This is a genomic window from Arthrobacter sp. StoSoilB5 (genome assembly GCF_019977235.1).
GTDB lineage: Bacteria > Actinomycetota > Actinomycetes > Actinomycetales > Micrococcaceae > Arthrobacter.
In genome coordinates this window covers 3906133-4019525 of the sequence record NZ_AP024646.1, presented here as the reverse complement: position 1 = coordinate 4019525, position 113393 = coordinate 3906133, and the positions used below count along the sequence as shown (strand labels likewise).

Genomic DNA, 113393 nt, shown 5'->3' with positions numbered 1-113393 from the left:
GAACCCGGAAAGCGCGCCTACTCCAACGATGTCCGCCGCGAAGTCCTGCGGCTCCGTGCCTCCAAGGGGATGGTTCTGGACTCTGATGACCGCGACACGTATTCCACGGGCTCCTTCTTCACCAATCCGATCGTCGCCGCCGAACGCGCCGCCGAACTGCCGGACAGCGCGCCGAAGTATCCCGCCGGTGCTGACGGATTGGTCAAGCTCTCCGCTGCCTGGCTCATCGACCACGCAGGATTCGGCAAGGGGTTTGGCCTCGAAGAATCCAGCGTTTCGGGCGGCCGGGCATCCCTGTCCACCAAGCACACGCTGGCCATCACCAACCGCGGCTCAGCCTCGGCAGCGGATATGGTGGCGATCGCGCGCGAGGTGCGTGCCGGCGTCGTGAATCGCTTTGGCATCGAGCTGCACCCGGAACCGCTGCTTATTGGCGTTAAGCTCTAGCAACGCTCAGCGCGTGCGTCGCTCCGCGATGGGCAGCACTTTGTTGAGAAGCAGGAAGGTCAGCCCGCAACTGACCGATCCAAGCAGGAAGATCTGGCTGAACGCAATGCTTTGGGGCGAAGGGCCGCTCGGCATGAAAAGGCCCGCCGTGGCGAAGCCGACCAAGCCGAGGAGCATCACAATGGCGCCCAGCAGGAAGCTGCGGACCTGGGCTGCTGCCGCCGGATAGAACCAGGGCTCGGGGGCGTCGTCACCGCGATCAGCAACTGGTTGGCTGGCCGCAGCGGTACCGATGAGCAGCGCGGCTGCGGCCGTGGCAACCAGCCCTGCCGTCTGGATACCCTGCATGGCGGGGGAGAGGCTAACTCCGGTACCAACTGCCACGATCAACCCGGTTCCAAGCCCGACGACCGTGCAACACCAGCCAGCGGCAGCCAACCACCGGCTGAGCGGCCGCACAAGCGGAGCAAGATCACCAAAGAGCATGGATCCATCCTAGGAAACGCTGCTGGAAGGCTGCTGGGAGGCGTTGCAAGGTTTCCTGTACCGGCGGCCCCTCTTAGGATGAAGCATGCCTGAAACCCACCCGCGTTCAGTTGCTGTTACCCCACGAGTCATGGGCCGCATGCGACTTGCCAGCCAAGGCCTGCTCAATGGGGGTTTTACCTCTGTGCCGGACGCGGTTCGTTGGATGACCGCCATGCAGGCACAGGATCTGGGGTCTGCCTTATGGGCCGTAGGGCAGCGCGTCCCGGGATCGGCCGCGTCCGATGTCCGCGGAGCCATAGATGCAGGGACCGTGGTCCGCTCATGGCCAATGCGGGGAACACTGCACCTTCTGGCCCCCGAAGACCTCCGGTGGATATTGGGTATCACCAGCGAGCGGCTCATGAACATGGTGGCAGGCCGTCACCGCGAGCTCGGCATCACGGCTGACGACATCAGCCACTGCCGTGACATCGCACTCAAAACCATAGAGACCATCAGGACAGCGGAGGGCGGACGCGGCGCCACCCGTGAGCAACTCTTCGCCGCGTTCGAAGAAGCAGGCCAGGTGACCAAGGCCCAACGTGGCATCCACCTGATCGGGAGCCTGTGCCAGCGTGCGTGGCTCGTCCAAGGACCCATGGCCGGAACGAACGGAAAGGTGGGGGTCCAGCAGTTGTTCGTGGCGTTCGACGAGTGGATCAAGGATTCGCGCGATCTTGACCGTCAGGAAGGAATTGCCGAGCTCTTGTTCCGCTACGTTCGCAGCCACGGGCCCGCGACCGTGAAGGACTTTGCCTGGTGGAGCCAGGTGCCCCTCGCGGAAGCGCGCAGGGGCCTCGCCTCGGTTCAGGATCGACTGGTGGAGCTGCCGTTCGGCGGTACCAGCTATTGGCTTTCGCCGGAGACAGCTGCACTGCTCGACGACGGCGTCCCCGGCTCGCGCACGCTGCTCGCTCTTCCGGGCTTTGATGAATTCCTGCTCGGTTACCAGGACCGGAGCCTTGTCCTTGCGCCCGAGCATGCCGATTTAGTGGTACCCGGCAAGAACGGAGTGTTCAAACGCATCATCGTGGCCGGGGGAGAAGTTGTGGGAACTTGGGCGAGGACCGGAAACGGCAAGGCTCCCGGCGTTGTTCCTGAGCCTTTCTCCGGAGAGCTGGGCCCGGCCGCGGAGCGTTCGTTCCGGGCGCAGGGGCGGGCCTACCTGAAGTTCATGGCGGGCTGAGCCCTGCCCTTGTCCCAAACCCGTTGCTTGGCCGCTTTTAAGTGGTTGGCCAACAACGGATAAGCGGCTTGGCAACGAAGTTGTCCACATACGGTGCCCCAGCCCTGCCGGTACGCGTACGTGTTGGCCACGATGGTCCCATGCAACTGCGAAAGCTCGATGCCCTGATCACCGCACACTGGCCAGGAACCCCCGTGGCCTCGACTCCCGAGCTTGCTGGCTGCGGGCTTGGCGATCGCGTTCTCACGGCTGGTGTCCGCAATCGAAAGCTCCTCAGGCTGCGGCGGGGTGCGTATGTGCGCATGGATCAATGGCGCCGGAGCAAACCCTGGGAGCAGGACCTTCTGCGGATCCAGGCCCACCATTGCAGCACTACGGGCGGAGTATCTACAGCCACATTAGCGCCGCCCGCCTGCACGGTTGCCACGAGTGGGAAAGTGGGCCGTTGGTGCACGTGACCACGCCCTTCTCACCGGCCCAGGCCAGTTCAGGAAGCGACGTCGCAGCCCATGCCGGGGGCCTGGTCCCTGATGAGATTGTTGAGGTGCAGACGCCATGGCAGCGGCCCGTGCGGACCACGAGTCTCGAGCGCACGCTGGTGGACTGTGCCCGGACGCTGGACTTTGAGCGAGCGGTTGTCATTGCCGACCATGCCCTTCGACTCGGCGCCGATCCCCGGAAGATGCAGGACTATCTGGACAACGGCAGGATCACCCGTGGCACCCGCCGCCTGCGCCGGGTTCTGGAGTTTATGGACGCAAGGTCCGAATCCGTGGGGGAGACCCGCACACGCGTGCTTCTGGACAAATTGGGGATAGCAGGGCGCCGTGTTGCAGTTGGATGTCGCGACACCGCTGGGCAATTATCGCGGAGACTTCGGCTGGGAGAAGCAGGGGGTGATCCTGGAGTTTGATGGCCGCTCCAAGTACTTCGAATATGCACACACGGAGGAAGTGGTTTTCGAGGAACGCAGGCGGGAGAAGGCACTCCACGCCCAGGGGTGGAAAGTGGTTCGGATCGAATGGGACGATCTCAGCAGGCCTTGGGACGTCGACCGCAAGCTCAGGGAGGCGCTCGATGGATCACGGGTAGAACGTAGAAAACCCGCTGTTCCGTTGCCGGGCAGCAACGGAACAGCGGGTCAGCGACGAAATAGCGGCGACGGGGCCTAGAGCTTGCCCGTCGCGATGTTGAGCATCCGGCGCAGCGGCTCAGCTGCACCCCAAAGGAGTTGGTCGCCCACAGTGAAGGCGCTGATGTACTCGGGGCCCATTTCAAGCTTGCGGATACGGCCAACGGGAATGTCCAGGGTGCCGGATGCGGCAACCGGGGTCAGGTCCGCCATGGAGGCTTCCTTGGTGTTCGGAACAACCTTGGCCCACTCATTGTCCTTGGCCAGGAGGTTCTCGATCTCCGTGACGGAGAGGTCCTCGCGCAGCTTGAGCGTGAGGGCCTGGGAGTGGGAGCGCATGGCGCCGATGCGGATGCACAGGCCGTCCATGGCAATGTGGTCCTTGCCCGCGGTGCCTTTGCCCGTGCCGAGGATCTTGTTGGTCTCCACCCCGGCCTTCCACTCTTCCTTGGACTGGCCGTTGCCGAGGTCGGCATCGATCCAGGGAATCAGCGAACCGGCCAGCGGAACGCCAAACTGGGTAGCGTCAACGCCAGTGCGCTGGGCAGCGAGGACCTTGTGGTCGATCTCCAGGATGGCCGAGGCCGGATCCTGCAGTTCGCTGCTGACCTCGTTATTGAGGGTGCCGAACTGGTTCAGGAGCTCGCGCATGTGGCGGGCGCCGCCACCTGAAGCTGCCTGGTACGTCATGGAAGTGCCCCACTCGACCAGGTTGTTCTTGAACAGTCCGCCGAGACCCATGAGCATGCAGGAAACCGTACAGTTGCCGCCGATGTAGTCCTTCACGCCGCCGGACAGGCCGGCGTCGATGACGTCGCGGTTGATGGGGTCCAGCACGATGATCGAGTCATCATTCATGCGCAGCGTGGAGGCGGCGTCGATCCAGAGGCCATCCCAGCCGCGGCTACGGAGTTCGCCATGGACCTGCTTGGTGTAGTCGCCGCCCTGGGCGGTGACAATAATCGGCAGCTTGGCAAGCGTCTCAATATCGAACGCGTCCTCGAGCTTGCCGGCCCCGTCAGCAAAGGAAGGGGCGGCACCCCCTGCGTTCGAGGTGGAGAAAAATACCGGGTTGATGTTGGCGAAGTCGTTCTCTTCCTGCATGCGCTGCATCAGGACGGAGCCGACCATGCCACGCCAACCGACCAGTCCAACGGACGGATTAGCTGCTGTAGTCATTCACCCAGTCTAAACTTTCGGAGCACAGTGCCGCTGTTGGTTACGTCACGCACGCAAAGCACGACGCCGGTACTCGCCACAGCGGTACGCCAGCGGGCCAAGGGGCCTAGGTTCCGGCGTCGGGCTCCTGCAGCAGGACGGCCTTGCGCTTGCGCAAGGCAAAGAACGCACCGAACGTGAAGACCTGCGTGACCACTATCAAGACGATGATGCCGACAATGCGGTTTCCGCCAAGGATCATGGTCAGCCCCACGATGGCGGAGATCAGCGCGAAAAGCGGCAGCAACATATAACCCAGCACGAACAATGTTTCAGGTTTCTTCAGCATGCAGGCGTTCCTAGCTTTCCGTCCGGCGCCATGTGGTGAACCGGTATTGTGTGCCGTTTTTGGCGGTCAGCCAGCCCTCGGCCGGCGCAACAGTGTCAAAGGTCCAGTCGTCGCCCAGTTCAGGCGCGAACGTATCGCCGTCGAAGTCGGCATCGATGATGGTGACGACCGCGACGTTGGCAATTCCCATGGACTGTTCGAAGATCTCGCCGCCGCCGACGATCCAGACCTTCTGGCCGCCCGGCGCGAACTGGGATTCCAGCAGGGCTGCGTCCAGCGAGGAAACCACGACGGCGCCCTCGGCCTCCGGGGTTGAAGCCCACTTTGAGTTGCGGGTCACCACAATGTTGGTGCGCCCTGGCAGTGGCCGGTACTTGTCCGGGAACGACTCCCAGGTCTTGCGGCCCATGATCACTGGGTGGCCTGTGGTTAGTTGGCTGAAGTGCTTCAGGTCCTCGGGCAGGTGCCACGGCATGGAGCCGTCCTTGCCGATGACGCCGGACTGCGTTTGGGCCCAGATCAAGCCGATACCGGTCATTTTGGCTGCCGTTTCCTGGGTGAAGATCACTCCGGGGAGCGGGGCGGGCGTTTCCTGGCCGGGGTTGTCTTGGATGCTCATACCGCGATCGGCGCCTTGATAGTGGGGTGGTGGCGGTAGCCCACAACCTCGAAGTCGTCCAAGGTGTAGTCGAAAATCGAGTCCGGCTTGCGGAGGATTTTCAGTTGTGGATACTCGTACGGTTCGCGGCTGAGCTGCTCGCTGACTTGCTCCACGTGATTGTCGTAAATATGGACGTCGCCGCCTGTCCAGACGAACTCGCCAGGCTCCAGGCCCAACTGCTGGGCGACCATGCACGTCAGCAAGGCGTAGGAGGCGATGTTGAAGGGAACGCCCAGGAACGTGTCCGCGGAGCGCTGGTACAGCTGGCAGGACAACTTGCCGTCCGCCACATAGAACTGGAAGAACGCGTGACAGGGCGGAAGCGCCATGTCCTTGAGCTCGGCCACGTTCCACGCGGACACGATGTGTCGCCGGGAATCCGGGTTGGCAGACAGGTTGGCCATGAGCTCGGAGATTTGGTCGATGTGCCCACCGTCGGGCGTGGGCCAGCTGCGCCACTGCACACCGTACACGGGGCCGAGTTCGCCATCCGCATCCGCCCATTCGTCCCAGATGGAAACGCCTTGGTCCTGCATCCACTTCACGTTCGAATCGCCACGCAGGAACCACAGGAGCTCCACCGCCACGGACTTGAAGTGGACCCGCTTGGTGGTGATGAGCGGGAAGCTCTTGGCAAGATCGAACCTCAGCTGGCGACCAAAAACACTTCGGGTTCCGGTTCCGGTGCGGTCCGACTTGTGCGTGCCGTTGGCCATGACGTCGCGCAGGAGGTCTTCATACGGGGTGGGGATGCTCACGAGTCCAGCTTACTTCGTTCAGCCAAGCCACCCCGTAGCAGATCGATGAGTGTCTCATCACCCAACCCAGCCTCCCGCGTCGCTGTCATTGTTACCGTGGCAGGCCAGGCGCCTGTGGCTAGTCGTCGAAAGGCCTGACCTGTTCCACCGACACAATCTTCCGTTCTGATCCCCTGGCGACCTGGCAGACGATGACCTCGCCCGGCGAAAGGAAGGGATCGGACGTGGGCAGCAGGCCCCGCAAAGCCGCGGACATGTGCTGGCCTAATTGCTTCAGGACTGTGGGCAGCGCGGGCCGGTGAGTGCAAACAGCGATTGGCACCTGCTTATCGAACAAGGCCTCCACCGCGGCAGCAGTCTTCTTGGGCGAGCGGTTGTGGTTGTGCTCGGTAAGGGCTTCAACAAGCTTTACCTTGGCTCCGCTTGCCTTTGCGTACGGTGCAATGGTTGCCACGCAGCGGGTCCACGGGCTGGTAACAATCCGTTGTGGCTTCCACACTTCCAACAGGCGCTGGACGGCCGCGGCTTGGCGTTGCCCAGTAGCAGCCAGAGGACGGTCGCCTTCAGCCTTGGTCCACGAGGAGCGGGGCTTTGCCTTTGCATGGCGGATCAACACGAGCGGCCACGTATCGAGTTCGCCCCGGATGTGGGCCTTCTCCAGGTACTCAAGGGGCTCTACATCCGTGGGGTTGCTCAGGAAAGATGCAGCCCTGTCCGGGCTGCACCACATGACGCTGTCCACTTCCTTGCCATCGGGCCGAAGCTGTTCGCCGTTGACCCGGACCGCCCAATAGTGCACAACTTTCAAGCCGGCGCTGACGTGGTAATGAATGGGTGGCAACGGAACGCCGAGGGAACTGTGAAGTCCGATCTCTTCGCGCACCTCCCGTACGGCGCACTGCGGAACTGTCTCGCCGGCGTCGAGCTTTCCTTTGGGCCAGGACCAATCGTCGTAGCGTGGCCGGTGGATCAGGAGCACCTCAAGGGCACCCTTCTGAAGTCGCCAAGGAATGGCGCCGGCCGCAACGACGGCCACCCGTTCACCGGGGTGGTCCGTCTGATCCGCCACGGGGGTATCGCTTTTCAACTCGTTCCCTACCGCCGGGCCGCTGCACGCTGGCGGGACCGGGAAGCCAGTAGCCAGGACTGCATGTCCAGCAGGGGTGTGCCGTCCTCGTCAAGGTGGTGCCTGGTCCAATGGCCCTGGTTGTCCAAGTGCCAACTAGCGGTGCCGTCGTCCACATAACGGTTCATGAGGTCCACGACCGTAGCGGTGTCTTCCTTGCTGGCCAACTGTACGAGCGCTTCAACACGGCGGTCCAGGTTGCGGTGCATCATGTCTGCGGAGCCGATGTACACCACGGGATCTCCACCGTTGGCAAAAGCAAAGACGCGCGAGTGCTCCAGGAACCGGCCGAGGATGGAGCGGACCGTAATGTTTTCGCTCAGTCCCGGTACACCGGGGCGGAGGGAGCAGATGCCACGGACCACCACGTCCACCTTCACTCCTGCCTGTGACGCACGGTAAAGGGCGTCGATGATGGCTTCGTCCACCATGGAATTGACTTTGATCTGGACCCGGGCAGGAACGCCAGCGCGGGCGTTGCGGATCTCCGCTTCGATCCTTTCGATCAGGCCGGCACGGACGGAACGTGGCGCCACGAGCAGCCGCTTGAACGTGGACTTCGGCGCGTATCCGGAGAGCTGGTTGAACAGTTTGGACAGGTCTTCGCCCACTTGCTCGTTCGCGGTGAGCAAGCCGAGGTCCTCGTAGTAGCGGGCCGTGCGCGGGTGATAGTTGCCCGTGCCGATGTGGCAATAGCGGCGCAGGCCGTCCACTTCCTGCCGAACCACCAGTGACAGCTTGCAGTGGGTCTTCAGGCCCACAATGCCGTACACCACGTGCACGCCTGCTTGTTCCAGCTTCCGGGCCCACGAGATGTTGGCCTGCTCATCGAATCGTGCCTTGATCTCGACGAGTGCCAGGACCTGCTTGCCGGCCTCGGCAGCATCGATCAAAGCGTCAACGATAGGGGAGTCGCCCGACGTCCTGTACAAGGTTTGTTTGATGGCCTGGACCTTGGGGTCCGCGGCAGCCTGTTCCAGGAACGCCTGAACCGACGTGGAGAACGAGTCGTACGGGTGGTGGAGCAGGATGTCCCGGCGCCGCATGGCGGCGAACACGTTGGCTGCCTTGGACGTTTCGGACTCGTTGAGGTACCGGGACGTGTGCGGAACATGCTTGGGGTAGTGGAGGTCCGGGCGGTCAATGGCGCTGATCGCAGAGAGTCCACGGAGGTCCAGGGGCGCCGGTACGGAGTAAACCTCCGATTCTTCAACGCCAAGCTCCCGGATAAGCAGTGCTTTGATGTTCGGGTTGATGTCCGTAGTGACTTCCAGGCGCACGGGAGGACCGAAGCGCCGACGCAGGAGTTCCTTCTCCAAGGCCTGCAGGAGGTTTTCGGCGTCGTCTTCTTCTACCTCGAGGTCCTCGTTGCGGGTGACGCGGAAGGTGTGGTGCTCAAGGACTTCCATGCCGGGGAAGAGCTTGTCCAAGTGGACGGCGATGACTTCTTCCAAAGCGATGAAGCGGGCAACACGGCCAGGGATGGCACCTGCGCGCGGGCCGTCCACGGAGATCAGGCGGGGCAGCTGGTCCGGAACCTTCACACGGGCAAAGAGTTCCTTGTCGCTGATGGGGTTGCTGACGATCACCGCAAGGTTCAGCGAGAGGCCGGAAATGTACGGGAAGGGGTGCGCGGGATCCACGGCAAGCGGCGTCAGGATTGGGAAGACCTTCTCCTGGAACATGATGCTGATCCGGTGGCGGGCATCTTCGTCCAATTCATTCCAGTGCATGATGTGGATGTGCTCGTAGGCCAGGGCGGGACGGATCTGTTCGGCGAAGACCCGTGCGTGGCGTTCCTGGAGCCTGTGCGCCTCCTCGCCGATCTGCTCAAGCACCTCGATGGGGCTCAAACCGGCAGGGGAGGGAACAGCGAGTCCGGTGGCGATTCGCCGCTTAAGGCCAGCCACGCGGACCATGAAGAATTCGTCGAGGTTGGAGGCAAAGATCGACAGGAAATTCACGCGTTCCAGGAGGAAGAGGTCAGGATCCTCTGCGAGCTCCAAAACGCGGGAGTTGAATGCCAGCCAGCTGAGCTCACGGTCCAGGAAACGGTCGGGCGAGATGTCGCCTTCAGGCTCCAGGCTCGGCGCAAATTCCGGGATGTCAATGCGGTCCTGGGTGGCTCGTGAAGCCGGCACTTCCGATGATCCGAAGCGTGGGGGCAGCGTGGCGCCCTTCGAGGTGGATCCGGCGGTGCCGACGGGGTCCGGCTGCATTGGGGTTCTCCTAAGCTCAGGACTGGGGTTTCCTCCCACATTACAAGCAATTTCAGTGCCCGAATCCAAGAAGTCCCCGGCTTTCCTTGCGGCGGGATGCTGACGTTAATTCTTGGTTAAAGGTGCATACATCACATCGGTGTCCCAGCGGACGAAGCCAAGCTTCTGATATAGGGACACAGCGGCCTGATTGTCTGCGTCGACATAGAGCATGACGGCGTGCAGGTCCTTGTCCTGCAGATACTTGATTCCGGCCACAGTGAGCGCTTTACCCAAGCCAAGGCCCTGCGCTTTGGGCGTCACACCCACAACGTAAACCTCGCCGATCGCGGGATGGGTTCCTTGCCGGGGGTGGACTTTGGTCCAATGGAATCCCAGCAGTTCGCCTTCATCGTTGACGGCCAGAAGGAAACCGGCCGGATCAAACCAATCTTCGGCCTTGCGGGCCTCAAGATCGGCACGCGTCATTGAACCCTGCTCAGGGTGATGCGAGAAAGCCGCGCGGTTGGCCGCCAGCCAGGCCTCCTCGTCCTGTCCAGGCACGAAGGCGCGCAGTGAGACTCCGTCCGGAAGGCCGGCGTCGGGCAGCGCGGAGGTGGAGGACATCAACCGCATCTTCCAGAGTTCGCGCGCGGGACCGTAGCCAAAGCGCGTTGCCAGCTCCGCAGCGGCCTCGTGGTTGCCATGGGACCATGCACTCAAGCCGTCAAAACCGCGTTTGCCTTCCAATGCCTCCAGCAGGCGGACCGCCACGCCTTGGTTGCGATAGGTGGGGTGGACGGCGAGCTCCAGGACGTCCGTTGTTCCTGATGGGCCAGGCGCTTCAACGACGACGGCGATCCCCGCCAGATCTTCCGCAGTTGCTGGATCTGAATCCTCGTCCGGGGCGTAAAGGGCGAGCGACAGGACGGAATGGTCGCCAGCATCGGCGCCACGCAACATCACCATTGTCTGTTCGGACAGGGGAGGGTTTCCATCGGATTCCTCGGCAGCCGCAGCGAGGGTCCTGAAGTCCTTGAGGAGTTCGGGATCGAGGGCGCCGGTGACGAGCAGTACTGGCCAGGTCTCGGGGTGCGCGTGACTCATGATGTAAGGCTATACGTCCGGGGCAAGCCGTGTAATTTGAAGTCCCCCCGAAACGGCTGTAGGCTCGTTATCTCGTTCGGCTTTGCGGTTTGCCGCTTGGGTAACGTAGCGCGTTAGTCAACACTGCAAGAGTCAACGCAGGGGGGATCCACCAGTGGGGTGGCCTCGATACGTTCGACCCGTATGTCCTCCACCAGAAATCGGAAGAGGCCAGGATTCGTGTGAATCCTGGCCTCTTCTTTCGTCTGTATACCCGAGTGTTCAGTGGGTACGGAGTTTATGCCTCCGAGAGTTCGTCATCCGGGAGCCTGACCAGTGTCAGGCGGTAACCGACGTTGCGGACCGTGCTGATGAGATTCTCGTGGTCAACGCCGAGCTTGGCGCGAAGCCGCCGAATGTGCACGTCTACTGTGCGGGTGCCGCCGTAGTAGTCGTAGCCCCAGACTTCGGTGAGCAGTTGCTGGCGGGTAAACACGCGGCCGGGGTGCTGGGCAAGGTATTTCAGGAGCTCGAATTCCTTGAACGTCAGGTTCAAGGGTTGGCCGCTGACGCGGGCCGTATAGCTCGCTTCGTCGATGACGACGCCGGCAGCGCGGATCTCCGTTTGCGTTTCCTCTTCGCCTGGAACAGCGCGGGCCATGGCCAGACGGATTCTGGCTTCGACCTCGGCAGGGCCTGCTGAATCCAGCACGATGTCATCCACTGACCACGCAGAGGACACGGCAGCCATGCCGCCCTCGGTAAGAATCAGCATGAGCGGGGCGCTGAGTCCGGTGGCCTTCAGGAGCTGCGTCAGCGAGCGTGCCCCCACCAGGTCCTTGCGGGCATCCAGGAAGACGATGTCCGTGGGATCGGTTTCAAGCAGCGCGGTTGGTTCTGCCGGGAGGATGTGAACGCGGTGGTTGAGCAGCTCAAGGGCAGGCAGAATGTCCACCGAAGAGCCGGTGCTGTTCGTCAGGAGCAGGATGTGCGACATAGTTCCTCCAATGGGCTGTACGCGCATCATCGGGCGTCGAAACCGGAGTTTCACCGGCCGGTCACGGCAGCTGGCAAGCCTCTGCCCGTTGTAACGGGATCAAGGCAAATACTGTGCGCCGTTGAAGTCCGAGTATACCCACCCAGACCCCGCCAGTCAGGGATTCGTGACGGGCCACCACCGGAATTACGACATATTCGTCCGCCATAAGGCAGGATTGTCGGGAGGTCGTAAGGCGCATCGAATTGAGGTCGGGCACACAGTGAAGTCTTGGAGCATCGGGGTATTCGGACTCGTGGCGCTCGCAGCCATCGTGGCCAGCACCTTCGTTTCCCGGGAAGCCATGGTGGGCGTAGGCATTGCCGCGTCGGCGGCTGTGGGGCTTGGGTGGCCCCATTTCCTTGCAGTCCCCGCCAAGAAAACGCTGGCCTCCGTTATCGCCTTGGCCGGTGCCGGGTCCGCCGTTACGGCCGCCTATATACCGGCCCCTGGATTCCTGGATGGTACCCCCGCCTTTATTGCCTTGGGCGTGATGGCGGTGTTCATCATCCAACTGGTTAGGGGCACGGGGCAGGCCCAGCGCCTGGAATCGACACTCGGCTGTTGTGCGGGTGTCCTGTTGAATTGCCTCGGTGCGGGATGGGTGGCCGGAGCCCGGTTCAACGGGGTCAAGGAAATGGTCCTGGTTGCCGGGTTGAGCGCTGCAGTGGCTCTCCTGGTGGGCATCATCCGATGGCCTGACCGGATTGTGGGTCCCCTCGGCATCGTCATGGCCGGTCTCATGGGCCCCTTGGCCGGACTTGTTTTTTCCGACATCGCAGTGCTGCCCGCTGCGCTGGTGGGCGTCGTGGTTGGCTCAGTCCTTGTGTGTTTCCGGCGTATGACAACTCTCAGGCGCGGGCGGCTTAACATTGCCGCCGCTGTGGGAATGGGCGTCGCGCCGGTGTGGGCTGTAGGAGCCTTGGCCTACTTCATAGACAAACTACTCATCTACTAACGGTTAGGATTGCATCATGTCTGTACTCGCATTTGAAATCTTCTTCCTCGTTCTCCTTGGCCTGGCAAGCATTGCCATGGCGTGGTTTGCGGGTTTCGTTGTTTACCGCCTTTTCAAGGGCCAGAAGTAAAGCCTTCTGATCCTGCAGTCCAAAAGAGGTAGTCGTTGTGCCTATTGAGATCCCAACAGACCTGACGCCTGAACTCGTCCCGCTTTCCTGGCTCATTGGTGAGTGGGAAGGCCGCGGCCGGCTTGGCACCGGTGATGAGGATTCGGAGCATTTCGTCCAGCACGTTTCCTTCACCCATAACGGTCTGCCGTACCTGCAATACAGGGCCGAGACCTGGATCAGCGACGACGCCGGCGCAAAGTTGCGCCCGCTGACCGTTGAAACCGGGTTCTGGGCCTTGGAGCGGAAGCTGCAGGAAGGCGACGGTGGTCCCGGGCTTATCCCGGCGGACATCGTTCCTGTGCTCAAGACCGCCGATGAGGTTGAGGAACGCCGCAACAAAGAAGGCGGCTTCGATATCTCGGTGTCAATTGCCCATCCTGGCGGAATCACGGAGCTCTACTACGGCCAGATCAAGGGTCCGCAAATCCAGCTCAGCACGGATATGGTGATGCGGGGCAGCCACTCCAAGGAGTACACCGCCGCAACCCGGATCTTCGGCCTGGTGGACGGCAACCTCCTGTGGCGCTGGGATGTTGCGGCCAACGGCAAGGCTTTGGAAGCTCACGCTTCGGCGTTCCTTCACAAGGTTTCCTGACGCCCGGCACGGGGTCTCACTGAACGTTCCACACGCAAACCAGCAAAGGAGCAGCTAGTGAATAACCACCTCAAACCGGGAGGCTACGAGGGACTCAAGGCCGTGTTCTTCAACGGCACCTTGAAACCTTCCCCGCAGCTCAGCAACACCGATGGGTTGATCCGGATCAGTCGCGGCATCATGGAAAAGCAGGGCGTCACTACCCGCCTCATCCGGACCGTCGACCACGATATCGCCAGCGGCGTCTATCCGGATATGCGGGAGCACGGCTGGAAGACCGATGAATGGCCGGAGATCTATCCCCTGGTTGCTGAGGCCGACATCGTCGTGGTTGCCGGTCCCATCTGGCTGGGCGACAACTCTTCGCAGACCAAGAAGCTCATTGAGCGTCTGTACGCCCACTCCGGTGAACTGACTGACAAGGGACAGTGGGCGTTCTACCCGAAGGTGGGCGGATGCCTCATCACGGGCAATGAAGACGGCATCAAGCACTGTTCCATGAACGTGCTTTACAGCCTCCAACATATCGGCTTCACTATCCCTCCCCAGGCAGATGCCGGATGGATCGGTCCCGTGGGCCCGGGACCCAGCTACCTGGATGAAGGGTCCGGCGGTCCGGAGAGTGATTTTACTAACAGGAACACCACTTTCATGTCCTGGAACCTCATGCACATGGCCCGCCTTCTCAGGGAGGCCGGGGGCATTCCCGCCTACGGCAACCTGCCGGAGGAATGGAAAGCGGGCACCCGATTCGACTTCGAAAACCCGGAATACCGCTGATTTCGGAATACCCCCGAGCCTCAAGGACTTCTACTACATATGACTTACAAGAGCCCCCTGTTGTCGCGCCCTGGCGCTGTCGAGGATACTGGCCTGGATGCCGGCGTCGCGGCCCACTACGGCGAGCCCCTGCGGGAGCAACGCGCCCTGGCAACCGGTACCGCCGTCGTCGATCTTTCGCATCGCGGCGTGGTGACAGTGTCCGGGCCGGATCGGCTCAGCTGGCTCAACACGCTTTCATCACAGCAGGTAACCAACCTCCAGCCGCGCGTTGCCAGCGAACTGCTGCTGCTTAGTGTCCAGGGCCGCATCGAGTTCGATGCACGGGTCATTGACGACGGTGAAACCACGTGGTTGATCGTCGAGGCCGAAGAAGCGGCACCGTTGGCAGAGTGGTTGAACAAGATGAAGTTCATGCTGCGCGTGGAGATCACCGATGTCTCCGGGGAATGGGCAGTCCTTGGCTCCACGAAGCCCGTGGAGAAGCTGGCCGGTTACTTGGTATGGGAAGATCCGTGGCCGCACGTAGGACCTGGCGGTTATTCCTACAGCACCGTGCCGGAGGAATCGCATCCCGGGCTCGAACGCCCGTGGTTCGAATACCTCGTCCCGGCACAAGAGCTGGAAACAGCCGTCGAAGGCTTGCCGCTGGCTGGCGCCAGTTCCGCCGATGCCCTGCGGATCGCCGCGTGGCGGCCGCGCCTCGGTGCCGAGACGGATGATAAGACCATTCCCCATGAGCTGGACCTTATTCGCACCTCCGTTCACTTGAACAAGGGCTGCTACAAAGGCCAGGAGACCATCGCACGCGTGCACAATCTGGGCCACCCGCCGCGGCGCCTTGTTTTCCTGCAGCTGGACGGCTCGCAGCATACGCTTCCGGCTGTTGGCAGTGTTGTATTTGCGGGGGAGCGCAAGGTGGGTACTCTGACATCTGTGGCGCAGCACTTCGAGATGGGCCCAGTGGCTTTGGCTGTCATCAAGCGCTCCGTTCCGGCGGATGAAACCTTGACGGTCATGGACGGCGAGGAGCCTTACACCGCAGCCCAGGAAGTGATCGTCGCCCCCGACGCCGGCCAGGTCGTCGGGCGCCAAACCGGATTCCTGAAGGGACCCCACCGATGAGCCAACCGAGTCACAGCACTGGATCCGAAGCCGACTCTGCCAACGGCGAATTGGGCGCCGACGACGAAACAGTTGCCTTGGCCCATGCGCTCTTCGACGCCGCCCGCGAAGGCAACACCGACATGCTTCGAAGCTACCTGAACGCCGGTGCCCCTGCCACGCTCACCAACGCTTCCGGGGATTCCCTCCTGATGCTCGCTGCCTACCACGGGCACGAGGAAACGGTGCAGCTGATTCTGCATCACGGCGCCGACGTGAATACCCCCAACGACCGGGGACAGACGCCTCTTGCCGGCGCGGTATTCAAGGGATACACCGGCGTCGCCCGGGCGCTGCTGGACGCAGGAGCAGACCCCGACGCCGGAACCCCCACCGCTCGCGAGGCGGCCAAGATGTTTGCCCGGGCCGAAATACTGGCCCTCCTCGACTAAGAGCCATGTCGTGGGCCGTTTGGAGGAAAACGGGCTGGTTGAAGCACACACCAGAAGGAATCCCTTGGAAAACGTAGCCAAGCCCTGGCCGGCGCTGTGGTCACTGGTCATAGGCTTTTTCATGATCCTCATCGACACCACCATTGTGTCGGTCGCGAATCCGCGGATCATGGAGGGCCTTAACACGGATATCAACTCCGTCATCTGGGTTACCAGCGCCTACCTTCTGGCCTACGCAGTGCCTCTCCTCATCACTGGCAGGCTGGGTGACCGTTTCGGGCCGAAGAACCTGTACCTGATCGGCCTGGTGGTCTTCACTTTGGCTTCGCTGTGGTGCGGCCTCTCCGGCGAGGTCACTTTGCTGATCGCCGCGCGTGCGGTTCAAGGATTCGGCGCGGCCATGATGACGCCCCAGACCATGGCAGTCATCACGCGTATCTTCCCTCCGGACCGCCGTGGCGCCGCCATGGGACTCTGGGGAGCCACAGCCGGCATGGCGGTCCTGGTGGGTCCTATTCTCGGCGGTGTCCTGGTGGACGGCCTGGGGTGGGAATGGATCTTCTTCGTCAACATCCCTATTGGCATTGTCGCCTTCGTCATGGTTACGCGTTTCGTTCCGAAGCTGACTACACACAGCCATACGTTCGATGTGATGGGCGTGGTGCTATCCGCCGTCGGGATGTTTCTTTTGGTCTTTGGCATCCAGGAAGGCCAAACGTACAAGTGGGGAACGGTCACGGGTGCCGTTACCGTGTGGGGCTTGATCACCGCAGGTCTTTTCGTCCTGGTTCTCTTTGTCCTCTGGCAGTGGCTCCTTGGCCGTCGCGGCGGGGAACCGCTGCTGCCGCTCGGTTTGTTCAAGGACCGTAATTTCTCCCTGGGCAACACCACCATCATGGTTGTCGGCTTCACAGTGACAGCGTTCCCGCTGCCCACCATCTTCTACTACCAAGTGGTGCGCGGCCTGACCCCCACCCAATCAGCGCTGCTCATGATTCCCATGGCAGTGATCTCCGGCGGCTTGGCACCCCTGGTAGGCAAGCTGATCGACCGTGCCAACCCGCGCTGGTTCGCATCCTTCGGCCTGGTTTGCCTTTCAGGAGCTCTCTTCTGGACGGCTTCACTTCTTCGCCCGGATACTCCCATTTGGATGTTCCTGCTTCCCAGTGCCCTGCAGGGTGTTGCCAACGGCTTCATTTGGGGGCCGGTATCCAACGCAACCACGCGAAACCTCGAACCACGCCAGGCCGGGGCCGGTTCTGGCGTTTTCAACACCACCCGCCAGATCGGCGCAGTCCTTGGATCGGCGGCCATTGCCGCCCTGATTCAGGCCAGGCTTGCGGCCGGATTGCCCGCTGCGCCAGCCGGAACTCCGGCCAATGAAGCGTCCATGAACGGTGTCCTGCCAGAGGCCCTGCACGCAGGATTCTCGACGGCGATGAGCCAGTCGATCGTGCTGCCCGCCTGTGCGATCCTCCTCGGAGCTGTGGCGGCCTTGTTCTTCGCCAAGCCTAAGTCCGTTGAAGGCTGGGGCAGTGCTGCTTCAAAGGGGGCTCCTCAGGAAACTGTCCGGAAGTAGCGTGGCAAACGGCCGGGACCAGCCCACTTTTGGCTGGTCCTGACCCGGACATATGGGCAGGACTAGTGCTAGCCAAGACCAAAGCTGGGCCGGTTCGGTTCTTGTCAGCCGAGCAGCACGCTCGCATGGAGTCCGCCAGTGGCGAATCCCAAGCTACGCGCCATTGCCAGCGCGCCGCTGTTGCTGACATCGGCCTTCCACTGGAGCGTCAGTCCCGCCGCCAGGGCTTCGTGGGCAGCGATCGATGCAGCCAGCGTTCCCAGGCCCCTCCGACGCCATGGGGGTGCTACCAGGACGCCCATGTTGGCCAGGATTCCCTCCCACTCGGAGTAGGCGCCGCACGCCACGGGAGTGGGTTTCTCTTCTTCGGGATGCATGATGGTAAAGCGGTGCTCAAGGGCTTGCAGGCCCACTTCATTGACGTCATCCGGAGGGCACAGCCCTTCCAACGCGATCGCCTCCGGGTTTCCTCGCGAGACAGTGAGGTCTTCGGAGGGTTGATTGAGCGGGAGATCGTCGGCGAAAAACAGGGCTGAGGACCCAAGGCCATGTCCACCATGCGACCGCGTGAGGGTCAGCAGCGTGACGTGCTGGGCAAGTTCGGTGTCAGGAATTTCAGCGGCTGCATCGAGGACCCATTGGGGCCCAACCAGCGCTGAGGCACCAAAAAGGCGCAGGAAAACAACCGCCCGCGCCGACTCATCGGCGCGGGTGATGCGGTTTGAGGGGTCGCTGGGGTCCGCCGATGAAGTGGTGACCCGGGCGGCAGCGGTGGCGAAAGCATGGTCTTCGAACCCCAAATGGCGAGCCCACGCCAGCTGGACAATGGCAGCGGACGTGGGCTCAAGAGTCATGGATTCAGCCTAGCCGAACAGCACCGACGCTTCGTCGTAGCGGTGCTGTGGAACGGTCTTGAGCTTGCCAAGCGCTTCTTCAAAGCCAACGTGGGAGATATCTGTCCCCTTGAGGGCCACCATGGTGCCCCAACGGCCCTCCACCACTGAATCGATGGCCGCCATGCCCAGACGGGTGGCCAGGACGCGGTCATAGGCAGTCGGTACGCCACCCCGCTGGATGTGGCCAAGAATAGTGGCGCGGGTCTCGATGCCTGTGCGTGCTTCGATTTCCGGTGCGAGCTGGTCTGCGATTCCACCCAGGCGAGGCCGGCCAAACGTGTCCAGCCCGCGTTCGGAGTGGGGAGATTCCATGTGGTCCGGAACGAAGCCCTCAGCTACCACTACCAGCGGCGCGCGGCCACGGTCGTGGGCTTCCTGGACCCATTCAGTGATCTGCTCGATGCTGACGGTCTGTTCGGGGATAAGGATGGCGTGCGCGCCAGCGGCCATTCCCGCATGCAGGGCGATCCATCCGACGTGGCGGCCCATGACCTCGGCGATCATGCAGCGGTGGTGGGACTCACCCGTGGTGCGGAGGCGGTCGATTGCTTCGGTGGCGATTTCTACTGCCGTATCGAAGCCGAAGGTGTAGTCCGTTGCGTCGAGGTCGTTGTCCACGGTCTTGGGAACCCCGACAATTTTCAGACCGGCATCGGTGAGCCGTTTTGCCGCCGCCAGCGTGCCTTCGCCACCAATTGCGATGATGGCGTCAATGCCCAGGCGTTCCATGTGGGCCTTGATGACATCCGGGCCGCCACCGTTTTCAAACGGGTTGGTGCGGGAGGTGCCCAGGATGGTGCCGCCCTGCTTGGCGATACCGCGGACCAAGGTGCGGGGGATGTCGATGACATCACCTTCCACAACGCCGCGCCAGCCGTCCTTGAAACCCACGAACTCCTGGCCGTGGATTGCGATCCCCTTGAGGACGGCTCCCCGGATTACTGCGTTGAGTCCGGGGCAGTCGCCACCGCTGGTAAGAATGCCAATTTTCATGTTTGCTCACTCATGGCTTGGAGGAATACGTGTAGAGCGCCACGCTGAGCTCCCAACGATTGTAGACGTGGATGTGGGGTGGGACACAAATGGTTACCTTCGAACCCGGCGTGCGGTATTGGAAATATCTCCGAAAACAACGAAAGCGCCCCGCTGCTGCGGGGCGCTTTGTGTCGCTGGCGTCGAAGTCGCCAATCGGTATGGGACTACCGGGAACGCTGGCTGATGAACGATTCCAGCGCTATCTTGTTGCTCTGATCCGGCAGGATAAGCCAGGCGAGGATATAGAACACCAAGGCTGGCCCGGGCAACAGGCAGAAAAGCAGGAAAGCTACCCGGACATATGCCACGTCCACGTTGAGCTTCGCTGCGATACCACCGCAGACGCCACCCAACCAGCGCTGGGGTCCACGCTTCAGGCCGAAGCCCCTGACGATGCTGAAGAACTTGTCCATGGCTACAGACTTCCTTGTTGTGGTTGCTTTGTCACGTGCCGGCACCCTTGCGGGCGGCGAGCAGCCCTCCGATGACCAGGGCCGCGCCCGCACCGATCATGAGGCCGATCAGCACATACGTTCCGTCCAGGACCACCCAACCAAGGGTGGAGATGATCAACAAGGCGGACAGGGCAATCACAATCAAGCCCCAAACAACGGTGCCGATCCGCGCGTTCTGTGGTTCGTCGTCGCCGATGTTCCGTTCGCCTTGGTAGCTGGGTTCCAGCGGCGGCGTGAGGGGTATTGGCTGCAGCCTCGGTGTAGGAGCAGGCTCCTGCGGCCTAGCTTCCCGTGGCAGGGCTTCGGTTGGCTTGTTGTTGTTTTCCTTGGTGAACGGACCGGTGTCCAGTGGATTCTTGGCGTCACTGCCGGTTGCCGCTGCTTCGCGTGCGTTGCTTGGCTCGTTCGTGCTCATGTCAGTTTCCTTCCCGGACGGTCACGTTGCTGAAAGTGCCATCGATCTTCACCACGAGGTTGGCCCCGGGCTTGTCGGCGTTATAGACCGTCCGCTCGTCCTGGAGCCGACCGCCGCGGTCCGTGCCGTGTTCGTTGAGGTTGCCGAATGTCATATCCGCCCTGACCTCGACAGGGACGTCGTCAGGGATGATGACCGTGACGTTGCTGAAGGTGGCGTCCACGGGGACCACGATCTCGGTGATCAGCGGAGGCGTCAGGTCCAGGTCGCCCAGATTCACTGTGCCCTGGCCGCCGGTGACGTCGACGCCTTGCCGCGCCTGCTCGATGCTTACGGGTGCCCAGTTCACGTCATGGAACGCGAAGCGATCGCCATTCCTTGGGACAACGTTGAAGATTCCACCGATGATCAAAGCCACTACTGCCAGGAAGCCGAGGAAACCGGCGGTCCGTCCCCGCAATCCTGCGATGAGGATGCCCAAGCCCAGTACGGCTGCGCCCGTAGCCCACACCACGGCGTTGGCTGCGTTGCCGAGATCGATGATGTTGCCGGTGTCCAACGCTTTCAGTGTGCCCCCGGCCAGCAGTGCCACACCCGCAGTGACCGCTACTATCGCTGGCCCGGGACCCTTGCGTCTGGCGCGGGGAGGCTTGGGTTCACCGTTGTGAGGCTGGCCGCTAAATGGCTGGCCGCCCTGGGGCGGAGTGGGGCCGTAGGGCGGCCGCGTGCCTGATGGCCCATAGGAACCAGCCACAGGCTTGGTGCCTGGCTGGCCTGGGCCGTACACCGGCACGCCGCTATTGGTCCCGGGAACAGTGTTGGTCGCGGTAGCGGCGGGGGTTCCGCCAGCTGTGGGGGCTCCGTAAGCCGTAGCCGTTCCGTAGGAGGTGGAAGCAAAGTTCTGCTGGTTCATGGGTTGGGCGATCTTGGGGCCTTTGTTTCGTTGCACCAGGAAGTAGATGAGGTAGATGACGGCGCCCATCCAGAAGAGCGTCCACAACAGGCCGGGAAGGCCGTTCCAGCCCCAACCCCAGAATCCGCGGCCCAGGCCGGGCAAGCCGATAATCGTGGTGATCAACGCACCGGTCATGCCGCCCGACCAACGCCCTGCCGCTGCTTCCTGAACGTGGATGCGGCCGTCAGGTTCAGGCAGCAAGGCCCACGCCAGGCCGTAGAGGAGGACGCCAATGCCTGCGAAGAGTGCCAGGACGATGAAGATGCCCCGAACAATGAGGGGGTCGATGCCGAACCGGTGGGCCACTCCGCTGGAGACGCCACCAATCCAGCGGTCCGGCCCGCGGCGGATGCCCTGGCTGCGGATCCAGTCGAAGAAGTTCTGCTGGGGTGCAGTAGGGAGTACATCGGGACCGGCATCGGAAGAAGGATAAGAGCGAGGGGAAGGTTCCCCGGGGGCGCCGGCGGAGGCACCAGCGTTGGCGCTGGAATCAGGCGTGCCGGCGTTGCCAGGCGTTCCCGATCCCTCTGGGTTCATGCTGTTCGCGTTCATACTTCGATCCTGCCGTCCGGGATCCCTTGCCCTCTACTGGGGGATACCCTGAATGATCCCTGAGGGACCCCCCAAGAAGGCTGGTTTCAGGTCCGGGCAACCCTGATCCGTGTTTGGATTGGTACATGACAACCGCTGTACAACGCCCGCCGCTGGTCCGCAGCAGCGACCGCATGATCGCCGGCGTGTGCAGTGGACTGGCCGACCATTTGGGCTGGCCAGTGAAGTATGTGCGGCTGGGCATGGTCCTTGCCTGCTTCGCCGGGGGAGCAGGACTGGCCTTCTATGCCTGGCTGTGGACCATGGTTCCCACCGCTGATGAGAGCGCGCGGCGCAATGCACGCCGCCCGGCGTCGCCCATTGCTCCCGCGGTCAGCCTTGTGCCGCCCCCGAACGCTGTTCTTAAGGCGCCCGACGCCGGACCCATGGCTTTGGGGGGCGGCGCTCCTGCGGTGGGTGGAAACCCGCTGTCAGCCGATAGCACAGGGGCCGGCAGCATAGGGGCTGGCATGACAGCGGCCAGCACTCCAGGGGCCGGTATCCCACCGGCGGGTAACACGGGGGCCGGCAGCCCAGCTGCTGCTGCAGGCGAATGGCCCGCAGCAGGTAGCGCCGCGCTACCGACTTCCCGCTTCAGCTTCCGGCGTATCCAGTACGGCAAGGAGATCCTGCTCGGTGCCGGCCTGCTCCTGGTCGCTGTGATTTTGATCGCGCGCCAGTTCGGGGTCGATGTCCCCTTGGGAACGTTGATTCCGGCTGCGGCCATCCTGGGCGGGGCTGCGATCGCGTGGATGCAACTAGACGAGACCCGCAGGGCGGGGTTGGTGGACAAAACCAAGGCTGACCAGGCCGGTGGATGGGTGCGGCTGGCCGCTGGCCTTGCGTTGGTGGTGGCCGGTGTCCTGGTGATGGTGTCAGGATCGGGATCCTGGGAACAGACGTGGCTGGCGCTCCTGGCATCCGTTGCTGTCCTGGGCGGCGTTGCGTTGGTCCTTCTGCCCTGGGGGCTGAAATTCTGGAAGGACCTCGAAACCGAACGTGCAGGGCGTGTCAGGGAAACGGAGCGCGCAGAGATCGCAGCCCACCTGCACGATTCGGTGTTGCAGACCCTTGCACTGATCCAGCGCAGGGCAGGCTCGGAGCAGGACGTTGTTCGGCTGGCGAGGGCCCAGGAACGTGAATTGCGATCCTGGCTCTTCACTGACCCTGCCAAGGATGCCGGATTGCTGGCTGAGCGAATCAAGGCCGTAGCCGCCGAAGTCGAGGATGCCCTGGGCCATGCCGTAGAGGTGGTTACCGTAGGCGACGCCGACATGACGGACAGGCACGAGGCCCTGGTCCAGGCGGCCAGGGAAGCGATGCTCAACGCTGCCCGCCACGGCGGCGGAACCGTCTCCGTCTACATGGAGAGCGCCGGAGGCGGCACCGAGGTCTTCATCAAGGATCGCGGTCCCGGTTTCGACCCCGATACCGTCCCCCATGACAGGCTGGGCGTCAAGGAATCAATCATCGGCCGCATGAAACGGCATGGAGGCACGGCAACCATCAGCAGCAGCAGTGACGGGACCGAAGTCCGCCTGGCCCTGCCCGCGATAAGTGCTGATGGCGGAGACGTGCGCGCTAGTGACGTCCGCAGCGGCGACGTACGGAATGGAGAACCCGGGCCATGAACAACACCACCCAAAGCAGCGAGCCGCGCAGGGTACGAGTGGTGATCGTCGATGACCATACGATCTTCCGTTCCGGACTAAAAGCTGATCTCGACCACCGCATGGACGTCGTGGGCGAGGCAGGCACCGTGGAGCAGGCTATCTCCGTCATCGCCGAGACCCGCCCTGAGGTTGTCCTCCTGGATGTCCACCTTCCCGGTGGCCTTGGCGGTGGGGGCCGCGAGGTCATCGCTGGGTCTTCCACGCTGTTGGGCACCACCAGCTTCCTGGCCCTGAGCGTTTCAGACGCAGCTGAGGACGTGGTGGCAGTGATCCGGGCGGGTGCGCGTGGCTATGTCACCAAGACGATTTCCGGTGCCGAGATTTCCGATGCCGTGATCCGCGTGGCCGATGGTGACGCCGTCTTCTCGCCGCGCCTCGCCGGCTTCGTGCTGGACGCCTTCGGGACGGCACCGGCTGACATCGCGGACGACGAACTGGACCGCCTCTCGGCCCGTGAACTGGAAGTGATGCGGCTCATCGCGCGCGGGTACAGCTACAAGGAAGTGGCCAAGGAGTTGTTCATTTCCATCAAGACAGTGGAAACCCATGTGTCTGCCGTCCTCCGCAAACTGCAGCTGTCCAGCCGCCACGAACTCACCAAGTGGGCCGCCGAGCGCCGCCTCCTCTGATCCGCTATCACTTCCAAGGCCGTTTTCCTCAACGCTCTCTCACATATCGCGGCTTAGAGGGAAACGCTCCCTCACCTAACGAGGTGAGGGAGCGTTTTGCATTGCCGTTTATTTTGCCTTGCCCAGGAATTCCTGGATCCGGCGGACGCCTTCTGCCAGGTCTTCGTCACCGAGTGCGTAGGACAGGCGAACGTAGCCGGACGGGCCGAATGCCTCGCCGGGAACGACAGCTACCTCAACCTCGTCCAGGATCAACGTGGCGAGTTCTGCGGATGTCGTGGGGCGGACCGGACCGTTGGAGGTCTCGAATTCCTTACCCAGCAGTCCACGGACGTCCGCGTAGACGTAGAAGGCGCCTGTCGGCGTCGGGCATTCCACGCCTTCGATCGCGTTCAGGCCGGCAACGATCGCCTTCCGGCGGCGGTCGAAGGCAACCTTCATCTCGTCGACGGCGGTCAGCGGGCCTGTGAGGGCAGCCGCAGCGGCGACCTGCATGATGTTGGAGACGTTGGAGGTCGCGTGCGACTGCAGGTTGGTGGCGGCCTTGATGACGTCGGCCGGGCCGATCATCCAGCCGACGCGCCATCCGGTCATGGCATAGGTCTTGGCCACACCGTTGAGGATGACAACTTTGTCGCCCAGCTCCGGGGCGGCCGTGGCGATGGATGTGAACTCAACGCCGTCATAGGTCAGGTGCTCGTAGATTTCATCCGTGACCACCCACAGGCCCTTGGAAGCGGCCCACTTGCCGATCTCCGCAACCTGCTCCGGGCTGTATACGGCGCCGGTGGGGTTGGACGGGGAGACGAAAAGCAGGATCTTGGTCTTGTCCGTAACAGCGGCTTCAAGTTGCTCGATGGTCACCAGGTAGCCCTGTTCAGGTCCGGCGAAGACCTCCACGGGAACGCCACCGGCCAAGCGGATGGCTTCCGGATAAGTAGTCCAGAACGGAGTAGGGATGATGACTTCGTCGCCCGGATCCACCAGCGTAGCGAAGGTGTTGTAGACGGCCTGCTTGCCGCCATTGGTTACTAGGACCTGGGACGGGTCTACCTTGTAGCCGGAGTCCCGGAAGGTCTTCTCGGCGATGGCCTTCTTCAGCTCGGGAAGGCCGGCAGCAGGGGAGTAGCGGTGGTACTTCGGCTGCCCAGCGGCTTCGATGGCAGCTTTGACGATGTAATCGGGGGTCGGGAAATCAGGTTCTCCGGCACCGAAACCAATCACGGGGCGCCCCGCGGCCTTCAGTGCCTTGGCCTTGGCGTCAACGGCAAGGGTGGCGGACTCGGCAATAGCGGAGATTCGTTGTGAAATGCGGGCGGCAGGTGTTCCGGCAGACATCTATGTACCGTTCTTCGCAGGCAGCTCGTGGGCTGGATGATGGGATTCGACGTAAACTACCTTATGCTGTTCTGCGGAGCTCCCGGGCGCCTGCTGGACAATGTGACTGATAATGCTGCTCACATTGATTCATCAGCGGCCTGAAGCCCCGGAATTAGTCCGGTTCGACTATCGCGAAGTTCTTGCGTAGACTGGTTCACCGGTGTTGAAAAGCACCACAGGCTGAAGTGCGGCCTGAAACATGGATTCGATCCATAGGGTAGTGGCGCAATTGGTAGCGCAGCGGTCTCCAAAACCGCAGGTTGCAGGTTCGAGTCCTGTCTGCCCTGCGCAAGCTGTTCCGGCGGAAACGCCGGGGCAAGCGCAGCAACCATGGCTCTGATCAGAGTCGGGTCAAACGACTTTGCAAGGTGAGTGAGGACCAGGTGACCGAAACGGCTGCTAGCAGCTCAAAGGGCCGTCCTGCCAAGAAAGCCGATGCTGGCTTCTTTGCCCGAATTGCACTCTTCGTCCGCCAGGTTATCGGCGAACTGAAGAAGGTCGTCGCGCCGACCCGCAAGGAACTGATCAATTACACGCTCGTGGTGCTGGTGTTCGTAGCCATCATGATGCTCATCGTCACCCTGCTGGACATTGCCTTCGGTACGGGAGTCAGCTGGGTCTTCGGTGGGTCAGGCGCTACGGACCGCTAAGCGGATCTGTCCGCAAACTGCGTGAAATTCCTTGGTACTTCAGGAATTTTGTGGGGTTTGCGGAATTGAGCCATTTAAATAGGCATGTTAGGCAATGAGGAAGCAGGAGACCAAGTGTCTGAGCAGGAGCTTGAGGTAAACGAGGCTGAGCTGGATGGGCCCGCTGAAAGCACGGACGACGCCGCGGCTGAGGCTGCGGAAGAGTCGGAGGCTGACTCTGCTGCGCCCGAATCTGCCGACGTCGACGATTCCGAAGAGGATTTCGAGTCCGACGTAGACGCTGAGTCTGACGACGAGTCCGACGACGATGCTGCGGACGTCTCGCTGGAAGCGGCTGCTGCTGCAGCGCCCGCCGATCCGGCTGAGGAATTCAAGGCCAAGTTGCGCCGCCAGGAGGGTGACTGGTACGTCATTCACTCCTACGCCGGTTACGAAAACCGCGTGAAGGCCAACCTTGAGACCCGCATCCAGACGCTGGACATGGAAGACTACATCTTCGAAATCCAGGTCCCGATGGAAGAAGTCGTCGAGATCAAGAACGCGCAGCGCAAGGTGATCAACCGCGTCCGCATCCCCGGCTACGTCCTGGTCCGCATGGACCTGACCGACGCCTCCTGGGGCGCCGTTCGCCACACCCCCGGCGTCACTGGCTTCGTGGGCAACGCCCACAACCCGGTCCCACTGCGCCTTGACGAAGTCTTCTCCATGCTCGCCCCCGTCTTCGAAGAAGAGCAGGCTGAGAAGGGCAAGCCGGTCAACAAGCAGAACCAGGCTCCCGTGGCCGTCGACTTCGAGGTCGGCGAGTCCGTCATCGTCAAGGAAGGTCCGTTCGAGACCCTTCCGGCAACGATCTCCGAGATCAAGCCCGAGTCCCAGACCCTCGTGGTCCTGGTCTCGATCTTCGAGCGCGAAACCCCGGTTACGCTCGCATTCAACCAGGTCACCAAGATCTAGCTGATTCCAAGATTTCGCTCCCGTTCCGCCTGCTTTGCGGTGTGGGAAGCGGCCGGTCGCCTTGCCATGGCGGCCACCAACCTGGGACGCGCTCCTGTGTCCCAGGAAGCTATTGAGAGAAGGACCCTACATTGGCTCCCAAGAAGAAGGTCACCGGCCTCATCAAGCTGCAGATCCAGGCAGGTGCCGCTAACCCGGCTCCGCCGATCGGTCCTGCGCTTGGCCAGCACGGTGTCAACATCATGGAATTCTGCAAGGCGTACAACGCTGCAACGGAATCCCAGCGCGGAAACGTTATCCCGGTTGAAATCACGGTCTACGAAGACCGTTCCTTCACCTTCATCACCAAGACCCCGCCGGCTGCAGAGCTCATCAAGAAGGCTGCAGGCGTTGCCAAGGGTTCGGCTACCCCGCACACCGTCAAGGTTGCCAAGCTGACCCAGGCCCAGGTCGAAGAGATCGCTTCCACCAAGATGGAAGACCTCAACGCCAACGACATCGCGGCAGCTGCCAAGATCATCGCAGGCACCGCCCGTTCCATGGGCATCACGGTCGAAGGCTAAATACAGCCTTCCACCCGCCGGGCAACCGGCATCTGAAACATTAAAATGTCGCAGGATCCTTGCCGGATCCGCGACTTGTGGCAGGGCCCAGCGCGGTCCGCAGACCACAACTGCACAAGGAGAAATAAGCAGCATGGCAAAGCGCAGCAAAGCATATGAGGCAGCCGTAGCCAAGATCGAGGCAGACAAGGTCTACGCCCCGTTCGAGGCCATCACCCTCGCGAAGGACACCAACCCTTCCAAGTTCGACGCAACCGTTGAGGTCGCTTTCCGCCTGGGCGTTGACCCGCGTAAGGCTGACCAGATGGTCCGTGGCACCGTCAACCTGCCTCACGGCACCGGTAAGACCGCCCGCGTCCTGGTTTTCGCAACGGGCGACAAGGCTGAAGCAGCAATCGCTGCCGGCGCCGACTTCGTTGGTTCCGACGACCTGATCGAAAAGATCGCAGCCGGCTGGACCGACTTCGACGCCGCCGTGGCAACCCCTGACCTCATGGGCAAGGTTGGCCGCCTCGGTAAGGTCCTGGGCCCGCGTAACCTCATGCCGAACCCGAAGACCGGTACGGTTACCCCGGATGTCACCAAGGCTGTCAACGACATCAAGGGCGGCAAGATCGACTTCCGCGTCGACAAGCACTCGAACCTGCACTTCATCATCGGCAAGGTGTCCTTCGACGCCCAGAAGCTGGCCGAGAACTACGCAGCTGCACTGGAAGAGGTGCTTCGCTTGAAGCCGTCCGCTTCCAAGGGCCGCTACATCCAGAAGGCAACTGTTGCCACCACGTTCGGTCCGGGCATCACTGTTGACCCGAACGTCACCAAGGTTCTCACCGAGGCGTAAGCTCCGGGAGTATTACCTCTGAAAGGGACCGTCCGGCATCGCCGGGCGGTCCCTTTTCGTGCATGCGTCCCGGCTGGTAGCGACTTGTTTGCCACCTGCGGCAGCCGTAGGCTGTGGGGCGTGGCGTCGTCGTCGAACTTTTCCGCCAACGGCGGGCTTACCATCGAGCGGTGTCCGGTTCCGCAGGGTGCGGAGGCCACGGCGTCGCCGGACTTCAAGGCCTTTCATGCGTTACGCATAGCCCACGAGCTTGGCTTGTGGGGGAACCTGGACCATTCGGCCACGCTGGCCGAATCGCTCATGTTCTGGCAGGGCAACGAATACGAGGAGCGGCAGGTCTTCCTGGCCCGTTTGGATGGCGTTGTGGTGGGCACCGGTTCGCTGACCCTGCCGTTGAGCGAGAACACGACGACGGCGGGTGTGGACGTCGTCGTGGACGCAGCTTTCCGGCGGCGCGGCATCGGGACGAGGATCCTTGAAGTTCTCGAGAAAGCGGCAGTGGAGCGGAACCGCACTTCCCTTGACGGATACTGCGGCGAGCCAATCGGCCCGGTCCTTGCGGGCGAAGCGCTGCTGGCGGCAAAGTCGGGCACAGGTGGGGTGCCGCTGAATGCGGCGTCGACCCGCTTTGCGTTGCGCCATGGCTATTCCTTGGAACAGGTCGAAACCAGCAGTACATTGGGCCTGCCGGTAGACCATGGCCATCTGGTTGAACTCGAAGTCGAGGCAATGCGTCGGGCAACGGAGTACGACGTCATCGGGTGGAATGACGAATGCCCGGAGGAACTGGTGGACGGTTTTGCCAGGCTCAAGAGCCTCATGAGCACGGAAGTCCCCCTTGCCGGACTGGGGTGGGAGGGCGAAGAGTGGGATGCGGCCCGGGTTCGGCGGGAGGAATCGACGTGGCGGGCAAGCGGCGTTGATTCCGTGGTGGCTGCTGCGCAGCATCACTCGAGCCGGGAGTTGGCTGCCTACACGGTCTTGACCCACAGGGAGGCACTGCCGGCTGTGGTCAACCAGGAGGACACGCTTGTGGCTCCCGGTCACCGGGGACACGGCCTTGGCATGCTGGTCAAAATCGCCAATCTACGGCGGGCAGAAACGCTCTGGCCGGACGCCACGTGCGTCATGACGTGGAACGCCAATGAAAACCGGCATATGCTGGCCATTAATATCGCCCTTGGATTCAAGCCTTCCGGTTTTGAAGGCGAATGGCAGAAACGGCTGGGATGACTGTAGACGAGGCGAAGACCGTTCAAGTCGAGCAGCTTTGGGTGCCGGACAATTTGGACAGCCCCAAAGCAAGGGATTTCCTGGACGCTGTGGAAGTAGCGCGGCGGGTCCGGATGCAGACGTGGGGGAGTGATGACCTGGCGTACACCCCCCTGGAGAAGATGCTTGAGTTCTCGGACCCCTATGAACGCCAGATCATCCTGGTTGCCAAGGTTGACGGGGTCATCGTAGGAACGGTGGATATTGCCCTGCCCCTCGCCGACAACATGGATCTCGCGGAGTTCACCCTGGATATCCTGCCGGAATACCAGCGACAAGGCGTCGGCCGCCAGCTTCTGGAAGCCGCGGAGCAGCTGGCGCGGGCAGAGGGCCGGACCATGGTTTTGGTGGACACGAACCACCCGGCTACGTCGCTGACCGAGATACCCGAAGACCAGTTGATTCCCGGAAGTGGTCCCGGCTTCGTTCCTGTCAGCAGCAGGGAAGTGGATTTCGCCCAGCGGGCTGGCTACACCCTCCAGCACATCGAGCAATTCAGTTCCTGCGTATTGCCGCTGGACTCCAAACTGGTTGCGGACCTTCAGGCCGAGGCCGAGGAAGCGAACGCTGGCCGCTATAGGCTGCACCACTGGACTGATCGATGCCCCGAGGCGTGGTTGGAGGCTGTAGCGGAGCTGGAGAACGCTGCCGGTGAAGTTGTCCATGGTGAGGATGGCGAGGAAGAAGACTCCGCCGTCGAGGTTACCGGTATGGTCTTCGACGCCGCGGTGTTGCGCGAAACTGAAGACGCCGCGTTGGCGCAGGGACGGCGGACGGTGGTTACCGCCGTCGAGCATATTGAGAGCGGCCGGCTGGCCGGATTGACCACCATCAGCGTCCTCGCCCACCGTCAGGACGTCGTTTTCCAGGACGATACTTTGGTCCTTCAGGAACACAGGGGCAACAAGCTGGGCTTGCTGATCAAAGTGGCCAATATGGAAAGGCTCAGCGAGCAATTTCCGGATGCCCGCGTAATTTACACGTGGAACGCACCGGAGAACCGATACCTTCTGACGGTGAACAGGCAATTGGGATTTACGACGGCGGGAGTCACCGGACTCTGGCAAAAGGAGCTTCCGGACCGGGGGTCGAAGGCCACGTCCTCGGAGTAGCCAGCCTGGCGGCCCACCCGCTGTGCAGCGGCGTCGATTTGGTTTGCAGATCACTCTCCCGTAACCTTGAAGTACCAAAGACCGTCGGTTGATGGGAATCCACTCTTTCGAGCGCAGCTCAATTCTGTAGCGACGCCCCTGAGAACAAAGTGCATTCCTTGACGAAGGACCCTGAACATAGGGCGGCCGGCGCAGGTGAACGAAGCAAGTCTCCACAGTGCAAACTGTGTTGAGCCAAGCCCCGTGCATCTGCGCGGGGCGTTTTTAGTTTTAGCTCTCGTGAGCGGGGACCCGGAAGACCGGCTTTATTCCCCGGAAGGAGGGTTATGACAACGCCTAGCAAGGTCTCCGCAGTTGCAGAGATCACCAACGATTTCAAGGAATCGAACGCGGCTGTCCTGACCGAATACCGCGGGCTCACTGTTGCACAGCTCAAGGAACTGCGTGTTGCACTCGGCCAGGACACCAAGTTCTCGGTCGTCAAGAACACCCTGAGTGCCATTGCGGCCAAGGAAGCCGGAGTTGAAGCATTCAACGACCAGCTTGCAGGCCCCACTGCAATCGCCTTTATCAAGGGTGACGCTGTTGCTGCTGCCAAGAGCCTGACGGACTTTGCCAAGGCCAACAAGCAGCTGGTTATCAAGACCGGTTACTTCGAAGGCAAGGCATTGGATGCACAGGGTGTTGCCGCACTGGCAGCCCTCGAGTCCCGCGAACTGCAGCTTGCACGTGTTGCTGGTGTCCTTAAGGCTCCTGCTTCCGCTGCTGCACGCATCATTGACGCTCTGCGCCTCAAGCTTGAAGAAGAGGGCGGCGCACCTGCACCGGCCGCTGAAGAAGCTCCGGCCGAAGAGGCTGCTGCTGAAGAGGTTGCGGCTCCGGCCGAAGCCGCTGAAGCTGCAACCGAAGAGAACTAAGTTCTCCCCCCAATCAAACTCAGGTGCATGGATCGGCTTTGCCCGGATCTGCACCAACTAATGGAAGGACGCCACCATGGCGAAGCTCAGCAACGAAGAGCTCATTGAAGCTTTCAAGGAACTGACCATCATCGAGCTCTCCGAGTTCGTCAAGCTCTTCGAAGAGACCTTCGAAGTTACGGCTGCTGCTGTTGCAGTTGCTGGCCCCGCCGCTGGCGGTGCTGCTGAAGCTGCTGAAGAGAAGACTGACTTCGACGTCATCCTCGAAGCTGCTGGCGACAAGAAGATCGCAGTGATCAAGGAAGTTCGCGCCATCACCTCCCTCGGCCTCAAGGAAGCCAAGGACCTGGTTGACAGCGCACCGAAGGCTGTTCTCGAAGGCGCCACCAAGGAAGCTGCAGAGAAGGCAAAGGCTCAGCTCGAAGAAGCTGGCGCAACGGTTACCCTCAAGTAACTCGTCTTGCTTGTGGAAGCCCCGTCCGGTTCGCCGGGCGGGGCTTCCTGCGTTAACCCAGGTAGGTAGCAGCTGAGCGCGTTTTGAGCCTTCAAAACGCGCTCAGCTGCTATTCAGTTGGGTTCGCTGATGTCCGCCACTACGGCCCCGAGCGCTGCCGTGAGCTGATCGGCGTCCACGAACGCACTCCGGCCATGTGCCCCGGCGCCCATGGAAATACGGCGGCCCGTGATCGTGGAGTCCGCGTACACCGGCCAAGGCGTGGTGCTTCCCAGAGGAGTGATGGTTCCGCGCTCGTAGCCCGTCGCGGCCAAAGCAACGTCGGCGTGGGGGAGCGAGAGCTTGTTGACGCCCACCAAAGCACGCAACTTCGGCCAGGAGATCTGGCGGTCCCCGGGAATGAGCGCGAACAGGAAGCTTCCGCCGCGGTGTTTGACCACCAGCGACTTCACGATGTCCGCCGGGCTGATGCCCAGGATGCCTGCTGCTTCTTCGAGGCTGCGGGCAGCAGGACGCTCGACGACGTCCACGGCCAGTCCGCGCGCCGCGGCGTCGGACAGGAACCGTTCGGCCCCGTTCATCTCCGGATCATCCATGCCAGGTCACACCCGTCAGTCGCGGTACAGCAGGAGGGCTTCACCCTGGCCGCCGCCGCCGCAAAGGGACACTGCGGCCTTGCCGGTTCCCCTGCGCCTGAGTTCGTGGGCCGCATGCAGGGCCAACCGGGCTCCGGAGGCGCCGATGGGGTGGCCGAGCGCGATCGCGCCGCCGTGGATGTTGCACTTCTCCAGCGGGTACCTCAGGTCCTTGAGTGATTGCACGGCAACGGAGCCGAAGGCCTCGTTGATCTCGATGAAGTCCAGGTCTTCGGCAGTCCATCCGGCCCGCTTCAATGCTTGCGAAATGGCGTTTGACGGCTGGGAGTGGAGCGAGTTGTCCGGGCCTGCGACTTGGCCGGCCTTGCCCACCACGGCCAGGTATTCCAGGCCGTTGTCCCTGGCAAAGCGGCGACTGGTCAGCACAAGTGCGGAGGCGCCGTCGGACAGGGGAGAGGAGTTGCCCGCGGTAATGGTGCCGTCGGTGGCGAAGGCGGCCTTCAAGGGGGCAAGGGTTTCCAAGGTCGTGTTCGGCCGGACGCCCTCGTCAGAGGTGAGGATTACCGGCTCGCCCTTGCGCTGCTTCACGCTCACCGGAGCGATTTCGACGTCGAAAATTCCCTCGGCAATAGCGGCAGCGGCGCGCTGATGGGAAGCGGCAGCAACCTCGTCCTGCGCACGGCGGTCAATGCCAAGGGTCACGTTCTTGGTTTCCGTGGACAAGCCCATGGATTGGCCATCGAACGCATCCGTGAGTCCATCATGCGCAGCAACGTCCAACGCCTGGATTGCGCCGTACGTCCAACCCTGGCGCGAGCCGGGGAGGAGGTGTGGGGCACGGGTCATGGATTCCTGGCCGCCGGCCACAACCACGGTGGCGTCGCCGCTGCGGATCATCCGGGCGGCGTCGATTACGGCAGTCAGGCCGGAGAGGCAAACCTTGTTGATGGTGACGGCAGGGATGTTCCATCCAACACCTGCCGCGATGGCACTTTGCCGGGCAGGGTTCTGGCCAGCGCCTGCTTGCAGCACCTGTCCCATGATGACGGCGTCCACCTGTTCGGCTTTCACGCCGCTGGCAGCCAGGGCTGCTGCAATGGCATGGGCGCCAAGGTCGACGGCGGTGAACCCGGCCAGCTGCCCATTGAGCCGACCCTGTGGGGTACGGGAAGCAGCAAGGATGACAACGTCATTGTCGTCAGCGGAGTTGTTCATGGTCTCTCTTCCGATCCGTGGTGGTGTACCCAAGGCTACCGCGCGGCGTGCGCAGCCTATTCATTCCAACGCTCGTACGCATCGCTGGATTCCACGGCGGGGATTCCACATCGGATCTGGTCCCCTCGCCGGTCCATTGGCTCTGCATAGGTGCCTACAGCAACAGTGCTTGCATTCACGGACGATCTGGGGTAGACAGGAAGGCTACTTTGCCGTATCGTAGATATTTGCGTCTTCCCTGTTAACCTTCAGCCTTCATATAGCGGTGGGCTTTACCTCTCAGCTGCAACATTGACGTGCCGTTCACAACGTGCACTGCCTTTTGCAGACTGGGTCCGGGTCATATAGCGGAACCGGAATAAGTATGCTGCGGAGCACTCTGCATCATGCAAACGGGGGAGATCTGAAAACGCCTGAAGGTCTGTGGAAGGATCCCTCTTGGTCGCCTCGAGCACCTCTAATAACGAAACCGCTAACACGGCAAGCACCGATGGTGCCACTCGCCGCCTCTCATTCGCAAAGATTCACGAACCCCTTGATGTTCCGAATCTTCTCGCCCTGCAGACAGACAGCTTTGACTGGCTGGTCGGAAACGAACGCTGGCAGGCGCGGGTAGCGAAGGCTGTCGAGGAGGGCGACCTCAGCGTCGCCACCACCTCCGGACTTGCCGACATCTTCGAAGAGATCTCCCCCATCGAGGACTTCCAGGGCACTATGTCCCTGAGCTTCTCCGAGCCGGAGTTCGCTGATCCGAAGTACACCATGGCCGAATGCAAAGACCGTGACGCCACCTACTCGGCACCGCTGTATGTCAAGGCCGAGTTCATGAACAACAACACGGGCGAAATCAAGCAGCAGACCGTGTTCATGGGCGACTTCCCGCTGATGACTGAAAAGGGAACGTTCGTCGTCAACGGCACCGAGCGTGTCGTTGTCTCCCAGCTGGTCCGCTCTCCGGGCGCCTACTTCGAGCGCACCGCAGACAAGACCAGTGACAAGGACATCTTCACTGCGAAGATCATCCCGTCCCGCGGTGCATGGTTCGAACTCGAAATCGACAAGCGCGACCAGGTCGGCGTTCGCCTCGACCGCAAGCGCAAGCAGTCGGTCACCGTTCTGCTGAAGGCCCTCGGTTGGACCGAAGGCCAGATCCTGGAAGAGTTCGGCCAGTACGACTCCATGCGTGCAACGCTGGAGAAGGACGCCACCGAAACCCGCGAAGACGCGCTTCTGGACATCTACCGCAAGCTGCGTCCGGGCGAGCCGCCCACAGTCGAGGCTGCCCAGTCCCTGCTGGACAACCTGTACTTCAACGCCAAGCGCTATGACCTCGCCAAGGTTGGCCGTTACAAGATCAACCGCAAGCTCGGCATCGACCGCTCCCTTGGTGACAAGGAAGCTTCGGTCCTGCACGTTGAAGACATCGTGGCCATGATCAAGTTCCTCGTTGCGCTGCACGCCGGCGAGAAGACACTCATGGGCAAGCGCGATGGCGAAGACCACGAGCTCCGCGTCGAGATCGACGACATCGACCACTTCGGCAACCGTCGCATCCGCGCCGTTGGTGAACTGATCGAGAACCAGGTCCGCACCGGCCTTTCCCGCATGGAGCGTGTCGTTCGCGAACGCATGACCACGCAGGACGTCGAGGCCATCACGCCGCAGACACTGATCAACATCCGTCCAGTTGTGGCTGCGATCAAGGAGTTCTTCGGAACGTCCCAGCTCTCGCAGTTCATGGACCAGAACAACCCGCTTTCGGGCCTTACCCACAAGCGCCGCCTGTCGGCCCTTGGCCCGGGTGGTCTTTCCCGCGACCGCGCAGGCATGGAAGTTCGAGACGTCCACCCGTCCCACTACGGACGTATGTGCCCCATCGAAACGCCTGAAGGCCCGAACATTGGTCTGATCGGTTCGCTGGCTTCCTACGGCCGCATCAACCCGTTCGGTTTCATCGAGACGCCTTACCGCCTCGTTTCCAACGGTGTGGTCTCGGACGAGGTCCAGTACCTCACTGCCGACGACGAAGCTGAGGTCCTGATCGCACAGGCCAACGCTCCGCTGGACGCTGACAAGAAGTTCTCGGAAGAAACCGTCCTTGTCCGTGCCCGTGGTGGTGGAGGCGAGCCGGTCCTGGTTCCCGCTGCCGAAGTTCAGTTCATGGACGTTTCCCCGCGCCAGATGGTGTCCGTGGCAACTGCCCTGATCCCGTTCCTTGAGCATGACGATGCCAACCGTGCACTCATGGGTGCCAACATGCAGCGCCAGGCCGTGCCGCTGGTCCGTTCCGAGGCTCCTTTCGTGGGCACCGGCATGGAGCGCGCAGCAGCTGTCGACGCCGGTGACGTTGTCATCGCGAAGAAGGCGGGTGTGGTCACCGAGGTTTCCGCCGAACTGGTTGTCATGATCAACGACGACGGCACCGAGACCAACTACCGCATCAACAAGTTCGCCCGTTCCAACCAGGGCAACTGCTACAACCACCGCGTTCTGGTCAACGAAGGCCAGCGCCTGGAAGTCGGTGGCATCATTGCCGACGGTCCCGCAACGGACCAGGGTGAACTGGCCCTCGGTAAGAACCTCCTCGTGGCATTCATGTCCTGGGAAGGCCACAACTTCGAGGACGCCATCATCCTGTCCCAGCGCATTGTTGCTGAGGACGTTCTTTCCTCCATCCACATCGAGGAGCACGAGATCGATGCCCGCGACACCAAGCTTGGTGCCGAGGAAATCACCCGTGACATCCCCAACGTGTCCGAGGAAGTCCTGGCAGGCCTGGACGAGCGCGGCATCATCCACATCGGTGCCGAGGTTGAAGCCGGCGACATCCTGGTCGGAAAGGTCACCCCTAAGGGTGAAACCGAGCTGACCCCGGAAGAGCGCCTTCTCCGCGCGATCTTCGGTGAGAAGTCCCGCGAAGTCCGCGACACCTCCCTGAAGGTGCCCCACGGCGAGTCCGGTACGGTCATCGGCGTCCGCGTCTTCGACCGCGACAACGACGACGAACTGCCCCCGGGCGTGAACCAGCTGGTCCGCGTCTACGTGGCTGCCAAGCGCAAGATCACCGACGGCGACAAGCTCGCCGGCCGTCACGGCAACAAGGGTGTTATCTCCAAGATCCTCCCGATCGAGGACATGCCCTTCCTTGCAGACGGTACCCCGGTTGATATCGTCCTGAACCCGCTTGGTGTTCCGGGTCGAATGAATGTTGGCCAGGTCCTGGAGACCCACCTCGGTTGGGTTGCCAAGACCGGTTGGAAGATCGAAGGCGAGCCGGAGTGGGTCAAGAACCTGCCGAACCTGCCCCGTGAAACCGGCCAGACCACCGTTGCCACACCGGTGTTCGATGGCGCCCGCGAAGAAGAAATCACGGGCCTGCTTGACTCCACCAACGTGACCCGCGACGGCGACCGCCTGATCGACTCCTCCGGCAAGACCCGTCTGTTCGATGGCCGCTCCGGCGAGCCGTTCCCGGACCCGATCTCCGTCGGTTACATGTACATCCTGAAGCTCCACCACCTGGTGGACGACAAGATCCACGCGCGTTCCACCGGCCCGTACTCCATGATCACGCAGCAGCCGCTGGGTGGTAAGGCACAGTTCGGTGGCCAGCGCTTCGGTGAAATGGAAGTGTGGGCGCTCGAAGCTTACGGTGCCGCTTACACGCTTCAGGAACTCCTCACGATCAAGTCGGATGACATCCATGGTCGCGTGAAGGTCTACGAAGCCATCGTCAAGGGCGAGAACATCCCTGAGCCTGGCGTTCCCGAGTCCTTCAAGGTCTTGATCAAGGAAATGCAGTCGTTGTGCCTGAACGTGGAAGTTCTTTCCACCGATGGAACCACGATCGAAATGCGTGACTCTGATGACGCAGTCTTCACGGCTGCGGAAGAACTGGGCATCGATCTGTCTCGTGCAGAGCCCAGTTCCGTAGAAGAGGTCTAGTAGCCGTTCCGGTGGGCAGCAGTACCTAACTGCCCACCGGGACAGCTCCCTCTTCCCGTAACCAAGACTTCAGAATTTAGAGAACAAGAGAGAACAGGGACCATATGTCCAGCGAATCCTCCTTCGGCCTCATGCAGATCGGCCTCGCCACCGCGGAAGACATCCGTGGCTGGTCTTACGGTGAGGTCAAGAAGCCGGAAACCATCAACTACCGCACCCTCAAGCCTGAGAAGGACGGTCTTTTCTGCGAGAAGATCTTCGGTCCTTCCCGCGACTGGGAATGCTACTGCGGCAAGTACAAGCGCGTCCGCTTCAAGGGCATCATCTGTGAGCGTTGTGGCGTTGAAGTCACCCGCGCCAAGGTGCGCCGTGAGCGCATGGGCCACATCGAACTGGCTGCGCCTGTAACCCACATCTGGTACTTCAAGGGCGTTCCCTCGCGCTTGGGCTACCTGTTGGACCTGGCTCCGAAGGACCTTGAGAAGGTCATCTACTTCGCTGCCTACATGATCACCAGCGTTGACACGGAAAACCGCCACGCTGAACTGCCGAACCTCCAGGTCGAGCACGACCTCGAGAAGAAGCAGCTCGTGGACAACCGCGACAGCGACATCGCCACGATCGCCCGCGACCTTGAAGACGAGCTTGCCCGCCTTGAAGGTGAAGGTGCCAAGGCTGCCGACAAGAAGAAGGCCCGCGACTCCGCAGACCGCCAGATGGCGAACGTCCGCAAGCGTGCCGACGCCGATATCGAGCGCCTTGAGCAGGTCTGGGACCGCTTCAAGAACCTCAAGGTCGCTGACCTCGAGGGTGATGAGGGCCTTTACCGCGAACTGCGTGACCGTTACGGCATGTACTTCGAAGGTTCCATGGGTGCCGAGGCCATCAAGAAGCGTCTTGAGACCTTTGACATGCAGGCTGAGGCCGAATCACTGCGCGACACCATCCAGAACGGCAAGGGCCAGCGCAAGACGCGTGCCCTGAAGCGCCTGAAGGTTGTCAACGCATTCCTGACCACCAACAACAGCCCGCTCGGCATGGTTCTGGACGCCGTCCCGGTGATCCCGCCGGAACTGCGCCCGATGGTCCAGCTGGATGGTGGCCGCTTCGCGACCTCCGACCTCAACGACCTCTACCGCCGTGTGATCAACCGCAACAACCGACTCAAGCGACTGCTTGACCTCGGTGCACCGGAGATCATCGTCAACAACGAGAAGCGCATGCTTCAGGAAGCTGTTGACAGCCTCTTCGACAACGGCCGACGTGGCCGCCCCGTCACGGGTCCGGGCAACCGTCCGCTGAAGTCCCTGAGCGACATGCTCAAGGGCAAGCAGGGTCGTTTCCGCCAGAACCTGCTCGGCAAGCGCGTCGACTACTCCGGCCGTTCGGTCATCGTCGTTGGCCCGCAGCTGAAGCTGCACCAGTGTGGTCTGCCCAAGCAGATGGCCCTGGAGCTCTTCAAGCCGTTCGTGATGAAGCGCCTGGTTGACCTCAACCACGCCCAGAACATCAAGTCGGCAAAGCGCATGGTCGAGCGCTACCGTCCGCAGGTTTGGGACGTGCTGGAAGAGATCATCACCGAACACCCGGTGCTGCTCAACCGTGCACCTACCCTTCACCGCCTCGGCATCCAGGCCTTCGAACCGCAGCTTGTGGAAGGCAAGGCAATCCAGCTTCACCCGCTGGTTTGTGGCGCCTTCAACGCTGACTTCGACGGCGACCAGATGGCAGTGCACCTGCCGCTGAGCCCGGAAGCCCAGGCCGAAGCCCGCATCCTGATGCTGTCCTCGAACAACATCCTGAAGCCGTCCGATGGCCGCCCGGTCACCCTGCCTTCGCAGGATATGATCATCGGCCTGTACCACCTGACCACCAAGCGCGTCGGCTCTGCCGGCGAAGGCCGTATCTTCTCCTCGGTTTCGGAAGCCATCATGGCGTACGACGCCCGTGATCTGCACCTGAATTCCCAGGTCAAGATCCGTCTGGACAACTTCGTGCCTTATGCCGGTTGGGAAGCTCCGGAAGGTTGGGAGCCGGGCCAGCCGGCCCTCGTCCAGACCTCCTTGGGCCAGGTCATCTTCAACCAGACGCTGCCCGAGGATTACCCGTGGGTTGAGGCTGTTGCCGACAAGGGCGAGCTGTCCCGGATCGTCAACGACCTCGCCGAGCGCTACCCGAAGGTTGTCACGGCTGCCACGCTGGACAACCTGAAGGATGCCGGTTTCTACTGGGCAACCCGTTCGGGTGTCACGGTGGCTATCTCCGACATCGAGGTGCCTACGTCCAAGCCCGCCATCCTGGCTGGTTACGAGAACATGGCTGCCAAGATCCAGGGCCAGTACGACAAGGGCCTGATCGACGACGACGAGCGTCGCCAGGAACTGATCGAGATCTGGAACAAGGCCACCAACGAGATCGCCCAGGCGATGCGCGACAGCCTGTCCCCGATGAACACCATCAACCGCATGGTGTCCTCCGGTGCACGTGGTAACTGGATGCAGGTCCGCCAGATCGCGGGTATCCGTGGTCTTGTGGCCAACCCGAAGGGTGAGATCATCCCTCGCCCGATCAAGTCCTCCTACCGCGAGGGCCTGTCGGTGTTGGAATACTTCATCGCCACGCACGGTGCCCGTAAGGGTCTGGCCGATACCGCTCTTCGTACCGCCAACTCGGGTTACCTGACCCGTCGTCTGGTGGACGTTTCGCAGGACGTCATCGTCCGCGAAGAGGACTGTGGTACCGAGCGCGGCCTGGTCACCCCGATCGCCGTGCCGGATTCCAACGGTGAGCTCGTCCTGGACGAGAACGTCGAGAACAGCGCCTACGCACGTACGCTGGCTGTCGACGTCGTCGACGCCCAGGGCAACGTCCTGGCTGCCGGCGGAACCGACTGCGGCGACGTCGTCATCGACCAGTTGCTGGCTGCTGGTATCACTGAGGTCAAGGTCCGTTCCGTACTCACCTGTGAGTCCAAGGTCGGCACTTGTGCGCTCTGCTATGGCCGTTCGCTGGCCACCGGCAAGACCGTTGACATCGGCGAGGCCGTGGGCATCATCGCCGCACAGTCCATCGGTGAGCCCGGCACCCAGCTGACCATGCGTACGTTCCACACCGGTGGTGCTGTTTCTGCCGGTGGTGGCGACGACATCACCCAGGGTCTGCCCCGTATCCAGGAGCTCTTCGAAGCCCGTACTCCGAAGGGTGTCGCACCGATTGCTGAAGCAGCCGGCCGCATCACCATCGAAGAGTCCGAGCGCCAGATGCGCCTGGTCATCACTCCGGACGATGGTTCCGAAGAGATTGCCTACCCGGTGCTGCGCCGTTCACGTCTCCTCATCGAGGATGGCGAGCACGTCAGCGTCGGCCAGAAGCTGATCAACGGTCCGGTGGACCCGAAGCAGGTTCTGCGCATCATGGGTCCCCGTGCCGCACAGAAGTTCCTTGTGGACGAGGTCCAGGGCGTTTACCGCAGCCAGGGTATTGGTATCCACGACAAGCACGTCGAGGTTATCGTCCGCCAGATGCTGCGCCGCGTGACCGTCATCGAATCCGGCGACTCCGACCTGCTCCCTGGTGAGCTTGCAGAGCGCTCCCGCTTCGAAGACGAGAACCGCCGCGTGGTGTCTGAGGGCAAGGCCCCGGCCTCGGGCCGCCCGGAACTCATGGGTATCACCAAGGCGTCCCTGGCAACCGAGTCCTGGCTGTCGGCCGCTTCCTTCCAGGAAACCACCCGCGTCCTGACGCAGGCGGCCATGGAAGGCAAGAGCGATCCCCTGCTCGGCCTCAAGGAGAACGTCATCATCGGTAAGCTCATCCCGGCCGGTACGGGTCTGCCCCGTTACACGGAGGTCACGGTTGAGCCGACTGAGGAAGCAAAGGCAAGCCTGTTCACGGGCCCCAGCGCTTTCACCGATTTCTCTTATGACGCCCTGGGCGGCGACGGTGCTCCCGAGTTCCACGCCATCCCGCTGGACGACTACGATCTCGGCAACGACTTCCGCTGAAACCAGCAGTAGTCAATAGTTGACGGACTGGCCCCGCACTCTTGAGTGCGGGGCCAGTCCCGTTAACCGCACCGCCATACACCCGATTAAGGCCTTAGATCAAGCCGTGCTAGAATTTTGGTAATTGTTCTGTGTGGCAGTGGATGAAGGCCGCCGCAGCATCATTTTGGTTTTGTTCTCATGGTGCTGGGTGGAGCCTGTTTCCGGGTTGCGGGCAACATGCGCAACGAATGCCGCACTTTTGCACGCCTACCGGATGTTTCGGCCGGCCGCATGAGCAACGCCAAAGTTTCCACGTTTACACTGGCTGGCGCCTGTGTGTGGGGGCAGAGATCAAACAACGGAGAACACGAAAGTGCCTACGATTAACCAGCTGGTCCGCAAGGGCCGCACGCCTAAGGTCTCCAAGACCAAGGCTCCCGCGCTGAAGGGTAGCCCGATGCGCCGCGGTGTTTGCACCCGCGTTTACACCACCACCCCCAAGAAGCCGAACTCGGCTCTGCGTAAGGTGGCACGTGTGCGCCTCAACGGTGGCGTTGAAGTTACCGCTTACATCCCCGGCGTTGGCCACAACCTCCAGGAGCACTCCATCGTGCTCGTCCGTGGTGGTCGTGTGAAGGACCTTCCGGGTGTCCGCTACAAGATCGTCCGCGGCGCACTCGACACCCAGGGTGTCAAGAACCGCAAGCAGGCCCGCAGCCGTTACGGCGCAAAGATGGAGAAGAAGTAATATGCCTCGCAAGGGTCCGGCCCCGAAGCGGCCGCTAGTTTCCGATCCCGTTTACGGCTCCCCGTTGGTCACGCAGCTGATCAACAAGGTCCTGGTTGACGGCAAGAAGTCCACCGCAGAGCGCATCGTTTACGGTGCCCTCGAAGGTGCACGCGCCAAGTCCGGCGGCGACCCCGTTGCCGCCCTCAAGAAGGCCATGGACAACGTCAAGCCTTCCCTCGAGGTGCGTTCCCGCCGTGTTGGTGGCGCCACCTACCAGGTTCCGGTTGAGGTCAAGCCGGGTCGTTCCACCGCCCTCGCCCTGCGTTGGCTGGTGGGCTACTCCAAGGCCCGCCGCGAGAAGACCATGACCGAGCGCCTCCAGAACGAAATCCTGGATGCCTCCAACGGTCTGGGTGCCGCTGTCAAGCGTCGCGAAGACACCCACAAGATGGCCGAGTCCAACAAGGCCTTCGCACACTACCGCTGGTAAAACCTCCCGGGCGCCGTCGGCTCAACCGAGCCGGCGGCGAACGTGTAGTCCATCCGAAAGGGAGACCCCGTGGCACAGGACGTGCTTACCGACCTTAACAAGGTCCGCAATATCGGCATCATGGCCCACATCGATGCCGGCAAGACCACCACTACCGAGCGCATCCTGTTCTACACGGGTGTGAACCACAAGATCGGCGAGACGCACGACGGCGCCTCGACGACCGACTGGATGGAACAGGAAAAGGAACGCGGCATCACCATCACGTCTGCCGCCGTGACTTGCTTCTGGAACCAGAACCAGATCAACATCATCGACACCCCGGGCCACGTGGACTTCACGGTTGAGGTTGAGCGTTCCCTGCGCGTCCTCGACGGTGCTGTCGCTGTGTTCGACGGCAAGGAAGGCGTGGAGCCGCAGTCCGAGACTGTTTGGCGCCAGGCTGACAAGTACAACGTTCCGCGTATCTGCTTCGTCAACAAGATGGACAAGCTGGGTGCGGACTTCTACTTCACCGTTGACACCATCATTTCCCGCCTTGGTGCCAAGCCGCTGGTCATGCAGCTGCCGATCGGCGCTGAGAACGACTTCATCGGCGTGGTTGACCTCCTCGAAATGCGTGCCCTGGTTTGGCCTGGCGACGCAAAGGGTGACGTCACCATGGGCGCTTCCTACGAAGTGCAGGCAATTCCGGCGGACCTCCAGGCCAAGGCTGAAGAGTACCGCGCACAGCTCGTAGAGACCGTTGCGGAAGCATCCGAAGAGCTCATGGAGAAGTACCTCGAAGGTGAAGAACTCACCCTGGAGGAACTGAAGGCCGGCATCCGCAAGATGACCATCAACTCCGAGCTCTACCCCGTGTTCTGTGGCTCTGCCTTCAAGAACCGCGGCGTACAGCCGATGCTTGACGCTGTTGTTGACTACCTGCCGAACCCGCTCGACGTCCCGGCGATGATCGGTCACGATCCCCGCGACGAAGAGAAGGAACTCACCCGCAAGCCGTCTGCAGACGAGCCGTTCTCGGCCCTCGCCTTCAAGATTGCTGCGCACCCGTTCTTCGGTCAGCTGACCTTCATCCGCGTGTACTCCGGTCACGTTGAGGCCGGCGCCCAGGTGGTCAACTCCACCAAGGGTAAGAAGGAACGCATCGGCAAGCTGTTCCAGATGCACGCCAACAAGGAAATGCCCGTCGAGGGCGCTACCGCCGGCCACATCTACGCAGCCATCGGTCTGAAGGACACCACCACGGGTGACACCCTGTGTGATGCCAACAACCAGATCGTCCTCGAGTCCATGAGCTTCCCGGAGCCCGTGATCTCGGTTGCCATCGAGCCCAACACCAAGGGTGACCAGGAGAAGCTCTCCACGGCCATCCAGAAGCTCTCGGCTGAGGACCCGACCTTCCAGGTCTCCCTCAACGAAGACACGGGCCAGACCATCATCGCCGGCATGGGCGAGCTCCACCTGGACATCCTGGTGGACCGCATGCGCCGCGAATTCAAGGTTGAGGCAAACGTTGGCAAGCCGCAGGTTGCTTACCGCGAAACCATCAAGCGCGCTGTAGAGCGTCATGACTACACGCACAAGAAGCAGACCGGTGGTTCGGGTCAGTTCGCAAAGATCCAGATCGCGATCGAGCCGATGGACACCTCTTCCGGCGAGCTGTACGAGTTCGAGAACAAGGTCACTGGTGGCCGCGTTCCGCGCGAATACATCCCGTCTGTTGATGCTGGTATCCAGGATGCGCTGAACGACGGCGTCCTGGCCGGCTACCCGGTTGTTGGCATCAAGGCCACGCTGATCGATGGCGCGTCCCACGATGTTGACTCCTCGGAAATGGCGTTCAAGATCGCCGGCCGTATGGCTTTCAAGGAAGCTGCACGCAAGGCGAACCCTGTTCTGCTCGAACCGCTGATGGATGTTGAGGTCCGCACACCTGAGGAATACATGGGTGATGTTATTGGTGACCTGAACGCCCGCCGTGGCCAGATGCAGTCCATGGAGGACGCAGCAGGTGTGAAGGTTATCCGTGCACACGTTCCGCTGTCCGGCATGTTCGGTTACATTGGCGACCTCCGTTCCAAGACGCAGGGTCGTGCCGTGTACTCCATGACGTTCAACAGCTACGCGGAGGTCCCCAAGGCTGTAGCCGACGAGATCATCCAGAAAACCCGCGGCGAGTAATCTCCCGGTAACGGATGCAATTCCGATTCCGGGAAGGCATCTCAGCGTGTGAGGCGGGGCTGCGGCGAAAGCCGCGGCCCGGCCCCCTGCGCGAACAGGCTCTAGGAACTAATATTGGTTCCTGAATCTGCAATTTCACCAAAACCAAGCCCCCAAGTAGACTTGCTAAAGTTTCTGCCGCGAAAAGCGCGGCCGAGGAGCACTTCACTTGAAATCGTTCTAGGAGGAACCTGTGGCAAAGGCAAAGTTCGAGCGGACTAAGCCGCACGTCAACATCGGCACCATTGGTCACGTTGACCACGGTAAGACGACGCTGACTGCCGCCATTTCCAAGGTGCTGTACGACCAGTACCCGGACATCAACGAGCAGCGCGACTTCGCGTCCATCGACTCTGCTCCGGAAGAGCGCCAGCGCGGTATTACCATCAACATCTCCCACGTGGAGTACCAGACCGAGAAGCGTCACTACGCACACGTTGACGCCCCCGGTCACGCTGACTACATCAAGAACATGATCACCGGTGCTGCCCAGATGGACGGCGCAATCCTCGTGGTTGCTGCAACCGATGGTCCGATGGCCCAGACCCGTGAGCACGTTCTGCTCGCCCGCCAGGTTGGTGTTCCCTACCTGCTGGTCGCACTGAACAAGTCGGACATGGTTGATGACGAAGAACTCCTCGACCTCGTCGAAATGGAAGTTCGTGAGCTCCTGAGCTCGCAGGGCTTCGATGGCGATGAAGCTCCGGTTGTTCGCGTTTCCGGTCTGAAGGCACTGGAAGGCGACCCGGTTTGGGTCAAGTCCGTCCAGGACCTGATGGCAGCTGTCGACGAGTCCGTTCCGGACCCCGTACGTGACCGCGACAAGCCGTTCCTGATGCCGATCGAAGACGTCTTCACCATCACCGGTCGTGGCACCGTTGTTACGGGCCGCGCCGAGCGTGGAACCCTCGCCATCAACTCCGAGGTCGAGATCGTCGGCATCCGCCCGATCCAGAAGACCACGGTTACCGGTATCGAGATGTTCCACAAGCAGCTCGACGAAGCATGGGCCGGCGAGAACTGTGGCCTCCTGCTCCGCGGTCTCAAGCGCGACGACGTCGAGCGTGGCCAGGTTGTCGTCAAGCCGGGTTCCATCACCCCGCACACCGACTTCGAGGCCAACGTCTACATCCTTTCCAAGGACGAAGGCGGACGTCACAACCCGTTCTACTCGAACTACCGCCCGCAGTTCTACTTCCGTACCACGGACGTAACCGGCGTTATCACCCTGCCGGAAGGCACGGAAATGGTTATGCCTGGCGACAACACTGAGATGACCGTTGAGCTCATCCAGCCGATCGCTATGGAAGAGGGCCTCGGCTTCGCTATCCGCGAAGGCGGCCGCACCGTTGGTTCGGGACGTGTTACCAAGATCATCAAGTAGTTCCTACTTGTAGATCGGCGAACTTCCGGCATCGCCGGCAGCGAGCCAGGAAGAACCCCATCGCTTCTGCGGTGGGGTTCTTCTTTGCTATCATTAATCTATCGATTGGATTAATGCCGTGCAGGTGCTGCGCCCGGCTTCACCCTAGGAGCTTCCATGCTGGGATTCTTGACGACCGGACTTGTGCTCTTGCTTGTCGGCATTATCGGTTTCACAGGCTACGCCATGGGCCTGGTGCGGGGCCGCAGGGAAGGTGCCCGTTCGAGGCCGGCCGCCGGAATGGACGACGCCGCCTCTTACCGTGCCGGTTACCTCGCCGGCCATCTGGCTGGCTGGGGGGACGCACTAGGGCAGAGCAGGCCACCCCTAGCGCCGAAGCGCCCAGCGCCGCAGCGTTCACCTGCAGTCGAGCAGCCGATGCCGGTCCAGTTCGCGGCCATGCCTCCGGACTTTCGGCAGACCGTGAGAATCGCAACACATGGTGTGCCGCCGTCGTATGGTGGCGTGCCTGCTCCGCAGCGGGGTCTGGCTCCCACACCGCATGGGCGGCAATTCCAGCCGGCGCTTCCCCAGCCTGAGAGCCCGGAAGCCGCAGCCGCCCGAAAGGAGAAGCGTGACCGGCAAAACATCAACGTCACCCTCTACGTCGCGAGTCTGTTGCTTGTTGCCGCAGGCGCCCTGTTCATTGGGACCAGCCTTCCGGAGCTCCTTCGCTTTGTGGCTATCTGGGCCATCACCTTATTGTTCTATGCCTCCGGACTGATCCTCCAGCCAAGGGTGCCCCGGCTTCGCCCGGCAGCCATAGCTTTCACCGGAACGGGGCTGGCACTTGTCCCGGTTACAGGTCTGGCCATGTATAACTTTGCCCTTCATCACGGCCCCACGGCATGGCTGGTCACATCCTTGCTGGGAACCGTTGCCTACATCTACGCAGCACTGCGCCTGGACAACAAGGTGCTGGCGCTGCTCTCCCTCACCTTCGTGGTTTCCACGGCATGGTCCGGCGTAGCGGTGCTTGGCGGGGCCTTGGTCTGGTACTTTACGGCGTTGATTGGCGTTGCCATTCTCTTGACACTCGGGGCGCTGGTCCGCCCGCGTTGGCTGCCGCCGCTTTATGTCCGCCCACTGGTGATGCTTCATCCGTTTGTAGTGCCTTTGGTGGGGCTCGCGGTGAGCCTGACGCCGAACTTCCTGGCCAAGGGGGAGTACCCCTTGGTCATGCTGATGTGCGGGCTCTACTTTGCCGTGATGGTGCTGGTGCAGTCACGCCAACACCTGCAGTCACGCCAACACCTGCAGTCACGCCAACACCGATTGCTCAATTTCTACGGCGCCCGCATCGCCTTCACCCTGGCGGTGCTGGGGCTCGTGTGGGATACAACCACGGATTCAAGCCTTGTTGTGCTGGCTGGAATCATTTGCCTTGGTGTCCAATCCCTTGGAGTCGCGTTCGGCGGGGAACGGCTGCTTCCAGGCACGTGGTGGTACGACGCCGTGTGCTGCCTCGGTCTGCAACTTGTGGCCACAGTTGTGCTCACGGTTGTGCTTGGCGTGGGAACCTTCCACCTCCCTGAGTTTGTGCCACTCTTCATAGCGATGCCGACTGCCATGGTGCTGGGCTGGAAGCTGGGCCAGGGGGCGGAGTTTGCACCGGCCGCAGTACTGGTTGTGGCAGCACCGTTCGTTGGGTTGTTGGGCGCTTGGCCGGTGACCGCCCTGCTCGGTGTTGCGGCAATGTATTGGTTCCTTCGGGCTACAACCCAGCCGGGGGAACTTCGATACTTCTACGTTCTGGCTGGGCGGGTGGCTCTTACGCTAACCGTCACTGCGTTGGCCGCGGGCGTCTTCACCGATCATCCGGACAGGTCTTCCTACACGATGTTCGTTTTTGTGGCGGCGTGCACCGTGCAGCAGACGTTGAGTGCCGTGCTTGAGCGTACTGGCGTTCGCACCGTGGCGGGGCAGGCATCCCTGGCCGGGTTCGGCGGGGCGGCAATAGCAGGCCTCTTTGCTTTACCCATTTTCGACGCCGCGCCCGGGCGCCCCACAGCGGCAGTTGCTGTGGGCGTGGTGCTTGCCGCCGGATTGCTCTCCGGTTGGTTGGCGTTTCCACAGCGTGGGGACGGTAGTGATGCCCGTTCCACGGGCGATGGTGCCGCGTTGACGTGGCGGCCGACAATGGGGGAGTTCCTGGTTCCTGCGGCCGCGGCGGTCTCGGGCACGGTGGCTGTGGTTGCTGTGTCGTGGACACTGGGGAACCTGGTTCTCCTGGCCGCGGTCACCTACTTCTGCGCCACAGCCCTCCGGTTGCCTGCTTCCCTGCATAGGCAGTGCTACTGGTGGTTGTCGCGGGCCGTAGGAACGGTGTTGGCTGCCTCTGCGTACGCCGACGCAACGAGGGACGCACCGGGTCTCTATCTGGCTGGCGAGGAGCTTAGCGTTGGCCTGCTTGTCGTCATCGTTCTTGCCCTGCAGCTGATCCTGCCTCTGCGTGCGGGCTACGTTGGGAAGCACCTGCGGGCTGGCATTATCGATGCTGGAGTGGTGCTTGCTGGCATGGCCCTGTGCAGTACGTTCTTCACAATGGACGTGGCGCCCGGCGTTCGCGAGGGCTGGCAACCAGGCGCCGTGGCCACCATAACGGCGGCGGCGGCCGTGGCCGTCAGCGTGCGGCTTCGCGGCCACCGGCTGGCATGGTTGTTCGCTCCGGGGGCACTGGTGCTGTTGCTCGCCCTGCGGAGTGGAAATGCCAGGGATGTGGAGCTCCTGCTGGGCATCTTTGCGGCTTACGGCGGCTTCATGGTTGCTGTGACCAGCCAACGCTTTGCCCGGGGTGGATACCTGATTGCGGTGCGGATTCTGTCGGGGGCGTTCGTCACCCTGGTGGTGGCCGACTTCACGGAGTCGGCTGCGGCTGCGTCTCTTACCGTGGCACTGGTCCTCATCCTGCAGCTGCTGCTGCAGTTCCTTGTGCAGTCCTTCCTTCAGCGACGAGGCAGCGACGACCCCTTCCAAAAGGCAATAGTATGGGCGATTCCAGGTGTCCAGCTTCTTCTGCCACTGATCTACTTACTCGCAGCAGATTACGACGGCGGTGGCCGTTGGGTGGTTCTCGCCGAGTTGGCCCTCGTCCCGGTAGCCGCCGCCATTGCATGGCGCATTTTTGGTGCCCGGGGAGCGCAGTACTTCGGAATCGCCGGTGTCACGGCAGGAGTGATCCTGATCGGACCCTCTATGTCCTTCCCGGCACAGACGTGGCTGCAACAGCCGCTGCTGGACAGGTACCAAGTGCCATGCGTGTTTCTGGCACTGGCAGTGGCTGCCATCGTTGCCAGGGCACTTTGGCGGCCCGCGACTGCAGGGGCTGCCATGACTGGCAAGGGTTCAGTCTCGAATGTGGCGGAAAGGTGGCTGTGGTTTGTTTCGGCACTTACCTTCACTGCGACCGGCGGGTTGTTCGCTGCGGACACGTCACTGGCGGGTCCTGGTCTTGCTGTCCTGGGTCTTGCAGTTCTGGTGCTGGCATCGGTGCTGTTCGCTGCCTCGCACTTTGAGGGGATGCCGTCCCTCTATTCCGCCGGGGCGCCCGCCGCGCTGGTTGGTGCTGTGACCGCCGTCGACGGTTTATTTGATGGTCCGGGCCTGGGTGCGTGGAGCGCATTCGTGCCGTGGCTGGTTGGCGGCGTCGGAACGGGCGCGGCCATGTACGCAACCGGACGGATGGGCGGCCGGTGCATCACGTCGCAACCTTGGCGGCGGAACGCCCTGGCGATAACGTCGATCATCGGGTTTGGCATAGCAGCGGCCGTCGGCCTGGGGCGGGACCAGACCTCGTTGATGGGTGCAGCCCTCATCCTCGTTTCCGGAGTGGTGGTGGTCATCGAGGTCACGGGAGGCAAGAGGCTGGCCGGAGAAATCACTGCCCTGGCTACACTCGCAGGGTTCCAGCGGGCGCTGCTGTTTGTGGATGGCGGCGCGCCGGACTGGTTCTGGGCGGCGCAATGGTACGTCGTTGCCGGCGCGGTTTTGGCAGGGCTGCGCTACATGGACCGGCAACGTTCCGAGGGACAGCTGCGGCTTGCAGTCACTGCAGGACTCCTCTCCTTGACGGCCGTGGGGACAACGTTCATGGGGACCTCGTCCCAACAGATATACGTCCTCGTGGCTTATGTGGTGCTCCTGGTGACCGGGCTCCTCCTGGCCGGGCGCATGTTCGTGTGGTGGGGCGCCGTTGGCGTGGCAGCCAGCGTCATGTGGGCGCTGCGCAGTTACGCATTCGCGATGCTGGCGCTCGTCGCATTGGCCCTCATCGTGATCGCCGTATGGCGGTTGAACCGGAAACCCCCGGCAACCGACGACCACTACCCAGCAGGCGAACGCTCAGCGGCATCCAGCCAGGATGGAATCCGCTAACGTTGAACTCAATGAGAGGAGCAGCATGGAATTCCTGATTTTCCTTGTCATCATCGCGGGGATCGGCGGTGCGGTGCTATGGGGCCGTAAGTACTTCCGCAACGAGATCGACCGGGCAAAGCGCATCAACCGCGCCAACAAGAACAAGTAACCGGGGCGGGAGTTAACCCGCGTGGGCTAGGGATCCTGATGGCGGGCCCGCCCCAGGGCCCGGTACCAGTAAAACGAATCTTTGGGCGTGCGCTCCAACGTGTCGAAGTCCACGTGAACCAAGCCAAATCGTTGCGAGTACCCTGCCGCCCACTCGAAATTGTCCAGGAGCGTCCACACGTAGTAACCGCGGAGTTGGACATCCTCGGCGAGGCCGCCCGGCCCTGTAGCCGTCAGCGCGTGGCCAAGATGCTCCGCCAAGTAGCTGATCCGGTTGTGGTCCTGTATGGGCCCATCCACGTGCGAAGGCTCCGGGAAGCTGGCCCCGCCTTCGGTGATGTAGACCGGAGGAAGGGCATCGCCATACCGGTCCTTCATCTCGCGCAGCAGTAAAGCCAGGTGCTCCGGCGCCACCGGCCAGCCGAATCCCGTTGTTTCGTACTCTTGGTAGGCGGCCAGGTGGAACGGCACCTTCGTCATTTCGACCGCCGTGCCGGTGGGGATCTCGGCGGGTCCACGGCCTGCAGCAACCTTGACCGGGTAGTAATAGTTGAGCCCGTAGAAGTCCAATGGCTGGCTGATCAGTTCAAGGTCACCATCCTTGATGGTTCCCAACGACCGGAACCAGGGTTTCATGGGCAGCGGTGGCTTGGGGTACTGGCCCAGCAGGATGGCGTCAGCATATATGCGGTTGAGGAGCACGTCGAAGGACTGGGCCATCAACCGGTCCGAGAGGCTGTTGCTGGCCGGCCGGACGGGGGAGTGCATATTGGAGATGCCGATCTGCCCTTTCACGCCGGCTTCACGCAGGGCGCGTACGGCCATCCCATGGCCCAGCAGTTGGTGATGGGCCGCCGGCAGGGCATCGAACAACAACTGGCGGCCGGGAGCATGGACGCCCAGGGCATAGCCTTGGAGCGTCACGGAAACAGGTTCGTTCATGGTGACCCAATGCTCCACCCGGTCCCCAAAGCGATCCGCGGCAGCACTGCAATAGATGGCAAAGCGTTCCGCTGTATCCCGATTCATCCAGCCGCCGGCGTGCTCAAGTTCCAGTGGAGTATCCCAATGGAACAGGGTTGCCATGGGTGAGATACCGGCAGCGAGGAGTTTATCGATCAGGCGATCGTAGAAGTCCAGGCCACGCTGGTTGATTCCGCCCTTGCCGCCGGGCTGGATCCTGGGCCAGGAAAGGGAGAACCGATACGAGTCGATGCCGAGTTCCTGCATCAGGGTGATATCTTCATCAGCGCGGTTGTAGTGATCGCACGCAATGGTGGGGGAGTCGCCGTCGACAATTACTCCCGGCTTCTGCGCGAAGGCATCCCAGCCCGACGGTCCACGCCCATCAGCGGCCACGGAACCTTCAATCTGGAAGGCTGCTGCAGCGACCCCCAGTGTGAACCCTGGACGTAGGCGGGCAGCCAAATCTTCCACGGAACCCGTATCCTGGGCGGTCATTCCACTATCATCCCCAGCAGACGGCAGCTGTGGCAATGGCCACCCGTCCTCCGATTGGCCTTTGGGTTTTATTTCCGGCATACTGGATGAGTTGTTCAAGCGCTTCTTCGTGTCCCGATCCGGATAATGCCGGGTGTCAGGGTCCAGGCTGAAGCCCAAACATAACCCTGAACCCCATGGAATGCGGTCGAGTCTGCGTGGAAATCGCGACACGCCCGACCGCGGGGGTCGGTGCGCCGGCAGGTTGAGGAACCCGGAATATCCGGATTCAGCTTGTGCGGCGTGTGGTGGTAGAACCTCAAACGCTTCGGCGGCCACATCAACAGGTAAGTAAACAGAGCAGCCCTAACTAGAGCAGCACTAGCTGAAAGAGAGTCAGGCGACATGGCGGGACAAAAAATCCGCATCCGGCTGAAGTCATATGACCACGAGGTCATTGATGTTTCAGCGCGGAAGATCGTTGAGACGGTCACGCGCGCAGGCGCAACGGTAGTCGGCCCGGTGCCGCTGCCCACGGAGAAGAACGTTTACTGCGTTATTCGCTCTCCTCACAAGTACAAGGACAGCCGTGAGCACTTTGAAATGCGTACTCACAAGCGTCTGATCGACATCATCGACCCCACGCCGAAGGCCGTTGACTCGCTTATGCGTCTCGACCTGCCTGCAGACGTGAACATCGAAATCAAGCTCTAGGGAGGTGCTGAGAGACTATGACCGCAACCCGTAACGTAAAGGGCCTGCTGGGCACGAAGCTCGGCATGACCCAGGTCTGGGACGAGAACAACAAGCTCATCCCGGTAACTGTCGTCCAGGCTGACTCCAACGTCATCACGCAGCTGCGCAACGCAGAGGTAGATGGCTACGTCGCCGTCCAGATCGGCTACGGCCAGATCGACCCCCGCAAGGTAACCAAGCCGCTGGCTGGTCACTTTGAAAAGGCTGGCGTCACCCCTCGCCGCCACGTCGTCGAACTGCGTACCGCAGACGCCGCATCCTACGAGCTGGGCCAGGAGCTCTCTGTTGAGATCTTCGAAGCCGGCCAGAAGATCGACGTCGTCGGCACCTCAAAGGGTAAGGGCTTCGCCGGTGTTATGAAGCGTCACGGCTTCCACGGCGTTGGCGCTTCCCACGGTGCCCACAAGAACCACCGTAAGCCTGGCTCCATCGGTGGCGCATCCACCCCGAGCCGCGTCTTCAAGGGCCTGAAAATGGCCGGCCGCATGGGCGCCGAGCGTCACACGACGCTGAACCTCACGGTTCACGCTGTTGACGTTGAGAAGTCGCTGCTCCTTATCAAGGGCGCCGTCCCCGGTGCCCGCGGCCAGGTCGTACTCGTACGCACCGCCGTGAAGGGAGCCTAGTTAGATGACTAGCACTGTCAAGGTAGACCTGCCTGCAGAGATCTTCGACGTCCAGACCAACGTGCCCCTGTTGCACCAGGTCGTCGTCGCACAGCTCGCTGCTGCCCGCCAGGGTACCCACAAGACGAAGACCCGCGCCGAGGTTTCCGGTGCAGGTCGCAAGCCGTTCAAGCAGAAGGGCACCGGCCGCGCCCGTCAGGGTTCCATCCGTGCTCCTCACATGACCGGCGGTGGCGTTGTCCACGGTCCGACCCCTCGTGACTACAGCCAGCGCACCCCCAAGAAGATGAAGGCTGCTGCTCTCCGCGGCGCCCTGTCTGACCGCGCCCGCAACGGTCGCATCCACGTCATCGCTGAACTGGTAGCCGGCACCAAGCCGTCCGCCAAGGAAGCACTGGCTTCGCTGCGTGCAGTCTCCGAGCGTAAGAACCTGCTCGTTGTTATCGAGCGCGCCAACGACGTCGCTGCACTCTCCGTGCGCAACCTCGCAGATGTTCACGTTCTGTACGCAGACCAGCTGAACACCTACGACGTTCTCATCTCCGACGACGTGGTCTTCACCAAGGCTGCTTTCGAGGCGTTCGTCGCTGACAAGGCCAAGAACGAGGAGGCCTCCAAGTGAGCGTAACCACCATCAAGGACCCGCGCGACGTCGTGCTTGCACCCGTCGTATCGGAAAAGAGCTACGGTCTGATCGACGAAGGCAAGTACACCTTCCTGGTGGACCCTCGCTCGAACAAGACCGAGATCAAGTTGGCCGTAGAGAAGATCTTCTCGGTCAAAGTTGACTCGATCAACACCATCAACCGTGCCGGTAAGCGCAAGCGCACCAAATTCGGCTGGGGACAGCGCAAGAGCACCAAGCGTGCAATTGTCACCCTCAAAGAAGGCACAATCGACATCTTCGGCGGTCCGCTCGCGTAGCGGAGACCACTTTAACGAGGAAATAAATTATGGGAATCCGTAAATACAAGCCGACTACCCCGGGCCGTCGTGGCTCGAGCGTAGCCGACTTTGCTGAAATCACGCGATCGACTCCGGAAAAGTCGTTGCTGCGTCCGCTGCACAAGACTGGCGGCCGTAACAACTCCGGTAAGATCACCACCCGTCACAAGGGTGGTGGGCACAAGCGCCAGTACCGTCTGATCGACTTCCGTCGTCACGACAAGGACGGCATCAACGCCCGCGTTGCCGAAATCGAGTACGACCCGAACCGTACGGCTCGCATCGCACTCCTGCACTACGTTGATGGCACCAAGCGTTACATCATCGCTCCTAACAAGCTGGCCCAGGGTGACTTCGTCGAGGCTGGCCCCGACGCTGACATCAAGCCGGGCAACAACCTGCCGCTGCGCAACATCCCGGTTGGTACCGTTATCCACGCAGTTGAACTGCGTCCGGGTGGCGGCGCCAAGATGGCACGTTCCGCCGGTGCTTCGGTACAGCTCGTTGCAAAGGAAGGCCGCTTCGCCCAGCTGCGTCTGCCCTCCGGCGAAATCCGCAACGTTGACGTGCGCTGCCGCGCAACCGTCGGCGAGGTCGGCAACGCCGAGCAGTCGAACATCAACTGGGGCAAGGCCGGCCGTATGCGCTGGAAGGGCGTTCGCCCGACCGTCCGTGGTGTAGCCATGAACCCGGTTGACCACCCGCACGGTGGTGGTGAAGGTAAGACTTCCGGTGGACGTCACCCGGTTAACCCGAACGGCAAGCCCGAGGGCCGTACCCGCCGTCCGAACAAAGAGAGCGACAAGCTTATTGTTCGTCGCCGCCGTACTGGCAAGAACAAGCGATAGGAGCCTGGACACATGCCACGCAGCCTGAAAAAAGGTCCTTTCGTTGACCAGCACCTCTTTGTGAAGGTCGCACGGGAAAACGATAAGGGCACCAAGAACGTCATCAAGACCTGGTCCCGCCGTTCGATGATCATCCCCGACATGCTCGGGCACACGATCGCCGTACACGACGGACGCAAGCACATTCCGGTGTTTGTCACTGAGTCGATGGTCGGGCACAAGCTCGGCGAATTCGCTCCCACGCGGACATTCCGCGGCCATGTTAAGGACGACCGTAAGGGCAAGCGCCGCTAGGCGCCTGGCTTTACGTCTTAGACGAGAGAAGGAAAGCAATGGAAGCCAAGGCTATTGCGCGTCACATCCGCGTAACGCCTATGAAGGCCCGGCGCGTCGTCAACCTTGTTCGTGGTAAGCAAGCGAATGAGGCTCTGGCAATTCTGAAGTTTGCCCCCCAGGCAGCTTCGGAGCCGGTATTCAAGGTACTTCAGTCGGCAATGGCCAACGCACGTGTCCTCGCGGACCGTGATGGCGTTGCATTCGACGACAGCGACCTGTTCATCAGCGAAGCATTCGTTGATGAAGGCCCGACCATGAAGCGGTTCCAGCCGCGTGCCCAAGGCCGCGCCTACCGCATTAGGAAGCGGACCAGCCACATCACCGTGGTCGTCGCAACCCCGGAGAAAGAGGAGGCTCGCTAAGTGGGACAGAAAGTAAACCCGCACGGGTTCCGACTCGGCATCACCACCGACCACGTTTCGCACTGGTTTGCTGACAGCAACAAGGCCGGACAGCGCTACAAGGACTTCGTCCGCGAGGACATCAAGATCCGTCAGCTCATGTCCACTGGCATGGAGCGCGCCGGTATCGCCAAGGTTGAGATCGAGCGCACCCGTGACCGTGTCCGCGTGGATATCCACACGGCACGCCCGGGTATCGTCATCGGTCGCCGTGGCGCCGAGGCAGACCGCATCCGCGGCGAGCTCGAAAAGCTCACTGGCAAGCAGGTTCAGCTGAACATCCTCGAGGTCAAGAACCCCGAGATGGAAGCACAGCTTGTTGCCCAGGGCATCGCTGAGCAGCTGACTTCCCGCGTGGCTTTCCGCCGTGCGATGAAGAAGGCCATGCAGTCCGCACAGCGTGCGGGTGCCAAGGGTATCCGTGTTGCTTGCTCGGGTCGTCTGGGTGGCGCAGAAATGTCCCGCTCGGAGTTCTACCGCGAAGGCCGTGTGCCCCTGCACACCCTCCGTGCGAACATCGACTACGGCTTCTACGAAGCCAAGACCACCTTCGGCCGCATCGGTGTGAAGGTTTGGATCTACAAGGGTGACGTAACCGCCAAGGAACTGGCTCAGCAGGCAGCTGCTGCTCCGTCCCGTGGCCGCGCAGGAGACCGTCCGGGCCGCCCGGGTGGCGACCGCCGTCGTCGTAACGACCGCCCGGCCGCTGACGCAGCACCGGTTGCTGCAGAGGCTCCGGCCGCTGAAGCTGCTGCTCCGGCAGCAGAAGGAGGAGAGGCTTAAATGCTTATCCCACGTCGAGTCAAGCACCGTAAGCAGCACCACCCGGGTCGTTCCGGCGCTGCAACGGGTGGCACCAAGGTCAGCTTCGGTGAGTACGGTATCCAGGCCCTGAGCCCGGCATACGTGACGAACCGTCAGATCGAGTCCGCCCGTATCGCGATGACCCGCCACATCAAGCGTGGCGGTAAGGTCTGGATCAACATCTACCCGGACCGTCCGCTGACGAAGAAGCCTGCTGAAACCCGTATGGGTTCCGGTAAGGGTTCTCCGGAATGGTGGGTCGCAAACGTCAAGCCGGGCCGGGTTCTCTTCGAACTCTCCGGTGTCAATGAAGAGGTAGCTCGCGAGGCCCTGCGCCTGGCAATCCACAAGCTCCCGTTGAAGGCACGCATTGTGCGTCGCGAAGGTGGTGAATAGAAATGGCAGTAGGGTCGAAGGATCTCGCACCCGCACAGCTGGACGGTTTCGACAACGAGCGTCTCGTTGAAGAACTCCGCAAGTCCAAGGAAGAGCTGTTCAACCTGCGTTTCCAGTCCGCCACCGGACAGCTGGAGAACCACGGTCGCCTGCGTGCGGTAAAGAAGGACATCGCACGCATCTACACCGTTCTCCGTGAGCGCGAGCTGGGCATTCGTGCCGAGGTTGCCGCACCGGTTGTGGAAGCCAAGGAAGAAAAGAAGTCCAAGAAGGCTGCCAAGGCTGAAACGGCCGAAGCTGAAGCTGGAGAGGACGCCAAGTGAGCGAGAAGGAAACTGTGACGGAAGCAGCAGCCAGCGCTGAACAGCGCGGTTACCGTAAGACGCGTCGCGGCTACGTTGTCTCTGACAAGATGGAAAAGACCATCGTTGTTCAGGTTGAAGACCGCGTGAAGCACGCTCTGTACGGCAAGGTTATTCGCCGCACCTCGAAGATCAAGGCTCACGACGAAGAGAACACCGCCGGTATCGGCGACCTCGTTCTCATCTCTGAGACCCGCCCGCTGTCCGCTACCAAGCGGTGGCGCCTGGTGGAGATCCTCGAAAAGGCAAAGTAAATCCGACGCCGGGCCTGCCCGGTTTGGATTCATTGGAAGGGTCCGCGTTCTGCATGGAACGCGGGCCCTTCCGCGTTCCTGGCCCGTTTCGGAAAGGGCCGCGAAACATGCTAGGATATTGAGTTTGTATGGCGCCATTTGTGTGTCATCCACTACCTCGTAAACAATCGTGCCGCTGCATACTGCCCCGCGCAGAGTTTTCTGCAAGGGAAGCTGATGCTCGTGGCACGGGCGTTTAGGCCTGTTCTGGCAAAATCCAGGCAGGTCAAGAGACACCCCGATCAACCGTTCCGCAAGGCTCATTCCGTATGCATGATTTCGGTCTGAGAACCGGCGCGACGCAAGGAGTAAAAATTGATTCAGCAGGAGTCGCGACTCAAGGTCGCCGACAACACGGGTGCTAAGGAAATCCTTACCATTCGCGTTCTCGGTGGATCCGGTCGTCGCTACGCAGGCATTGGCGACGTCATCGTCGCTACCGTCAAGGACGCTATTCCCGGCGGAAACGTAAAGAAGGGCGACGTCGTCAAGGCGGTCATCGTCCGTACCAAGAAGGAACGCCGCCGTGCGGATGGTTCCTACATCAAGTTTGACGAAAACGCAGCTGTGATCCTGAAGAACGACGGTGACCCCCGCGGTACCCGTATCTTCGGCCCGGTTGGTCGTGAACTTCGCGACAAGAAGTTCATGAAGATCGTTTCGCTGGCCCCGGAGGTGCTTTAGTCCATGGCTAAGATCAAGAAGGGTGACCTCGTTCAGGTCATCACCGGCGCCAAGCAGGAACGCGGCGGCGACCGCGGCAAGCAGGGCAAGGTCCTGCGCGTATTCCCGGACACCAACCGCGTGCTGGTAGAGGGAATCAACCGCGTCACCAAGCACACCAAGGTCGGTCAGTCGCAGCGCGGCACCAAGACCGGTGGCATTGAGGTCGTTGAGGCCCCGATCCACGTTTCCAACGTTGCTCTGGTTGACCCGTCGACCAAGAAGCCGACCCGTGTTGGTTTCCGTCTCGACACCGTTGAGAAGGATGGCGCTACCAAGACCGTCCGTATCCGCGTGTCCAAGGCCACCGGGAAGGACATCTGATGAGTGAGACACTGTCTGAGACCACCGTCGAAACGAAGATCGTTCCGCGTCTGAAGACCAAGTATGCAGAGACCATCAAGAAGTCCCTGCAGGACGAATTCAGCTATGCGAACGTGAACCAGGTTCCCCGCCTGGTGAAGGTTGTTGTGAACATGGGTGTTGGAGATGCCGCCAAGGACTCCAAGCTGATCGACGGCGCTGTCCGCGACCTCACCCTGATCACCGGCCAGAAGCCGCAGGTAACCAAGGCCCGCAAGTCGATTGCACAGTTCAAGCTGCGCGAAGGCATGCCGATCGGTGCACACGCAACCCTGCGTGGAGACCGCATGTGGGAATTCGTGGACCGTCTGGTTTCGCTGGCTCTGCCGCGTATCCGTGACTTCCGCGGCCTCAACGGCAAGCAGTTCGATGGCAACGGCAACTACACCTTCGGTCTGACCGAGCAGGTTATGTTCCACGAAATCGACCAGGACTCCATCGACCGCGTTCGCGGTATGGACATCACGGTCGTCACCACTGCCAAGACCGACGACGAAGGCCGCGCGCTGCTCAAGGCGCTTGGTTTCCCGTTCAAGACCGAAAACTAACTACGTAACAGGTCCGGCAGCGCAGGCTCGTAAGAGCAGGCGCAGCGGAAACCGTTATGAGGAAGGGCTATAGCCCAAATGACTATGACAGATCCTGTCGCAGACATGCTCACGCGTCTGCGCAATGCAAACTCGGCATACCACGACACCGTGACCATGCCGTACAGCAAGCTGAAGGCACGCGTTGCTGACATCCTGAAGGCAGAAGGCTACATTGCCGGCTGGAAGGAAGAAGACGCCGAGGTTGGCAAGAAGCTGACCATCGACCTGAAGTTCGGTCCGAACCGCGAGCGTTCCATCGCTGGCGTCCGCCGCATCTCCAAGCCCGGCCTCCGCGTTTACGCGAAGTCCACCAACCTGCCTCACGTGCTGGGTGGCCTGGGTATCGCTATCCTGTCCACCTCTTCCGGCCTCCTGACTGACAAGCAGGCCGGCAAGAAGGGCGTGGGCGGCGAAGTCCTCGCGTACGTCTGGTAACGGGAAAGGAAGAGAATAATGTCACGTATTGGACGTCTCCCCATCACCGTTCCTGCCGGAGTTGAGGTCAAGCTTGATGGCTCCGTCATCAGCGTCAAGGGTTCCAAGGGAGAGCTGAGCCACACTGTAGCCAGCCCGATCGAGGTTTCCCTGGAAGAGAACACTCTCACGGTCACCCGCCCGAACGACGAGCGCAACTCGCGTTCGCTGCACGGCCTGACCCGCACCCTGATCGCCAACATGATCCAGGGCGTTACCGAGGGCTACGAGAAGAAGCTTGAAATCGTCGGTACCGGTTACCGCGTTCAGGCCAAGGGTTCTGACCTGGAGTTCGCTCTTGGCTTCAGCCACCCGGTTAACGTCTCGGCACCCGAAGGCATCACCTTCGTAGTAGAGGGTCCGACCAAGCTCTCTGTTGCGGGTATCAACAAGCAGCAGGTCGGCGAGGTTGCTGCCAACATTCGCAAGCTGCGCAAGCCTGACCCCTACAAGGGCAAGGGTGTCCGTTACGCCGGCGAAGTCATCCGCCGCAAGGTCGGAAAGGCTGGTAAGTAAACCATGGCCATCGCAATTAACAAGAAGCGTACGAACAAGAGCAAGTCTGCTGCACGCAGCCGACGCCAGCTTCGTATCCGCAAGCGCATCACCGGTACGGCCGTACGTCCTCGTCTGGTCGTCAACCGTTCGGCACGCCACATCTTCGTCCAGGTTGTCGATGACAGCAAGGGTGTAACCGTGGCTTACGCTTCCACCCTGGAAGCTGACCTTCGCGCACTCGACGGAGACAAGACTGCCAAGGCCAAGCGCGTCGGCGAGCTCGTTGCCGAGCGTGCCAAGGCTGCAGGCGTCGAAGCTGTTGTCTTCGACCGTGGCGGTAACAAGTACCACGGCCGCATCGCCGCCGTCGCTGACGGTGCTCGCGAAGGTGGGCTGGCACTGTGACCGTTGAAAATAACGAAAAGGACATTCAGGTGACTGAAGCTGTAGCTGCTGAAGCAACTGAGACCGCACCCGCTACCGACGACCGCCGCGGCGGACGTCGTGGTGAGCGCGGCGAGCGTGGCCAGGGCCGCGGCGACCGTGGTGGCCGTGGTGGCCGCGACGGCGGTCGCGAAGCCGAGAAGAGCCAGTTCGTAGAGCGCGTTGTAACCATCAACCGCGTTGCCAAGGTCGTCAAGGGTGGTCGTCGCTTCAGCTTCACCGCCCTCGTCGTCGTCGGTGACGGCAACGGTATGGTTGGCGTCGGCTACGGCAAGGCCAAGGAAGTTCCTGCTGCTATCGCAAAGGGCGTTGAAGAGGCCAAGAAGTCCTTCTTCCGCGTTCCCCGCGTTGGCAACACCATCCCGCACCGTGTGCAGGGTGAGGCTGCTGCAGGCGTCGTCCTGCTGCGTCCGGCTTCCGCCGGTACCGGTGTTATCGCCGGTGGCCCGGTCCGCGCGGTACTGGAGTGCGTGGGTATCCACGACATCCTCTCCAAGTCGCTCGGTTCCTCCAACGCGATCAACATCGTTCACGCGACCGTTGACGCTCTGAAGCAGCTCGAAGAGCCCGCTTCCGTGGCTGCCCGCCGTGGCCTGCCGCTGGATGAGGTTGCTCCTGCTGCTCTGGTGCGCGCGCTCCAGAACCAGAAGGCAGGTGTTTAGTCATGGCTAAGAACCTGACTCCCTCCGACGCCAAGTTGGAGATCACCCAGATCAAGGGCGTCATCGGCGCCAAGCAGAACCAGAAGGCTACCCTTCGGTCCCTCGGCCTGAAGCGCATCGGACACACTGTTGTCCGCGACGCCGACGCCGTGACCGTTGGAATGCTCAACACGGTTCCGCACCTCGTGAATGTAGAGGAGGCGAAGTAATGGCAGAGAACAAGACCGCCGCAGAGGCTGCTGAGAAGCAGAACGCTCTGAAGGTCCACCACCTGCGTCCCGCCCCGGGTGCCAAGACCGCCAAGACCCGTGTTGGTCGTGGTGAAGGCTCCAAGGGTAAGACCGCTGGTCGCGGTACCAAGGGTACGAAGGCCCGCTACCAGGTAAAGGCTGGCTTTGCCGGTGGCCAGCTGCCGCTGCACATGCGCCTGCCGAAGCTGCGCGGCTTCAAGAACCCGTTCCGGGTTGAGTTCCAGGTTGTGAACCTGGACAAGCTCAACGAGCTGTTCCCGGAAGGTGGCGCTGTCACCGTTGAGTCCCTGGTTGAGAAGGGTGCCGTTCGCAAGAACCAGCCCGTCAAGGTCCTGGGCACTGGCGACATCACCGTCAAGGTTGACGTCACCGCCCACGCTTTCTCTTCCAGCGCTGCTGAAAAGATTGCTGCAGCAGGTGGAAGCACCACTGCTCTCTAAGAGCCAGTGGGGCTGATGCCCGTTGTAAAAATGATCCCGGTATGCGGGGCTTCGGCCCCGTATACCGGGATTTTTTGCGTGAAAGTGAACTCTCGATTATTACGACGGCGTCACAAGCAGCTAGACTCGGTTGTTGGGTTTCATTGAGCCCATCCACATCCTTGTACTTTCTACTCAGGAGGACGCTTGCTAAGCGCATTCGGCCGGGCGTTTCGGACGCCTGATTTGCGACGCAAGTTGTTGTTCACGCTGGGAATCATCACAATCTTCCGCTTGGGAGCTTTCATCCCCTCGCCTGGTGTGAACTACCAGAATGTCCAGCAATGCTTGAACACCGGTGACACCTCGCAGGGCATCTACCAGCTGGTTAACCTGTTCAGCGGCGGCGCGTTGCTGCAGGTCTCGATCTTTGCCCTGGGCATCATGCCCTACATCACGGCGAGCATCATCGTGCAGCTGCTCCGGGTGGTCATTCCCCGGTTCCAGCAGCTCTACGAGGAGGGCTCCTCGGGCCAGTCGAAGTTGACCCAGTACACCCGGTACCTCACCATCGCGCTTGGCCTCTTGAACGCCACCACCCTGGTGTCCTTGGCCCGTTCCGGCCAGCTGCTTCCGGGCTGTAACCTCCCGATCATTCCTGATGACAGCATCATCACCACCATCCTCATCATCATCACGCTGACGGCCGGCACCGGCCTCATCATGTGGATGGGCGAGCTCGTCACGGAAAAGGGTGTGGGCAACGGAATGTCGCTGCTCATTTTCACCTCCATCGCCGCAGGCTTCCCTGGATCACTGGGTTCCATCTGGACCTCCAAGGGCCCGGGAACGTTCTTCACCGTTCTGGCTGTGGGTCTGCTTACGGTGGCATTGGTGGTCTTCGTGGAACAGTCCCAGCGGCGGGTTCCGGTCCAGTATGCCAAGCGCATGATCGGACGCCGCACCGTGGGTGGCACCAGTACCTACATCCCCATCAAGGTGAACATGGCCGGCGTCGTGCCCGTCATCTTCGCTTCCTCCATGCTGTACCTGCCAGGCCTGATTGCGCAGTTCAACCAGCCGAAAGCAGGGGAGCAGTTGGCGCCCTGGGTTGAGTGGATCAACAACAACCTCACCCGTGGCGACCACCCCATCTACATGGCGCTCTACTTCGCCATGATCGTGTTCTTCACCTACTTCTACGTGGCCATCACCTTCAACCCTGAAGAAGTGTCGGACAACATGAAGAAGTACGGCGGGTTCATTCCGGGCATCCGGGCGGGTAAACCGACCGCGGACTACCTGCAGTACGTGCTTTCCAGGATCACCCTGCCTGGAGCCTTCTACCTGGGCTTCGTGGCGTTGATTCCGCTGGTTGCACTCGTCTTGATCAACGCCAACCAGAACTTCCCGTTTGGTGGCACGTCAATCCTGATCATGGTGGGTGTCGGTCTGGAAACCGTCAAGCAGATTGATGCGCAGCTACAACAACGTCACTACGAAGGGCTTTTGCGATGACGAGAATGCTGATCATTGGACCTCCCGGTTCGGGTAAGGGTACGCAGGCCGAGCGGATTTCCGAGCGGCTCGGTGTAGTCGCCATCTCCACAGGCGACATCTTCCGTGCCAACGTAAAGGGCGAAACCCCTTTGGGCATCGAAGCCAAGAAGTACATGGACGCAGGCGACTTCGTTCCGGACAGCGTCACGAACAACATGGTTCGCGACCGCCTGAGCCAGAGCGACGTCGAGAACGGCTTCCTCCTGGATGGCTACCCGCGCACCACTGCGCAGGTTGACTACCTGGACCAGATCCTCGCTGAAGGTGAGCAGGAGCTCGACGTCGTGCTCCAGCTGACTGCAGACGACGAAGAACTGGTGTCCCGCCTCCTGGGCCGTGCGAAGGAAACCGGACGCTCTGACGACAATGAAGCCGTCATCCGTCACCGCCTGGACCTCTACCACGAGCAGACTGAGGCCGTTGTTGCCAAGTATGCCGAGCGTGGGATCCTGACTCAGGTTGACGGCATCGGCGGAATCGACGAGGTCACCAACCGCGTCCTCACTGCCATCGAGTCGGCCAAGGCCGTCTAGCAGGCTTTTCCACATAGCCGGATTGTCGGCGCTGGAGCAAAGGGTGTGTCCCGTACCATTGGTGCGGGACACACCTTTTTCGTCTCGCGGCAGTTTTTTGGGGGAACCGCATGCAAACAGCTCTTTCCGGACACAGCAGGATTGCAGGTCTGGAGGTCTATCTCCCACCTGCGCGCCTGGACACAGCCGCCGTCGAACGTCGCATTGGCGAGTCGAGCCTTGGATTCCGCGTACCGAAGGGCTTGATCTCCCGGGTTACCGGCATCCGCTCCCGGAGTGTCATGGCGGACTCCGAGCAAGCGTCTGACCTTGCGGCCAATGCGGCGGCGAAGCTCCTTGCTGAATGCGGGCTGCAGGCCCCGGACATAGACCTCCTCATCTTCGCCTCCGCCAGCCAGGACATGGTGGAACCGGCCACGGGCCATATGGCAGCTGCCAAACTCGGTCTCGGCTGCCCTGTGATGGACGTGAAGAATGCGTGCAACAGTTTCCTGAACGGCCTTGAAGTGGCCGATGCCCTGATCGCTACGGGACGGTATGCCCGGGTCCTCGTGGTCACAGGGGAGTCGCCGTCGAGGGCGGTCCGTTGGACAGTTCCGGACTTCGAGACTTTTGCGTCCAGCTTTCCCGGGTACACGATGAGCGACGGCGGAGCGGCAGTGCTGCTGGAACCAGCGATTTCAGCGGCAATGGCGGAGACCCCACTGGATGCCGGTCCCGCAGGCATCCTTGCCATGGGCTTCAGTGCCCGAAGTAGCCATTGGGCCGTGGGCACCCTGGCCGCGGGCGGTTCCGCTTACCCGCGCGATCCGGAAGCCACCTATTTCACCATGGATGGGGAGAAGCTCAAGGATGCGTTCCTGGATCTGGGCTGTGGCATCCTCGATGACACACTGGATCGGCTTGAACTGGAGTGGACGGACTTCGCCGTGGTTTGCGTGCACCAGGTGAGCGCACCGTACCGGGAGATCTTCGCGGAGCGGGCCGGTGTTCCAACACGGCTCCTGGTGCCATCGGTAGAGGAGTTCGGAAATTTGGCCTCTGTTAGCCTGCCGCTGCAATTGAAGCTCGCCCTGGACAATGGCCGTTGCGGTCCGGGAGATCTCGTGGCGCTGGTGGGACTTGCCGGCGGCGTGAGCCTGGGTATGGCGGTGGTGCGGCTGTGATGCCGAAAAATGGCCTCGGAAGCACAGCGCCTACCAGGCCCCTGTCCATCGCTGTGCCCATGCTGAACGAAGAAAAGCTTGTCCGGCAGACGCTGGACTCCCTTGCGGGCCAGGAGTACCAGGACTTCACCATAGTGGTGGTCGACAATGGATCAACGGACTCCAGCTGCTTGATCGTGGCAGAGTTCGCCGCAGTCCATCCCACTATGGACATCAGGCTTGTGCATGAAGCCGAGAAGGGGACGGGCGCGGCCGCAGATACCGGCATGCGCTTTGGCGTGGATCACGGCGCCACGTGGCTGGCCCGCACGGATGCAGATTGCCTCGCCGCACCGGATTGGACCGCGAGGATTGTTCAGGCCTTCAACGACGGCCTGGAACTCATCGCCGGCCAACTTGTGCCACGTGAGGATGAAGGGATCAGTGCAAGGGAGCGGAGGATGATGCTGCTGGCCGTGGAGATCGCATCGTTCTTCGGCCGTATCCGTCCCGGCAACAAAGGCGACGGGTACCTGGGCCCGTATCAGATGCTTCCCGGGTGCAACATGGCGATCACTGCAGATATGTACCACCGTTCCGGCGGATTCCCGCGGACCAGCATAGAAGACCTCCACGAAGACCGCGCGCTGTCCAACCGCGTACGAAAGCTCAGCCGCAATTACGCGTTACGCCGGGATGTGGTTGTGTACGGCTCTTCACGGCGGGTGAAAGCCTGGGGCTTGAAGAACACTCTGGCTTGGTATGCAGACCACCGATACCGCCCGGAGCACGTGGACATCCGGTGACATGATGCCCAACAGAAGGATGCCCAACGGAGTGGTGACCAAGGCCGAGCGCTGGGAACAGCGTGTACAGCTGGGGGCACATCCATTGTTGTACCCGGCGATCCGGGGATTGGGCAGCATCCGGCCAGTCATCCGTTTACCTGGCCTTGGGGTCCTTGTCAGCGAAGCCACCTTGGTTCGTGACGTTCTCATGGATAGCGAACGATTCATCAAGAACGGACCGTCGGGTTCGGGTGCGCTCTGGACTCCTGTGGTGGGCCCCAAGGCGTTGGTAAACATGGACGGTGTGGCGCACAGGGAGCTGCGGCGCAAGCTCGCTGACCTCTTCACCCCACGTTCAGTGGCGGCGATTGTTGAGCCGGCAGGAGCTTCCCTTCATTCCCGCCTGCACCGCGGGCTGGACGCAGGTGGCCCCGTGGATCTGGTGGACGGCGTCAAGGAGCTCGCTGGCGGAGTGATCTCCAGGCTGCTTGGGGTGCCGGACGATGCACCTGGACGGCTGCCCAACAGGGAACTCTTCAACTTAGGGTCCTCCATCTCTTCGCTCGTCCGCTTGGGGCGCCCCACGCTGACGGTGAGGCAGGTCGCCAAGGGAAGATCCGCCGTCGGGGTCCTGGCTGGACCGGCGCGGGAAGCGTACCGGAAGAGCGACCCCCAAACGTTTCCCGGGCGGCTGCGCGGACTTGGCATGACCGAGGAAGAGGCCATGGGCATCATCAGTGCGTTCGTCATGGTTGGAACGGAGACTTTGGTGTCCTTTGTGCCGCGGCTGACTGCGCTGCTCGCGGACAGCGGACGCATCGAGGGCCTTGTTGATGACCGGCCCTCGGTTCCCTCGACCGTGAACGAGGCACTGCGGTTCACAGTGCCATCTCCCATGATGCTGAGGGATGTTGTTGCTCCTTCCAGCCTGGGCGGAGTCGCGGTCCGGGCAGGAGACCGCCTCCTGCTATCGACCGTTCACGCCTCCAAGAGCCTGGGCAGATTCGACCCCGAGATCCCTATCCCGGCGCATGCGCGTCAACTTTGGTTCGGGGCAGGTCCGCACTTTTGCATCGGCATGCCGTTGGCTATGGCCGAGATCAACGCGACGCTGAATTTGCTTCTGGACAGGTACGCCCAACATCCCTGGGCAATTTCGTCCCGTCAAGTGAGCAAGGGTGTTCTCATTCCGGGATACAGGAAGTTGGAGCTGGTCAATGCTTGACGACGCATTGTTGGAAGACACAGTGTCCGGCGCGGATCTCATCGCGGCGGTTTACGCGGCAGCGGAGCGCGTGCCGGATAGCCCAGCGATCACGGCGCCCGGCAGATTTTCCCGCTGGAGCCAGGTTCCGGGCCGCCTACGGCCCGGCCGGACCATCACGTACGGGCAGCTGGTGAACGGTATTGAAGCAACGGCCTTGCGCCTTCGCGAGGATGGCTTTGGTACTGGTGAACGGATGTTGTTCTCGGTCCGCCCCAGCCCAACAGCGTTCATCCTGGCACTCGGAGCCGTCCGGGCCGGTGGTTCGGTGGTGTTCATTGATCCCGGAATCGGACCCACGCTCTTCCGTGACCGGACCGAACTCGCGGCCCCACGATGGGCTGCCGCTGAGTCGCTCCTGTACGCGGTGAGCACCCGGAGCCCGCTGCGGCCACTGGCCCGGCGCCGGGGTTTGCTGCTTCCGGACTACGGCGCCATGGACGTCAGGCACTACTACTCCGGACCGTGGCTCCCGGGAGTTCCCCGGGGCGCGACGCCCGTGAAGAGTCTGGCGAAACCGGCGCCGCCTGCGGATAGGGTTCCACCGTCTGCAGGGACGTCCTCTGCGCAGGAAGCCGTGATCATCTTTACATCCGGGACCACCGGTGCTCCCAAAGGGGTGGTGCACACCCGGGGTTCCCTTGCGGCGGGGTTTGAGCAACTCAGCCTGCGCTGTACTTTTGGCGAGGGTGATCGCATCCACTCCGAGCAGCTGATGATGGGACTGCCGGCCCTCATCGCTGGCGCCCACTGGACAATGCCGGGCTATGGCTTCTCCGCACACATCGATCCCCTTCGTTTGGCACGGGAGCTTGGTCCGGTGGCTGGGAAAGAAGACTCGTACGACGGCGCCACGCACCTTTTCCTCGTGCCCTCCCAGTTGGCGCCCATCCTGGATGCCATCGAGAACGGCACTGTCACGCTGCCAGAGACTCTGGGGACCGTGATGCTGGGTGCCGCACCGGTGTTGGCTCCGTTCTTGAAGCGGGCCATGGCGCTGCTTCCCGGCGTCGAGTTCAAGCTCATATATGGCATGACGGAGTTGCTGCCCATCGCTATCGCTGATGGTCGGGAGAAGCTGGCGTTCGCGTCCGGCGCCGAGGCCCAGTTCAGATCGCCTGACGGCAGCGGCGAAGGCGATTTCCTCGGCGAGCCATTGCCCGCTGTCCGGATCCGCGTGGGAGAGGACCACGAACTGTTCGCCCGGGGGCCGAACATGTGCCAGGGATATCTGGGCAGGGAAGCAATGATGGAGCACGCCACGGGAGACCTGGTACGGCTGGACCACGGTGCTGGAGGAGCGGGAACGGGGGCCGCGCGCTTGGTGATGATTGGGCGTAAGAAGGACATGATCATCAGGGGCAAGACCAATATCTACCCTGCACTGCATGAACCGCTGATCGCCTCAATACCCGGAGTTCAGCAGGCCGTCATGGTCGGGGTTCCGGATGGGATCGGTGATGAAGCTGTGTGGCTGGCCGTCGTGGCTGCGGAGGAGGAAGCAGGCACCAAGGGGGAGACCGGAGCGCATCTGAGGGCAAGGCTCGCCAAGGAGCTTCCGAAGATGATCGATGAATCAGCGCTGCCCGACCATATCGAAATCCTGGATGCCATCCCTGTCGGCGGACGCCACAAGAAGCCGGACCGCGAAGCACTTCGGCGGGAATTTGCCCTCAGGTCCACTGACAATGCTGGCGTTCCGTGAGGATCGCGGTCACCGGGGCCACGGGGTTCATTGGGGGAGCAGTGGCCGCTGCCGCAGAAGCCCGAGGCTGGGAAGTTGTGCGATTCACACGGCGCCAAGGCCCCGGGCTGACATATTGGGACCTGACCGGCGTGCCGCCAGCCCGCGTGCCGGCGGTTGACGCGGTGATCCATGCGGCGGCCCACGTGGCGGACTGGGGGAACGCCCGCACGTTCTACCGCACCAACGTCCTGGGTACGCGTGCTGTAGCTGAGGCTTACCCGACTACACGCCTGGTGCACATTTCCAGTTCCAGCGTCTACCCCTGGTGGGAGTCGTGTACCAACCGCGGCGAGGAGGACGTGGCTGAGCGCCACGTGAACGCATATGCAAGAAGCAAGGCGCTCGCAGACGTCGAGGCCCGACGCCATGGCAACGCCGTGGCTCTTCGGCCGCATGGCGTTTACGGGCCGGGGGATAGGACGCTCCTGCCGCGCCTGGTCAGCAATATCCGCCACGGGCGGCTTCTCACTGTGGGGCACGGCGGTATACGTCACCAGCTCACACACGTGCAGAACCTGACGCAAGCCGTGCTGGCAGCTTGCCAGTCTGGCGTCAACGGAGCCGTCAACGTGGCCGATGCCGCGCCGGTGGAACTGGGTGTCGTGCTTAGGCAAGTGTTGGATGCAACCGGTCATGCCGGCGTGGGTATCAGTTACATTCCTGAGCCTGCTGCCATGGCCCTTGCCGGCATTTCCGAGGGCTTTGCCCTCGCTTCCGGGCGGGCACCACGCCTTACACGCTACGCTGTCAGCCAGCTCGGACGGAACAGAACCTACCGTTTGGACCGATTGCGCGACGAGCTGGGAATTGAGCCAATTTCGACCATGCTCTCCAATGCGGGAAAATGGTTGGAGCATGGGGCCTGATCGGCTCCTACAGCAAACCATCCAGAGGAGAACATGGCGTTCGGTCAGCCCCGCATCGAGTACAAAACCAACGAGCAAATGCGCAAGATGCACGAGGCCGGTTTGGTCCTCAGCCGTGCTCTTGATGCTGCCGTTGCGGCGGCCAAGGCGGGCGTCACCACCAAGGATCTCGATGACGTTTTCGCGGCAGTCCTGAATGACGCCGGCGCCAAGTCCAACTTCCTTGGTTACCATGGCTTCCCTGCGACCATCTGCACGTCAGTCAACGAGGAAGTGGTCCACGGTATCCCCGGGAAGCGCGTCCTCAACGACGGCGACATCATTTCCATCGACGGCGGGTGCATCGTTGACGGCTGGCACTCTGACTCTGCCCGCACCGTCATCGTTGGCACGGCGGACCCTGAGGACCAGCGGCTCTCGGATGTCACCGAGGCTGCCATGTGGCGGGGGATAGCTGCCCTGGCCAAGGGCAAGTTTGTGGGAGATATTGGCAACGCTATTGATGACTACGTTTCTTCCGTCCCCGGTAAGCCCCTTGGCATCCTTGAGGACTACGTGGGCCATGGCATCGGTTCGGAAATGCACATGGCACCGGACGTCCTGAATTACCGCACCAGCCACCGGGGTCCGAAGATCCGGCAGGGTCTTTGCCTCGCCATCGAACCCATGTTGGTACGCGGCAGCATCGAGACCGCCACCTTGGATGACGACTGGACCGTCGTCACCACTGACGGGAAGCGCTCCTGCCAGTGGGAGCACTCGGTTGCCGTGCACGAAAAGGGAATCTGGGTCCTGTCCGCCCCGGACGGAGGCGCAGAGCGGTTGGCGCCGCTCGGCGTCGTGCCTGTCCCGATCCCGTAACGCCACGCCTCGGCCCGGCGGCGGGGTGCACCGGTTCAGCGCAGAGGAAAACTCGGCGGCAGCAGTTCCTGCGTTGGCCGCTTGGCATGGTCCGAGACGCTGAAGGATGCGATGTAGTGGTCCAGGAAGTCCTGGGCACGTTCACGGTAGTCGCTCGTGTCGACGGTGACGATCCCGCCCTGGTCAACAATGGTTCGGCCAGCCACCACAACGCGCGAGATGTCACGGCCGTCGGCGTTCATCACCATGGTGCGGATGGGGTCGCCATAGGGTCCAATGTGCTGGTTGGCCAGGTCAAGAACGAAGTAGTCTGCTTGGGCTCCCGGTGCCAGGCGTCCGAGGTCTGGGCGCCCCAGCGCTTCTGCAGGGTCCAGCGTGGCTGAGCGGAAGAGATCGGCAGCCTGGGCGCTGGAACGGTCGCCTGTGACTGACTTGGTCATACCCATGGCCAAGTCCATGGCGCGGATCATGTTCGGCGGGGCGGAGTCTGTCCCCAGCACGATCCGGATGCCGCGCTCGCGGTAGGAATCATAGTTGTCCAGCATGCCGCCGTAGTGGGCCATGGGGATAGGACAGAGCAGGACATTCGCACCGGATTCCGCGAGCAGTCCAAGGTCATCCCCGGCGCCGAAGGCCTCTGGCATGAGTGGATGCCCCGGCACCGTCCAGGCGTGGGGAATGAATGTCCGATCCGCGAGGAAGCCCAGATCCGCGAGGTACGGCAGGGAACGCTTGCCGGTGCGGGCGATCATGGTTTCTATTTCGAAGAGTCCCTGTGCGGCGTGCAGGCGGACCGGAATACCTAGTTCGTCTGCGGCCTTGCGTGTCAGGCGCAGCGTCTGCTCGGTCTGGGTCTCGATGCGCGAAGGCAGCAGGGCGGTGCGGATCAGCCCGCTGGCACGTCCTTCGAAATCCTGGGCGAATCGTATGGCGTCCTCAAGTCCAGCCAGGCCGCGCCGTTCGTCTTCGTGGAGCAGTACGTTGGTGCCGTCCGTGTATGGGACGGCTGTGCGGTAGCTGGGACCGAGATAGGCGCGGAGGCCGATCGCCTCCACGGCCTCTGCGGTGTCGGCCATGTCCTGGTAGTCCTCACACCACTCGTGATAGCTCTCTGAGGCGATGGGCATGAGGGTGGTGATGCCGTTGCGGACCAGCTGGGACAAAGCGAATTCGCGTCGGAAGCGGGCCTGTTCCCGGGTAAAGACGGCTCCATGGTCCTTGAGGTACGCTTCGGACCACACCAGGCCCAGGCGGCGGGAGGCATCCTGCCAGGAATCGAAAATGGCATGGTCGATGTCCGCCAGAGCGTTGAGGTCGATGAAACCGGGGGACACAATCGCTTGCCCGGCATTGATCTCAACGTCCACGTGGCCGGAGTACTCCCGGCCCACGAACAGGATGTCTGCGTCATCGTGGACAAGTTCGGCGTCACGCAGGATGCAGTGGTCGTTGTCCGCGTAGCCGATCACGAAGGCCGCCTTGAGGCGTGTAATCACTTGTTCTCCAAGTCGGACGCCTGGTTGTCCAGGATGGTTCCGGCCACAAGCATCGCGTCTTGAACGGAGCCATCCCGGATGGCCTCGAAGAGGTCGTCGTGATGGTCATGTCCTGTGTTTGCCGCACGGTCGAGTCCGGCGCGGGAGGTCCAGGAACCGTCAATGCTCGCGGCCAGGGAACCGTAGATGCCCGCCAGGAGTTGGTTGTGCGCGGCGTCAACCACAGCGCGGTGGAAGTCGATGTCGGCCTCCCGGAAGCCATCGTCGTCCCGTTTTTCGGCCGCAGCACGACGGCGGTCCAGGGCGTTCTGGAGCTTGTCCAGGTCTGTTTGGTCCCGGCGTTGCGCGGCCAAAGCGGCTGCGGGTACGTCCAGGCTGCGTCGGACCTCGACCGCCTCGAAAGGGTCCGCGTCCTGGAAGCCTCGCCGGAGCGCGATCTCCTGCTCATCCACGGCGGCGACGAATGTCCCGTCCCCTTGCCGGGTCACCAGCAGTCCCGCGTGCACCAACGCACGGAGAGCCTCGCGCAAGGGAGCGCGGCTCAGTCCCAAAGCCCTGCCGAGTTCGGGTTCTGGGGGAATCCGGTCGCCCAGACCCCACTCGCCCTCTCGAATCCGTTGGCGGATGTCATCGATCGCCTCGTCGACCACACTGCGTTTGCCGTTCACCACCATGGTGCCCCCTCGTTTTCCTGCGTCCTCGAAGCGTCTCACAGGACAGCTTCAAAATCCACTCTTTCGTAAGACGTCTTACGAGTGTACCTTGTTGAACATGACCCAGATCACAAAACAAATTCCTGGCTCGAGGTCTCCACAAGACGGCAATTTCCCCGGCGTCCGCCTCGGGGTCCAGTTCACCCGCTACCCGGGAATGGAGGACCTCCCGCTGCTTGCCTCCTTGCGACAGGCGGTCGAGGACGGATTCACCCTTGTCGTCCTCAACAACATCGCTGCGGAACTTTCGGGGGAGTTGCCCGACGGCTTGGACGAGGTGGCAGCGGAAGCTGGACGGGCCGGCGTCGAACTTCAACTGGGACTGGGCTGCGCCGGCCCCGTGGGCGAACCTGCGGCGGTCCGGCGCGAACTGCGAAAGTCCCTGGCACGTGGCCTGGAACTCGGCATCAAGGAGTTCTTCGTGTACACACGGTCGGTGCGGGAGGGAATGGTGGAGCAGGGACGCTTCCTTGACCACCCCGCACAGCTCCGTGTTATCCAGGCAAACCTCCAGGCCCTGGCCGAACAGGCCCGGAACAATAACGCGCGGATCAACGTGAAGACCCACGAGGACCTCGCCTCAACGGAGGTCCGGTCCTTGGTGGAGACCTTGGACCCCGCCGTCTTCAGCATCGGACTTGATGTGGCGAACCTGGTGGTGCGCGCAGAAGACCCCCACGAGGTCGCCGGAACACTGGGACCCTCCATCCGGATGACCCATCTGGAGGACGTTGTCCTTTTCCCAGTGCAGCACGGGTACCGCCGCCGGCTGTGCGCGGTGGGTGAAGGCGTCCTGGACTGGAACGTGTTGCTGGGAAGCCTGCTTGGCTCGGGAGTACGCGATTTCACGGTGGAGCAGCATCGCGGAAAGTTCGACACACCCGTTTTCGACCGGTCGTGGTTCCGCTATGAACCCCACCTTGACGCCGCAGGCGTTGGCCAGTTGGCCCGGCTCGGCGTCCTTACGCACGACGCTGTGTCAGGCGGGCACATTCCTGCGCTTGCCGATTGGGACGACGACCCAACCCCGGCCGAGCGCCGTCGTCAATTGCTCTACAGCGCCGCAACGTTGCGGCGAATCCTCACATCGATCGGCGCCGGTATTGCCGCTCCGGCCACGATCCTTTCCGGAGAGGAAGGACTCTCATGACAGCTTTAGCCGCCCCACAGGTTCTTACGCCGTCCAGGCGCAGGCCTTTCAGAAGCTTCCTTAAGCGTGACCGAAAGCTAACCCTCACCCTGTCCCTGCTGGCTGCCCTGGTTTTGCTAACGCTGCTTGGCCCGCTGTTCTGGCGGCTCCAGGCCGAAGCCATCAGCCTGGGTGCAGTCCTCCAAGCTCCAAGTTTCGCCCACCCCATGGGTACCGATGACACTGGTCGCGACGTGTTGGCCCGTTTCCTTGCCGGCGGGCAGACCTCCATCCTCGCCGGTCTGGCAATTGCCGTGATCGGGGCAATTGTGGGTTGCGTGACTGCGCTTCTTGCCGGTTCCATGCGCGGTTGGGTGGACACGCTCTTTACCTGGCTGACCAATTCCATCCTTTGCTTCCCGGCGCTGCTGCTGGCCATGGCTATTGCGATGGCCCTCAAACCGGGTGTGACAGCGGCCGTCATCGGGCTCTCCCTGCATTCCTTTCCCTGGTACATGCGAACCCTCCGGGGCGAAGTGATGCGCCTGTACGGGCAAGACTTCATCCGTTCCACCATGGCGATCGGCGCCCACCCGGCCAGGGTGTTGTTCCGGCATGTCCTGCCGCACCTGATACCCATCATGATCCTGCAAATGGCCGCGGTGTTCGGTGCCGCCGTGCTGTCCCTGGCAGCTCTCGGCTACCTCGGGCTGGGGGCCCAGCCGCCCACCGCGGAATGGGGCGAAATGATCACCGAAGGCCAGCAGTTCTTCCTGACCGGGCAGTGGTGGATCGCAGGTTTTCCGGGCTTGGGCCTTCTCATAGCAGTAACCCTCACCACCGTCATTGCAGACAGGGCCCGCGAAGTCCTGGATCCGCGCGGCGAATTCATCCAGGCGAAGTGAGGCTGCCATGACCAACGCGCTCCTCAAACGCCTCGGTGTGGCACTGGCCACCGTCTTCGGCGCTTCAATCTTCACCTTCATACTGCTCCGGAAGGTCCCGGGCGACCCAGCACGTGCCATCGCCGGTGATACCGCAACCGAAGAGACGGTTGCCGCCTTGCGCAAGTCCATGGGCCTGGATGACAACCTTGTGGTCCAATACGGAAACTACATGGGCTCGCTGCTTCGCGGCGACTTCGGCTTCTCATACAGCACCGGCAACAGCGTGGGCACACTCTTGGGCCAGCGACTCCCCGCAACCCTGGAGCTTGGCCTGCTATCAGTGATTATTGCGATAGTCGCCGCGGTGCTCGCGGCAAGCTTTGCGGTGTATTCACGGCGCCGGTGGCCAGACCAGCTCGTCCGGTTCGCATCCTCGCTGGCCATGGGTTCGCCGCCCTTCTGGATTGCGCTGCTGGCCCTCATGATCTTCTCGATCCAGCTGGGCATCTTCCCCGGACCTGAAGGACGGCTGTCACCGGGAATGCTCAAACCTCCAAATGTCACAGGAATGTTCACGGTGGACGCCCTGCTGGCTGGACAATGGGGAACCTTCGCCAACGCAGCCTGGCATCTGATCCTGCCTGCAACGATCGTGGCACTCGGTCCTTTCGCCTTCCTTAGCAGGCTCTACCGAAACCAGTTGCGGGGCACCCTCCGGGAAACCTTCGTGGCCGTATCCCAGAGCCACGGACTCCGACGCTTCCCGGTCTACAACCGGCACGTTGCACCCCACGGCCTCCTGTCCCTCCTGCCAGCGGCGTCGCTCCTCTTCGCAGACCTCCTCGCAGGAAGCCTGCTGGTGGAGAAAGTATTCGGCTGGCCCGGCATCGGTTCCATGACCGCCGACGCCATCATTCAAAAGGACTTCGGAGTGGTGCAGGCCGTACTACTGCTTGCCGCCGTCCTCTACGTAGTTGTGAGCCTCCTGGCCGATGTCCTGATGACCGCAGCTGATCCCCGCACCCGAGTAGGAGCACGCTGATGCAAAGCAATGCACTCTCCCTTCCCGCACCTGAACTGTCGTCCAATGGTCGCCCGGACCCCGTGCTCAGCGTCCGTGGACTTCGCACGGATTTCGTGACGGCCTTGGGGACCGTACACGCCGTCCGCGATGTTTCCTTCGATCTACGCCGAGGCCAACGACTCGCGATCGTGGGCGAATCGGGATCCGGAAAGTCCGCCATGGCCATGTCACTGATGGGGCTTGTGCCCCCACCCGGCAGGGTTGTCGGCGGCAGCGTAAAGCTCAATGGCAAGGAAATTGTGGGCCTCGACGACGCCGCGATCTCCAAGGTCCGCGGCAAGGACATCAGCTTGATATTCCAGGACCCCATGGCGGCATTGGATCCGTTGAAGACCATCGGAAGCCAATTCGTCGAGACAATCCGCGTTCACCAGGATGTCTCTGCCAAAACCGCCCGGAAGATGGCCTGCGAACTGCTAGGCGAAGTGGGCGTCAACGACCCCGCCCGCCGAATCTCCGACTACCCGCACCAATATTCAGGCGGCATGCGGCAACGCGTCCTGATCGCCATGGCCATTGCCAACGACCCCTCCGTGGTGGTCGCGGACGAACCCACGACCGCCCTGGACGTCACCACGCAGGCGCAGGTGCTGGACCTGTTGGCCAAGATCTGCGACGAACGCGGAAACGCCTTGGTCATGATCACCCACAATCTGGGAATCGTCGAGGAACTTTGCGACACCGTCAACGTCATGTACGCCGGCCGATTCGTCGAATCCACCACTACCGAAGCATTGTTCGCCTCCCCGGGACACCCGTATTCCAAAGCCCTCCTGGACTGCGTCATCGATCCCGCCACCGCACGGCGCGGTGCCTTGCCTGCCATCCCCGGATCGCCGCCGGACCTTTCAGTGGACGAGCCGGGCTGTCCCTTCGCCCCACGGTGCCCGATCGGCAGGGAACAAAAGCGCTGCGCCATCGAAAGGCCGGAGCCCCGCAGCCTGTCCACTGGCGCAGTCGTCCGCTGCCACTTCGCAAACGATCCCCAGGGAGTCCCAGCATGAGCATCGCAAACGCCGCCCCGCTCCTTCGGGTGGAGAAGCTCAACAAGTCCTACACCAAAGGCATTGGAAAGCGGCATAAGACACAAATCCTGCACGATGTCTCCTTCGAACTGCTCCGCGGCCAGACGCTCGGCCTTGTGGGGGAGTCGGGCAGCGGCAAATCGACTACGGCGGCCTGCGTCATGGGCCTCACCAGCGCTGACAGCGGCCTGATCGAATTCGACGGCGTGGACCTCACCACGCTTTCCAAACCCGGGATGCGAAAGATGCGCCGCAGGATCCAGATGGTCTTCCAAGACCCCAACGGCTCCCTCGACCCGCGATTCACGGTGGGGGACCTGGTGGAAGAGCCCCTCATTGTGCACGGTATCTCCGATCCGGCGGAACGTTCGCGCAGGGTGGCCAAAGTCCTGGACCTGGTGGGAATCAGCGTCAAGCAGACGCAGCGCTTTCCTTTCGCGTTCTCCGGAGGCCAACGCCAGCGCATCGCAATCGCCCGGGCCCTTGTCCTCAACCCGGACCTTGTGGTGCTGGACGAGCCCGTGAGTGCCTTGGATGTCTCCATACAAGCCCAGGTCCTGAACCTCCTGAGCGACCTGCAGGACGAGCTCGGACTTACCTACCTCTTCATCGTCCACGACCTCGCTGTGGCCCGGCTCATGAGCCACAACATCGCCGTCATGAACGCCGGCGAGATCGTGGAAGCCGGTACCGCCGCAGATGTCTTCGACAAGACCACCCATCCTTACACCCGTGCGCTGCTGGATGCAGTGCCGGGTGCCCGCCGGCGGGCGAAGGCGCTCGCATCGGCGGGAACAGCTAGCGCCATGGAAGGAAGATGATATGAAAAAGCTCCTGAAATGGACGATCGCCGCAAGGCGCACGACGGCGGCACTCGCCACCGTGGGCCTGCTCGCGCTCGCCGGCTGCGCGCAGCCCGGCGCGCCTTCCAATGCGGCAGACAGGCCGTTCACTGTGAACTGGGCCGCGTCCTTGACCAACATCGACCCTGCGTTTGTGTGCGCGGGCAATGAGAACAGCTTTGCCACCAATTTCTACGCACGTCTGGTCAAGCTCGATCAGGAAGCCCAGCCCGACGGCACCCGGGTGGCCATCAACGATCCCGAGCGGGTCAGCGGCGATCTCGCTACCTCGTGGACGGTCTCACCCGACGGGAAGTCGTATACCTTCTCCCTGCACCCCGGGGCCAGGTTTGCCAACGGCAACCCGCTGGACGCCGAAGCCGTGCGGTACTCGATCATGCGGAACCTCACTATCGGCGGCTGCGGCGCTTTGGGTTTGCAGATCGGCCTGACGGACCCGCCGCTGATCAAAGACGTCGTAGTGGTTGATCCCCAGACTGTGCGTCTGGAATTATCACGGCCGTACGCAGCAATCCTGGTGACACTGGCCCAGAGCCGCGGTTCGATCTATGACCCGAAGGTCATCAAGGAGCATGGCGAGGACAAGAAAGGTGTGCCCAACCAGTGGCTGGCCTCGCATACAGCCAGCAGCAGCGGGCCCTACGTGCTCGACGAATACGTGGCAAACAACTACGCGGTCCTCACGCGGAACCCGAACTACTACGGCGAACCGGCCAAGGAAGCCGAGATCCGGGTCAACTTCATCACTTCAATCCCCACCCTGATGCTGCAGGCCCGCCGTGGCGAGGCCGACGTAACGCTCGGCCTACCGCCTTACGTGGTGCACCAGTTGAGCCAGGAGGAGTGCTGCCGTGTCACCACGGCCCCTGCCTTCGCCCCGGTGACTGTCTCCCTGGACAACTCATCGGGCACCACAGCCAATCCGAAGCTGCGGGAGGCGCTCACTTACGCGGTGCCGTATGAGCAGATCAAGGCCAGCGTTGCCTACGGCTACGCAGACAGCTTCTACGGGCCTTTCGTTCCCGGCATTCCGGGCTTCGATGCTGAGCGCTCGGCTCCGCGCCCCTTGGACAAAGACAAGGCCAAGGCATTGGTTGCGGAATCAGGGCTCAAGGATCCGCAGATAGACCTCATGATCAACCCTTCGTCGCCCGGAGTGTCCACGCTCGCGACCATCCTCAAGTCCTCATGGGAGGAAATCGGGGTGCGGGTGAACATCGATTCGCAGACTCCAACGGCTTTCGCCACAAGGTTCAACACCGGTAAATACCAGTCGGCGCTCTTGTTCGAAACCGGTGGCGCCGTGGCCGCTTACGAACTGCGCAAGAAAATGACCTGCGGCAGCTCGTTCAACAACCAGCACATCTGCATTTCCGGAACCCCGGAGCTCATGGAAAAGCTGAACGCAGCACCGGACCTGGAATCGCAGCTGCCATATATCAATGCGCTGGTGGATTCCTGGCGGGCCAACTCGCCCACCATCATCCTCTACCGGGCACAGTTCACGGCGGTGCTCGCGGATTCGGTCAAGCACTTCGACTACTCGCCGACCTTCGCTTTCTACAACTGGGGACGTTAGCGGCGTCCCGCCTCCAGGTGCCCATGCCGGTACCTGGACGAAGAGAAGACATCCAGAACTTATTAAGGACAAGAAAAATGCGAATTGGTGTTGATGGAAGCAAGATTCCCCACGAGGCCGAAGACTCTGCCGTCCAGATCCTTGAGCATGCCCATGCGATGGGCATGGAAGGCGTCTATTTCCGCACTGTGATGGACGTTTCACCCACGCTTGACCGGGCCGTACTCCAGGAAGTGCGGGCCTGCGCCGACGAATTGGGCCTCTACCTGCAAATGGGCCTGGCCAAGGTCAATCCCTACGCCTCTGCCGAGGCGCCGCAGGTCCGCAGGCTCGGCGACGGTGACTACACACGCGGTATGGTCCGGATGATCGAGGCTGCACACGAGGCCGCCGGTGTAACCGAGCTGTGGGTGGCATGCGCCAACTATCAGCGGGGAATGCCCGGGTACTACGTGTTCGATCGCTTCCGTACAGATGCCCCGTGGCCGGACCAGCTCGTGGCGATCGAGAAATTCCTTCGCCTGCTCGCGCCGGTGGCCCGGGACCATGGGGTTCATCTGAATATTGAAACCCATGAAGAGATCACCAGCTACGAAGTGGTCCGCTTGGTGGAAGCCGTGGGCCCGGACGTCCTGGGCGTCACTTTCGACACTGCCAATGTGGTGGTCCGCGGCGAGGACCCGGTGGCCGCGGCCCGGCGCGTGGCGCCCTACACCCGGGCCACCCACCTCAGGGACTTCGTTCTGGGGGACCAGGACGGAGTATTCGGACGCGTGTTTGCCCCGATCGGACAGGGCAGCATCGATTGGGACGCCGTTTTGGGCATTCTGCACGAGGCAAATCCGGACCTGCCGCTGTCCATCGAGAACGCCGGCCCGGCCCTGCACCTGCCAATTGGCCTGGACGATCCCGACTGGCTGGCCCTGCATCCGGATCTGGACCAGCGGGAGGTTGCCCGGATCCGTGAAATGGCTGCCGAATACCAGGCCAAGGTGGACGGGGGCGGGGCGCTCCCGCTGAGCCGGTTGCGGGCCATCCCGTACGACGCCGAACGCTTCATCCACGATTCCGCCCAGGCCCTGCGCGCCACGCTTGGCCGCCTCGGCATCGCGGAGGGTGCCATCGCGCGCTGACGTGACCGCCCGGAAGCCAATTGCATTGCTTGGGCTTCCGGGCGCACGTGGAGCACAATGGGCTTCATGGCGTCCCAAATCACCGATGTACCGGGCATTCGTATTGGCCATGTTCAGAAGAACGACGGCGGGTGGCTCAGCGGCGTGACAGTCGTCCTTCCGCCTGTGAAAACCGTGGGGTCGGTGGACGTACGTGGGGGAGGCCCTGGTACCCACGAAACTGACGCTCTTGATCCGACGACGTTGGTTTCCACGGTTGACGCCATCGTGCTGACGGGTGGCAGTGCGTTTGGCCTGGCCTCAGCTACTGGTGCCCAACTCTGGTGTGAGGAGCAGGGCCGGGGCTTCGCGGTTCCTGGGACAGTGGTGCCGATCGTCCCGGCAGCAGCCATCTTCGACGTCGGGCGCGGTGGCGACGTCAAAGCACGACCCGATGCCGACATGGGCTACCAGGCAGCCGCAGCAGCGTTCGCCTCAGGCGACCATGCCGCCGTCGAGCGCGGAAACGTGGGCGCAGGCACTGGCGCGGTGATTGCGCGCGGACAGTACAAGGGCGGGGTCGGGACGTCCTCGATCACGCTGGATAGCATCTCCAAGGACGGCAGCCAAGTAATCGTGGGCGCGATCGCGGTGGTGAACGCGCTCGGTGCTCCGGTGGGGCTGGGGCCCGGCGACGCGCGCCACCGGGCTCCAGGACCAGAGGGCCCGGTCGCAGAACCACTGGCCCCTCCGCAAGGTCTCAATACGACGCTCGTCGTGATCGCTACGAATGCTGTTCTTGATGTGGCAGAGTGCAAGCGGACTGCATCGTCCGGGCATGCGGGGCTGGCGCGGGCTTTGGATCCGTCCCATACTTTGGCGGACGGTGACACCGTGTTTGCGTTGGCGACTGGCGCCGTCGAGCTTGATCGCAGTACCGAGCAGGCGCGGCAAGTATCGCTGATAACGCTCCAAAGTGCCGCAGCCGAAGCCGTGCGTTTGGCGATCCTGGACGGTGTTGCAGCGGCCGAGAGTGTCACGACGGCGGCAGGAGACTTCCCGGCTTACCGGACCGTAGGGGAGTGACGGGCGGCGGTACGTGCGCTACCATGGACGGATTTAACTTTCCGGCCCCATTGGCGTAGAGTTATTTGTTGGTTGTCTGTGCAGCCACGCCCTTTTTAGTGTCGTGGTTCCAAGAGGGCCAAGCAAACAAAAAACGTCCGTTGGATTTTCGGTGCCTAACCGGAGGACAGCGGCAAACAACAGTTAGCGGAGGATATGGCCAAGAAGGACGGGGTCATTGAGATCGAGGGCGTTGTGACTGAGGCGCTGCCCAATGCGATGTTTCGTGTTGAGCTCACCAACAAGCACGTCGTTCTCGCACACATCTCTGGGAAGATGCGTCAGCACTACATTCGAATCCTCCCCGAGGACCGGGTAGTGGTGGAGCTGAGCCCATACGACCTCACACGTGGTCGTATCGTCTACCGCTACAAGTAAATTGCTGGGCGGCCCAGGCAATAGTGCCAAGCCGCTCCAGCAGATCAACTGCAAAACACGCAAAGGAACGCCATGAAGGTCAAGCCGAGCGTCAAGCAGATCTGCGACAAGTGCAAAGTGATCCGCCGTAACGGCCGGGTCATGGTGATCTGCGAGAACCCGCGCCACAAGCAGCGCCAGGGCTAATTCCCCTTCCGGGAATCAGCGCCCGCAAGGGCAAACCTGGGTTGCTAGCCCACGCAAGTAAATAAAGGCAGCACAAGTTGTGCCAGGACTGCATTACAGAGCCTGGTCAGCGTACCCCCGGTCGGAGGCTGGGGCCACACGGATCGTGTGGGTGTACTGCCTACGACCTCCGGTTTATTCAAGGAGTACCGCCACTATGGCTCGTCTCGCTGGCGTAGACATTCCCCGCGAAAAGCGGTTGGAAATTGCGCTTACTTACATCTACGGCGTGGGCAAGACCCGTGCACACGAAACCCTGGCTGCCACCGGCATCAGCGCTGACGTTCGCGTCAAGGACCTGACTGACGCCGAGCTGGTCCAGCTGCGTGACTACATTGAAGGCAACTACAAGGTTGAGGGTGACCTTCGCCGCGAGGTAGCCGCTGACATCCGCCGCAAGGTTGAGATCGGCAGCTACGAAGGCCTGCGCCACCGCAAGGGCCTGCCAGTACGCGGACAGCGTACGAAGACCAACGCTCGTACCCGCAAGGGCCCGAAGCGCACCGTCGCCGGCAAGAAGAAGGCCGGACGTTAATCCCTCGGGATTGACCTGGTTTTCCCCCGATAACTTTCTGTAGGAGAAACAATGCCCCCGAAGACTCGTGGAGCGGTTCGTAAGCCGCGTCGCAAGGATAAGAAGAATATTGCGCTTGGCCAGGCGCACATCAAGAGCACCTTTAACAACACCATCGTGTCCATCACGGACCCGAACGGTGCTGTAATCTCCTGGGCTTCCGCCGGTGAGGTTGGCTTCAAGGGCTCCCGTAAGTCCACCCCGTTCGCTGCCCAGATGGCTGCCGAAGCTGCTGCAAAGCGCGCTCAGGAGCACGGTCTGCGCAAGGTTGACGTATTCGTCAAGGGCCCGGGATCCGGACGCGAAACCGCAATCCGTTCGCTTCAGGCTGCTGGCCTCGAGGTTGGCTCCATCCAGGACGTCACCCCCAGCGCCCACAACGGTTGCCGCCCGCCGAAGCGCCGCCGCGTCTAATTAGGTATTCCCTGCCTGACCGGCCGGGCCTGCTGTACATGGTTTCGACCATCTACAAGCATGGCCCGGCTGGTCAGGCTGGAAACCGAAGCCGATTTCCACCACCTGTGTTGCGTCATATAGCGGATGCTCGCCGAAAGGAAACCTAAGTGCTCATTGCACAGCGCCCCACCCTGTCTGAAGAAGTTGTATCCGAGAACCGCTCCCGTTTCATCATTGAACCGCTGGAGCCGGGCTTCGGCTACACCCTCGGAAACTCCCTCCGCCGTACCCTGCTCTCCTCCATCCCCGGTGCCGCTGTAACCAGCATCCGGATCGATGGCGTGCTGCACGAGTTCACCACGGTTCCGGGTGTCAAGGAAGATGTCACCGAGATCATCCTGAACATCAAGAACCTTTCGGTTTCCTCCGAGCACGACGAGCCGGTTGTTGCTTACCTGCGCAAGCAGGGCCCCGGAGTCGTCACCGCCGCGGACATCGCTCCGCCGGCCGGCGTCGAATTCCACAACCCGGATCTGCACATTGCCACTCTGAACTCGAAGGGCAAGTTCGAACTCGAACTGACCATCGAGCGCGGCCGTGGCTACGTTTCGGCAGCTCAGAACAAGTCCGGCGACTCCGAGATCGGCCGTATTCCGGTTGACTCGATCTACTCGCCGGTCATGAAGGTAACCTTCCGCGTGGAAGCTACCCGTGTTGAGCAGCGCACCGACTTCGACAAGCTCATTGTCGACGTCGAGACCAAGCAGGCAATCGCTCCGCGCGACGCCGTTGCTTCTGCAGGCACCACCCTGGTGGAACTGTTCGGTCTGGCTCGTGAGCTGAACACCGCAGCTGAAGGTATCGAGATTGGCCCGTCGCCGACGGACGCTGCCCTGGCAGCGGACATGGCTCTGCCGATCGAGGATCTGGACCTTACCGTCCGTTCCTACAACTGCCTCAAGCGTGAGGGCATCCACACCGTGGGTGAACTCGTTGCCCGCTCCGAGGCTGACCTGATGGACATCCGTAACTTCGGTGCGAAGTCCATTGACGAGGTCAAGGCAAAGCTCGTCGAACTGGGTCTGTCCCTCAAGGACTCCCCTCCCGGTTTCGATCTCGCAGCCCGCGCCGCAGCCATCGAAGAGGACGACGCCGCGTTCAGCGACGACGAGCTCTAAAAAGCAGATCTTGGCCGTATGGTCCAGCGATGGACCTGACCGGCTTACACAACAGGAGAAATAATTATGCCTACCCCCACTAAGGGTCCGCGCCTCGGAGGCGGCCCGGCTCACGAGCGCCTGATGCTCGCGAACCTGGCAGCTGCTCTGTTTGAGCACAAGCGCATCACCACCACGGTCACCAAGGCCAAGCGCCTGAAGCCGTACGCAGAGCGTTTGGTCACCTTCGCCAAGCGTGGCGACCTCTCTTCCCGCCGCCGCGTTCTCGGCCTGATCAGCGACAAGGGCATTGTCCACGAGCTGTTCACCGACATCGCCGGCGCCGTTGCCAACCGCGATGGTGGCTACACCCGTATCACCAAGATCGGCAACCGCAAGGGCGACAACGCTCCCATGGCTGTCATCGAGCTCGTCCTCGAGCCGGTTTCCCCGAAGCAGGCCGTAGTTGCTGAAGCAACCGCTGCTGCTGCCAAGGCTGCCCCGGCTGCTGAGGAAGAGGTTGTTGAGACCGAGGCTGTAGAGACCGAAGCTGCTGAAACCGAAGAGGCTCCGGCCGCTGAGGCTGAGGCTGCTGACGCTGAAGCTGCTGAAACCGAAGAGGCTCCGGCCGCTGAGGACAAGAAGTAATTCACTGAATTCTTCTTAGTAGACTTAAGTCTATGAACGAACGAAAACCCGCTGCCCCCGCTTTGGAGGGCGGCGGGTTTTTGCGTGTCCGGATGGATCTTTCCTACGACGGTGGACCTTTCAACGGCTGGGCCCTTCAGCCTGGTCTGCTCACCGTGCAGGGCTCACTTGAGGAAGCTTTAGCGCTCCTCGTACGCCGTCCGGTCCGGGTTACGGTTGCTGGCCGCACCGACGCCGGTGTCCACGCACGCGGCCAGGTGGTCCATTTGGACCTTACTGAAGCCGAGTGGCTTGGACTTCCGCGTGGGCACGAACTCGACCCCGCCGTCGCGCTTTTGCGTCGCCTTCGCGGCGCCCTTAGCCGCGTCCTTGGCGATCTTACCGGCGCCATTGAAGTGCACGACGCCGGTCTGGCGCCCGAGGGTTTTGACGCCCGGTTCTCCGCCTTGTGGCGTCGCTACAGTTACCGCATTGCCGATGGCGCGGAGCGCTGGGATCCGGTGCTGCGTGGGATCACACTGTGGCACAAAGCGCCGTTGAACATTTCCCTGTTGAACGAGGGCGCTTCCCAGTTGCTGGGGCTCCAGGACTTCCGCTCCTACTGCAAGCCCCGGGAAGGCGCCACCACCATCCGCGAACTGCAGAGGTTTGAATTCGAACGGGCAAGCGACGGGGTCATTGTTGCCACCGTTCAAGCCGATGCGTTCTGCCACAACATGGTCAGGTCCTTAGTGGGCTCGGCATTGCGTGTGGGGGAGGGCCTGGAGCAACCAGGCTGGCTGCATGAACGTCTGCTGGAACGGAAGCGTGATGCGAAGTCCGTACTGGCGGCACCGCATCCGTTGGTGTTGGAGGAAGTTGCATACCCGTCGGACAGCGAGTTGCTGGCGCGGGCTGAGTTGACCAGGGCCCGGCGCGAGTAAGTCCGGACGTTGGAGGACCCCCTCCCGGCTCTGGGTACCGGAAGGGGGCCGTTGTGGCCGTCCGCGGTCTGGGATCCGTGAACGGCCGGTCTATTTCCCGCGGGCAAGATCAGGTGAACATCTGGATGATCTTGATGACAGCGGGACCCAGAAGGACTATGAAAAGCACCGGAAATATGCAGAACATCAGCGGGAAAAGCACCTTGACAGGCAACTTCATCGCTTTCTCTTCTGCTTTCTGACGACGCTTGACCCGGGCTTGCTTGGCTTGTGCACGGAGGACGTTGGCGATGCCGATGCCATATTTGTCAGCTTGGATCACTGCGAGGACAAAGCTGCGGACGTCAGGGACAGTGGACCGTTCGGCCATGGCCTCATAGGCTTCCTGCCGTGGACGGCCCACTTGGATGTCTTGGAGTGTTCGCATCAATTCCAGGGCCAGAGGTCCTGTGCCATAAGAGGAGGCCCGTTCCATTGCCGCTTCGAAACCGAGTCCTGCCTCAACGGAGATGAGCATTTGGTCCAACGTGTTCGGGAATTCCAGCTGTATGGCCTCTTGGCGCTTGATCCCGGTGTTGTAGATCAAGAGATCCGGAAGGAAGTACAACAGGATTGTCAGGAACAACCCAAGGCCGATCATTGTGGGGCTCGGGTTGCTGGCGACCAGCAGGACTCCGCCTACAGCGCCCGCAAGGGCGAGAGCTGGTTTGATGGCGATGAGTTTGGTCAGGGGCATCGACTTGGGACGTCCGGCAAGCGCCAGCCATTGATCGAGTTTGGCTTCGTAACTGCCAGGGGTGAGTTTCCGGGCCAGCCCTAACAAAATCGGGGGGCGGTGGATATTCACGCCAGTGCCCTGGGCGAATCCGGAACCAAGATTTGTCTGAATTGCCACCACGGACTTGCGGTCAATGGTGGCTAACGACCACGCGAAATAGGCAATGGGGAGGACGATCACAGCGATGATCAGCCAAGCCATGGGAGTCATGAGCACAGCCTCCTAGAACTTAATCTTTACGGTGCGGCTCATCCAGAAGCCACCGACGGTGAACAGGATCGCGCTGGCAACCATCAGGGCAATTCCTATGGGATGTTGAACGAAGACCCTCATGTAGCCCGGGTTGATGGCTGTCACGAACAGTCCGACTGCCACCGGGAGTGCCATGAGAATGACGGCCGACATCTTGCCTTCGGCACTGAGGGCACGCACGTGTCCCTTGACTTCGCTGCGCTCCCGGATGGTGCCGGCGACTTGCTCCAGTACCTCTGCCAAGTCACCGCCCACTTCGCGATTGATTTGTATGGCCTGGCCAATCCAGCGGAAGTCCTCGCTGTCCATGCGGTCGGCGCAGTCTTCGATGGCTTGGCGGGCGTCCTTGCCGATCCTCACTTCATTGACGATCCGGCCCAATTCTTCCGAGGTGGGTGCTTGTGCTTCCTGTGCAGCTGCTTCGAATGACCGCATGATGCTGTGGCCGACGCGGAGGCCACCAATCAACATCTGGATGGTATCCGTTAGCTGCGACTCAAATTTCCCGCGGCGTTTTTCGGTCTTGAACACCAGCAGCAGTTTCGCAACGAATGGCGTGGCCAGTGCCAGCAAGATACCGATAAACACATTGATGAGGAAGCTGCCGATGACGCCCACGATCACCGTGCCGACGACAACCATAACGGTGAAGTCGGCAGGTGCTTGCTTGACTCCTGCGTTATAAAGAACGTCGCGATTAAACGGTCCACCGGAGCGGCCCAGTGCAGTGTCCATAAATTGGACTGCAGACTGTGAAACGCGGCCCACTGCGGAATCGTCAGGCGCCGTGCCCAGGCGCCGGCGTTCCAAGGGAATGCTTCCGTTGCGTGGCTTCAGGACGACGATGACGAGCACCATGAGGGCAACGACGCAAAGGCCGATGGCTGTAACAAAAAGCGCCGGCGTATCCATGGCTATCGCCTCCCCGCAGTTACGGGAGCGACGCCAAACACGGATGGCGATACCGTGATACCGAGTTCTGCAAAACGGTCCAGGAACCTTGGCCGGATACCCGTTGGCAGAGCCCTGCCGAGGAAACGCCCTTGGGCATCCAAGCCAGCAGAATAGTCAAAGAGGAAAGCGTCCTGCAGCGTCACGACGTCGCCCTCCATACCCTGCACTTCGGTCACGTGCGTGACGCGGCGGCTGCCGTCCCGCAAGCGTGTCACTTGGACGATCACGTCCACGGCAGAGGACACCTGCTCGCGGATGGCCCTGAGCGGTAGATCCATGCCAGCCATCAACACGAGCGTCTCAAGGCGCGCGATCGCATCCCGCGGCGAGTTTGCATGGACGGTGGACAATGAGCCATCGTGGCCGGTGTTCATCGCCTGCAACATGTCCAGCGACTCTCCGCCACGAACCTCGCCCACGATGATCCGGTCGGGCCGCATGCGGAGGGAGTTGCGGACCAGATCCCGAATGGTGATGGCGCCCTTGCCTTCGATATTGGGCGGGCGGCTCTCCAATCTGACCACGTGGCGCTGTTGCAATTGAAGCTCCACTGCGTCCTCAATAGTGACGATGCGGTCGGACTCCGGGATGAAGGAAGACAAGACGTTCAGGAGAGTCGTCTTCCCTGTTCCGGTGCCCCCAGAGACGATGACATTGAGCCGGGCCAACACACAGGCGCTCAGTAGCTCCGCCATTTCGTGGCTGATGGATTCCCACTCGATCAGGTTGCGGACGGTGAGTGGAACGTGGCTGAATTTCCTGATGGTCAGCGAGGGTCCGTTGACAGCAAGCGGCGGGATAATCGCATTGACGCGGGAGCCGTCCTCGAGGCGCGCATCAACAAGCGGGGAAGACTCGTCTATCCGTCGTCCGACCTTGGACACGATCCGTTCGATGACTTTCCTGAGGTGCGCGTCCGAGCTGAATTGCAGGTCAGTCAGTGCCAGGTGACCGTGACGCTCAACGTAAATCTGGTCAAAGCGGTTGACCATCACCTCCGTAACCGAGGGATCCTCCAAGAGACGCTGCAGTGGACCGAAGCCCATGACCTCATCCGAAATCTCGCGGATCAGCCGGCGGCGTTCCTCGGGTGAAAGTGGCACTTGCTCGTCATCAATGACAGCTGAAAGTTCGTCCACGGCGAAGGACCGAAGCTCTTCCTCCGACGAGGAGGCGTCCCCAAGCCTAGAGCCCATTCGCTCGAAGAGTGCCGAAGCGGCCCTTTGCTTAAGGCCTGAAAGGGCATCGACCACGGGTGCAGACGGAGCCCCTCCCAACATCGGAGAATTCGCTGTTGGCGCTACGCTGGCGGCCTGTCCTCCAGGCTCGGCTTCCTTGATTTCGACGGCGGCAAGCGGGTTGTTCCTCGTGAGCCTTTCTGACAGTTTCATGACACCACCACCCTCCGGTGCAGCTTGCTCGGAGTAACTGTTTCCAGACGGGGATCGAATCGCTCAACAAGCTTTTTGAGCCCCTTCGTGGCTGAATCCCGAGTGGTGCCTTGGAGCACTGGGACACCCCGGTTCGTGGAGAACGGCAGGTTCCGGGAACGGGGGATGACGGTATCAATAGGGACACCGATGGTCGCCTCAACGTCCTGTACCGAGATGCCGCTCTTTCTATCCGCGAAGTTCAGCACCGTGTGTCTGCCCTGTGGCAAGAGCTGAAGTTCCCTCAGTACGCTGAAGCACTTCCGGAGCCCACGAATGCTGGGGACGTCCATGCCGCAGACCCAGACCCCGTCCGTGGCAAGCTCAAGAGTCGCCAGGCAGTGTTCGCCAAGTCCCGGTGCTGTGTCTACCACCACGTACTTGAATTCCGTGGCCAGCTGGTTGAGGAGCCTTGTGACGTGGTCAGCTGTGATGTAATCCGACTCCGATGGCTTCTGCGGTGCACAAAGTGCATAGATTCCCGCCGGGTGGACGGTGAGGAATGCCTTGAGCACCATCGAGTCCTGGGCAGCCGCACCATGAACAGCCTCGGTAATCGAGTGTTCTGGTTCCAGCAGCAGTCCAGAGGCGACGTCGCCGAATTGCAGGTCAAGATCAACAATGACCACGCTCATAGGCGCCAGGGCTCCAAGACCGACCGCCAAATTTGTTGCAACCGTTGTCTTGCCGACTCCGCCTTTCGGGGACATGACGGCAATGACCCGGCCTCTGTCCTGACCGGATTCAGCAGCTGGCTGCATTCCACGACGCCGGCTGGCGGAGGCCAGGCAGGCTCGTTCCAGGAGTATCCGCAGCTCGTTAACCTCAATTTCCGGTGTAACAACGTCCCGGATGCCCGAATGCATGGCACGAAGAACGATCTCGGGGCTGGGTTCGGCCACCAGCAACAGGCTGATTTCCGGATATTGGAGGTCGAAGACCGTGGCCAGCTTCAAAGCGTCGTCCGGACTTACGCCCGGTCCCAGAATCATCACCTCCGGTGGCGCCCCTGTGAGTTCCTTGAAGACGTCATCCGTCCCACCCCGGAGTACGTCGGGGGAGAGCGTTTGCAGGTCCCCATGGAGTGCCCCGGCGATGGCCTGGCGCACGCGGCCTTCAAAATCACGAACTGCAGTGATGGCTACAAAGCGGCTCATTGGACCAGCCCTCCGAAGGTTGTCGTCGGTGGATCGCTCTTTGCGGTTTTGTCCGTCTGCTTGGAGAGCCACAACGTCCCGAACTCTGCACCGAAAACCATTTTGGCGGCGTTGGCATCACTCAGGGCCACCGTCACGTAGGCTGAACCGTTCGGGAGTGCTACTCCCTTGTCTGCCCCGGCGGATTTTTCCGCGTCAGGGGCCGCTTGTTGGACAGCAGTGACGAGAACATCGTGGTAAAGCAGCTCAGTGAAGTTTTTCCAGCCCGTCAGACCGGCTGGCAGGTTGGCGCCGGCAGGAACCGCGTCGTCCAACTTGAATGACGCAAATACCGTGACGGTGTCGCCGGCTTCGATCCGACCGCCGAGTATGCGCTCGGGGGCCAGGACAAAGGTTGATTCCTGCAAACCCTCCGGCACGGGCACCGTTCCCGGAGCCAGATCCTTGGGATCAACCAGTTTCACTCCCAGCAATTGTTCGCCGGGCTGAAGCTCCGCCGAAGTGACCTTGCCTTTTTGATCGGTAAGGGCGTTGATGGTGCCTGGTGCAACCGCGGATTGCGGCAGGGTCTCCGCCTTGACCTTCGATTGAATTTCTTCGACTTTGGTGCCGGCCGGAATACGTTCCTTCACCACAAGTACGCTGACGGGATCAAGCCCTTGCTGCGCCCGCTTGTCGGCCCCCTGAACATAGGTGACCAGCAAGACGGTGCCAATGACTGCTAATAGCAGTGCTGCAATGCCTCCCAGTAGGCGTGTTTTCACTTTGTAACTCCCTTCGAGTTCTCATGAGGTTGATAGCAGACGCCCAGGGGCGCCTATTCGGTGAGCGTTACAACTGACGCTCCATAGTTGGGAATGCCCCCCGACATTTGCGAACCCTCTTCGAGTGACACGAAGCGGGAGAAAAACCCTTGGAGGCCGCGGCAGTTGCCGGTGCAGGCCGGAGCAGCGGGGTCCTGTACGCCGCCGGAACCGCTGAACCTGTAGCCAGTGACCTGAAAAGCCGCGAAACCAACCAGTGTGTACTTCGCGTTGGATCCGTTGCCTGTCGCTGTCTTGAAAAGCGGCATTAGAGCTGGCTCGTCCATGATGTGGGCCAGCACGGAATTGCAGGCGGGGTCGTTGGGGAAATGGTTTCCGGTTTGACCGTTGACTGTTGCATTGATTGAGATGTCGGTGGAGCAACCAGACGTGGTGACCAACCAGCCAAAGCCCCCCGGTTGATAGCCGTTTTGTGCTGCGCAGCCCGGAACGGTCGGAGCATTCGTGTCGTAACGCAATAGAAGGTGCGTTGGGATTGGATCGCCCGCAAAATTCCCAGTGGAATTGAGCGAGGCAAGTTGTGTTGGCGAAAGATACTTCTTGAAGACGCACTCACTGACAGTCCAAGGGAGTGTGGTTGCGCTGGACGGAGCACCCCAGGACGCTTCCGCTGTCGCACCTACAGTGGCAGTTTCAATCCCGAAGGCCTGTGCGAAGAACAGTGAGAAACTGTTTGCGCCGGAGCCTGCGTCCCGGGCATTAGTCACTACCCGAACTGTTGTGGCTGCCGGGAAGGTAACAACGGCACCGCTGGAGTTGTCATTCGCGTTGCTATTGGCGAATTGATTTCCCGTCGCTGTGCTGTTTCCACAACTACCCCCGGCACAGTCAGTGGCAATTGCCAGTGCGGCGGCGTCGGCGCCATTTTGCAACTGTGCTTTCTCCGCGTAGAGAGCCCCCACATCAACAGCCAAGGCGGCAAAGCCCAACAGGACTACCATGAGCCCGGCGACGATGACCGTCGCAGCACCGCGCTCCCCGGACTCGTTGGCATCGCCCTGAAACTGGGACTGACGAAGACTCCGGAAATTCCTTAGCCACCGCATCTCATCACTCCTACCCCAGTCATGTTCAGCGGGAAGATGCCTGGCCCACCAAAGAATCCGGCATCAAGGAAGCCGGACATGGAAGTCAGGGAGACACTGGTTGTCACTGTGACGTTGGAGCCGGGAGCACAGCTTGACGCGTTATCTGTAACTGAAACTCCCAGGCCACTAAGGGACGGTGCTGCGGCCAAAGCCGTACCGGATACGTTCAGACCACCATCCTGGTAGTGAACGGCTGCATAACGGGCGCCCTCCCGAGCTGCTTGTGTGAGGGACACTTGGACGTTGAGCACCCGCCCGAATTCCATAATCCCGATTAAGATCAGCAGCAGCAGCGGCAACAGGATTGCCATTTCCACGGCTACTGCTCCGCGCTCTTTCTTCTTCGATTTCACGACTGTCTCCCAGACCCGGATCCCCAGTGGGGTTTGCGGTAATAGCGCTTAAGAGGAGTGGCCGGCGGCTGTGGACTGTGTTTATGCCACGGCCACCGGCCACTGCAGCTGATGTCAGAGCGAGGCGGTGACGCCGCCGAACAGGCCTTGGATAGCCAAGCCCAGGGGACCGACCGCCACTGCAACCACTACCGCGATCAGGGCGACCATGAGGCCGTATTCCACCATCGTCGCGCCCTTCTCCTCGGAGGTGAAGCGGTCCTTGACGCCGGCGATGTACGAAGTGATGGTGAACATAAGAGCAGACATTGGAAAATCCTTCCCAGATGAATTTTGGGTTTGGTAAATCATGGATATAGGTCCAGCAAATTATCGGAATTTGCCTTCGATTCCCGAACTACCCCCATGTTGCCTTTAGCGGTTCGGAATTCGATGAGATAAGAATTCACCCTGGGCGTGCCCCTGAACAATGCGTAGTCGTACTCGAATTCCTGCATCGCATATCGCGTGGTCACCCGTAGAAGGACAGCGAAGTACTCAGTTTGGAAGTCAAAAAGGGCAAGCGACTACTTGGAATCGACAGCAGCCTTATATTTTCGAACCCATGCACAGCCCCCGGAAACCCAAGAGCCCGGCCCTACTGAAGTAGGAGAGTTACACCCAGTGCCGCGACAACCATCGCCGGGCCGTGGGCTGTTTCTGCGGGCTTTTCCTTGCGACTTAGCCGCCACAGCAGCACCGTGAGCACCCCGCCCACCACGAATCCCAGTAGTCCGCCGTAGAGTACTTGCTTCCAACCCAAGTACCCCAAGTACAGTCCAAGTGGTGCTGCGAGCTTCACATCGCCCATTCCGAGGCTTCTCGGCGAAATAAGTCCCAGAATCAGGTAGCCAACGAAGAGTATGAGGCCTCCGGCGAGGGCCCGGAGCAGCTCGGGCCAGGCGGGATCCAGTGCTGCCGACGTGGCAAGGAGAACAAGACCGCCCCCTAGCAGGAACAAAACGAGGGGGTTTGGCAGCAAATGGAGGGTGAAATCAATTCTCGAAAGCTGCACCCCAAGAAGTGCCAATAAAAGGAACGCCGGCAATTCCGCGGTAAAACCAAAGCGCCACCCAAGCAAGGCAAACAGCAGCGCGGTGACTGCCGCCGTCGTAATCCGGACCGTAGTGGAGGGGAGTTCGCCAAATCGCGGATAGCGGCGGGCGATCACGAACTCGACGGCCGGGCTCAACAGCAGGCCGGCGACGGCGAGCAGGAGCAGGAAAACGGGACCGTTGGTCATGTACTCTCCCTCAAAGCGCATGCAACCCCGAGGGGCGGATACCCCATTTTGACCCGGACGGCCCGTTGAAGGTATTGTTTAGAGTCGTTGTGCGTGTCCTATCTCGATGACACATGCCTTCTCGGGGATCCAGTTGCAGGGTCGTTAACTCAAGAGACATATCGAGATTCTGGGATGACTGGTCTATAGAGCCCTCACCTCTGCTCCGGTAACGCATACATAGTAGGTACACGCCTCACTGCGTGTCGCCTAAAACATGAACGCCAGAACAAGAACGAGGCAAAACCGTGCGTACGTACACCCCGAAGCCCGGCGATATCAACCGCCAGTGGCACGTCATTGACGCCACCGACGTTGTCCTTGGTCGTCTTGCCAGCCAGACCGCAACACTGCTGCGCGGAAAGCACAAGCCGACCTTTGCGTCCCACATGGACATGGGCGACTTCGTCATTATCATCAACGCTGAAAAGGTTGCCCTCACCGGCGCCAAGCTGGAGCAGAAGCGCGCATACCGCCACTCCGGCTACCCGGGCGGCCTGACCTCCGTCAACTACGCCGAGCTGCTGGAATCCAACCCGGTTCGCGCTGTTGAGAAGGCCATCAAGGGCATGCTCCCCAAGAACTCCCTCGCCGCTCAGCAGCTGGGCAAGCTCAAGGTCTACGCAGGCCCCGAGCACCCGCACGCTGCACAGCAGCCGAAGACTTTCGAAATCACCCAGGTCGCCCAGTAGTCCTGGCCACCAAACAACTTTTCATTACAAGGAGAACCGTGGCTCAGAACGAAGAACTGACCGCCGAAGCCGTCGAGGCTGAGGAAACCCTCACCAGCTACACCTCTGAAAGCACATCTGTTGAAGATGCGCCCAAGAAGGAGCGCCCGGCACTGACCGTTGCCGGTGCAGCCGTTGGCCGCCGCAAGGAAGCCGTTGCACGCGTTCGCGTCATCCCGGGTTCCGGCAAGTGGATCATCAATGGCCGCACGCTGGAGAACTACTTCCCGAACAAGCTGCACCAGCAGGATGTCAACGAGCCCTTCAAGATCCTTGATCTTGAAGGCGCCTACGACGTCATCGCCCGCATCCACGGTGGTGGCATCTCCGGCCAGGCCGGTGCACTGCGCCTCGGTGTTGCCCGCTCGCTGAACGAGATCGACGTCGACAACAACCGCGCCACCCTCAAGAAGGCCGGTTACCTGCGCCGTGACGCCCGCGTCATCGAGCGTAAGAAGGCTGGTCTCAAGAAGGCACGCAAGGCTCAGCAGTACTCCAAGCGTTAATCTGCGCTTACTCGAAGGCCCGTCCCGCCGTTTTCGGCGGGGCGGGCTTTCGTCGTTTTAGGCACCCCACAGGGCATGCTGAGAGCCGGATTTGAACCGCACACATGACGTCCCGACACGCGGGCTGGACGGGTGCTGTCCCGTCGTCGTCTAAACTTGAGCCGATGTCTAGATTATTTGGAACAGATGGCGTGCGCGGTCTCGCGAACGGATTGCTCACCGCCGAGCTGGCTATGCAGCTTGCCCAGGCCGCCGCCGTCGTACTCGGCCATGACCGCACAACCGATGGCAAGCGGCCTCGCGCCGTAGTCGCCCGGGACCCCAGAGCGAGTGGCGAGTTCCTTGCCGCCGCCGTCGAAGCGGGGCTCTCCAGCTCCGGCATCGATGTCTATGACGCCGGGGTGCTGCCCACCCCGGCTGCGGCCTATCTGGTGGCAGACCTCGACGCCGATTTCGGCGTTATGCTCTCGGCCTCCCACAACCCGGCTCCTGACAATGGGATCAAGTTCTTCGCACGCGGCGGCCAGAAGCTGCCCGACGACGTCGAGGACGCCATCGAAGCACAGCTGGGCAAAGAGCCACAGCGCCCCGTAGGCGGCGACGTCGGACGCATCCAGCGCTTTTCCGACGCTGAGGACCGTTACATTGTCCACTTGCTCGGCACCCTCCCCAAGCGCCTCGAGGGCCTGAAGGTTGTCCTGGACTGCGCTCACGGCGCTGCGAGTGGTTGTTCGCCGCAGGTGTTCAAGGACGCCGGCGCGGATGTCGTCGTCATTGGGGCTGAGCCGGACGGTCTGAACATCAACGACGGCGTGGGCTCCACCCACCTGGGTCCGTTGAAGGAAGCAGTCGTCAAGCATGGCGCGAACCTCGGCATTGCCCACGACGGCGACGCCGACCGCTGCCTCGCTGTAGACCACGAAGGCAACGAAGTAGATGGCGACCAGATCATGGCGATCCTGGCGCTGGCACTCAATGAAGCGGGCAAGCTCAAGGACAGCATCCTGGTTGCCACGGTCATGAGCAACCTCGGACTCAAGATTGCCCTCCGCAATGCCGGCATCACCATCCGCGAAACCGCTGTTGGCGACCGTTACGTGCTGGAGGAAATGCGCGACGGCGGATACAACCTGGGCGGCGAACAGTCCGGCCACGTGATCTTCTCCGACTACGCAACCACTGGCGATGGCGTGCTCACCGGTCTGCAGCTTGCTGCGCAGGTTGCCCTCACGGGCCGTAGCTTGAAGGAGCTCGCTACGGCGATGACCAAGCTCCCTCAGCTCATGATCAACGTCAAGGGCGTGGACAAGGCCCGGGCGGGTACTGACGAAGGCGTTGCCGCCGCGGTAGCCGCTGCTGAACTGGAACTGGGCGAAACCGGCCGCGTGCTGCTCCGCCCGTCCGGCACTGAAGCCCTGGTCCGCGTCATGGTGGAAGCTGCGGACATGGAAACGGCCGAGCGGATTTGCAACAGCCTGGCTGCCGTGGTCAAAGAACGCCTGGGCGCTCCCAGCGAACTGGCTGTCTAGGAAACACTTCCCAAGCAACGTCGGCCCGCCTTCCTGGATGACCGGTTTTCTGGTTCCAGGAGAGCGGGCCGAACTGGTTTTAAGGGACCGGCGTTTAATAGGACGGGCCCTACAGGTAGTCCGGTGCTGCTTCCAAGCCGAAGTACTCCTCAAGCGTTGCGATGCCTCGGGTGTTCATCTCTGTCGCCGCTTCGACGCCGATGTAGCGCAGGTGCCAGGACTCGTAGAAGTATCCGGTGGTTTCGTGGAACATCCATGGATAGCGGACGATGAAACCGAATTTGTGCGCGTTGGCTTTCGCCCAAATAGCCGCGGGCTGCTCGGCGAAGCAGGGTTGGAAACTGCAGGCACCGCCGCCGTCGGCAATATCAAAGGACCAACCCGTTTGGTGTTCCGAATGACCGGGGCGTGCCGAAGCCCGATCGGCTGCCACTTGGCCGCTGCTGGCGACGTAGCCGTTGTACGTGACCACCTGCGTGGAATAGGAACGGTACCCGGATGCCAATGTCATGATGACGCCCTCGGCCGCCGCTGCGGCGAACATCTTCTCTGCGGCAGCCGCCGTCGTACTGTTCATGAGTGTGGCTTCGCCGCTGACGGCGAGCCGGATGTTCGGCTGGACCAAATCCGCCGGGACGTAGTTCTGCGGGTTCAACGGCCGGTGTTTGTTGACCACCACCCAAGGGCTGGCTGGGTCGGTCAGCGAGAACTGCTTGGTGGCGGCTTGTGAAGGCGCTGCGCTGGGAGGAGTGCTGGAAGGCTCGCTGACCGCAGCGGGCGTAACGGCAGTGACTTGGGTTGGCGTGGCGTCCGGTCCAGTGGCGGAAGGTGTCGCGGAAATCTCGTTAGGGGAGGGTGCCGGGCCATTCGGGGTGCAGGCGGCCAGTGCGGCCATTCCTGCGCCAGCAGTGAGGAGACCTGCGAATGCCCTGCGGCTGGGCATCGGCTGGGGTTGGGTGTCCACGCTAGACCTTCCGCAAAAGCATGCGACGGATGGAGTGGTCTGCGTCCTTGGTAAGCACCAGCTGCGCACGGCCACGGGTGGGGAGGACGTTCTCCTCGAGGTTTGGTTCGTTGATGCGCTTCCAGATGCCGCGGGCTGTCGACTCGGCATCTTCATCGGACAGCGTGGCGTAGCGGTGGAAGTAGGACTCTGGCTGCGCGAAGGCCGTGGTGCGGAGCTTTCGGAACCGGTCCACGTACCACTCCTCGATGTAGGAGGTCTTGGCGTCAACGTAAATGGAGAAGTCAAAGAAGTCGCTCAGCGCAAGTCCCTGTTTGCCATCCATGCGGGGCCTGGCAGGGGCCAAAACATTGAGGCCTTCCACGATCAGTACGTCCGGGCGGCGCACTACAACTTCCTTCCCCGGGACGATGTCGTACGTGACGTGGGAGTACCAGGGTGCCCGGACTTCCTCGGCGCCGCCCTTGATTTCCGACACAAAACGCAATAGCGCCCGGCGATCGTAGGACTCCGGGAAACCTTTGCGCTCCAGCAGATGGCGGCGCTTCAATTCGGCCAACGGGTAGAGGAAGCCGTCCGTAGTGATGAGTTCCACGTTGGGTGTGCCCGGCCAGCGCCGGAGCATTTCACGGAGCACGCGGGCGATGGTGGATTTACCAACAGCAACGGAACCGGCCACACCGATGACGAACGGGGTGCGCTGGGTTTGCTCACCCAAGAACGTTGTTGTGGCCGCGTGGAGCTGATGTGATGCCTCGACGTAGAGGTGCAGAAGCCGTGAAAGGGGGAGATAAACCTCCCGGACTTCCTTCATATCGAGGGGATCGCCGAGGCCTCGCAGACGGAATACGTCCTCTTCGTTGAGGGGCTGCTCCATCTGTGCTGCAAGCCGGGACCAGGTTTGGCGGTCCAGCTCAACAAAGGGAGAAGCGCCGTCGCCGTTTGCTTCGGTGCGTTGCAAAGTCACGTTCTGATTCTGCCCTTAGCCCGGCGGAACAGGAAATGCGCGACGACTGGAGGGTGAATTGTGAGCGATTAAAGCTTGGGTGGCAAGAGGGGGAGGAAGGATGTCCCACATCAGTTGTTTGCCCTTGCCGTTAGGCTTATACCCATGTGTGGAATCGTAGGCTATGTTGGCAATTCGTCTCGCAAGGCAGCTGGTCACAGCGCCCTTGACGTCGTCGTGGAGGGGCTGCGCCGTCTTGAGTACCGCGGCTATGACTCCGCTGGCGTCGCAGTGGTGGCTGATGGGACCATCTCGTCCCGTAAAAAGTCCGGCAAGTTGAGCAACCTGATCAGTGAACTGGAAGCAAACCCAGTTCCCGAATCCCTGACCGGCATTGGCCACACCCGTTGGGCCACGCATGGTGGACCCACCGACCGTAACGCACACCCCCACCTTTCCGACGGCGGGCGTCTGGCGTTGATTCACAACGGCATCATCGAAAACTTCGCCGAGCTCAAGCAGGAGCTGCTGGGCAAGGGCGTCACATTCGAGTCGGAAACAGATACCGAAGTTGCTGCCGCGCTGGTTGGCAACATCTTCCGCAACGATCTCAATGGCAACGCCGGCGACCTCACCAAGGCCATGCGCCTGGCCTGCCAGCGTCTCGAGGGTGCCTTCACCCTCCTCGCCGTCCACGCGGACCAGCCCGACGTCGTCGTGGCAGCCCGTCGTAATTCCCCGCTGGTGGTTGGCCTTGGCGAAGGCGAGAACTTCCTCGGCTCGGACGTCTCCGGTTTTATCGACTACACGCGTCGCGCCGTGGAGCTCGGCCAGGACCAGATCGTCACCATCACCGCGGACTCCGTGGAGATCACGGACTTCTTCGGCGCTCCCGCTGAAGGCAAGGAATACCACGTCGACTGGGACCCGGCTTCTGCCGAAAAGGGTGGCTTCAGCTCCTTCATGGAGAAGGAAATCCACGACCAGCCCGACGCCGTAGCCCAGACTCTCCTGGGACGTTCGGACCTCAACGGAAAGCTGACGCTGGACGAAGTCCGCATCGATCCGGAGCTGCTCAAGCAGGTAGACAAGATCATCGTTCTCGCTTGCGGCACCGCGGCCTACGCTGGCCTGGTTGCCAAGTACGCGATCGAAAACTGGTGCCGTATCCCCACGGAAGTAGAGCTCGCACACGAGTTCCGTTACCGCGATCCGATCGTCGACGCCAACACCCTGGTAGTGTCCATCAGCCAGTCCGGCGAGACCATGGATACGCTCATGGCAGTCCGCTACGCCCGCGAACAGGGCGCCAAGACGATCTCCATCTGCAACACCAACGGTTCCACCATCCCGCGCGAATCCGATGCCGTGCTCTACACGCACGCTGGTCCGGAAATTGCTGTTGCGTCCACCAAGGCGTTCCTCGCGCAGATCACCGCCGCCTACCTGCTTGGCCTTTACCTGGCCCAGCTGCGTGGCAACATCTTCTCGGGCCAGATCAAGGACGTCCTCGCGGACCTGAACAAGATCCCGGCCAAGATTCAGAAGATCCTGGACAACGCAGGTCCCTTGCGCGAACTCGCCCGCAGCATGAAGGACGAAAAGTCCGTCTTGTTCCTGGGCCGCCACGTTGGCTTCCCTGTGGCCCTGGAAGGCGCCTTGAAGCTCAAGGAAATTGCCTACATCCACGCTGAAGGCTTCGCCGCCGGTGAACTCAAGCATGGTCCGATCGCCCTGATCGACGACGGCCAGCCGGTTTTCGTGGTTGTCCCGTCCCCGCGTGGCCGCGACTCCCTGCACTCCAAGGTTGTCAGCAACATCCAGGAAGTCCGCGCACGTGGTGCACGTACCCTGGTCATTGCGGAGGAAGGCGACGAGTCGGTCAAGGATTACGCAGAGCACGTGTTCTACGTCCCGGAGACGCCCACGTTGCTCATGCCGCTGCTCACCACCGTGCCTCTGCAGATCTTTGCTGCTGAACTGGCCGGGGCGAAGGGTTACGACGTCGATCAGCCGCGTAACCTCGCCAAGAGCGTGACCGTAGAATAACCGCATGATTGTTGGCATCGGCGTAGACGTCGTAGACATCGAACGGTTCGCCCGGCAGCTGGAGCGTACCCCCGGGCTCAAGGACAGGCTGTTTGTACCTGCGGAACGGGAACTTAACACCAGGTCACTCGCTGCGCGCTTCGCTGCCAAGGAAGCGGTGGCCAAGGTCCTGGGTGCCCCGGCGGGCATGAACTGGCAGGACTGCTGGATAGGTCTTGACGAGAATGGTCCTACCGTCCAGGTCAAAGGAACGGTTCTGGCCGTTTCTGACGCCAAGGGCGTTAAACGCTGGCACCTGTCAATGAGCCACGACGGCGGCATCGCCACGGCATATGTCCTCGCCGAGGGCTAAACGGACCTTAATATAGCGATGATCAGCGCCTTCACCGGACAACAGATCAGGGACGCGGAACAACCGCTCCTGGACTCCGGTGAGGGCGCTGTTCTCATGCAACGGGCCGCATACGGCCTGGCACAGGCAGTGGCCCGTTTGATTAAGGCCAGGCGGAAGGTGGCCGGCGCCAGCGTCACAGTCCTGGCAGGCAAGGGCAATAACGGCGGTGACGGCCTCTTTGCGGCTTCCCTGCTCGCCCGCCGCGGCATGCGGACGACGGCGGTACTCGCCTCAGCGGAAGTCCACCCTGAGGCGCTGGCGGCTTTTCTGGCGGCAGGCGGCCGTGTGCTGCGACTGGATCCTGGAAACGCCGAGGAACTTGCCGTCCTGTGCGCTGGCGACGACGTCATTATCGATGCACTCCTGGGCACCGGCGCGCGCGGGGGATTGCGTGATGCTTCTGCGGAGCTGGTTGCTTCCCTTCAGGAGCTGAAGCCCCGTTGCGTCGTGGCGTGCGACCTCCCCAGTGGACTGGATGCCACCACCGGGGAAGTCCACTGGCCGGTGCTGGATGCCGACGTCACAGTGACTTTCGGTGGCATCAAGGCCGGATTGATGACAGACCCCGGCGAAGGCTGTGCGGGACGCGTGGTGCTGGTGCAGATTGGGATCGAAGACTCCTTGGATACCCCTGAGTTGCGCCGGCTTGCTGCCACAGACCTGCACTCCTTGCTTCCCAAGCCCGGACGCCGCTCCCATAAATACTCCCGTGGCGTGCTCGGCGTGGTTGCGGGCTCGCCGCGTTTTGCTGGGGCAGCCGTGCTGAGTGTCCATGCGGCGGCGGTGGCCGGTGCGGGCATGGTCCGCTATGTAGGGCCGGAATCTGCGGCACGCCAAGTTCTGACCCGGACGCCGGAGGCCCTGTGGGAGACGGATGATCCTGGCCGTGTTCAAGCATGGTTGCTCGGTCCTGGTGTGGACGGGGAGGATCAACTCGGACGTGCCGGGGACGCCGCACAGTCAGCGCTGGCCGCTGAGCTGCCGGTCGTCGTCGACGCCGGAGCCTTGAGCATCCTGCCAGAGCGTTGTCCCGCGAATTGGATCCTCACTCCGCACGCCGGGGAGTTGGCGACGCTCCTGGCAGCCCTTCCATCCACCGGGGAGGTTGCCGTGACCCGCGAGGACGTCGAATCCCGGCCGCTGCACTTCGTACGGCAAGCAGCCGAACAAACCGGCGCCACAGTCCTGCTGAAGGGCGCTACAACACTGGTGGCCTCGCCGTCGGGCGTTGTTTTCAGCCAGTCCGAGGGCACTGCCTGGATGGCGACTGCCGGGAGCGGCGATGTCCTTGCCGGCATCCTGGGCGCGTTGCTGGCGCAATGTGCGGAGGCCGTCAGGGACGACGACGGCGCGTACGCAGCCCTGGGTTTGAAACCGGACGACCGCTGGGCTGCTGTGGCCGCGGTTGCGGCGAGCGTGCATGGCCGAGCTGGATCGATCGCGTCGAAGGATTTTGATGGTGGCCCCCTTACTGCTTCGGCGATCATGGCAGCGGTACCGCGCGTCATAGGTTCGCTGACTGCTGAATACGACCGTACAAGACCGTAAGGTTACTTTCCGTGTCAGGGGTCATGAGTAGGCTTGCAGCAAGTTATCCGCATCACCAGAGGAGAACGCATGGAAGTCTGGCCTGGATCGGCCTATCCGCTTGGAGCCACCTTTGACGGGACCGGCACCAACTTCGCGCTGTTCAGCGAGAAGGCCGAGAAAGTGGAGCTGTGCCTCTTCGACGACGACGGCGGGGAAGTCCGTGTTGATGTCACCGAGGTAGACGGCTACGTGTGGCACTGCTACCTGCCGCAAGTCCAACCCGGACAGAAATATGGCTATCGGGTGCACGGACCCTACGATCCCGATGCCGGCCAACGGTTCAACCCCAACAAGCTGTTGCTGGACCCGTATGCCAAGGCCATCCATCGTCAGATCGATTGGGACCCGGCCCTGTTCTCCTACAACATGGGGGACCCGGATTCCCGGAATGACGCTGACTCCGCACCGCACATGATGTTGGGCGTGGTCATCAACCCGTTCTTCGACTGGGACGGCGACAAACTCTTGAGGATTCCCTACCACAAGTCGGTCATCTACGAGGCCCACGTCAAGGGACTTACCCAACTGCACCCGGAGGTTCCCGAGGAACAGCGCGGAACCTACGCAGGCGTGGCCCACCCTGCAGTCATCTCCCACCTTCAAAAGCTCGGCGTCACGGCAATCGAGCTCATGCCGGTGCACCAGTTCGTCAATGACGGCATCCTGCAGGACAAGGGATTGAACAACTACTGGGGCTACAACACCATCGGATTCTTTGCGCCCCACAACAGTTACAGTTCCAAGGGTGATACGGGCCAGCAGGTCCAGGACTTCAAAGCCATGGTGCGGTCCCTGCACAACGCCGGGATCGAAGTCATCCTGGATGTCGTTTACAACCACACGGCCGAGGGCAACCACCTGGGGCCCACGCTGTCTTTCAAGGGCATCGACAATTCGGCGTATTACCGCTTGGTGGAGAACGACCAGAAGTACTACATGGACTACACCGGCACCGGCAACTCCCTGAATGTCCGCAGCCCGCATTCGCTGCAGCTGCTGATGGACTCACTCCGCTATTGGGTGACGGAGATGCATGTCGACGGGTTCCGCTTTGACCTCGCGTCCACCCTGGCCCGCGAATTCTATGACGTGGACAAGCTCTCCACCTTTTTCGAACTCATCCAGCAGGACCCTGTGGTGTCCCAGGTGAAGCTCATCGCCGAACCATGGGATGTTGGTCCGGGTGGATATCAGGTGGGCAACTTCCCGCCGCAATGGACAGAATGGAACGGCCAGTACCGGGACACTGTCCGTGACTTCTGGCGCGGAGAGCCCTCCACCCTTGGTGAATTCGCCTCGCGCTTGACCGGCTCTGCCGATCTCTACGAACATTCGGGCCGCCGGCCAGTGGCATCCATCAACTTCGTCACTGCCCACGACGGCTTCACGCTGGCCGACCTCGTGTCGTACAACGAGAAACACAACGAGGCCAACGGCGAGGGTAACAACGACGGCGAATCGCACAACCGCTCCTGGAACTGTGGCGTTGAAGGCCCCACCGACGACCCCAAGGTTCTGGGCCTCAGGGCCCGCCAGCAGCGAAACTTCATCGCCTCGCTCTTCCTCTCGCAAGGCGTTCCCATGCTCCTGCATGGCGATGAACTTGGAAGGACCCAGCAGGGCAACAACAACGGATACTGCCAGGACTCCGAGCTGACCTGGATCAACTGGGACAACGTTGACCAACCCCTGGTGGAGTTCACGGCTGCCGTGAGCGCCCTCCGGGCCAAACATCCCAGTTTGCGCCGGAGCCGCTTCTTCGACGGCCGGCCTGTGCTGCGAGGCGAGGGCGAGCGGCTCCCCGACATCGTTTGGTTGGATGCCGACGCCAGCACCATGACGCCCTCCGACTGGGACACAGCGCTGGGCCGTTCTGTCGGCGTGTTCTTGAACGGTGACGGTATCCACGGGCGGGACACCCAAGGCCGACGGATCACGGACGTCAATTTCCTGCTGTACTTCAATGCTGACGAGGACGAGGTCGGGTTCCGCGTGCCATCTGACGAATACGCCGCCGCGTGGGACGTCATGATCGACACCGGCGGTGAAGGGGCTGATTCGAACATCGTGAAGGCGGACCAGGTCCTGATGATCGCCGCCAAGTCCCTGGTGGTGCTTCGTGCCCACACCACACCCGAGACCGAGCCGGACCACTCTGTGGCCGCATCCCTTGCTGCCCTGAGCCAGACCAGCACGCCCGAAACGGCCTCGCTCACAGCTCCTGCGGTTAACTCGCAGCCGACGGATTCGTCGGCTGGTACCCGCTCTGTGGATGCGTCAGAGGCAGTCAGCGCTTCGGACGGGGGAGATCCGCCCGCTGGGGAATCAAAACCCGCACGGAAGCGCCGCGCTTCGAAGAAGGCGGACTCATGAGGACACCCGTTTCAACGTACAGGTTGCAAATCCGGCGAAGCTTCACACTTCAGGATGCCGCCGAACTCACCGGCTACCTGCGCAACCTCGGGGTCGATTGGATCTACGTATCGCCGATCCTCACGGCGGAGGAAGGCTCGGACCACGGTTATGACGTCACGGATCCTTCTTCCGTGGATCCCGCCCGGGGCGGAGCGGAGGGCCTCGCCGCCCTGTCCAAGGCTGCCCGGTCCCAAGGGCTAGGTATCCTGGCGGACATCGTTCCCAATCACATGGGAGTCGCCTCGCCAGGACAGAATGCCTGGTGGTGGCAGCTCCTGAAGGAGGGGCGCTCGTCCAGGTACGCGGAAGCGTTCGACGTCGACTGGGACTTTGGCGGCGGAAAGATCCGTATCCCCGTGCTTGGCAGCGATGACGACCTTGGGCAGTTGACTGTGGTGGACGGCGAACTGCACTACTACGATCACCGTTTCCCCTTGGCCGATGGCAGCTTCAGTGCTGGAGACAGCCCGCAGGACGTTCATGCGCGGCAGCACTATGAACTGGTGGGCTGGCGCCGGGCGGACGCTGAACTGAACTACCGCCGCTTTTTCGCAGTGAACACACTGGCAGGCGTCCGCGTGGAGGTTCCATGGGTCTTCGATGAGGCGCATGAGGAAATCGTGCGATGGTTCCGCGAAGAGCTGGTGGATGGTCTTAGGATCGATCACCCCGATGGGCTGGCGGATCCTGAAGGGTACCTGGCAAGGCTTCGCAAGGAGACAGGCGGGGCGTACCTTCTGGTGGAGAAGATCCTGGAACCGGGAGAGAAACTGCCGGATACCTTTGATTGCGAAGGCACCACCGGGTATGACGCGCTGGCGGACGTAGACCGTTTGTTCGTCGACCCCGCAGCCGAGGAATACCTGGACTCACTTGACGCCCGGCTGCGGGATGCAGCCCAGCCAGCCGATTATTCAGACATGATCCACGGCACCAAACGGCGCATCGCTGACGGCATCCTGAGGTCTGAAATCCTACGGTTGTCCCGGCTTGTTCCCGAGTCAGCGGCATTGCCGCGTGCCGACGTAGCCGACGCCCTGGCCGAGATCATTTGCTGGTTCCCCGTCTACAGGACCTACCTTCCACACGGGCAGGAGATCCTCGAGGAAGCCATAGAGCGCGCAGGACAGCACCGGCCCGAGCTTCGGTCCGTGCTTAACGGGCTGAGCCCGCTCCTGATTGATACCACCGGGGAACTCGCCCGCCGTTTCCAGCAGACCTCCGGCATGGTTATGGCCAAGGGCGTGGAGGACACAGCGTTCTTCCGATACACCCGGTTGGGGACGCTCACCGAAGTGGGAGCCGATCCCACTGAATTTGCGCTTTCCCCCGAGGGGTTCCACGAGCGCATGGCACGGCGTCAGGCAGAGATCCCGCTCTCCATGACCACGCTCAGCACCCACGACACCAAGCGCAGTGAGGACGCGCGGGCCAGGATTTCGGTCATTTCCGAATCCGTTCCCGAATGGGAGCTGTTCCTCGGCACGGTCCAGGAGCTGGCACACATCCCGGACGGTCCGCTGGCAGCGCTCGTTTGGCAGGCAATTGCAGGTGCCTGGCCCGCCGACCGGGGGCGCCTCCAATCGTATGCGCTCAAGGCCGCCCGTGAAGCCGGAAATTCGACCAATTGGACGGACCCCAACCTGGACTTCGAGCGTCACTTGGCTGCCGCCGTCGACGCCGTTTTTGACGTCCCCGAGGTTGCTGCCGCCTTGGAGAATTTCGTGGCGGAACTGGAACCTCATGGAACCTCCAACTCACTCTCAGCCAAGCTCATCCAACTGACCATGCCCGGGGTTCCGGATGTCTATCAGGGCACGGAGTTCCGGGACGGTTCACTGACTGACCCAGATAATCGGCGGCCAGTGGACTTTCAAGCCCGGATCGCGGCGCTCGCGGAACTCGACACCGGTGTGCGGCCTGCCTTCACGCAGGACGCTGCCAAACTGCTGGTGGTTTCCAGGGCGCTCAGGTTGCGTCGGGACCGGCCGGAACTGTTTGGTGGTTACCAGCCTGTCCACGCGAGTGGCGCCGCCGCTGATCACGTAGTCGCGTTCAGCCGTGGAGTGGACGCACCCGGCGCGGTCACCGTTGGCACGCGGCTGCCCAAGCGCCTCGCCCGGGAAGGCGGCTGGCGGGATACGGTTATCGACTTGGCGGTGAACTGCTATGACGAACTGACCGGGACCACGTATGACGCCGGTTCAGTGGCAGTCGCCACGCTGCTGGAGCACTATCCGGTGGCCCTGCTGGTGCCCGCTGACTGATCCACTGAAAACACGAACACCCGCCAACACCGCCACTGCAACGCAAGCTGACAACAAGCACAGGGGACACGATGCTGGAGCACGCTGCTGGAAAAAACCGCTACGACGTCTGGGCGCCGAACGCCGGATCAGTGAGGTTGCTCGCTGGAGGTAGCGAGTACCCGATGGAGCAAATTCACGACGGCGGCGCTACAGGTTGGTGGCGCGCGCCCGCCGACGTCCCGGCACGGGAAGGCGACGCCGTTCGGTACGGCTACATCGTGGACGGAGAAGGGCCTTTTCCTGATCCGCGCTCAAGGCGGCAGCCGGAGGGCGTGCATGGATTGTCCGCCACGTTCGATCCCGGTGCCTACCAGTGGCGGGATGGTGAATGGAAGGGTCGCATCCTCAAGGGATCCGTTATTTATGAACTCCATCTGGGCACTTTCACGCCGGAAGGCACACTGGACGCGGCCGCCCGGAAACTGGACTACTTGGTTGAGCTGGGCGTCGACTTCATCGAGCTGCTTCCGGTCAATGCGTTCAACGGGGTTCACAACTGGGGTTACGACGGCGTCCTCTGGTACGCCGTTCATGAGCCGTACGGTGGCCCGGAGGCCTACCAGCGGTTCGTCGATGCTGCCCACGCCGCAGGTTTGGGCGTTATCCAGGACGTGGTCTACAACCACCTTGGACCCAGCGGCAATTATCTTCCGAAGTTTGGCCCCTACCTGAAATCGGGCGAGGGGAACACCTGGGGCGATTCGGTAAACCTGGACGGATCCGGCTCAGACGAGGTACGCCGTTACATTCTGGAGAATGCGGCGATGTGGCTCCGTGACTATCACGTGGATGGGCTCAGGTTGGACGCCGTGCATGCCCTGCGGGATGAACGGGCAATGCACATCCTGGAGGACTTTGGTGCGCTGGGAGACCAGATCGAAGCGGAGACCGGGATTACTAAAACCCTGATTGCGGAATCGGACTTGAACAATCCGCGGCTCATCTATCCCCGTAAGGACAACGGTTATGGCTTGGAGGGCCAATGGAGCGACGACTTCCACCACGCCCTGCACGTGAACCTTAGCGGTGAAACCACCGGGTACTACGCCGACTTCGAGTCCCTCGCTGTCCTCGCAAAGGTCCTTGAGCACGGCTTCCTCCACGATGGCAGCTACTCAAGTTTCCGGGGACGCCACCACGGCCGGCCCATCCGGCACGACCTCGCGCATCCATCCGCGTTGGTAGTTTGCCTGCAAAACCACGACCAAATCGGCAACCGAGCCACCGGCGACCGTCTTACCGCATCACTGTCATTTGGTCGGTTGGCTATTGGCGCAGTGCTGACCATGACATCCCCCTTTACGCCCATGCTCTTCATGGGCGAAGAATTTGGGGCTTCCACGCCGTGGCAGTTCTTCACCTCCCACCCCGAACCGGAATTGGGGGAGGCCACAGCCAAGGGCCGGATCAAGGAATTTGAACGCATGGGCTGGGATCCTTCTGTTGTGCCCGACCCCCAGGACCCCGAAACTTTCAAGCGCTCAAAGCTGGACTGGAGCGAGCCCGGCACCGGAGACCACGCCCGCCTGCTGCAGCTGTATCGGGATTTAGCACAGCTGCGCCGTAACACCCCGGAGTTGGTGGATGGAAGTTTCGGCGAGACCACAGTGGAGTTCGATGACGACGAGCACTGGCTGGAGATGACCCGCGGCGCCATCCGCGTGGTGTGCAACTTTGGGGACGAGCCGCTGGATTCGCCTATGAACGGGTCCCTGCTGCTGTCAACCGAGACCGAAGTAGTCCTCGACGACGGTTCGCTGACCCTGCCGGGCGGGAGCGCCGCCGTCGTACGTGTCCAGTAAGGCAATCAGTGACGAGAGGTGACGGCGCCCACATTGCGGACAGCCCGAACACGGTCATCTGTGCAGTGGCAGGATGGTACGTATGACTTATTCGGCTGCGGAAAACCGCTACGAAACCATGCCCTACCGCCGCGTCGGACGCAGTGGACTCAAGCTCCCGGCTATCTCGCTGGGCCTTTGGCACAACTTCGGCGACGACAAGCGATTCGACGAACAGCGCGCCATCCTGCGCCGTGCCTTCGATCTGGGCGTCAACCACTTCGACCTCGCCAACAACTATGGCCCGCCCGATGGATCGGCGGAAACGAACTTCGGGCGCCACTTGAAGGAAGACTTCAAGCCCTACCGTGACGAGCTCATCATCTCCACGAAGGCCGGCTACTACATGTGGCCCGGCCCCTATGGTGAATGGGGCTCCCGTAAGTACCTGATCTCCAGTCTTGACCAGTCCCTCCAGCGCATGGGCCTGGATTACGTGGACATCTTCTACAGCCACCGGCCGGACCCTGAGACGCCGATGGAGGAAACCATGGGGGCGCTGGACTATGCGGTCCGGTCCGGCAAGGCCTTGTACGCGGGTATCTCTTCTTACACCCCCGAGCAAACAATCGAGGCAGCCCGGATCCTGAAAGAACTCGGCACACCGCTGCTCATCCACCAGCCCAGCTATTCCATGCTGAACCGATGGACGGAGAACGGTTCGCCGAACCTTTACGAGGCCCTGGACCAGGTAGGCGCTGGCTCCATCGCCTTCTCGCCTCTTGCCCAGGGGATGCTCACCAACCGCTACCTCAAGGGTGTTCCGGCTGACTCCCGGGCCGCCAAGGAACGGTTCCTGTCGGAATCAGCATTGACGGAGGACAAGCTGGACCGTGTTCGGGGCCTCAACGCAATCGCCGAACACCGAGGACAGACCCTCGCGCAGATGGCCATCGCATGGATCCTCCGCGACCAGCCGAAGGGCTCGCACGTAACATCCGCGCTTGTTGGAGCGTCCAGCGTGTCGCAGCTCGAAGATACTCTCAGCGCCATTAACAACCTGAAGTTCACTTCCGATGAGCTGACTGCTATCGACGAGTTCGCAGTCGAATCGGACATCAACCTGTGGGCTCAGAAGTAGACTCCGGGGTCTGACACAAAAGAGCGGGGGCCGGCAGGGAACAAAGCCGGCCCTCGCTGTGTTGGTTACAATGCAAGTGTGCGCCAACTGGCGCCGTGCCAATCAGTCGTGCTCTGAGCTCAGTCAGAGTTTGCGCCTGGCACCTGAGGTTTAGTTCTCAAAAGGAGTTCCGTGTCTTCACATCCGATTCGTGTTGCCATTGTCGGCGTAGGAAACTGCGCCGCATCGCTGGTCCAAGGTGTTCAGTACTACCGCGACGCTGACCCCAAGGCCACGATCCCGGGTCTGATGCACGTCGAGTTCGGCCAGTACCACGTCAACGACGTTCAGTTCGTTGCTGCTTTCGATGTTGATAGCAAGAAGGTTGGACTGGACCTGGCCGACGCCATCGGGGCCAGTGAAAACAACACCATCAAGATTGCCGACGTCCCTGCCACGGGCGTCACCGTGCAGCGTGGTCATACCTTGGACGGCTTGGGCAAGTACTACCGCGAGACCATCGTCGAGGCACCCGAAGAAGCCGTCGACATCGTTGCCGCCCTCCGCGCAGCCAAGGCCGACGTCATGGTCTGCTACCTGCCCGTTGGTTCGGAACAGGCTGCCAAGTTCTACGCCCAGTGCGCCATCGACGCTGGCGTGGCGTTCGTCAATGCTCTCCCCGTCTTCATCGCCGGAACCAAGGAGTGGGCTGACAAGTTTACCGAAGCCGGTGTTCCGATCGTGGGCGACGACATCAAGAGCCAGATCGGTGCCACCATCACCCACCGTGTGATGGCCAAGCTGTTCGAAGACCGCGGCGTCACCTTGGACCGCACGTACCAGCTGAACGTTGGCGGCAACATGGACTTCAAGAACATGCTTGAGCGTGACCGCCTCGAGTCCAAGAAGATCTCCAAGACCCAGGCCGTCACCTCCAATGTTGAGGCGGAGCTGCACGCTGACGACGTCCACATTGGACCGTCCGACTACGTTGCATGGCTCGACGACCGCAAGTGGGCCTTCGTCCGCCTTGAGGGCCGCAACTTCGGTGACGCTCCCGTTTCCCTTGAATACAAGCTCGAAGTCTGGGACTCACCGAACTCCGCCGGTGTGATCATCGACGCCATCCGCGCAGCCAAGATCGGATTGGACCGCGGCATTGGCGGCCCGCTGCTCTCCGCTTCCAGCTACTTCATGAAGTCCCCGCCGGAGCAGTTCAACGACGACCTCGCCCGCGACAACGTGGAAGCCTTCATCCGCGGCGACATCGAGCGCTAAACAACATCGAGCGCTAAACAACATCAAGCGCTCACCAAAAGACGACCTCCTGCACGCTTGGGAGGGCGTCTTTTGTGCTCCCGATGTTCTCTCACTTCCTAACGCTTTTCGCTGGTTGTTCTCTCACTTCCTAACGCTTTTCGCTGGTTGTTCTCTCACTTCCTAACGCTTTTCGCTGGTTGTTCTCTCACGTCGCGCGTGCCGTTATGGTCCGCTACCTGCAACATCGTGGTTGGGGCAGGATTGGGCTGGTCGGCGACGGCTGCGAACCTTAGCCGGACACTTCCCGGCCTGCGGTCGGGATGTGAGAGAGCGACCGGCAGAAAGTGCCCGGATGTGAGAGAGCGATCGGCAGAAAGTGCCCGGATGTGAGAGAGCGATCGGCAGAAAGTGCCCGGATGTGAGAGAGCGATCGGGAAAATGCGTCGGGATGTGAGAGAAGGTCAGAAGAGGCCTGTGGGTTTGCCGTCGGCATCGACGTCCATGCGCATGGCGGCCGGTTCCTTAGGCAATCCGGGCATGGTCATGACGGCTCCGGTCAACGCGACAATGAAGCCCGCACCCGTTTTGGGAATGAGCTCGCGGACGTGTACTTGGAATCCCTTTGGCGCCCCAAGCTTGGACGCGTCGTCGGTGAATGAGTACTGTGTCTTGGCCATGCAGACTGGCAGCCCGGCCCACCCATT

Annotated in this window: 115 protein-coding genes and 1 tRNA gene (2 of these 116 only partly in view); 82 read left to right on the top strand and 34 right to left on the bottom strand. The window is 61.7% G+C overall.

Annotation, left to right across the window (positions count from 1 at the left end):
• Window positions 1-447, top strand: the final stretch of a protein-coding gene (locus LDN75_RS18215) for a UDP-N-acetylmuramate dehydrogenase (protein ID WP_223934056.1). It extends 621 nt beyond the left edge of the window; 447 of the gene's 1068 nt are visible here — the last part of the coding sequence; its start codon lies beyond the left edge, outside the window; it ends in the stop codon at window positions 445-447.
• A 6-nt stretch (window positions 448-453) separates the two neighbouring features.
• Here LDN75_RS18215 and LDN75_RS18210 read toward each other — a convergent pair whose 3' ends face one another.
• Entirely contained in the window at window positions 454-933 is a 480-nt protein-coding gene (locus LDN75_RS18210) for a hypothetical protein (RefSeq protein WP_223934055.1), read from the bottom strand.
• Window positions 934-1018: 85 nt separating this feature from the next.
• Between LDN75_RS18210 and LDN75_RS18205 the strand changes: the two genes are divergently transcribed.
• Window positions 1019-2161 carry a winged helix DNA-binding domain-containing protein gene (locus tag LDN75_RS18205; protein WP_223934053.1) on the top strand — a complete coding sequence of 381 codons (1143 nt, stop codon included), beginning with the start codon at window positions 1019-1021 and terminating at the stop codon, window positions 2159-2161.
• On the opposite strand, the gene LDN75_RS18200 is transcribed toward LDN75_RS18205, so the two are convergent.
• The gene (locus LDN75_RS18200) at window positions 2137-2526 is read right to left on the bottom strand and encodes a hypothetical protein (protein WP_223934052.1); all 390 of its coding nucleotides are present in this window, start codon (window positions 2524-2526) and stop codon (window positions 2137-2139) included. The two genes, LDN75_RS18205 and LDN75_RS18200, sit on opposite strands and share 25 nt — an antisense overlap.
• Window positions 2527-2648: 122 nt before the next feature.
• Window positions 2649-2813, bottom strand: a complete 165-nt coding sequence (locus LDN75_RS18195) for a hypothetical protein (RefSeq protein WP_223934050.1) — start codon at window positions 2811-2813, stop codon at window positions 2649-2651.
• Window positions 2814-2988: 175 nt separating this feature from the next.
• Here LDN75_RS18195 and LDN75_RS18190 point away from each other — a divergent pair, with 175 nt between their 5' ends.
• A complete protein-coding gene (locus LDN75_RS18190) occupies window positions 2989-3333 on the top strand; it encodes a DUF559 domain-containing protein (RefSeq protein WP_223934048.1) in 345 nt (114 codons plus the stop codon).
• Here the strand turns inward: LDN75_RS18190 and asd are convergent.
• The 8 genes from asd to LDN75_RS18150 form a co-directional block, all read right to left on the bottom strand.
• Window positions 3330-4472 carry an aspartate-semialdehyde dehydrogenase gene (gene asd / locus LDN75_RS18185; RefSeq protein ID WP_223934046.1) on the bottom strand — a complete coding sequence of 381 codons (1143 nt, stop codon included), beginning with the start codon at window positions 4470-4472 and terminating at the stop codon, window positions 3330-3332. The two genes, LDN75_RS18190 and asd, sit on opposite strands and share 4 nt — an antisense overlap.
• Before the next feature lie 106 nt (window positions 4473-4578).
• Window positions 4579-4800, bottom strand: a complete 222-nt coding sequence (locus LDN75_RS18180) for an NF038396 family protein (protein WP_223934044.1) — start codon at window positions 4798-4800, stop codon at window positions 4579-4581.
• Window positions 4801-4810: 10 nt separating this feature from the next.
• Window positions 4811-5419: a dihydrofolate reductase gene (locus LDN75_RS18175; RefSeq protein WP_223934042.1), complete on the bottom strand. Its 609-nt coding sequence runs from the start codon at window positions 5417-5419 to the stop codon at window positions 4811-4813.
• Window positions 5416-6219 carry a thymidylate synthase gene (locus LDN75_RS18170; RefSeq protein ID WP_223934040.1) on the bottom strand — a complete coding sequence of 268 codons (804 nt, stop codon included), beginning with the start codon at window positions 6217-6219 and terminating at the stop codon, window positions 5416-5418. The genes LDN75_RS18175 and LDN75_RS18170 overlap by 4 nt, the downstream gene beginning before the upstream one ends.
• 118 nt (window positions 6220-6337) lie before the next feature.
• Window positions 6338-7306: an NUDIX hydrolase gene (locus tag LDN75_RS18165; protein ID WP_223934038.1), complete on the bottom strand. Its 969-nt coding sequence runs from the start codon at window positions 7304-7306 to the stop codon at window positions 6338-6340.
• Window positions 7307-7314: 8 nt separating this feature from the next.
• Window positions 7315-9564, bottom strand: coding sequence for an RNA degradosome polyphosphate kinase (locus LDN75_RS18160; RefSeq protein WP_223934036.1), 2250 nt, complete (start codon window positions 9562-9564; stop codon window positions 7315-7317).
• Between the two features lie 105 nt (window positions 9565-9669).
• The gene (gene mshD, locus LDN75_RS18155; RefSeq protein WP_223934034.1) at window positions 9670-10650 is read right to left on the bottom strand and encodes a mycothiol synthase; all 981 of its coding nucleotides are present in this window, start codon (window positions 10648-10650) and stop codon (window positions 9670-9672) included.
• A gap of 277 nt (window positions 10651-10927) precedes the next feature.
• Window positions 10928-11626 carry a response regulator transcription factor gene (locus LDN75_RS18150; RefSeq protein ID WP_216925061.1) on the bottom strand — a complete coding sequence of 233 codons (699 nt, stop codon included), beginning with the start codon at window positions 11624-11626 and terminating at the stop codon, window positions 10928-10930.
• 262 nt (window positions 11627-11888) lie between these two features.
• Here LDN75_RS18150 and LDN75_RS18145 point away from each other — a divergent pair, with 262 nt between their 5' ends.
• The 6 genes from LDN75_RS18145 to LDN75_RS18120 all read left to right on the top strand — a co-directional run bounded on the left by LDN75_RS18145 (window position 11889) and on the right by LDN75_RS18120 (window position 17305).
• Entirely contained in the window at window positions 11889-12623 is a 735-nt protein-coding gene (locus LDN75_RS18145; RefSeq protein WP_223934032.1) for a permease, read from the top strand.
• A gap of 167 nt (window positions 12624-12790) precedes the next feature.
• Window positions 12791-13390 carry an FABP family protein gene (locus LDN75_RS18140; protein WP_223934030.1) on the top strand — a complete coding sequence of 200 codons (600 nt, stop codon included), beginning with the start codon at window positions 12791-12793 and terminating at the stop codon, window positions 13388-13390.
• Window positions 13391-13447: 57 nt separating this feature from the next.
• Window positions 13448-14170, top strand: a complete 723-nt coding sequence (locus tag LDN75_RS18135) for a flavodoxin family protein (RefSeq protein ID WP_223934028.1) — start codon at window positions 13448-13450, stop codon at window positions 14168-14170.
• Between the two features lie 39 nt (window positions 14171-14209).
• Window positions 14210-15295, top strand: coding sequence for a folate-binding protein (locus LDN75_RS18130; protein WP_223934026.1), 1086 nt, complete (start codon window positions 14210-14212; stop codon window positions 15293-15295).
• Window positions 15292-15726, top strand: a complete 435-nt coding sequence (locus LDN75_RS18125; RefSeq protein WP_223934024.1) for an ankyrin repeat domain-containing protein — start codon at window positions 15292-15294, stop codon at window positions 15724-15726. The genes LDN75_RS18130 and LDN75_RS18125 overlap by 4 nt, the downstream gene beginning before the upstream one ends.
• Window positions 15727-15790: 64 nt before the next feature.
• Window positions 15791-17305 carry a DHA2 family efflux MFS transporter permease subunit gene (locus tag LDN75_RS18120; RefSeq protein ID WP_223934023.1) on the top strand — a complete coding sequence of 505 codons (1515 nt, stop codon included), beginning with the start codon at window positions 15791-15793 and terminating at the stop codon, window positions 17303-17305.
• 104 nt (window positions 17306-17409) lie between these two features.
• Here the strand turns inward: LDN75_RS18120 and LDN75_RS18115 are convergent, their stop codons facing one another.
• From LDN75_RS18115 to LDN75_RS18095, 5 genes are all read right to left on the bottom strand, one after another.
• Window positions 17410-18159: a GNAT family N-acetyltransferase gene (locus tag LDN75_RS18115; RefSeq protein ID WP_223934021.1), complete on the bottom strand. Its 750-nt coding sequence runs from the start codon at window positions 18157-18159 to the stop codon at window positions 17410-17412.
• Window positions 18160-18168: 9 nt separating this feature from the next.
• A complete protein-coding gene (locus LDN75_RS18110) occupies window positions 18169-19194 on the bottom strand; it encodes an ATP-dependent 6-phosphofructokinase (RefSeq protein ID WP_223934019.1) in 1026 nt (341 codons plus the stop codon).
• 206 nt (window positions 19195-19400) lie between these two features.
• Window positions 19401-19649, bottom strand: coding sequence for a PspC domain-containing protein (locus LDN75_RS18105; RefSeq protein WP_223934017.1), 249 nt, complete (start codon window positions 19647-19649; stop codon window positions 19401-19403).
• A 31-nt stretch (window positions 19650-19680) separates the two neighbouring features.
• Entirely contained in the window at window positions 19681-20106 is a 426-nt protein-coding gene (locus tag LDN75_RS18100; RefSeq protein WP_223934015.1) for a hypothetical protein, read from the bottom strand.
• A gap of 1 nt (window position 20107) precedes the next feature.
• A complete protein-coding gene (locus tag LDN75_RS18095; protein ID WP_223934013.1) occupies window positions 20108-21613 on the bottom strand; it encodes a PspC domain-containing protein in 1506 nt (501 codons plus the stop codon).
• A gap of 125 nt (window positions 21614-21738) precedes the next feature.
• On the opposite strand from LDN75_RS18095, the gene LDN75_RS18090 reads away from it, so the two are divergent.
• Entirely contained in the window at window positions 21739-23283 is a 1545-nt protein-coding gene (locus LDN75_RS18090; RefSeq protein WP_223934011.1) for an ATP-binding protein, read from the top strand.
• The gene (locus tag LDN75_RS18085) at window positions 23280-23954 is read left to right on the top strand and encodes a response regulator transcription factor (RefSeq protein ID WP_223934009.1); all 675 of its coding nucleotides are present in this window, start codon (window positions 23280-23282) and stop codon (window positions 23952-23954) included. The genes LDN75_RS18090 and LDN75_RS18085 overlap by 4 nt, the downstream gene beginning before the upstream one ends.
• A gap of 108 nt (window positions 23955-24062) precedes the next feature.
• Here the strand turns inward: LDN75_RS18085 and LDN75_RS18080 are convergent, their stop codons facing one another.
• Window positions 24063-25292 carry a pyridoxal phosphate-dependent aminotransferase gene (locus LDN75_RS18080; RefSeq protein ID WP_223934007.1) on the bottom strand — a complete coding sequence of 410 codons (1230 nt, stop codon included), beginning with the start codon at window positions 25290-25292 and terminating at the stop codon, window positions 24063-24065.
• A gap of 256 nt (window positions 25293-25548) precedes the next feature.
• Here LDN75_RS18080 and LDN75_RS18075 point away from each other — a divergent pair.
• The 9 genes from LDN75_RS18075 (at window position 25549) to rplL (ending at window position 32097) form a co-directional block, all read left to right on the top strand.
• Window positions 25549-25621, top strand: a tRNA-Trp gene (locus tag LDN75_RS18075).
• A gap of 81 nt (window positions 25622-25702) precedes the next feature.
• Window positions 25703-25984 (top strand): preprotein translocase subunit SecE, encoded by a 282-nt coding sequence (gene secE / locus LDN75_RS18070; protein WP_223934005.1) that lies wholly within the window; start codon window positions 25703-25705, stop codon window positions 25982-25984.
• Window positions 25985-26098: 114 nt separating this feature from the next.
• The gene (nusG, locus tag LDN75_RS18065) at window positions 26099-26938 is read left to right on the top strand and encodes a transcription termination/antitermination protein NusG (RefSeq protein WP_223934003.1); all 840 of its coding nucleotides are present in this window, start codon (window positions 26099-26101) and stop codon (window positions 26936-26938) included.
• A 131-nt stretch (window positions 26939-27069) separates the two neighbouring features.
• Window positions 27070-27501, top strand: a complete 432-nt coding sequence (gene rplK, locus LDN75_RS18060; protein ID WP_166183617.1) for a 50S ribosomal protein L11 — start codon at window positions 27070-27072, stop codon at window positions 27499-27501.
• A gap of 133 nt (window positions 27502-27634) precedes the next feature.
• Window positions 27635-28342 (top strand): 50S ribosomal protein L1, encoded by a 708-nt coding sequence (rplA, locus tag LDN75_RS18055; protein ID WP_216925076.1) that lies wholly within the window; start codon window positions 27635-27637, stop codon window positions 28340-28342.
• A 120-nt stretch (window positions 28343-28462) separates the two neighbouring features.
• Window positions 28463-29575, top strand: coding sequence for a GNAT family N-acetyltransferase (locus LDN75_RS18050; protein WP_223934001.1), 1113 nt, complete (start codon window positions 28463-28465; stop codon window positions 29573-29575).
• On the top strand, window positions 29572-30726 hold the full coding sequence (locus tag LDN75_RS18045; protein WP_223933999.1) for a GNAT family N-acetyltransferase: 1155 nt from the start codon (window positions 29572-29574) through the stop codon (window positions 30724-30726). The genes LDN75_RS18050 and LDN75_RS18045 overlap by 4 nt, the downstream gene beginning before the upstream one ends.
• Before the next feature lie 326 nt (window positions 30727-31052).
• The gene (gene rplJ, locus LDN75_RS18040; RefSeq protein ID WP_223933997.1) at window positions 31053-31643 is read left to right on the top strand and encodes a 50S ribosomal protein L10; all 591 of its coding nucleotides are present in this window, start codon (window positions 31053-31055) and stop codon (window positions 31641-31643) included.
• Window positions 31644-31719: 76 nt separating this feature from the next.
• Complete coding sequence (rplL, locus tag LDN75_RS18035; protein WP_223933995.1) at window positions 31720-32097, top strand: 50S ribosomal protein L7/L12; 378 nt, start codon at window positions 31720-31722, stop codon at window positions 32095-32097.
• A gap of 113 nt (window positions 32098-32210) precedes the next feature.
• Here the strand turns inward: rplL and LDN75_RS18030 are convergent, their stop codons facing one another.
• Both LDN75_RS18030 and LDN75_RS18025 read right to left on the bottom strand, forming a co-directional pair.
• Window positions 32211-32678, bottom strand: a complete 468-nt coding sequence (locus LDN75_RS18030; protein ID WP_223933993.1) for a YbaK/EbsC family protein — start codon at window positions 32676-32678, stop codon at window positions 32211-32213.
• 30 nt (window positions 32679-32708) lie between these two features.
• On the bottom strand, window positions 32709-33908 hold the full coding sequence (locus LDN75_RS18025; protein ID WP_223933991.1) for an acetyl-CoA C-acetyltransferase: 1200 nt from the start codon (window positions 33906-33908) through the stop codon (window positions 32709-32711).
• A 438-nt stretch (window positions 33909-34346) separates the two neighbouring features.
• Between LDN75_RS18025 and rpoB the strand changes: the two genes are divergently transcribed.
• The 8 genes from rpoB to LDN75_RS24200 all read left to right on the top strand — a co-directional run bounded on the left by rpoB (window position 34347) and on the right by LDN75_RS24200 (window position 51230).
• Window positions 34347-37853, top strand: a complete 3507-nt coding sequence (rpoB, locus tag LDN75_RS18020) for a DNA-directed RNA polymerase subunit beta (RefSeq protein WP_223933989.1) — start codon at window positions 34347-34349, stop codon at window positions 37851-37853.
• Window positions 37854-37957: 104 nt separating this feature from the next.
• On the top strand, window positions 37958-41857 hold the full coding sequence (locus LDN75_RS18015; RefSeq protein ID WP_223933987.1) for a DNA-directed RNA polymerase subunit beta': 3900 nt from the start codon (window positions 37958-37960) through the stop codon (window positions 41855-41857).
• Between the two features lie 355 nt (window positions 41858-42212).
• Window positions 42213-42587 (top strand): 30S ribosomal protein S12, encoded by a 375-nt coding sequence (gene rpsL / locus LDN75_RS18010; RefSeq protein WP_009358312.1) that lies wholly within the window; start codon window positions 42213-42215, stop codon window positions 42585-42587.
• A 1-nt stretch (window position 42588) separates the two neighbouring features.
• A complete protein-coding gene (gene rpsG / locus LDN75_RS18005) occupies window positions 42589-43059 on the top strand; it encodes a 30S ribosomal protein S7 (protein WP_003803829.1) in 471 nt (156 codons plus the stop codon).
• A gap of 69 nt (window positions 43060-43128) precedes the next feature.
• The gene (fusA, locus tag LDN75_RS18000) at window positions 43129-45243 is read left to right on the top strand and encodes an elongation factor G (RefSeq protein WP_223933985.1); all 2115 of its coding nucleotides are present in this window, start codon (window positions 43129-43131) and stop codon (window positions 45241-45243) included.
• A 232-nt stretch (window positions 45244-45475) separates the two neighbouring features.
• The gene (gene tuf / locus LDN75_RS17995; protein ID WP_223933983.1) at window positions 45476-46666 is read left to right on the top strand and encodes an elongation factor Tu; all 1191 of its coding nucleotides are present in this window, start codon (window positions 45476-45478) and stop codon (window positions 46664-46666) included.
• Window positions 46667-46822: 156 nt separating this feature from the next.
• Entirely contained in the window at window positions 46823-51079 is a 4257-nt protein-coding gene (locus LDN75_RS17990) for a hypothetical protein (RefSeq protein WP_223933981.1), read from the top strand.
• A 25-nt stretch (window positions 51080-51104) separates the two neighbouring features.
• Entirely contained in the window at window positions 51105-51230 is a 126-nt protein-coding gene (locus LDN75_RS24200; protein ID WP_263422332.1) for a hypothetical protein, read from the top strand.
• A 26-nt stretch (window positions 51231-51256) separates the two neighbouring features.
• On the opposite strand, the gene LDN75_RS17985 is transcribed toward LDN75_RS24200, so the two are convergent.
• Complete coding sequence (locus LDN75_RS17985; protein ID WP_223933979.1) at window positions 51257-52690, bottom strand: GH1 family beta-glucosidase; 1434 nt, start codon at window positions 52688-52690, stop codon at window positions 51257-51259.
• Between the two features lie 384 nt (window positions 52691-53074).
• Here LDN75_RS17985 and rpsJ point away from each other — a divergent pair, with 384 nt between their 5' ends.
• The 28 genes from rpsJ to map all read left to right on the top strand — a co-directional run bounded on the left by rpsJ (window position 53075) and on the right by map (window position 71624).
• On the top strand, window positions 53075-53383 hold the full coding sequence (gene rpsJ / locus LDN75_RS17980) for a 30S ribosomal protein S10 (protein WP_003803825.1): 309 nt from the start codon (window positions 53075-53077) through the stop codon (window positions 53381-53383).
• A 17-nt stretch (window positions 53384-53400) separates the two neighbouring features.
• Window positions 53401-54051, top strand: a complete 651-nt coding sequence (rplC, locus tag LDN75_RS17975) for a 50S ribosomal protein L3 (RefSeq protein WP_026539807.1) — start codon at window positions 53401-53403, stop codon at window positions 54049-54051.
• A 4-nt stretch (window positions 54052-54055) separates the two neighbouring features.
• The gene (gene rplD, locus LDN75_RS17970; protein WP_223933977.1) at window positions 54056-54673 is read left to right on the top strand and encodes a 50S ribosomal protein L4; all 618 of its coding nucleotides are present in this window, start codon (window positions 54056-54058) and stop codon (window positions 54671-54673) included.
• A complete protein-coding gene (gene rplW, locus LDN75_RS17965; protein ID WP_011775593.1) occupies window positions 54670-54975 on the top strand; it encodes a 50S ribosomal protein L23 in 306 nt (101 codons plus the stop codon). The genes rplD and rplW overlap by 4 nt, the downstream gene beginning before the upstream one ends.
• A 29-nt stretch (window positions 54976-55004) precedes the next feature.
• Complete coding sequence (gene rplB, locus LDN75_RS17960) at window positions 55005-55844, top strand: 50S ribosomal protein L2 (protein WP_133202376.1); 840 nt, start codon at window positions 55005-55007, stop codon at window positions 55842-55844.
• Between the two features lie 12 nt (window positions 55845-55856).
• Window positions 55857-56138, top strand: a complete 282-nt coding sequence (gene rpsS, locus LDN75_RS17955; RefSeq protein ID WP_011775591.1) for a 30S ribosomal protein S19 — start codon at window positions 55857-55859, stop codon at window positions 56136-56138.
• 38 nt (window positions 56139-56176) lie between these two features.
• Window positions 56177-56542: a 50S ribosomal protein L22 gene (gene rplV, locus LDN75_RS17950; RefSeq protein ID WP_090817766.1), complete on the top strand. Its 366-nt coding sequence runs from the start codon at window positions 56177-56179 to the stop codon at window positions 56540-56542.
• The gene (gene rpsC / locus LDN75_RS17945; protein WP_216925088.1) at window positions 56543-57364 is read left to right on the top strand and encodes a 30S ribosomal protein S3; all 822 of its coding nucleotides are present in this window, start codon (window positions 56543-56545) and stop codon (window positions 57362-57364) included. It abuts the gene before it with no gap.
• Complete coding sequence (gene rplP / locus LDN75_RS17940) at window positions 57365-57781, top strand: 50S ribosomal protein L16 (RefSeq protein WP_003803795.1); 417 nt, start codon at window positions 57365-57367, stop codon at window positions 57779-57781.
• A gap of 2 nt (window positions 57782-57783) precedes the next feature.
• On the top strand, window positions 57784-58104 hold the full coding sequence (gene rpmC, locus LDN75_RS24230) for a 50S ribosomal protein L29 (RefSeq protein WP_275959788.1): 321 nt from the start codon (window positions 57784-57786) through the stop codon (window positions 58102-58104).
• Complete coding sequence (gene rpsQ, locus LDN75_RS17930) at window positions 58101-58397, top strand: 30S ribosomal protein S17 (protein WP_011775587.1); 297 nt, start codon at window positions 58101-58103, stop codon at window positions 58395-58397. The genes rpmC and rpsQ overlap by 4 nt, the downstream gene beginning before the upstream one ends.
• 354 nt (window positions 58398-58751) lie before the next feature.
• The gene (gene rplN, locus LDN75_RS17925; protein ID WP_003803789.1) at window positions 58752-59120 is read left to right on the top strand and encodes a 50S ribosomal protein L14; all 369 of its coding nucleotides are present in this window, start codon (window positions 58752-58754) and stop codon (window positions 59118-59120) included.
• Between the two features lie 3 nt (window positions 59121-59123).
• On the top strand, window positions 59124-59483 hold the full coding sequence (rplX, locus tag LDN75_RS17920) for a 50S ribosomal protein L24 (RefSeq protein ID WP_062073171.1): 360 nt from the start codon (window positions 59124-59126) through the stop codon (window positions 59481-59483).
• Window positions 59483-60070: a 50S ribosomal protein L5 gene (rplE, locus tag LDN75_RS17915; RefSeq protein ID WP_223933975.1), complete on the top strand. Its 588-nt coding sequence runs from the start codon at window positions 59483-59485 to the stop codon at window positions 60068-60070. Before rplX ends, rplE begins: the two co-directional genes overlap by 1 nt.
• A 78-nt stretch (window positions 60071-60148) precedes the next feature.
• Complete coding sequence (rpsH, locus tag LDN75_RS17910) at window positions 60149-60547, top strand: 30S ribosomal protein S8 (RefSeq protein ID WP_216925090.1); 399 nt, start codon at window positions 60149-60151, stop codon at window positions 60545-60547.
• An 18-nt stretch (window positions 60548-60565) separates the two neighbouring features.
• Window positions 60566-61102, top strand: coding sequence for a 50S ribosomal protein L6 (gene rplF / locus LDN75_RS17905; protein WP_144659422.1), 537 nt, complete (start codon window positions 60566-60568; stop codon window positions 61100-61102).
• Between the two features lie 3 nt (window positions 61103-61105).
• Complete coding sequence (rplR, locus tag LDN75_RS17900) at window positions 61106-61489, top strand: 50S ribosomal protein L18 (RefSeq protein ID WP_223933973.1); 384 nt, start codon at window positions 61106-61108, stop codon at window positions 61487-61489.
• Window positions 61490-61518: 29 nt separating this feature from the next.
• Entirely contained in the window at window positions 61519-62190 is a 672-nt protein-coding gene (gene rpsE / locus LDN75_RS17895) for a 30S ribosomal protein S5 (protein ID WP_216925200.1), read from the top strand.
• A 2-nt stretch (window positions 62191-62192) separates the two neighbouring features.
• Window positions 62193-62399 carry a 50S ribosomal protein L30 gene (gene rpmD / locus LDN75_RS17890; protein ID WP_216925092.1) on the top strand — a complete coding sequence of 69 codons (207 nt, stop codon included), beginning with the start codon at window positions 62193-62195 and terminating at the stop codon, window positions 62397-62399.
• Window positions 62399-62881, top strand: coding sequence for a 50S ribosomal protein L15 (gene rplO / locus LDN75_RS17885; protein WP_216925093.1), 483 nt, complete (start codon window positions 62399-62401; stop codon window positions 62879-62881). Before rpmD ends, rplO begins: the two co-directional genes overlap by 1 nt.
• Before the next feature lie 186 nt (window positions 62882-63067).
• Complete coding sequence (secY, locus tag LDN75_RS17880; protein ID WP_223933971.1) at window positions 63068-64378, top strand: preprotein translocase subunit SecY; 1311 nt, start codon at window positions 63068-63070, stop codon at window positions 64376-64378.
• Window positions 64379-64383: 5 nt separating this feature from the next.
• Entirely contained in the window at window positions 64384-64953 is a 570-nt protein-coding gene (locus LDN75_RS17875; protein WP_223937624.1) for an adenylate kinase, read from the top strand.
• Between the two features lie 110 nt (window positions 64954-65063).
• Window positions 65064-66119: a 3-oxoacyl-[acyl-carrier-protein] synthase III C-terminal domain-containing protein gene (locus LDN75_RS17870; protein ID WP_223933969.1), complete on the top strand. Its 1056-nt coding sequence runs from the start codon at window positions 65064-65066 to the stop codon at window positions 66117-66119.
• A gap of 59 nt (window positions 66120-66178) precedes the next feature.
• Window positions 66179-66904, top strand: a complete 726-nt coding sequence (locus LDN75_RS17865) for a glycosyltransferase (RefSeq protein ID WP_263422331.1) — start codon at window positions 66179-66181, stop codon at window positions 66902-66904.
• Complete coding sequence (locus LDN75_RS17860; protein ID WP_223933967.1) at window positions 66861-68111, top strand: cytochrome P450; 1251 nt, start codon at window positions 66861-66863, stop codon at window positions 68109-68111. Before LDN75_RS17865 ends, LDN75_RS17860 begins: the two co-directional genes overlap by 44 nt.
• A complete protein-coding gene (locus tag LDN75_RS17855; protein ID WP_223933965.1) occupies window positions 68104-69855 on the top strand; it encodes a class I adenylate-forming enzyme family protein in 1752 nt (583 codons plus the stop codon). Before LDN75_RS17860 ends, LDN75_RS17855 begins: the two co-directional genes overlap by 8 nt.
• A complete protein-coding gene (locus LDN75_RS17850) occupies window positions 69852-70763 on the top strand; it encodes an NAD(P)-dependent oxidoreductase (RefSeq protein ID WP_223933963.1) in 912 nt (303 codons plus the stop codon). The genes LDN75_RS17855 and LDN75_RS17850 overlap by 4 nt, the downstream gene beginning before the upstream one ends.
• Window positions 70764-70796: 33 nt before the next feature.
• Window positions 70797-71624: a type I methionyl aminopeptidase gene (gene map, locus LDN75_RS17845; RefSeq protein ID WP_223933961.1), complete on the top strand. Its 828-nt coding sequence runs from the start codon at window positions 70797-70799 to the stop codon at window positions 71622-71624.
• Window positions 71625-71659: 35 nt separating this feature from the next.
• On the opposite strand, the gene LDN75_RS17840 is transcribed toward map, so the two are convergent.
• Window positions 71660-73120: a chlorohydrolase family protein gene (locus LDN75_RS17840; protein ID WP_223933959.1), complete on the bottom strand. Its 1461-nt coding sequence runs from the start codon at window positions 73118-73120 to the stop codon at window positions 71660-71662.
• Window positions 73117-73833 (bottom strand): FadR/GntR family transcriptional regulator, encoded by a 717-nt coding sequence (locus LDN75_RS17835; RefSeq protein ID WP_223933957.1) that lies wholly within the window; start codon window positions 73831-73833, stop codon window positions 73117-73119. Before LDN75_RS17835 ends, LDN75_RS17840 begins: the two co-directional genes overlap by 4 nt.
• A 58-nt stretch (window positions 73834-73891) precedes the next feature.
• On the opposite strand from LDN75_RS17835, the gene LDN75_RS17830 reads away from it, so the two are divergent.
• From LDN75_RS17830 to truA, 15 genes are all read left to right on the top strand, one after another.
• Window positions 73892-74983 carry a TIM barrel protein gene (locus LDN75_RS17830; RefSeq protein WP_223933955.1) on the top strand — a complete coding sequence of 364 codons (1092 nt, stop codon included), beginning with the start codon at window positions 73892-73894 and terminating at the stop codon, window positions 74981-74983.
• Complete coding sequence (locus LDN75_RS17825; protein ID WP_223933953.1) at window positions 74980-75867, top strand: ABC transporter permease; 888 nt, start codon at window positions 74980-74982, stop codon at window positions 75865-75867. The genes LDN75_RS17830 and LDN75_RS17825 overlap by 4 nt, the downstream gene beginning before the upstream one ends.
• 7 nt (window positions 75868-75874) lie before the next feature.
• Window positions 75875-76891: an ABC transporter permease gene (locus LDN75_RS17820; protein ID WP_223933951.1), complete on the top strand. Its 1017-nt coding sequence runs from the start codon at window positions 75875-75877 to the stop codon at window positions 76889-76891.
• Window positions 76891-77937, top strand: a complete 1047-nt coding sequence (locus LDN75_RS17815) for an ABC transporter ATP-binding protein (RefSeq protein ID WP_223933949.1) — start codon at window positions 76891-76893, stop codon at window positions 77935-77937. The genes LDN75_RS17820 and LDN75_RS17815 overlap by 1 nt, the downstream gene beginning before the upstream one ends.
• The gene (locus tag LDN75_RS17810; protein ID WP_223933947.1) at window positions 77934-78779 is read left to right on the top strand and encodes an ATP-binding cassette domain-containing protein; all 846 of its coding nucleotides are present in this window, start codon (window positions 77934-77936) and stop codon (window positions 78777-78779) included. The genes LDN75_RS17815 and LDN75_RS17810 overlap by 4 nt, the downstream gene beginning before the upstream one ends.
• A gap of 1 nt (window position 78780) precedes the next feature.
• Window positions 78781-80400, top strand: a complete 1620-nt coding sequence (locus LDN75_RS17805) for an ABC transporter substrate-binding protein (protein WP_223933945.1) — start codon at window positions 78781-78783, stop codon at window positions 80398-80400.
• Between the two features lie 77 nt (window positions 80401-80477).
• Window positions 80478-81533, top strand: coding sequence for a sugar phosphate isomerase/epimerase family protein (locus tag LDN75_RS17800; protein ID WP_223933943.1), 1056 nt, complete (start codon window positions 80478-80480; stop codon window positions 81531-81533).
• A gap of 57 nt (window positions 81534-81590) precedes the next feature.
• A complete protein-coding gene (locus LDN75_RS17795) occupies window positions 81591-82598 on the top strand; it encodes a P1 family peptidase (RefSeq protein ID WP_223933941.1) in 1008 nt (335 codons plus the stop codon).
• Between the two features lie 195 nt (window positions 82599-82793).
• On the top strand, window positions 82794-83015 hold the full coding sequence (gene infA, locus LDN75_RS17790) for a translation initiation factor IF-1 (protein WP_011775571.1): 222 nt from the start codon (window positions 82794-82796) through the stop codon (window positions 83013-83015).
• A gap of 72 nt (window positions 83016-83087) precedes the next feature.
• A complete protein-coding gene (rpmJ, locus tag LDN75_RS17785) occupies window positions 83088-83201 on the top strand; it encodes a 50S ribosomal protein L36 (RefSeq protein WP_011775570.1) in 114 nt (37 codons plus the stop codon).
• A gap of 196 nt (window positions 83202-83397) precedes the next feature.
• On the top strand, window positions 83398-83775 hold the full coding sequence (rpsM, locus tag LDN75_RS17780) for a 30S ribosomal protein S13 (RefSeq protein ID WP_011775569.1): 378 nt from the start codon (window positions 83398-83400) through the stop codon (window positions 83773-83775).
• 51 nt (window positions 83776-83826) lie between these two features.
• Complete coding sequence (gene rpsK, locus LDN75_RS17775; RefSeq protein ID WP_014922380.1) at window positions 83827-84228, top strand: 30S ribosomal protein S11; 402 nt, start codon at window positions 83827-83829, stop codon at window positions 84226-84228.
• A gap of 149 nt (window positions 84229-84377) precedes the next feature.
• Complete coding sequence (locus LDN75_RS17770) at window positions 84378-85388, top strand: DNA-directed RNA polymerase subunit alpha (RefSeq protein ID WP_011775567.1); 1011 nt, start codon at window positions 84378-84380, stop codon at window positions 85386-85388.
• A gap of 66 nt (window positions 85389-85454) precedes the next feature.
• Window positions 85455-86015, top strand: a complete 561-nt coding sequence (gene rplQ / locus LDN75_RS17765) for a 50S ribosomal protein L17 (RefSeq protein ID WP_223933939.1) — start codon at window positions 85455-85457, stop codon at window positions 86013-86015.
• Window positions 86016-86047: 32 nt separating this feature from the next.
• A complete protein-coding gene (gene truA / locus LDN75_RS17760) occupies window positions 86048-86938 on the top strand; it encodes a tRNA pseudouridine(38-40) synthase TruA (protein ID WP_223933937.1) in 891 nt (296 codons plus the stop codon).
• A 109-nt stretch (window positions 86939-87047) separates the two neighbouring features.
• Here the strand turns inward: truA and LDN75_RS17755 are convergent, their stop codons facing one another.
• The 9 genes from LDN75_RS17755 to LDN75_RS17715 form a co-directional block, all read right to left on the bottom strand.
• A complete protein-coding gene (locus LDN75_RS17755; protein ID WP_223933936.1) occupies window positions 87048-87926 on the bottom strand; it encodes a type II secretion system F family protein in 879 nt (292 codons plus the stop codon).
• A gap of 12 nt (window positions 87927-87938) precedes the next feature.
• On the bottom strand, window positions 87939-88880 hold the full coding sequence (locus LDN75_RS17750; protein WP_223933934.1) for a type II secretion system F family protein: 942 nt from the start codon (window positions 88878-88880) through the stop codon (window positions 87939-87941).
• A gap of 2 nt (window positions 88881-88882) precedes the next feature.
• Window positions 88883-90313 carry a CpaF family protein gene (locus LDN75_RS17745; RefSeq protein WP_223933932.1) on the bottom strand — a complete coding sequence of 477 codons (1431 nt, stop codon included), beginning with the start codon at window positions 90311-90313 and terminating at the stop codon, window positions 88883-88885.
• The gene (locus tag LDN75_RS17740) at window positions 90310-91509 is read right to left on the bottom strand and encodes an AAA family ATPase (RefSeq protein WP_223933930.1); all 1200 of its coding nucleotides are present in this window, start codon (window positions 91507-91509) and stop codon (window positions 90310-90312) included. Before LDN75_RS17740 ends, LDN75_RS17745 begins: the two co-directional genes overlap by 4 nt.
• Entirely contained in the window at window positions 91506-92273 is a 768-nt protein-coding gene (locus LDN75_RS17735) for an RcpC/CpaB family pilus assembly protein (RefSeq protein WP_223933928.1), read from the bottom strand. The genes LDN75_RS17740 and LDN75_RS17735 overlap by 4 nt, the downstream gene beginning before the upstream one ends.
• A gap of 53 nt (window positions 92274-92326) precedes the next feature.
• Window positions 92327-93379, bottom strand: a complete 1053-nt coding sequence (locus LDN75_RS17730) for a Tad domain-containing protein (protein ID WP_223933926.1) — start codon at window positions 93377-93379, stop codon at window positions 92327-92329.
• Window positions 93367-93774 carry a TadE/TadG family type IV pilus assembly protein gene (locus tag LDN75_RS17725; protein ID WP_223933924.1) on the bottom strand — a complete coding sequence of 136 codons (408 nt, stop codon included), beginning with the start codon at window positions 93772-93774 and terminating at the stop codon, window positions 93367-93369. Before LDN75_RS17725 ends, LDN75_RS17730 begins: the two co-directional genes overlap by 13 nt.
• A gap of 114 nt (window positions 93775-93888) precedes the next feature.
• Window positions 93889-94083 (bottom strand): Flp family type IVb pilin, encoded by a 195-nt coding sequence (locus LDN75_RS17720; protein WP_223933922.1) that lies wholly within the window; start codon window positions 94081-94083, stop codon window positions 93889-93891.
• 328 nt (window positions 94084-94411) lie between these two features.
• On the bottom strand, window positions 94412-95056 hold the full coding sequence (locus tag LDN75_RS17715) for a prepilin peptidase (RefSeq protein WP_223933920.1): 645 nt from the start codon (window positions 95054-95056) through the stop codon (window positions 94412-94414).
• Between the two features lie 287 nt (window positions 95057-95343).
• On the opposite strand from LDN75_RS17715, the gene rplM reads away from it, so the two are divergent.
• From rplM to glmM, 3 genes are all read left to right on the top strand, one after another.
• Window positions 95344-95787, top strand: a complete 444-nt coding sequence (gene rplM / locus LDN75_RS17710) for a 50S ribosomal protein L13 (protein WP_011775554.1) — start codon at window positions 95344-95346, stop codon at window positions 95785-95787.
• 38 nt (window positions 95788-95825) lie between these two features.
• Entirely contained in the window at window positions 95826-96332 is a 507-nt protein-coding gene (rpsI, locus tag LDN75_RS17705) for a 30S ribosomal protein S9 (protein ID WP_216925110.1), read from the top strand.
• A 164-nt stretch (window positions 96333-96496) separates the two neighbouring features.
• Window positions 96497-97861 carry a phosphoglucosamine mutase gene (glmM, locus tag LDN75_RS17700; protein WP_223933918.1) on the top strand — a complete coding sequence of 455 codons (1365 nt, stop codon included), beginning with the start codon at window positions 96497-96499 and terminating at the stop codon, window positions 97859-97861.
• A gap of 109 nt (window positions 97862-97970) precedes the next feature.
• Here glmM and LDN75_RS17695 read toward each other — a convergent pair whose 3' ends face one another.
• Both LDN75_RS17695 and coaA read right to left on the bottom strand, forming a co-directional pair.
• Window positions 97971-98804 (bottom strand): M15 family metallopeptidase, encoded by an 834-nt coding sequence (locus LDN75_RS17695; protein ID WP_223937622.1) that lies wholly within the window; start codon window positions 98802-98804, stop codon window positions 97971-97973.
• Window positions 98805-98826: 22 nt separating this feature from the next.
• Window positions 98827-99792 carry a type I pantothenate kinase gene (gene coaA / locus LDN75_RS17690; RefSeq protein ID WP_223933916.1) on the bottom strand — a complete coding sequence of 322 codons (966 nt, stop codon included), beginning with the start codon at window positions 99790-99792 and terminating at the stop codon, window positions 98827-98829.
• 144 nt (window positions 99793-99936) lie between these two features.
• Between coaA and glmS the strand changes: the two genes are divergently transcribed.
• The 8 genes from glmS (at window position 99937) to LDN75_RS17650 (ending at window position 112707) form a co-directional block, all read left to right on the top strand.
• Entirely contained in the window at window positions 99937-101820 is a 1884-nt protein-coding gene (gene glmS / locus LDN75_RS17685; protein WP_223933914.1) for a glutamine--fructose-6-phosphate transaminase (isomerizing), read from the top strand.
• A 4-nt stretch (window positions 101821-101824) separates the two neighbouring features.
• The gene (locus tag LDN75_RS17680) at window positions 101825-102172 is read left to right on the top strand and encodes a holo-ACP synthase (RefSeq protein ID WP_223933912.1); all 348 of its coding nucleotides are present in this window, start codon (window positions 101825-101827) and stop codon (window positions 102170-102172) included.
• Between the two features lie 18 nt (window positions 102173-102190).
• Window positions 102191-103762, top strand: coding sequence for an NAD(P)H-hydrate dehydratase (locus LDN75_RS17675; RefSeq protein ID WP_223933910.1), 1572 nt, complete (start codon window positions 102191-102193; stop codon window positions 103760-103762).
• 69 nt (window positions 103763-103831) lie between these two features.
• Window positions 103832-106177 carry a glycogen debranching protein GlgX gene (glgX, locus tag LDN75_RS17670; protein WP_223933908.1) on the top strand — a complete coding sequence of 782 codons (2346 nt, stop codon included), beginning with the start codon at window positions 103832-103834 and terminating at the stop codon, window positions 106175-106177.
• The gene (gene treY / locus LDN75_RS17665; protein WP_223933907.1) at window positions 106174-108486 is read left to right on the top strand and encodes a malto-oligosyltrehalose synthase; all 2313 of its coding nucleotides are present in this window, start codon (window positions 106174-106176) and stop codon (window positions 108484-108486) included. The genes glgX and treY overlap by 4 nt, the downstream gene beginning before the upstream one ends.
• A 71-nt stretch (window positions 108487-108557) precedes the next feature.
• Window positions 108558-110330, top strand: a complete 1773-nt coding sequence (gene treZ, locus LDN75_RS17660; RefSeq protein ID WP_223933905.1) for a malto-oligosyltrehalose trehalohydrolase — start codon at window positions 108558-108560, stop codon at window positions 110328-110330.
• Between the two features lie 82 nt (window positions 110331-110412).
• Window positions 110413-111450, top strand: coding sequence for an L-glyceraldehyde 3-phosphate reductase (gene mgrA, locus LDN75_RS17655; protein ID WP_223933903.1), 1038 nt, complete (start codon window positions 110413-110415; stop codon window positions 111448-111450).
• A 171-nt stretch (window positions 111451-111621) separates the two neighbouring features.
• A complete protein-coding gene (locus LDN75_RS17650) occupies window positions 111622-112707 on the top strand; it encodes an inositol-3-phosphate synthase (RefSeq protein WP_223933901.1) in 1086 nt (361 codons plus the stop codon).
• A 443-nt stretch (window positions 112708-113150) separates the two neighbouring features.
• On the opposite strand, the gene LDN75_RS17645 is transcribed toward LDN75_RS17650, so the two are convergent.
• Window positions 113151-113393 carry the end of a formate--tetrahydrofolate ligase gene (locus LDN75_RS17645; RefSeq protein WP_223933899.1) on the bottom strand. Its footprint extends 1446 nt past the window's final position, so the window shows 243 of its 1689 coding nt (coding positions 1447-1689); its start codon lies off the right edge, out of view; its stop codon occupies window positions 113151-113153.

Bases quoted from the DNA above. Each gene is read 5' to 3' on its own strand.
- LDN75_RS18210 (WP_223934055.1), bottom strand. From the start codon at position 933: ATGCTCTTTGGTGATCTTGCTCCGCTTGTGCGGCCGCTCAGCCGGTGG.
- LDN75_RS18205 (WP_223934053.1), top strand. From the start codon at position 1,019: ATGCCTGAAACCCACCCGCGTTCAGTTGCTGTTACCCCACGAGTCATG.
- LDN75_RS18200 (WP_223934052.1), bottom strand. From the start codon at position 2,526: ATGGTGGGCCTGGATCCGCAGAAGGTCCTGCTCCCAGGGTTTGCTCCG.
- LDN75_RS18195 (WP_223934050.1), bottom strand. From the start codon at position 2,813: ATGGTCGGCAATGACAACCGCTCGCTCAAAGTCCAGCGTCCGGGCACA.
- asd (WP_223934046.1), bottom strand. From the start codon at position 4,472: ATGACTACAGCAGCTAATCCGTCCGTTGGACTGGTCGGTTGGCGTGGC.
- LDN75_RS18180 (WP_223934044.1), bottom strand. From the start codon at position 4,800: ATGCTGAAGAAACCTGAAACATTGTTCGTGCTGGGTTATATGTTGCTG.
- LDN75_RS18175 (WP_223934042.1), bottom strand. From the start codon at position 5,419: ATGAGCATCCAAGACAACCCCGGCCAGGAAACGCCCGCCCCGCTCCCC.
- LDN75_RS18160 (WP_223934036.1), bottom strand. From the start codon at position 9,564: ATGCAGCCGGACCCCGTCGGCACCGCCGGATCCACCTCGAAGGGCGCC.
- mshD (WP_223934034.1), bottom strand. From the start codon at position 10,650: ATGAGTCACGCGCACCCCGAGACCTGGCCAGTACTGCTCGTCACCGGC.
- LDN75_RS18150 (WP_216925061.1), bottom strand. From the start codon at position 11,626: ATGTCGCACATCCTGCTCCTGACGAACAGCACCGGCTCTTCGGTGGAC.
- LDN75_RS18130 (WP_223934026.1), top strand. From the start codon at position 14,210: ATGACTTACAAGAGCCCCCTGTTGTCGCGCCCTGGCGCTGTCGAGGAT.
- LDN75_RS18125 (WP_223934024.1), top strand. From the start codon at position 15,292: ATGAGCCAACCGAGTCACAGCACTGGATCCGAAGCCGACTCTGCCAAC.
- LDN75_RS18115 (WP_223934021.1), bottom strand. From the start codon at position 18,159: ATGACTCTTGAGCCCACGTCCGCTGCCATTGTCCAGCTGGCGTGGGCT.
- LDN75_RS18110 (WP_223934019.1), bottom strand. From the start codon at position 19,194: ATGAAAATTGGCATTCTTACCAGCGGTGGCGACTGCCCCGGACTCAAC.
- LDN75_RS18105 (WP_223934017.1), bottom strand. From the start codon at position 19,649: ATGGACAAGTTCTTCAGCATCGTCAGGGGCTTCGGCCTGAAGCGTGGA.
- LDN75_RS18100 (WP_223934015.1), bottom strand. From the start codon at position 20,106: ATGAGCACGAACGAGCCAAGCAACGCACGCGAAGCAGCGGCAACCGGC.
- LDN75_RS18095 (WP_223934013.1), bottom strand. From the start codon at position 21,613: ATGAACGCGAACAGCATGAACCCAGAGGGATCGGGAACGCCTGGCAAC.
- LDN75_RS18090 (WP_223934011.1), top strand. From the start codon at position 21,739: ATGACAACCGCTGTACAACGCCCGCCGCTGGTCCGCAGCAGCGACCGC.
- LDN75_RS18085 (WP_223934009.1), top strand. From the start codon at position 23,280: ATGAACAACACCACCCAAAGCAGCGAGCCGCGCAGGGTACGAGTGGTG.
- LDN75_RS18080 (WP_223934007.1), bottom strand. From the start codon at position 25,292: ATGTCTGCCGGAACACCTGCCGCCCGCATTTCACAACGAATCTCCGCT.
- rplA (WP_216925076.1), top strand. From the start codon at position 27,635: ATGGCAAAGCGCAGCAAAGCATATGAGGCAGCCGTAGCCAAGATCGAG.
- LDN75_RS18045 (WP_223933999.1), top strand. From the start codon at position 29,572: ATGACTGTAGACGAGGCGAAGACCGTTCAAGTCGAGCAGCTTTGGGTG.
- rplJ (WP_223933997.1), top strand. From the start codon at position 31,053: ATGACAACGCCTAGCAAGGTCTCCGCAGTTGCAGAGATCACCAACGAT.
- rplL (WP_223933995.1), top strand. From the start codon at position 31,720: ATGGCGAAGCTCAGCAACGAAGAGCTCATTGAAGCTTTCAAGGAACTG.
- LDN75_RS18030 (WP_223933993.1), bottom strand. From the start codon at position 32,678: ATGAACGGGGCCGAACGGTTCCTGTCCGACGCCGCGGCGCGCGGACTG.
- LDN75_RS18025 (WP_223933991.1), bottom strand. From the start codon at position 33,908: ATGAACAACTCCGCTGACGACAATGACGTTGTCATCCTTGCTGCTTCC.
- LDN75_RS18015 (WP_223933987.1), top strand. From the start codon at position 37,958: ATGTCCAGCGAATCCTCCTTCGGCCTCATGCAGATCGGCCTCGCCACC.
- rpsG (WP_003803829.1), top strand. From the start codon at position 42,589: ATGCCTCGCAAGGGTCCGGCCCCGAAGCGGCCGCTAGTTTCCGATCCC.
- LDN75_RS17990 (WP_223933981.1), top strand. From the start codon at position 46,823: ATGCTGGGATTCTTGACGACCGGACTTGTGCTCTTGCTTGTCGGCATT.
- LDN75_RS24200 (WP_263422332.1), top strand. From the start codon at position 51,105: ATGGAATTCCTGATTTTCCTTGTCATCATCGCGGGGATCGGCGGTGCG.
- LDN75_RS17985 (WP_223933979.1), bottom strand. From the start codon at position 52,690: ATGACCGCCCAGGATACGGGTTCCGTGGAAGATTTGGCTGCCCGCCTA.
- rpsJ (WP_003803825.1), top strand. From the start codon at position 53,075: ATGGCGGGACAAAAAATCCGCATCCGGCTGAAGTCATATGACCACGAG.
- rplC (WP_026539807.1), top strand. From the start codon at position 53,401: ATGACCGCAACCCGTAACGTAAAGGGCCTGCTGGGCACGAAGCTCGGC.
- rplD (WP_223933977.1), top strand. From the start codon at position 54,056: ATGACTAGCACTGTCAAGGTAGACCTGCCTGCAGAGATCTTCGACGTC.
- rplB (WP_133202376.1), top strand. From the start codon at position 55,005: ATGGGAATCCGTAAATACAAGCCGACTACCCCGGGCCGTCGTGGCTCG.
- rpsS (WP_011775591.1), top strand. From the start codon at position 55,857: ATGCCACGCAGCCTGAAAAAAGGTCCTTTCGTTGACCAGCACCTCTTT.
- rplV (WP_090817766.1), top strand. From the start codon at position 56,177: ATGGAAGCCAAGGCTATTGCGCGTCACATCCGCGTAACGCCTATGAAG.
- rplP (WP_003803795.1), top strand. From the start codon at position 57,365: ATGCTTATCCCACGTCGAGTCAAGCACCGTAAGCAGCACCACCCGGGT.
- rpmC (WP_275959788.1), top strand. From the start codon at position 57,784: ATGGCAGTAGGGTCGAAGGATCTCGCACCCGCACAGCTGGACGGTTTC.
- rplX (WP_062073171.1), top strand. From the start codon at position 59,124: ATGGCTAAGATCAAGAAGGGTGACCTCGTTCAGGTCATCACCGGCGCC.
- rplE (WP_223933975.1), top strand. From the start codon at position 59,483: ATGAGTGAGACACTGTCTGAGACCACCGTCGAAACGAAGATCGTTCCG.
- rpsH (WP_216925090.1), top strand. From the start codon at position 60,149: ATGACTATGACAGATCCTGTCGCAGACATGCTCACGCGTCTGCGCAAT.
- rplF (WP_144659422.1), top strand. From the start codon at position 60,566: ATGTCACGTATTGGACGTCTCCCCATCACCGTTCCTGCCGGAGTTGAG.
- rplR (WP_223933973.1), top strand. From the start codon at position 61,106: ATGGCCATCGCAATTAACAAGAAGCGTACGAACAAGAGCAAGTCTGCT.
- rpmD (WP_216925092.1), top strand. From the start codon at position 62,193: ATGGCTAAGAACCTGACTCCCTCCGACGCCAAGTTGGAGATCACCCAG.
- rplO (WP_216925093.1), top strand. From the start codon at position 62,399: ATGGCAGAGAACAAGACCGCCGCAGAGGCTGCTGAGAAGCAGAACGCT.
- LDN75_RS17875 (WP_223937624.1), top strand. From the start codon at position 64,384: ATGCTGATCATTGGACCTCCCGGTTCGGGTAAGGGTACGCAGGCCGAG.
- LDN75_RS17870 (WP_223933969.1), top strand. From the start codon at position 65,064: ATGCAAACAGCTCTTTCCGGACACAGCAGGATTGCAGGTCTGGAGGTC.
- LDN75_RS17865 (WP_263422331.1), top strand. From the start codon at position 66,179: ATGCTGAACGAAGAAAAGCTTGTCCGGCAGACGCTGGACTCCCTTGCG.
- LDN75_RS17860 (WP_223933967.1), top strand. From the start codon at position 66,861: ATGCAGACCACCGATACCGCCCGGAGCACGTGGACATCCGGTGACATG.
- LDN75_RS17855 (WP_223933965.1), top strand. From the start codon at position 68,104: ATGCTTGACGACGCATTGTTGGAAGACACAGTGTCCGGCGCGGATCTC.
- map (WP_223933961.1), top strand. From the start codon at position 70,797: ATGGCGTTCGGTCAGCCCCGCATCGAGTACAAAACCAACGAGCAAATG.
- LDN75_RS17830 (WP_223933955.1), top strand. From the start codon at position 73,892: ATGACCCAGATCACAAAACAAATTCCTGGCTCGAGGTCTCCACAAGAC.
- LDN75_RS17825 (WP_223933953.1), top strand. From the start codon at position 74,980: ATGACAGCTTTAGCCGCCCCACAGGTTCTTACGCCGTCCAGGCGCAGG.
- LDN75_RS17820 (WP_223933951.1), top strand. From the start codon at position 75,875: ATGACCAACGCGCTCCTCAAACGCCTCGGTGTGGCACTGGCCACCGTC.
- LDN75_RS17815 (WP_223933949.1), top strand. From the start codon at position 76,891: ATGCAAAGCAATGCACTCTCCCTTCCCGCACCTGAACTGTCGTCCAAT.
- LDN75_RS17810 (WP_223933947.1), top strand. From the start codon at position 77,934: ATGAGCATCGCAAACGCCGCCCCGCTCCTTCGGGTGGAGAAGCTCAAC.
- LDN75_RS17805 (WP_223933945.1), top strand. From the start codon at position 78,781: ATGAAAAAGCTCCTGAAATGGACGATCGCCGCAAGGCGCACGACGGCG.
- LDN75_RS17800 (WP_223933943.1), top strand. From the start codon at position 80,478: ATGCGAATTGGTGTTGATGGAAGCAAGATTCCCCACGAGGCCGAAGAC.
- LDN75_RS17795 (WP_223933941.1), top strand. From the start codon at position 81,591: ATGGGCTTCATGGCGTCCCAAATCACCGATGTACCGGGCATTCGTATT.
- infA (WP_011775571.1), top strand. From the start codon at position 82,794: ATGGCCAAGAAGGACGGGGTCATTGAGATCGAGGGCGTTGTGACTGAG.
- rpmJ (WP_011775570.1), top strand. From the start codon at position 83,088: ATGAAGGTCAAGCCGAGCGTCAAGCAGATCTGCGACAAGTGCAAAGTG.
- rpsM (WP_011775569.1), top strand. From the start codon at position 83,398: ATGGCTCGTCTCGCTGGCGTAGACATTCCCCGCGAAAAGCGGTTGGAA.
- rpsK (WP_014922380.1), top strand. From the start codon at position 83,827: ATGCCCCCGAAGACTCGTGGAGCGGTTCGTAAGCCGCGTCGCAAGGAT.
- rplQ (WP_223933939.1), top strand. From the start codon at position 85,455: ATGCCTACCCCCACTAAGGGTCCGCGCCTCGGAGGCGGCCCGGCTCAC.
- truA (WP_223933937.1), top strand. From the start codon at position 86,048: ATGAACGAACGAAAACCCGCTGCCCCCGCTTTGGAGGGCGGCGGGTTT.
- LDN75_RS17755 (WP_223933936.1), bottom strand. From the start codon at position 87,926: ATGACTCCCATGGCTTGGCTGATCATCGCTGTGATCGTCCTCCCCATT.
- LDN75_RS17750 (WP_223933934.1), bottom strand. From the start codon at position 88,880: ATGGATACGCCGGCGCTTTTTGTTACAGCCATCGGCCTTTGCGTCGTT.
- LDN75_RS17745 (WP_223933932.1), bottom strand. From the start codon at position 90,313: ATGAAACTGTCAGAAAGGCTCACGAGGAACAACCCGCTTGCCGCCGTC.
- LDN75_RS17740 (WP_223933930.1), bottom strand. From the start codon at position 91,509: ATGAGCCGCTTTGTAGCCATCACTGCAGTTCGTGATTTTGAAGGCCGC.
- LDN75_RS17730 (WP_223933926.1), bottom strand. From the start codon at position 93,379: ATGCGGTGGCTAAGGAATTTCCGGAGTCTTCGTCAGTCCCAGTTTCAG.
- LDN75_RS17720 (WP_223933922.1), bottom strand. From the start codon at position 94,083: ATGTCTGCTCTTATGTTCACCATCACTTCGTACATCGCCGGCGTCAAG.
- LDN75_RS17715 (WP_223933920.1), bottom strand. From the start codon at position 95,056: ATGACCAACGGTCCCGTTTTCCTGCTCCTGCTCGCCGTCGCCGGCCTG.
- glmM (WP_223933918.1), top strand. From the start codon at position 96,497: ATGTCTAGATTATTTGGAACAGATGGCGTGCGCGGTCTCGCGAACGGA.
- LDN75_RS17695 (WP_223937622.1), bottom strand. From the start codon at position 98,804: ATGCCCAGCCGCAGGGCATTCGCAGGTCTCCTCACTGCTGGCGCAGGA.
- glmS (WP_223933914.1), top strand. From the start codon at position 99,937: ATGTGTGGAATCGTAGGCTATGTTGGCAATTCGTCTCGCAAGGCAGCT.
- LDN75_RS17680 (WP_223933912.1), top strand. From the start codon at position 101,825: ATGATTGTTGGCATCGGCGTAGACGTCGTAGACATCGAACGGTTCGCC.
- LDN75_RS17675 (WP_223933910.1), top strand. From the start codon at position 102,191: ATGATCAGCGCCTTCACCGGACAACAGATCAGGGACGCGGAACAACCG.
- glgX (WP_223933908.1), top strand. From the start codon at position 103,832: ATGGAAGTCTGGCCTGGATCGGCCTATCCGCTTGGAGCCACCTTTGAC.
- treY (WP_223933907.1), top strand. From the start codon at position 106,174: ATGAGGACACCCGTTTCAACGTACAGGTTGCAAATCCGGCGAAGCTTC.
- treZ (WP_223933905.1), top strand. From the start codon at position 108,558: ATGCTGGAGCACGCTGCTGGAAAAAACCGCTACGACGTCTGGGCGCCG.
- mgrA (WP_223933903.1), top strand. From the start codon at position 110,413: ATGACTTATTCGGCTGCGGAAAACCGCTACGAAACCATGCCCTACCGC.